Source organism: Micromonospora sp. NPDC047187 (assembly GCF_040643355.1).
Taxonomy (GTDB): Bacteria; Actinomycetota; Actinomycetes; order Mycobacteriales; family Micromonosporaceae; genus Micromonospora; species Micromonospora salmantinae.
Genome location: NZ_JBEYUF010000008.1, coordinates 163,335 through 247,143 on the forward strand (window position 1 = coordinate 163,335; position 83,809 = coordinate 247,143).

General features: G+C 71.9%; 74 protein-coding genes and 1 pseudogene (1 of these 75 running past the window's edge). 25 read left to right on the forward strand and 50 right to left on the reverse strand.

Annotated elements, in window-relative coordinates; translation table 11 throughout:
- Positions 1 to 880: the 3' portion of an SAM-dependent methyltransferase gene (locus ABZ794_RS16310; RefSeq protein ID WP_210785504.1), read on the forward strand. 278 nt of this gene lie to the left of the window's left edge; the window shows 880 of its 1,158 coding nt (coding positions 279–1,158); the start codon falls outside the window, past its left edge; the stop codon is at positions 878 to 880.
- An 11-nt stretch (positions 881 to 891) separates the two neighbouring features.
- Here the strand turns inward: ABZ794_RS16310 and ABZ794_RS16315 are convergent, their stop codons facing one another.
- On the reverse strand, positions 892 to 1,332 hold the full coding sequence (locus ABZ794_RS16315; RefSeq protein ID WP_210785505.1) for a hypothetical protein: 441 nt from the start codon (positions 1,330 to 1,332) through the stop codon (positions 892 to 894).
- A 249-nt stretch (positions 1,333 to 1,581) separates the two neighbouring features.
- Between ABZ794_RS16315 and ABZ794_RS16320 the strand changes: the two genes are divergently transcribed.
- Positions 1,582 to 1,998 (forward strand): helix-turn-helix domain-containing protein, encoded by a 417-nt coding sequence (locus ABZ794_RS16320; protein ID WP_210785506.1) that lies wholly within the window; start codon positions 1,582 to 1,584, stop codon positions 1,996 to 1,998.
- A gap of 111 nt (positions 1,999 to 2,109) precedes the next feature.
- Here the strand turns inward: ABZ794_RS16320 and ABZ794_RS16325 are convergent, their stop codons facing one another.
- The 8 genes from ABZ794_RS16325 to ABZ794_RS16360 form a co-directional block, all read right to left on the reverse strand.
- Positions 2,110 to 3,123 carry a hypothetical protein gene (locus tag ABZ794_RS16325; RefSeq protein ID WP_247669910.1) on the reverse strand — a complete coding sequence of 338 codons (1,014 nt, stop codon included), beginning with the start codon at positions 3,121 to 3,123 and terminating at the stop codon, positions 2,110 to 2,112.
- 114 nt (positions 3,124 to 3,237) lie between these two features.
- Positions 3,238 to 5,370 (reverse strand): DEAD/DEAH box helicase, encoded by a 2,133-nt coding sequence (locus ABZ794_RS16330; protein WP_357516088.1) that lies wholly within the window; start codon positions 5,368 to 5,370, stop codon positions 3,238 to 3,240.
- A 99-nt stretch (positions 5,371 to 5,469) separates the two neighbouring features.
- Positions 5,470 to 6,606, reverse strand: coding sequence for a branched-chain amino acid ABC transporter permease (locus ABZ794_RS16335; RefSeq protein ID WP_357516090.1), 1,137 nt, complete (start codon positions 6,604 to 6,606; stop codon positions 5,470 to 5,472).
- Positions 6,603 to 7,493: a branched-chain amino acid ABC transporter permease gene (locus ABZ794_RS16340; RefSeq protein ID WP_091402581.1), complete on the reverse strand. Its 891-nt coding sequence runs from the start codon at positions 7,491 to 7,493 to the stop codon at positions 6,603 to 6,605. The genes ABZ794_RS16335 and ABZ794_RS16340 overlap by 4 nt, the downstream gene beginning before the upstream one ends.
- Positions 7,493 to 8,272: an ABC transporter ATP-binding protein gene (locus ABZ794_RS16345; protein WP_210785509.1), complete on the reverse strand. Its 780-nt coding sequence runs from the start codon at positions 8,270 to 8,272 to the stop codon at positions 7,493 to 7,495. The genes ABZ794_RS16340 and ABZ794_RS16345 overlap by 1 nt, the downstream gene beginning before the upstream one ends.
- Positions 8,273 to 8,328: 56 nt before the next feature.
- A complete protein-coding gene (locus ABZ794_RS16350; RefSeq protein ID WP_112584733.1) occupies positions 8,329 to 9,072 on the reverse strand; it encodes an ABC transporter ATP-binding protein in 744 nt (247 codons plus the stop codon).
- A 2-nt stretch (positions 9,073 to 9,074) separates the two neighbouring features.
- Entirely contained in the window at positions 9,075 to 10,274 is a 1,200-nt protein-coding gene (locus ABZ794_RS16355; RefSeq protein ID WP_357516093.1) for a substrate-binding domain-containing protein, read from the reverse strand.
- Between the two features lie 389 nt (positions 10,275 to 10,663).
- Positions 10,664 to 11,776, reverse strand: a complete 1,113-nt coding sequence (locus ABZ794_RS16360; protein ID WP_238689100.1) for a glycerophosphodiester phosphodiesterase — start codon at positions 11,774 to 11,776, stop codon at positions 10,664 to 10,666.
- A gap of 139 nt (positions 11,777 to 11,915) precedes the next feature.
- On the opposite strand from ABZ794_RS16360, the gene ABZ794_RS16365 reads away from it, so the two are divergent.
- Both ABZ794_RS16365 and ABZ794_RS16370 read left to right on the forward strand, forming a co-directional pair.
- Complete coding sequence (locus tag ABZ794_RS16365) at positions 11,916 to 13,250, forward strand: potassium transporter TrkG (RefSeq protein WP_238689099.1); 1,335 nt, start codon at positions 11,916 to 11,918, stop codon at positions 13,248 to 13,250.
- A gap of 68 nt (positions 13,251 to 13,318) precedes the next feature.
- Positions 13,319 to 13,987, forward strand: coding sequence for a TrkA family potassium uptake protein (locus ABZ794_RS16370; protein ID WP_210785513.1), 669 nt, complete (start codon positions 13,319 to 13,321; stop codon positions 13,985 to 13,987).
- A gap of 112 nt (positions 13,988 to 14,099) precedes the next feature.
- Here ABZ794_RS16370 and ABZ794_RS16375 read toward each other — a convergent pair whose 3' ends face one another.
- From ABZ794_RS16375 to ABZ794_RS16405, 7 genes are all read right to left on the reverse strand, one after another.
- Positions 14,100 to 15,755, reverse strand: coding sequence for a serine/threonine-protein kinase (locus tag ABZ794_RS16375; protein WP_357516096.1), 1,656 nt, complete (start codon positions 15,753 to 15,755; stop codon positions 14,100 to 14,102).
- A gap of 71 nt (positions 15,756 to 15,826) precedes the next feature.
- Positions 15,827 to 17,389: a fused MFS/spermidine synthase gene (locus ABZ794_RS16380; RefSeq protein ID WP_357516098.1), complete on the reverse strand. Its 1,563-nt coding sequence runs from the start codon at positions 17,387 to 17,389 to the stop codon at positions 15,827 to 15,829.
- A 36-nt stretch (positions 17,390 to 17,425) separates the two neighbouring features.
- On the reverse strand, positions 17,426 to 18,442 hold the full coding sequence (locus ABZ794_RS16385) for a hypothetical protein (protein ID WP_210785515.1): 1,017 nt from the start codon (positions 18,440 to 18,442) through the stop codon (positions 17,426 to 17,428).
- A 180-nt stretch (positions 18,443 to 18,622) separates the two neighbouring features.
- Positions 18,623 to 19,432 (reverse strand): inositol monophosphatase, encoded by an 810-nt coding sequence (locus tag ABZ794_RS16390; protein ID WP_357516100.1) that lies wholly within the window; start codon positions 19,430 to 19,432, stop codon positions 18,623 to 18,625.
- Complete coding sequence (locus tag ABZ794_RS16395; RefSeq protein WP_196929407.1) at positions 19,425 to 19,877, reverse strand: response regulator; 453 nt, start codon at positions 19,875 to 19,877, stop codon at positions 19,425 to 19,427. The genes ABZ794_RS16390 and ABZ794_RS16395 overlap by 8 nt, the downstream gene beginning before the upstream one ends.
- Positions 19,874 to 21,607 (reverse strand): ATP-binding protein, encoded by a 1,734-nt coding sequence (locus tag ABZ794_RS16400; RefSeq protein WP_357516101.1) that lies wholly within the window; start codon positions 21,605 to 21,607, stop codon positions 19,874 to 19,876. Before ABZ794_RS16400 ends, ABZ794_RS16395 begins: the two co-directional genes overlap by 4 nt.
- On the reverse strand, positions 21,604 to 22,803 hold the full coding sequence (locus tag ABZ794_RS16405) for a SpoIIE family protein phosphatase (RefSeq protein WP_357516139.1): 1,200 nt from the start codon (positions 22,801 to 22,803) through the stop codon (positions 21,604 to 21,606). Before ABZ794_RS16405 ends, ABZ794_RS16400 begins: the two co-directional genes overlap by 4 nt.
- 338 nt (positions 22,804 to 23,141) lie before the next feature.
- Between ABZ794_RS16405 and ABZ794_RS16410 the strand changes: the two genes are divergently transcribed.
- A complete protein-coding gene (locus tag ABZ794_RS16410) occupies positions 23,142 to 25,520 on the forward strand; it encodes a M28 family peptidase (RefSeq protein WP_238689175.1) in 2,379 nt (792 codons plus the stop codon).
- 60 nt (positions 25,521 to 25,580) lie between these two features.
- Here ABZ794_RS16410 and ABZ794_RS16415 read toward each other — a convergent pair whose 3' ends face one another.
- Positions 25,581 to 26,069 (reverse strand): hypothetical protein, encoded by a 489-nt coding sequence (locus ABZ794_RS16415; protein WP_210785518.1) that lies wholly within the window; start codon positions 26,067 to 26,069, stop codon positions 25,581 to 25,583.
- 282 nt (positions 26,070 to 26,351) lie between these two features.
- Between ABZ794_RS16415 and ABZ794_RS16420 the strand changes: the two genes are divergently transcribed.
- Complete coding sequence (locus tag ABZ794_RS16420; protein WP_357516103.1) at positions 26,352 to 28,502, forward strand: tetratricopeptide repeat protein; 2,151 nt, start codon at positions 26,352 to 26,354, stop codon at positions 28,500 to 28,502.
- 4 nt (positions 28,503 to 28,506) lie between these two features.
- Here the strand turns inward: ABZ794_RS16420 and ABZ794_RS16425 are convergent, their stop codons facing one another.
- Genes ABZ794_RS16425 through ABZ794_RS16435 form a run of 3 tightly spaced genes read right to left on the reverse strand, consistent with a single transcriptional unit; the run spans position 28,507 to position 30,753 of the window.
- A complete protein-coding gene (locus tag ABZ794_RS16425; protein WP_357516105.1) occupies positions 28,507 to 29,448 on the reverse strand; it encodes a threonine/serine dehydratase in 942 nt (313 codons plus the stop codon).
- Between the two features lie 16 nt (positions 29,449 to 29,464).
- Complete coding sequence (locus tag ABZ794_RS16430; RefSeq protein WP_357516106.1) at positions 29,465 to 30,265, reverse strand: proline hydroxylase; 801 nt, start codon at positions 30,263 to 30,265, stop codon at positions 29,465 to 29,467.
- Between the two features lie 26 nt (positions 30,266 to 30,291).
- Positions 30,292 to 30,753: a hypothetical protein gene (locus ABZ794_RS16435; protein WP_357516108.1), complete on the reverse strand. Its 462-nt coding sequence runs from the start codon at positions 30,751 to 30,753 to the stop codon at positions 30,292 to 30,294.
- On the opposite strand from ABZ794_RS16435, the gene ABZ794_RS16440 reads away from it, so the two are divergent.
- Positions 30,741 to 31,064, forward strand: coding sequence for a hypothetical protein (locus ABZ794_RS16440; protein ID WP_210785523.1), 324 nt, complete (start codon positions 30,741 to 30,743; stop codon positions 31,062 to 31,064). The genes ABZ794_RS16435 and ABZ794_RS16440 overlap by 13 nt on opposite strands.
- Before the next feature lie 204 nt (positions 31,065 to 31,268).
- On the opposite strand, the gene ABZ794_RS16445 is transcribed toward ABZ794_RS16440, so the two are convergent.
- From ABZ794_RS16445 to ABZ794_RS16460, 4 genes are all read right to left on the reverse strand, one after another.
- The gene (locus ABZ794_RS16445) at positions 31,269 to 31,766 is read right to left on the reverse strand and encodes an NUDIX domain-containing protein (protein WP_210785524.1); all 498 of its coding nucleotides are present in this window, start codon (positions 31,764 to 31,766) and stop codon (positions 31,269 to 31,271) included.
- A 9-nt stretch (positions 31,767 to 31,775) separates the two neighbouring features.
- Positions 31,776 to 32,030 carry a Smr/MutS family protein gene (locus ABZ794_RS16450; RefSeq protein WP_007465523.1) on the reverse strand — a complete coding sequence of 85 codons (255 nt, stop codon included), beginning with the start codon at positions 32,028 to 32,030 and terminating at the stop codon, positions 31,776 to 31,778.
- Between the two features lie 121 nt (positions 32,031 to 32,151).
- On the reverse strand, positions 32,152 to 32,520 hold the full coding sequence (locus ABZ794_RS16455; protein ID WP_112584722.1) for a tetratricopeptide repeat protein: 369 nt from the start codon (positions 32,518 to 32,520) through the stop codon (positions 32,152 to 32,154).
- Positions 32,521 to 32,629: 109 nt separating this feature from the next.
- Positions 32,630 to 33,400 carry an ROK family protein gene (locus ABZ794_RS16460; RefSeq protein ID WP_238689084.1) on the reverse strand — a complete coding sequence of 257 codons (771 nt, stop codon included), beginning with the start codon at positions 33,398 to 33,400 and terminating at the stop codon, positions 32,630 to 32,632.
- A 62-nt stretch (positions 33,401 to 33,462) separates the two neighbouring features.
- Between ABZ794_RS16460 and ABZ794_RS16465 the strand changes: the two genes are divergently transcribed.
- The 3 genes from ABZ794_RS16465 to ABZ794_RS16475 all read left to right on the forward strand — a co-directional run bounded on the left by ABZ794_RS16465 (position 33,463) and on the right by ABZ794_RS16475 (position 36,273).
- Positions 33,463 to 35,100, forward strand: coding sequence for an ABC-F family ATP-binding cassette domain-containing protein (locus tag ABZ794_RS16465; RefSeq protein WP_357516111.1), 1,638 nt, complete (start codon positions 33,463 to 33,465; stop codon positions 35,098 to 35,100).
- A 38-nt stretch (positions 35,101 to 35,138) separates the two neighbouring features.
- Positions 35,139 to 35,447 (forward strand): hypothetical protein, encoded by a 309-nt coding sequence (locus ABZ794_RS16470; RefSeq protein WP_124822832.1) that lies wholly within the window; start codon positions 35,139 to 35,141, stop codon positions 35,445 to 35,447.
- Positions 35,448 to 35,547: 100 nt separating this feature from the next.
- The gene (locus ABZ794_RS16475; protein WP_238689082.1) at positions 35,548 to 36,273 is read left to right on the forward strand and encodes a methyltransferase domain-containing protein; all 726 of its coding nucleotides are present in this window, start codon (positions 35,548 to 35,550) and stop codon (positions 36,271 to 36,273) included.
- Here ABZ794_RS16475 and ABZ794_RS16480 read toward each other — a convergent pair.
- Together ABZ794_RS16480 and ABZ794_RS16485 are read right to left on the reverse strand one after the other, a co-directional pair.
- On the reverse strand, positions 36,270 to 37,277 hold the full coding sequence (locus ABZ794_RS16480; RefSeq protein WP_238689081.1) for a LacI family DNA-binding transcriptional regulator: 1,008 nt from the start codon (positions 37,275 to 37,277) through the stop codon (positions 36,270 to 36,272). The two genes, ABZ794_RS16475 and ABZ794_RS16480, sit on opposite strands and share 4 nt — an antisense overlap.
- 37 nt (positions 37,278 to 37,314) lie before the next feature.
- Positions 37,315 to 38,796, reverse strand: coding sequence for an amino acid permease (locus ABZ794_RS16485; protein WP_357516112.1), 1,482 nt, complete (start codon positions 38,794 to 38,796; stop codon positions 37,315 to 37,317).
- A 202-nt stretch (positions 38,797 to 38,998) separates the two neighbouring features.
- Between ABZ794_RS16485 and ABZ794_RS16490 the strand changes: the two genes are divergently transcribed.
- A complete protein-coding gene (locus ABZ794_RS16490) occupies positions 38,999 to 40,657 on the forward strand; it encodes a family 10 glycosylhydrolase (RefSeq protein ID WP_357516114.1) in 1,659 nt (552 codons plus the stop codon).
- A 180-nt stretch (positions 40,658 to 40,837) separates the two neighbouring features.
- On the forward strand, positions 40,838 to 41,374 hold the full coding sequence (locus ABZ794_RS16495; protein ID WP_238689078.1) for a phospholipase: 537 nt from the start codon (positions 40,838 to 40,840) through the stop codon (positions 41,372 to 41,374).
- Positions 41,375 to 41,540: 166 nt separating this feature from the next.
- Here ABZ794_RS16495 and ABZ794_RS16500 read toward each other — a convergent pair whose 3' ends face one another.
- Both ABZ794_RS16500 and ABZ794_RS16505 read right to left on the reverse strand, forming a co-directional pair.
- Positions 41,541 to 44,381: an adenylate/guanylate cyclase domain-containing protein gene (locus ABZ794_RS16500; RefSeq protein WP_357516116.1), complete on the reverse strand. Its 2,841-nt coding sequence runs from the start codon at positions 44,379 to 44,381 to the stop codon at positions 41,541 to 41,543.
- 152 nt (positions 44,382 to 44,533) lie between these two features.
- Complete coding sequence (locus tag ABZ794_RS16505; protein ID WP_210782561.1) at positions 44,534 to 44,752, reverse strand: zinc ribbon domain-containing protein; 219 nt, start codon at positions 44,750 to 44,752, stop codon at positions 44,534 to 44,536.
- A 37-nt stretch (positions 44,753 to 44,789) separates the two neighbouring features.
- Between ABZ794_RS16505 and ABZ794_RS16510 the strand changes: the two genes are divergently transcribed.
- The 3 genes from ABZ794_RS16510 (at position 44,790) to ABZ794_RS16520 (ending at position 50,847) form a co-directional block, all read left to right on the forward strand.
- On the forward strand, positions 44,790 to 46,364 hold the full coding sequence (locus ABZ794_RS16510) for a lytic murein transglycosylase (protein WP_357516119.1): 1,575 nt from the start codon (positions 44,790 to 44,792) through the stop codon (positions 46,362 to 46,364).
- 72 nt (positions 46,365 to 46,436) lie between these two features.
- Complete coding sequence (locus ABZ794_RS16515; protein WP_210782577.1) at positions 46,437 to 47,453, forward strand: GNAT family N-acetyltransferase; 1,017 nt, start codon at positions 46,437 to 46,439, stop codon at positions 47,451 to 47,453.
- A 91-nt stretch (positions 47,454 to 47,544) separates the two neighbouring features.
- A complete protein-coding gene (locus tag ABZ794_RS16520) occupies positions 47,545 to 50,847 on the forward strand; it encodes a lamin tail domain-containing protein (RefSeq protein ID WP_357516120.1) in 3,303 nt (1,100 codons plus the stop codon).
- Positions 50,848 to 50,913: 66 nt separating this feature from the next.
- On the opposite strand, the gene ABZ794_RS16525 is transcribed toward ABZ794_RS16520, so the two are convergent.
- From ABZ794_RS16525 to ABZ794_RS16550, 6 genes are all read right to left on the reverse strand, one after another.
- Entirely contained in the window at positions 50,914 to 51,489 is a 576-nt protein-coding gene (locus tag ABZ794_RS16525; protein WP_210782556.1) for a helix-turn-helix transcriptional regulator, read from the reverse strand.
- A gap of 493 nt (positions 51,490 to 51,982) precedes the next feature.
- Positions 51,983 to 52,966, reverse strand: coding sequence for a porphobilinogen synthase (gene hemB, locus ABZ794_RS16530; RefSeq protein ID WP_210782554.1), 984 nt, complete (start codon positions 52,964 to 52,966; stop codon positions 51,983 to 51,985).
- Positions 52,967 to 52,986: 20 nt separating this feature from the next.
- Positions 52,987 to 54,567, reverse strand: a complete 1,581-nt coding sequence (locus ABZ794_RS16535; protein WP_112584249.1) for a uroporphyrinogen-III synthase — start codon at positions 54,565 to 54,567, stop codon at positions 52,987 to 52,989.
- Positions 54,564 to 55,532 (reverse strand): hydroxymethylbilane synthase, encoded by a 969-nt coding sequence (hemC, locus tag ABZ794_RS16540; RefSeq protein WP_210782552.1) that lies wholly within the window; start codon positions 55,530 to 55,532, stop codon positions 54,564 to 54,566. The genes ABZ794_RS16535 and hemC overlap by 4 nt, the downstream gene beginning before the upstream one ends.
- A complete protein-coding gene (locus ABZ794_RS16545) occupies positions 55,529 to 56,926 on the reverse strand; it encodes a glutamyl-tRNA reductase (protein ID WP_210782549.1) in 1,398 nt (465 codons plus the stop codon). Before ABZ794_RS16545 ends, hemC begins: the two co-directional genes overlap by 4 nt.
- Positions 56,923 to 57,693, reverse strand: coding sequence for a redox-sensing transcriptional repressor Rex (locus ABZ794_RS16550; protein ID WP_210782547.1), 771 nt, complete (start codon positions 57,691 to 57,693; stop codon positions 56,923 to 56,925). Before ABZ794_RS16550 ends, ABZ794_RS16545 begins: the two co-directional genes overlap by 4 nt.
- A gap of 371 nt (positions 57,694 to 58,064) precedes the next feature.
- Between ABZ794_RS16550 and ABZ794_RS16555 the strand changes: the two genes are divergently transcribed.
- Complete coding sequence (locus ABZ794_RS16555; RefSeq protein WP_210782545.1) at positions 58,065 to 59,369, forward strand: sensor histidine kinase; 1,305 nt, start codon at positions 58,065 to 58,067, stop codon at positions 59,367 to 59,369.
- Positions 59,370 to 59,486: 117 nt separating this feature from the next.
- Positions 59,487 to 60,140: a response regulator transcription factor gene (locus ABZ794_RS16560; RefSeq protein ID WP_030329744.1), complete on the forward strand. Its 654-nt coding sequence runs from the start codon at positions 59,487 to 59,489 to the stop codon at positions 60,138 to 60,140.
- Here the strand turns inward: ABZ794_RS16560 and ABZ794_RS16565 are convergent.
- From ABZ794_RS16565 to ABZ794_RS16575, 3 genes are read right to left on the reverse strand one after another with little or no spacing between them, the layout of a single operon-like run.
- On the reverse strand, positions 60,121 to 60,783 hold the full coding sequence (locus ABZ794_RS16565; protein ID WP_238689072.1) for an HAD hydrolase-like protein: 663 nt from the start codon (positions 60,781 to 60,783) through the stop codon (positions 60,121 to 60,123). The genes ABZ794_RS16560 and ABZ794_RS16565 overlap by 20 nt on opposite strands.
- Before the next feature lie 20 nt (positions 60,784 to 60,803).
- The gene (locus ABZ794_RS16570) at positions 60,804 to 61,058 is read right to left on the reverse strand and encodes a glutaredoxin family protein (RefSeq protein WP_357516123.1); all 255 of its coding nucleotides are present in this window, start codon (positions 61,056 to 61,058) and stop codon (positions 60,804 to 60,806) included.
- Entirely contained in the window at positions 61,048 to 62,712 is a 1,665-nt protein-coding gene (locus ABZ794_RS16575) for an AMP-binding protein (RefSeq protein WP_357516125.1), read from the reverse strand. Before ABZ794_RS16575 ends, ABZ794_RS16570 begins: the two co-directional genes overlap by 11 nt.
- A 528-nt stretch (positions 62,713 to 63,240) precedes the next feature.
- On the opposite strand from ABZ794_RS16575, the gene ABZ794_RS16580 reads away from it, so the two are divergent.
- The 3 genes from ABZ794_RS16580 to ABZ794_RS16590 all read left to right on the forward strand — a co-directional run bounded on the left by ABZ794_RS16580 (position 63,241) and on the right by ABZ794_RS16590 (position 66,352).
- A complete protein-coding gene (locus ABZ794_RS16580) occupies positions 63,241 to 64,197 on the forward strand; it encodes an ECF subfamily RNA polymerase sigma factor, BldN family (protein WP_210782539.1) in 957 nt (318 codons plus the stop codon).
- Between the two features lie 289 nt (positions 64,198 to 64,486).
- Positions 64,487 to 65,356 (forward strand): DUF5667 domain-containing protein, encoded by an 870-nt coding sequence (locus ABZ794_RS16585; RefSeq protein WP_357516127.1) that lies wholly within the window; start codon positions 64,487 to 64,489, stop codon positions 65,354 to 65,356.
- 126 nt (positions 65,357 to 65,482) lie between these two features.
- Complete coding sequence (locus tag ABZ794_RS16590) at positions 65,483 to 66,352, forward strand: HAD-IB family hydrolase (RefSeq protein ID WP_238689068.1); 870 nt, start codon at positions 65,483 to 65,485, stop codon at positions 66,350 to 66,352.
- A 47-nt stretch (positions 66,353 to 66,399) separates the two neighbouring features.
- Here the strand turns inward: ABZ794_RS16590 and ABZ794_RS16595 are convergent, their stop codons facing one another.
- The 9 genes and pseudogenes from ABZ794_RS16595 to ABZ794_RS16635 form a co-directional block, all read right to left on the reverse strand.
- Positions 66,400 to 67,260: a lysophospholipid acyltransferase family protein gene (locus ABZ794_RS16595; RefSeq protein WP_210782575.1), complete on the reverse strand. Its 861-nt coding sequence runs from the start codon at positions 67,258 to 67,260 to the stop codon at positions 66,400 to 66,402.
- Between the two features lie 292 nt (positions 67,261 to 67,552).
- Complete coding sequence (locus ABZ794_RS16600; protein ID WP_210782533.1) at positions 67,553 to 68,629, reverse strand: NAD-dependent epimerase/dehydratase family protein; 1,077 nt, start codon at positions 68,627 to 68,629, stop codon at positions 67,553 to 67,555.
- A gap of 122 nt (positions 68,630 to 68,751) precedes the next feature.
- The gene (locus ABZ794_RS16605) at positions 68,752 to 68,853 is read right to left on the reverse strand and encodes an AURKAIP1/COX24 domain-containing protein (RefSeq protein ID WP_007465623.1); all 102 of its coding nucleotides are present in this window, start codon (positions 68,851 to 68,853) and stop codon (positions 68,752 to 68,754) included.
- Between the two features lie 270 nt (positions 68,854 to 69,123).
- Positions 69,124 to 69,333, reverse strand: coding sequence for a helix-turn-helix domain-containing protein (locus ABZ794_RS16610; RefSeq protein WP_007465625.1), 210 nt, complete (start codon positions 69,331 to 69,333; stop codon positions 69,124 to 69,126).
- A gap of 212 nt (positions 69,334 to 69,545) precedes the next feature.
- Entirely contained in the window at positions 69,546 to 70,730 is a 1,185-nt protein-coding gene (locus ABZ794_RS16615; protein WP_091402733.1) for an ABC transporter permease, read from the reverse strand.
- Between the two features lie 116 nt (positions 70,731 to 70,846).
- Positions 70,847 to 71,722: pseudogene (locus ABZ794_RS16620) on the reverse strand (ABC transporter ATP-binding protein); the annotation flags it as partial.
- Positions 71,719 to 73,065 carry an efflux RND transporter periplasmic adaptor subunit gene (locus ABZ794_RS16625; protein WP_210782573.1) on the reverse strand — a complete coding sequence of 449 codons (1,347 nt, stop codon included), beginning with the start codon at positions 73,063 to 73,065 and terminating at the stop codon, positions 71,719 to 71,721. The gene ABZ794_RS16625 and the pseudogene ABZ794_RS16620, both read right to left, overlap by 4 nt.
- A gap of 79 nt (positions 73,066 to 73,144) precedes the next feature.
- Complete coding sequence (locus ABZ794_RS16630) at positions 73,145 to 74,434, reverse strand: hypothetical protein (RefSeq protein WP_357516130.1); 1,290 nt, start codon at positions 74,432 to 74,434, stop codon at positions 73,145 to 73,147.
- A 194-nt stretch (positions 74,435 to 74,628) separates the two neighbouring features.
- A complete protein-coding gene (locus tag ABZ794_RS16635) occupies positions 74,629 to 75,549 on the reverse strand; it encodes a proline dehydrogenase family protein (protein ID WP_210782531.1) in 921 nt (306 codons plus the stop codon).
- 106 nt (positions 75,550 to 75,655) lie between these two features.
- On the opposite strand from ABZ794_RS16635, the gene ABZ794_RS16640 reads away from it, so the two are divergent.
- From ABZ794_RS16640 to ABZ794_RS16650, 3 genes are read left to right on the forward strand one after another with little or no spacing between them, the layout of a single operon-like run.
- A complete protein-coding gene (locus tag ABZ794_RS16640) occupies positions 75,656 to 75,928 on the forward strand; it encodes a hypothetical protein (RefSeq protein ID WP_225855034.1) in 273 nt (90 codons plus the stop codon).
- Between the two features lies 1 nt (position 75,929).
- Positions 75,930 to 77,096 carry a glutathionylspermidine synthase family protein gene (locus ABZ794_RS16645; protein WP_210782526.1) on the forward strand — a complete coding sequence of 389 codons (1,167 nt, stop codon included), beginning with the start codon at positions 75,930 to 75,932 and terminating at the stop codon, positions 77,094 to 77,096.
- 18 nt (positions 77,097 to 77,114) lie between these two features.
- Positions 77,115 to 77,702 (forward strand): CGNR zinc finger domain-containing protein, encoded by a 588-nt coding sequence (locus tag ABZ794_RS16650; protein WP_210782524.1) that lies wholly within the window; start codon positions 77,115 to 77,117, stop codon positions 77,700 to 77,702.
- A 31-nt stretch (positions 77,703 to 77,733) separates the two neighbouring features.
- Here the strand turns inward: ABZ794_RS16650 and ABZ794_RS16655 are convergent, their stop codons facing one another.
- Positions 77,734 to 78,540, reverse strand: a complete 807-nt coding sequence (locus ABZ794_RS16655; RefSeq protein ID WP_091402756.1) for a sugar phosphate isomerase/epimerase — start codon at positions 78,538 to 78,540, stop codon at positions 77,734 to 77,736.
- Positions 78,541 to 78,615: 75 nt separating this feature from the next.
- Entirely contained in the window at positions 78,616 to 79,560 is a 945-nt protein-coding gene (locus ABZ794_RS16660) for a Ppx/GppA phosphatase family protein (protein WP_112584229.1), read from the reverse strand.
- Positions 79,561 to 79,640: 80 nt separating this feature from the next.
- Here ABZ794_RS16660 and ABZ794_RS16665 point away from each other — a divergent pair, with 80 nt between their 5' ends.
- The gene (locus ABZ794_RS16665) at positions 79,641 to 80,438 is read left to right on the forward strand and encodes a hypothetical protein (protein ID WP_210782571.1); all 798 of its coding nucleotides are present in this window, start codon (positions 79,641 to 79,643) and stop codon (positions 80,436 to 80,438) included.
- 411 nt (positions 80,439 to 80,849) lie between these two features.
- On the opposite strand, the gene ABZ794_RS16670 is transcribed toward ABZ794_RS16665, so the two are convergent.
- Together ABZ794_RS16670 and ABZ794_RS16675 are read right to left on the reverse strand one after the other, a co-directional pair.
- Positions 80,850 to 81,533 (reverse strand): response regulator transcription factor, encoded by a 684-nt coding sequence (locus tag ABZ794_RS16670; RefSeq protein WP_030329696.1) that lies wholly within the window; start codon positions 81,531 to 81,533, stop codon positions 80,850 to 80,852.
- A 24-nt stretch (positions 81,534 to 81,557) separates the two neighbouring features.
- Entirely contained in the window at positions 81,558 to 82,841 is a 1,284-nt protein-coding gene (locus ABZ794_RS16675) for an ATP-binding protein (protein ID WP_238689066.1), read from the reverse strand.
- A 205-nt stretch (positions 82,842 to 83,046) separates the two neighbouring features.
- On the opposite strand from ABZ794_RS16675, the gene phoU reads away from it, so the two are divergent.
- On the forward strand, positions 83,047 to 83,700 hold the full coding sequence (gene phoU / locus ABZ794_RS16680) for a phosphate signaling complex protein PhoU (protein ID WP_151496297.1): 654 nt from the start codon (positions 83,047 to 83,049) through the stop codon (positions 83,698 to 83,700).
- Positions 83,701 to 83,809: the final 109 nt, after the last annotated feature.

Sequence of the window (83,809 nt, forward strand, 5' to 3'; positions counted from 1 at the left end):
GGCCGACGCCACCCTCCAACTGCGGGTGACCAAGTCCGGCGAGGCGCAGGTGCACAGGGCCGCGACGTCCCGTCCGGCGGCGACGCCCACCGGAAACGACCGGACGAAGGAATACCTGCTCGACCCGGGTGACCCGATCTTCGCGGAGATCGGCGGCTCGGCGGCCAAGCGCCGCCAGGTGGACGCGTTCCTGCGGGCCCTGGCCGCGACCCTGCCCGACGACCTGACCGGTCCGCTACGGGTGGTCGACCTGGGCTGCGGCAACGCCTACCTGACGTTCGCCGCGTACCGCTACCTGACGAGTCGGGGGCTCGACGTCCAACTGGTCGGTGTGGACGTCCGGGAGGACCAGCGGCGGCGCAACACCGAGCTGGCGCAGCGGCTGGGCTGGGCCGACCAGGTCAGCTTCGTGGCCGGGACGATCGCCGACGCCGTCGTCGACCCCGCCCCCGACCTGGTGCTGGCGCTGCACGCCTGCGACACCGCCACCGACGAGGCCCTGGCCCGCGCGGTGCGCTGGGAGGCCCGCTGGGTGCTGGCCGCGCCGTGCTGCCACCACGATCTGGCGAAGCAGCTCCGCGCCCACCCCACCCCGGCCCCGTACGAGCTGCTGACCCGGCAGGGCATCCTGCGCGAGCGCTTCGCCGACGTGCTCACCGACGCGCTGCGTGCCGGGCTGCTGCGGGTGCACGGGTACCGGACCGAGGTGGTGGAGTTCGTGGACTCGCAGCACACCCCGCGTAACCTGCTGATCCGCGCCCGTCGTACCGGTGCCGAGGCGACCGAGCCGCAGCGCGCGGAATACCGCGAGCTGGTGGACCAGTGGCAGGTCACTCCCCGGCTGGAGACCCTGCTGGCCACCGGAGAGACACCCGCTTAGCTCCTGGGTGGCTAGCGTCGGCGGTCGCGGCCACCGTTGCGCTCGCTGACACCACGGTCGAGGACCGACACCCGGTCGGCGGCGGGCCGCTGGGCGGCCCACTCACCGTCGGCCGGGGCGGTCGGGAATGGCACGACCTTGCCCCCGGTCTCGGCGTTGCCGGCCGCCGCGAAGGCGTTCCAGGAGATGTCCACCAGCAACTTCTTGACCTCGGCGTGCCGGATGGCGGCGTTGTGTTGCAACGCCATCCGGGCGCCGAGCAGTACCGCGACGAGCGTGGTGGTGATGGTGCCGGTGGCGGCCAGCACCTGGAGGCCGGTCGCGGAGTCGGTGCGGAGCACCAGGACCAGCAACCAGATCCAGAACGCGGCGGCGAAGACGCCGGCCTTGGCGACGAAGAAGAGGCTCACCGCACCGGGCTGGTACGGCTGGGGGCGGCTCGATTCGGCCATGGTGCTCCTCGGCGGTGGTCCGGTCGGAGGCGGCAGGCGACAGACGCGATGTCGGGACGGGCACCGAGCTTAATGGAAGAACGATGAATATCGCTCGATGCAATTTTCGTTCTGCACACACGCTTCCAGAGAAAAAGTCTCGCCCACGGGACAGTTTGTGCGGTCAGTCAATTGTTTCCGGCTCCTGGCGTACTACCCTCGGAAGGCGCATCGTCCCGGTGCTCCGGCAGGAGGGGAAGACACACAGGGATGGGATCAGCCGACGTATCACCGCAGATGGCCTTCGCCCGCTTCGTCCGGCGCGCCATCGATGACGCTCGCGACGAACGTGGCTGGACCGTGACTGATCTTGCCTCGCACACGGGCGTGGGCCGCTCCACCGTGTTCCGCTGGCTGGCCGGCGACTGGCAGGACTATCCCGAGTTGGCCAAGGTGCGCGGCTTCTGCGCCGCGCTGGATCTGCCGGTCGCCGCCGCGTTCCGGGCGCTCGGGCTACCCGACGCCGGCCCAGCGCCCCGCCGACGCCACGACGACGGCCCGGTCGAGGCCGACGTCCGGGCCATCCTGGACCGGCTTGCCGACCCCACGGTCCCCGCCGAGGAGAAGCACCACATCCGCGACCTGCTCCGCTACCTGGCCCGCCGCCCCATCCGCCGAGCCAGCTAACCCCCACCCCCACCCCCCGTCGGCGTTGATCATGAAGTTATTGCCACGACACGCCGCGCCGAGAGGCAATGACTTCATGATCAACGGGAGTGGGCGAGGGGGCGGGGCGGGTTAGGGGACGGTGAGGGTGAACTCGGCGGTTCGGACTTCGGCGTTCACCTGGAAGTCGAGGTAGAGGCGGTAGCGGCCCGGGCCGGGGGTGGTCAACCAGAACTTGATCTGACCGTCCACCAACTCGGTCTCCGGGTGCACGTGCAGATAGCCGAGGTCGCCCTCGCGCAACGCCACCAGGTGGCCGTACGCCCCTAGATACCGCTCCAGCGGGGCTGCGCCGTCAGCGCCGTCGACCCGGAAGGTCAGCGGCACGGTAGCCCCGGCCTGCGCAGTGCCCTGGTAGCCGACGGTGAAGCCGTCCACGGTCGTCGAGGTGGCCGGCCCCGGCAGTGGACGGGGTCGGTAGTCGCCGGGCGCCACCAGGTCCGTGCCGAGGGTCACAGCGGTCTGCGCGCCGTTGTCGGCGACCACCGTGAAGTCGGCGTACGCGCGCCAGAGGCCGGGCTGCGCGAGGGTCAACGGCACCGACCAGGTGCCGTCCGCCGCCATGGTCGGGTGCAGGTGCTGGTAACCGGTCAGGTCCCGCCGGACGACGATGAGGTGCATCGGCTTGTCGTGCACGATGGCGAACCGGGTCACCGGCCGGCGCTGCGCGTCGCGCACCTGGAAGCGGAGCTGACCGGGACGACCCGCCGCGAACTCGGTGGCCAGCGGCGCCAGGGTGAACCCGGCCGAACTGACCGCGAGACCGCCCGGCTCGGTGGCCGCGCCCTGATCGGTGGCCGTGGCCGAGCCGTGGTTGTGCGGCGCGACGCCCGGTGGGTCGGTGTGCTCGGCGGCCAACGACGGGCTGCCGGTGACGGCACCGTTGGCGTTCAGCCGGCCGAGGCCGAAGCCGAGCAGCACCGCCAGCACCAGCCCGCCGACCACCAGCGCCAGCCGGAGAGTGCTCCGGTCCGGCTCCACGGGACCCTGATCAGCACGACCGACGCCCCGCGCCTGGCCGGCCTCGCCGCCAACGGTCCTGCCCGCAAGGGTGCGCGCACGGGTGACGGGCTGCCGGTCGGTCATGCCGCCCACGGTACCGTCGCGCCCGGCCGCGTCAGGCCGACGCCCGGACAGCGTGGCGACTGTCGCACTCGACACCGCCCGGGAACTTTCCCACCCGACCCCGAGGGCAGCGGGTCAGCCGGCCACGGCGAGGGCGAGCGGGAGCACGTCGGTCGCGCCGGCCCGGCGCAGGGCCCGGGCCACCAGCGTCATCGTCCAGCCCGAGTCGATCAGGTCGTCGACGAGGAGCACCGGGCCGTCCAGCCCGGCCAGGGCGTCGGCCAGGTCGGTGGGCACGGTGAAGGCGTCGTGCAGAGCGCGTACCCGTTGGGCGCTGTTGCCGCGCGGCCCGGCCGGGCCGTCGGAGCCGGCCGCGGTGACCTCGCCGAGCAGCGGCAGCCGGCCCACTGTGGCGATCCGCTCGGCGAGCGAGCCGAGCAGCCGGGGCCGCCGACGGGAACCGACAGCGACCACCGCCACCGGCCGGCGGGGCCACGGGTCATCGCCGTGCGCCCACGCCTTCAGCACCTCCACGACCGCGCCGGCGACGTCGTCGGGCAGCGGCGCGTCCGGCGCTTCCGGACCGACGAGAGAGCGCAGCCGGCCGCCCCAGCCCAGGTCGGAGAGGCGCCCGACGGCCCGGCCCGGCAGCGCCTGGTCCGCGGGGGCGATCCGGCCCTTGAGGGGTACGCCCACCGCGTCGAGCCCCGTCGGCCAGAGCTTCTTCGGCGCGATCTCCACGCCGGGTCGGCCGAGGAAGGTCTGCGCGGCGGCGAGCGCGGCAGTCGACACGTCGGCGGCGAAGAGGGGCTCGGCGCACCTGTCGCATCGGCCGCAGTCGACCGCCTCGGTGTCGTCCAGGCGTTCCCGTAGATACCGCATCCGGCAGTCGGACGTGGTTGCGTACTCCCGCATGGCCTGTTGCTCGACGGTGCGCGCCTCGGCGACGCGGCGCAACCGGGCCTCGTCGTAGACCCACGGCTCGCCGGTGGCGAGCCAACCACCGCGCACCCGGCGGACCGCGCCGTCCACGTCGAGCACCTTGAGCATCAGCTCCAGCCGGGCCCGGCGCAGGTCGACGAGGGGTTCGAGGGCCTGGGTGGAGAGCGGGCGGTCGGTGTGCAGGGCGGCCAGCACGGCCCGGACCTGCTGCTCCGGTGGGAACGCCAGGGAGGCGAAGTAACGCCAGATCGCGGCGTCCTCGACGCCGGGCAGCAGCAGCACCTCGGCGTGCTCGACGGCGCGGCCGGCGCGGCCGACCTGCTGGTAGTACGCGATCGGCGAGGGTGGCGCGCCGAGGTGGACGACGAAGCCCAGGTCAGGCTTGTCGAAGCCCATGCCGAGGGCGCTGGTGGCGACCAGCGCCTTGATCTTGTTGTCGAGCAGGTCCTGTTCGGCGGCACGCCGGTCGGCGTCGTCGGACTGCCCGCTGTACGAGGCGACCGGGTAGCCCCGGGAGCGCAGGAACTCGGCAGTCTCCCCCGCTGCCGCCACGGTCAGCGTGTAGACGATGCCCGAGCCGGGCAGCTGATCCAGGTGGTCGGCGAGCCAGGCCAACCGGTGCGCCGGGCTGGGCAGGTCGAGCACCCCGAGGCGCAGCGACTCGCGGTCCAGGGTGCCGCGCAGGATGAGGGCGTCGCCCAGCTGCTCGGCGACGTCCTGGGTGACCCGGGCGTTGGCGGTGGCGGTGGTCGCCAGCACCGGGGTGCGCTCGGGCAGCTCGGCGAGGAACGTCCGCAGCCGCCGGTAGTCCGGCCGGAAGTCGTGCCCCCAGTCGGAGACGCAGTGCGCCTCGTCGACCACCAGCAGGCCGGTGGTCGCTGCCAACTTCGGCAGGACGCCGTCGCGGAAATCCGGGTTGTTGAGCCGTTCCGGGCTGATCAGCAGCACGTCCACAGCGCCGGTCTGGATCTCGGCGGTGATCTCGTCCCACTCGTCGAGGTTCGCCGAGTTGATCGTGCGGGCCCGGATGCCGGCCCGAGCGGCGGCCTCGACCTGGTTGCGCATCAACGCCAGCAGCGGCGAGACGATGACCGTCGGCCCGGCCTGGTGGCCCTGCTCGCGGTCCCGGAGCAGTGCGGTGGCCACGAAGTAGACGGCCGACTTGCCCCAACCGGTGCGCTGGACGCAGAGCACCCGCCGCCGGTCGACGACCAGCGCCTCGATGGCGCGCCACTGATCCTCGCGCAGCCGGGCGTGGTCACCGGCCAGCCGGCGCAGCACCGCCTCGGCCCGCTCGCGTACCGCTGCCCGCTCTGCTGTCTCCACCCGGCATTTCTACCAGCGCCGTCCGTCATCCCCCTGTTGATCAAGAGGTTTGCGTCATCATTCGGCCGGATTCCGACGCAAACCTCTTGATCAACGCGGTCAGCGTGGGTCAGCGGCGTCGTGGGGGGAGTGGGGGGAGCGGGGGCGGAGGGCTCGGGTCAGGTGGGACAGGCGGGGGGCCAGGCTGGTCAGGCCACCGGGGAAGAAGTAGACGGCCAGGATGAAGACAGTGCCCAGGACGAACAGCGGCTGACTCAGCGGACGGCTGAGGACGGCCGGCAGGTCGTCCACCGCGTCGCTCGCGCCGAAGGCGGTGAGCCGGTGGTCCAGGTACATGTAGAGGACACCACCGAGCACCGGACCCCACCGGGTGCCCGGCCCGCCGAGCACCACCATGACCAGCAGCGACAGGGTCAGCTCGGAGGACGTGATGTGCGGCGACGCGCCGCCGACGATCAGGACGTAGACCACCCCGCCCGCCGACGCCAACCCGCCGGCCAGTGTGAACGCCACCAGCTTGTAGCGGTACGGGTCCAACCCGAGCACGCCGATCCGCCGCTCGTCGTCGCGCAGCCCGGCGAGCACCCGACCGGTCGGTGACCCGCTCACCCGGTGCACCACGAAGACCACCAGGGTCAGGTACGCCAGCGCCAACCAGTACAGGTTGACCGTGTTGGTCACCCCCACCAGCCCGGCGGGCAGCCCCGACACGTCCAGCGGCAGGCCCTCCTCGCCACCGGTGAGCCCGCCGAAGTCGCGGGCCACCAGGATCGCGCCCACCTGGGCGAAGGCCAACGTGACCATGGCGAACGCGATGCCCACCGTGCGCAGCGCCACCGCGCCGAGCAGCGCGGCGAGGATGGTGCCGCCGGTGACGGTCAGCAGCGCCGCCTGCCACAGCGGCAGACCGGCCCGGGTGATGAGGATGTCGGTGCCGTAGACACCGGCGGCGAAGTACAGCGCGTGCCCGAAGGAGAGCATCCCGGTCCGGCCGAAGAGCAGGTCGTACCCGGCCGCCAGCCCGCCGAAGATCAGGCAGATGGCGAGCAGTTGCAGGGTGCCGGGTGAGTTGACCGGCCCCTCGAAGATCCCCGGCAGGGAGATCGTCGAGTACGGCAGGATCGCCAGCGCGACCAGTGCGACGAGCGGCAGGAACGGGCGTACCCGGTGCCACCGCCCCCGCTGCGGACTCAGTTCGTCGGGCACCTGTGCGCGAGGCGCGTCGATCACCGTCATGCCGTTGCCACCTTTCCGGCGATGCCCTGCGGGCGCAGCAGCAGCACCACGGCCAGCAGCCCGACCACGCAGATGTCGCCCAGCCCGGACGTGCCGTAGTAGTTGACGAACTGCTGCACCAACCCGACCACGACCGCCGCGTACGCGGAGCCGACCACCGAGCCCATCCCGCCGATCACCACCACGATGAACGCGAAGATCAGCAGCGAGCCGCCCTGCCCCGGCGAGACGGTGCCGAAGTAGACCCCGCCGAGCGCGCCGGCGAGCGCGGCGGCCGCCCCGCCGATCGCGAAGACCAGCGTGAACGCCTTGCGGACGTCGATGCCCAGCGCCGTCACCATCTCCCGGTTCTCCACCCCGGCCCGGATCACCAGGCCGTACCGGGTCCAGCGCAGGAACGCCAGGATCGCGCCGAGCACCAGCACCGCCGCGATGATCAGCAGCAGGCCACCGTTGGGCACCTGCGCACCGAAGATCCCGGTCACCTGCCGGGTCCAGTCCGGACGCGGGAACGGCCGGGCGTCCGCACCCCAGGTGGCCTGGAGCAACGCCACCCCGGCCAGCGACAGCCCGACGGTGACCAGCACCTGCTCGATGGTGCGCGAGTACAGCGGGCGGATCAGCACCAGCTCGACCAGGATCGCGACCAGCGTGCCGGCGGCCACCCCGAAGGCGACAGCGAACACGAAGCCGAACCCGTCCGGGCCGGCGCCCGGCAGGTTGCCCGCCGCCCACCAGGTGCCGTACGCGCCGACGCCGAGGAACAGCCCGTGCGCGAAGTTGAGCACGTCGGCCAGGCCGAAGACCAGGGACAGGCCGGAGGCGACCAGGAAGTACAGCGCCGCCAGGCCGAGCCCGGTCAACGCCAACAGGATCACGGTGCCCATCAGTGCTGGTCCTCCCTCGCGACTGCGGGGCCCGCAGGCTCACTCCTCGCGCTCGGCGCGGCCACCTCCGCCGAGCCGACACCGAGCAGCGACTTCGTCAACGCGGTCTCCAACAGCAACTCGCGGGCGTCGCCGGTCCAGGCCACCTTGCCGGCGGCCAGCACGACCGCGTCGCGGGCCAGTCGGCGTACGACGGCCAGGTTCTGCTCGACCAGCAGCACCGGCACCGACTCCGCGACCCGTTCCAACACCTCGGCCACCTCGGTCACCACCTTCGGCGCCAACCCCTTGGTCGGCTCGTCGACGAGCAGCAGCCGGTTGTCGTTGAGCAGCACCCGGCCGATGGCGAGCATCTGTTGCTGCCCGCCGGAGAGCGAACCGGCCCGTTGCCGTCCGCGCCGGTCCAGCTCCGGAAAGAGCGCGAAGACCTTGTCGTACGCCGGGGTGGTGCCGCGCCGCTCGGCGAGCCGCAGGTTCTCCGCGACGGTGAGCCCGGCGAACACGCAGCGGTCCTCGGGCACGTAGCCGAGCCCACCGCGGACCAGCCGGTGCGTCGGCCGGGCCAGCAGACTCTGCGCGCCCATCCGGATGGTGCCGCGGACCTCCCCGGCGGGCGGGGTGAGGCCGACGATCGCGCGCAGCGTGGTGGTCTTGCCGACGCCGTTGCGACCGAGCAGGACGGTCACGCCGGTCGGTGCGACAGTGAAGGACACCCCCTGGAGGATGTGCAGCCCGGAGATCCGGACCGACAGCTCCTCCACACTGAGAACTGGTTCCATCAGGGGTGCCTCCGTTCGCGACTGCGGGGCTCGCAAACCCGGCTCACTCCTCGCGCTCACAGCGACTCCCCCAGGTATGCCTCTTGCACCGTGGGGTTGGCCATCACCGTCTCCGGGGTGTCGCAGGCCAGCAGCGCGCCGTGGTGCATGACGGCGATGCGGTCGGCGAGTTCCAGGATGACGTCCATGTGGTGTTCGACCATCAGCACCGCGCGGCCGCTGTCGCCGGTCAACGACTTGATGACGGCGACCAGTTCCGGCACGTCCTCGGCGCTGACCCCGGCCATCGGCTCGTCCAGCAGCATCACCCGCGGTTCCCCGGCGAGCAGCAGTGCGATCTCCAGCTTGCGCTTCTCGCCGTGGGCCAGGGTGCCGGCGAGGGCCGTACCCCGGTGGGCGAGGCCGACCCGGTCGAGCGCCGCGTCGGCGGCGGCGGCGACCTCCCGGTCGGCCGCCGCCCGCCGCCACAGCGCCATCGAGCCCCCGCGGTGCGCCTGCACGGCAAGCCGGACGTTCTCCCGCACGCTCAGCGAGCCGAAGACCGAGGACGCCTGGAAGGTACGGCCCAGACCGAGGCGGGCCCGCCGGTGCGGCGGAAGCGCCCCGATGTCCTGCCCGTCCAGAACGATCCGGCCCTCGGTGGCCCGGCGCAGGCCGGTGATCAGGTTGAACAGTGAGGTCTTACCGGCGCCGTTCGGCCCGATGACGCCCAGGAACTCCCCGGGTGCCAGATCGAGGTAGACGCTGTCGACGATGGCGACCTCACCGATCCGCCAGGTCAGACCGCGGGTGGCGAGCATGGTCAGCCCTTCATGGCCACGGCCGGCGGCGCGGTCTCGTCACCGGTGAGGCTCTTCTGCGCGGTAGCGGTGAACGCGGTGCCGCTGCCGGTCAGCTTGGCCTGGAACATCGGCTGGAGCAGCGCGTGGTCGGCGGCCCGGATGGTCATCCTGCCCTTGACCCCGTCGAAGCTCCAGCCCTCCAGGGCGGTGACCATCTTGTCGACGTCGTCCCCACCCTCCTGCGCGGCCCGGACCACCATCTGCGCGGCGGCGAAGCCGTCCGGGTGGAACAGGTCGATGGTGTTGACCTTGGCCTTCAGCGCCTTGCTGGCCTCGGTGTCGCTGGCACCGTCGAAGTAGTGCGACAGGAAGGAGATCTTCGCGCCGGCAGCACCGAAGGTCGGCCACGAGGCGCGGATGTCCAGGCCAGTGACGACAGTGGTGGACGAGAGGACGCCCTGCTGGTCGAGGGTCTGCCACATGGCCGGGGCCGTGGTACCCGCCCACGCCACGAAGAGCAGGTCCGGCTTGGCGGCCTTGATCTGGCTGGCGAACGGGGTGAACTCGGTGGCACTGGCCGGGGCCCGGACGCTGCTCACCGTCGCGCCCGCACTGCCGATGACGGCCTTGACGGCGGCCTCGTTGGCGTCACCGAACGCGCCGTCCTGGGCGAAGACCACCACCTTCTTGCCGGTGGGGTCTCCGATGAACGACTTGGCGGTCACCACATCCTGGTACGACTGCCGACCGGAGCGGAAGGTGTACTTGTTCGCGCCGGTCACCGCGTCCGTGGCGGCCGGGCCGGAGATGAACAGCACCTTGTTCTGCGCAGCGATCGGCGCGACCTGGAGCGCCACACCGGAGGCGGTGGAGCCGGCGATGATCTTCGTGCCCTTACCGATCAGGTCCTTCGCCGCGGAGACCGCCTTGGCCGGGTCGCCAGCGTCGTCGACCTCGGTCAGCTCGATCGTCCGGTCACCGACCTTGCCGGTGCCCTTGGTGGCGAAGTCCAGCCCCGCCTTGAACCCCTCGATGTACTGCTTTCCGTAGCTGGCCAGGGCTCCCGACTGGGAGTACACCAGGCCGACCTTGACCGGCGCGGCACTGTCGCCGCCGCCGGTGGCGGTGTCCTGCGGGCTGCCACAGGCCGTGGCGGCCAGCGCCGCGGCCATCATCGTGGCGGCGGAGAGGAACGCCCGCCGCGTCGTCCGGACCGTCATTGCGACTCCACATGAGGACTCAGAGGGAGAGAACTTCTTCGTGACGGCTCACGCTAGAAGTGACGTCACCCACGAGCTATGTGGCGGAAACACACAAGTAACAGGAATGAGGTGGCCGGAGGTTACAACCGGCCGCACTACCAGCCGAGAGCCCACGCCCTCGATGGCCCGAACCCCCACGGACCACCCCAGCCGTGTGTCGCCCCGCGCCATTCGCCCGGTTCGGTCAGGGCCACCCCTTCAAGATCGGGTGCGATCTTGCGGGCGCGGGCCGCCCGAACGTGCCGCTGGCCCGTCGTCCGGGTGACGGACGACGGGCCAGCGTGTGGGCCGGGCGTGGTCGGCCCGGTGGTCGGCTCGGAGCGGATCAGCTCCGGGCCGAGTGTGGGTCAGCGGCCGGCGAGTGCGGCGACGGCAGTGTCCGGGTGGTCGCTGAAGACACCGTCGAGGCCCAGGCCGAGGAAGAGTTCGTACTCGGCGGTGATGTCGCCGCGCGCGTTCGGGTCGGCGCCGATCCGGAAGTCCACCGGGAGGAACTGGTTCTCGGCGCGGAACGTCCAGGAGTGCACGAGCAGGTGCTCCCGGTGCGCGTCGCGCACCACTGTGGTCGGGGCGAGCAGGGCGCCGGCGGCGTTCCGGGGGACGATCAGGTTCTTGTTCGCGCCGATGCCGTCGGCGTACCCGGCGATCCACTTCAGGCCGGCTGGCGTGACCAGATCCTGGTAGGTGCGGGCGTCACCGGCGACGGTGAAGTCGTACGGGCGGCCGGTCGCGTCGAGCAGTTGGACCAGCTTCACGTCGGTCAGGCGGCTCAGGCGACGCAGGTTGGCCGTCTCGAACGACTGGATGAAGACCGGCGAGTTCTTCCGGTCCAGCTTGTTCTGCCGCAGCACCCGCAGCAGCGGCTCCTCCAACGGCAGTTTGATCGAGGCGAAGTAGCTCGGGTGCTTGGTCTCCGGGTAGATGCCGATGGTGCGGCCCCGTGCCCGCCCCTCGGTCCGGGCCAGGTCGATGACCTCCTGGAGGGTGGGCACCTCGAAGCGGCCGTCGAAGGCGGTGTTCGCCACGCGTACCTGCGGCAGCCGCTCCTTGGCCCGCAGCGTCTTCAGCTCGGCGAGGGTGAAGTCCTCGGTGAACCAACCGGTCACCGCGACACCGTCGATGGTCTTCGTCGCCTTGCGGGCCGTGAACTCCGGGCGGGCCGACACGTCGGTGGTGCCGGAGATCTCGTTCTCGTGCCGGGCGACCAGCACGCCGTCGGAGGTGGAGACCAGGTCCGGCTCGATGTAGTCGGCACCCATCCGGATCGCCAACCGGTACGCCTCGAGGGTGTGCTCCGGCCGGTAGCCGCTGGCGCCACGGTGACCGATCACGATTGGTCGGTCGTTGGCCCGGGAGCGGTCCGCGTTGGCCGTTGGTTCGGCCGCGGCCATGGTCGGCAGGGCCACGGCGGCGGCGAGCAGAGCGCTGGCCACGCCGAGGGTCGAGAGGGTACGTCGCAACGCCGTCTCCTGTCATCGATGGTCCGGGTAAGCAGACCGCCCGTGATTTGCCGGGAGTTGGTCGATGGCTGGCCGGCAGATGAATCTCCGGAATGCCCGTTCCCACTCCAGGCGGGCGGGCGGACAGGAAGATTGTCTGGTGCGCCGGTTTTTCCGCAATCCCGTGCGGCTGGTGCCGTTCGCGTTCCTGGTGCCGATCCTGCTCGGCACCCTGTTGCTCATGGCGCGCTGGGCGACCGCCGAACACGTACGCCCACCCGTGGTCACCGCGCTCTTCACCGCCACCTCGGCCGTGTCGGTCACCGGCATGGCCATCACCGACACGCCGAACTACTGGTCCGGCCCGGGACTGGTGGTGATCACCCTGCTCACCCAGCTCGGGGGTCTCGGCATCCTCACCGTCGCGGCGTTGGTCATCCTGGTGGTCTCCAGCCAGCTCGGGCTGCGCAACCGGTTGCTGGTGCAGGCCGAGACGGCGGAGTTCGGCATCGGTGACGTGGGCCGGTTGCTCCGCCGGATCGCACTGACCGTCTTCGCCTGCGAGGCCGTAATGACAGTGCTGGTCGCCGGTCGGCTCTGGCTGGCCTACGACTACCCGTTCGGGCAGGCCCTCTGGTCGGGTGCCTTCCACGCCGTGCAGGGGTTCAACAACGGTGGCTTCGCGCTCTACACCGACGGCCTGCTGGCCTTCAGCCGTGACCCGTGGGTGTCGCTGCCCCTGGCGATCGGCGCGATCATCGGCGGGCTCGGGTTTCCCGCGCTGTTCGAGGCGGTCCGCGAGTGGCGTCAGCCGGCGCACTGGGCGGTGGCGACGAAGTTGACCATCTGGGGCAGCGTGGTGTTGCTGCTGGTCGGCTTCGCTGGTCTGCTCGCCGCCGAGTGGACCAACGCGAGCACGATCGGCCAGTACGACGTACCCGGGAAGATCCTCGCGTCGTTCACCCAGATCGCGCTGAGCCGCACCGGCGGCTACAGCGTCCTGGACATCGCCGCTCTTCAGGAGGAGAGCTATCCCCTGCTGATCGTGCTGATGTTCATCGGCGGCGGCAGCGCCAGCACGGCCGGTGGCATCAAGGTCTCCACGTTCTTCCTGCTGGCGTTCACCATCTGGGCGGAGTTGCGGGGTGAGCCCGACGTGACGATCGGGCACCGGAGGGTGGCCACCGCGAGCCAGCGGCAGGCGGTCACCGTGGCGCTGCTCAGCGTCGCGCTGGTGACGGCCGGAACGATGCTGTTGCTGCTGCTCACCGAGGGCGTCCGCTTCGTCGCGGCCCTTTTCGAGATCACCTCGGCGTTCAGCACCACCGGTCTGACCATCGGTCTGGCCGCCGACCTGCCGCCCGGCGGCCAACTGGTGCTGACCGTGCTGATGTTCATCGGCCGCGTCGGGACGCTCACCCTGGGGTCGGCGATCGCCCTGAACACCCGACGCCGGCTCTACCGCTACCCCCAGGAGCAACCCATTGTCGGCTAGTGCGTGTTTCGGAAGTGTCGGCCGGCCCGCACGTGGGAGACACGCCAGTGGAAGCAGGGAGGGCCGAGGTGTCGGCTAGACGGGCGGACAGCGGCGGCATCGTGGTGATCGGGCTGGGTCGATTCGGTTGCCACCTTGCCGGGGCGCTGACCCGGATGGACCGCGAGGTGTTGGCCATCGACCGCAGCCCGGCGAAGGTGCAGCGCTGGTCGGCGCAGCTCGACCGGGTGGTTCAGGCCGACGCGACCGAGGAGGGGGCGCTGCGGCAGCTCGGCATCACCAGTTTCGGGCGGGCGGTGGTGGCCATCGGGGCCTCGGTGGAGGCGAGCGTGCTCACCGTGTTGGCGCTGGTCGAGCTGGGTGTGCCCCAGATCTGGGCGCGGGCCACCTCACAGAAGCACGCCAAGATCCTGTCGTCGGTGGGCGCGCACCACGTGATCTTCCCGGAGGCGGAGACCGGGGACCGGGTCGCGCACCTGATCGTCAGCCGGTTGCTCGACTTCATCGAGTTCGACGACGACTTCGCCATCGCCACCGTCCGGGTGCCGGAGTCCCTGGTCGGGCGCACCCTGCTCGACCTGAAACCGGAGGAGCGCTTCGGGGTACGCGTGGTCGGCGCCAAGCTGCCGGGCGAACGCTTCCGGTACACCGCCGACGACACCACGCTTCCCCAGGGCGGGGTGCTCATCGTCGAGGGTGGGATCGACCAGGTGCAGCGATTTGCGGGGATGCGCTGACCAGTCAGCAGGGCGAGATCGATCGGGGCCGTCGGACCAGTTGGTCCGAGGGCCCCAACGCACGGCGACGCGGTGTGGCCTGCTCACTTCCGGTGACCACGCGGCCCCTTGGTCACCTGTCCGCTTTTCCCGGACCACCACCGGCGGCCTTCGCGGGCTTCGCCGGGGCCTTCGCAGGCTTCGGCGGCTTGGCCTTCGACGCGCCGCCGCCCGAACCGGAGCCGCTGGGCACCTTCGCTGCCTTGGGCGGAGCCTTCGTCGTGGCGGCCTTGGTCGGCGGGGCAGTGGACGGCGCGCTGCCGGCGACGCCGGACACCCGAACCCCACAGGTCGCCTCGCCGAGCCGGAACTCCACAGGCAACGGGTTCGCCCCGCTGTACTTACCCGTGAGGGTCACCTTCTCGGCCGCACCGGGGGCCAGCGTGGTGCGCTGGGCCGCCGGTCGGATCAGCACAGTGCTCCCCTGCTGGTGCACCGGCGCGGGCTCCGCCTTCGTCACCTTCTGCTGCCCGGGGAAGGTGAAGCTCATCGCCCAGTCCCGCAGCTCACGGCCACCGGTGTTGGTCAGAGTCAGCTCGGCGGCGAACTCGGTGCCGGAGTCGGTGCGCAAGGCGTACGCCACCTCGCAGGGCGCCGCCGCCGGCAGACCCATTCGAGCCTCGGTCGTCGGCCGGTCCCCGCCGCTGGCCGGACTGCGCGACGTGAACCCCCACATCGCCCCGGTGACCGCGATCAGCCCGACGGCGGCCACTCCGGCCTCCACCCGCCGACGCCGGGTCACCCGCTGCCGCGTCCGACGGTCCCGGTTGCGGGTCCGCGACAGCGGCAACGCGTCGGTCGCCGCCGACCAGGGCAGGATCGTGGTACGCGCACTGCCGAGCATGGCCGCGTCCAGCGGCCCGGCGGCCGGGGAGACCGGCACCGCCGCGAGCATGCCGGCCGCCTCGGCGAGCGTCCGGGTCAGCTCGGCGGTGGCCGGCCGGTCGGCGGGCCGCTTGGCCAGGCAACGCCCGACCAGCTCGGCCACTCCGTCGGGCAGCCCCGGGACGGTGGGCATCGGCTCCGGGTCGTTGTACATGTGGGCGCGCAGCATCTGGGTGGTAGTGCTGGCCTGCCACGGCAGTCGGCCGGTGAGCATCCGGTAGAGCAGCAGCCCAACGGCGTACACGTCGGTGGCCGGGGAGACCTGGCCGTTGTCCAGCCGCTCCGGTGCGAGGTACGCGGGCGTGCCCAACAGCGTGCCGTCCGGGCCCTTCTCGCTCTCCCCGACGAGCGCGGAGATGCCGAAGTCGACCACCTTGACCCCGGTCGAGGTGAGCATGACGTTGCCCGGGGTGACGTCGCGGTGCACCACCCCGCGAGCGTGCGCGGTGGTCAGCGCCGAGCTGACCTCGGCACCGATGGTCACCGCCTCCCGCCACGGCAGTTGGCTCTCCCGACCCAACCGACTGGCCAGCGAAGCGCCGTCGACCAGCTCCATCACCACGTACGGCACTGTCAGACCGACCTGCTCGGACTCGCCGTAGTCGTACACGTTGGTGATGTTGGGGTGGCAGAGCCGCGCGGCGGCCTGCGCCTCGATCCGGATGCGGTGGCGGAAGGCCCGGTCGCTGGCCAGCCGGGACGCCAACACCTTCACCGCGACCTGGCGGCCGAGCACCTCGTCGTAGCCACGCCAGACCACCGACATGCCGCCCGCGCCGAGCTGCTCGATCAGCCGGTACCGCTCATCGAGCAGCTGCGCGCCGTTTCGGTCCCCACCACCCATGGTGAGCGATGTTGCCCAGGAACGGCCCGCCTACACCTGGAGTATCGGAATCGGTCAGGATTGTCACCCGATCAGGCGGTGGCCAGCAGTTGGTCCACCGGGGCGTAGTCGTCGGTCAACACCATCGCCTCGCCGACGAAGTCCGTCAGCGCCGCACCGGACAGCAGGCTGACCTTCGGGTCCACCTCGGCCAGCCGGGCCCGGACGGCTTCCAGCGGCAACGGCGCGTCGGAGCCGACGATGAGGAAGTTGGAGCCCTGCTCCTGGGCGAGCGCTTCCGGCGGCGCGATCAACGCGACGTGCCCGAACTCGGCGGCCACCGTTGCCAACTCGGCGCGGATGAACCGCAGCGGCGGGTAGTCGATGACGTTCTGCACGTACACGCCGCCGGGGCGGGTCACCCGCCGGACGTCGGCGGCCATCTCCCGGGTGGCCAGGTGCCAGGGCACCACCAGGTGCCCGAACGCGTCACCGACCACCAGGTCACGGCTGTCGGTCGGCTCGCCGGCAACCAGCATCCGGGCGTCACCCACCACCGCCCGCAGGTCCGGCCCCGTCCGTACTCCCAGCTCCTGCTCACCCAGCTCGACCAGCCCGCCGTCGATCTCGAACACCAGGTTGTCGGTGCCCGGTCGGGTCGCGGTCAGGTAGCGCGGCACTGTGAACCCACCGCCGCCCAGGTGCAGCGCGTCCAGGCGCTGACCGGCCGGCGCGGCGACGTCGCCGACCGCGCCGATCCACTTCGTGTACGCGTACTCCAGGTGTTTCGGGTCGGCGAGGTCCACGTACGAGTGCTGGGCGGAGTTGAGCAGCAGCGTCCGCCCGCTGGGCCGGGAGGGGTCCGCGGTGACCCGGGCGCAGTGGTACGCCGTCTCGATGTCGCACGGGTTGGGCGCCACGGTGGTCAGCCCCGCCCCGGCCAGGCCGAGCACGGCCAGCGCGGCCCGGGCCCGGGCCGGACCGGGCAGCTCGGTGGGCTCCTGCCGGCGCAGGTACCAGCCGAGGCCGATGCCGACCAGCCCGAGCGCGAGCGACAGGGCCAACAGGATGACGGTGCTGCGCAGCGCGGCGACCAGCACGAACCCGGTCAGCAGGGTTGCGGTGATGCCGCCGAGGGTGCCGATCCCGGAGAGTCGACCGACCACCTGGCCGGTGCGGCGCAGGTCGGCGAGCTGAAGTTTCACGACCAGCGGGGTGACAGCGGCCAGCAGCGCGGCCGGCACGAACACCGCCAACGCGACAAGCAGCAGGATGCCGCTGGCCGCACCACCGCGCAGCACCTCACCGGCGTACCGGACCACAGGCAGGGTGACAGCGGTGGCGATGCCGGCCAGCACCAACGCCGGCGCCAGCAGGCCCCGCGGGTTGCGCCGGTCGGCCAGCCAACCGCCGGACCACGCCCCGTACGCGATCGCGGCAAGCGCGATGCCGATCACCGAGCTGGTCACCTGAAGGGTCACCCCTACGTACGGGCCGACCAGGCGCAGCGCGACGGTCTCCAGCACCAGCACGGCGCCGCTGGAGAAGAAGACCAGGAAGGCGGCCAGGCCGTTGGGCAGCGCCCGGCCGGTGACCGGCACGGGCGGGGCCGGGGGTGCCGGCAGGGCCGCTACGTCGGACGGTGGGGAGCTCATCGTCGCGATGGTACGCAGCGAAGCTGGTGCTTCGGGTCAGTACATCGAGAGATGAACATGGTTCGTGTGCGACGCCGCCGGAGAGCCGCTTCCACTGTACGAGCGCCAACCGGTGCCGGGATGCCAGATCTGCCGGTACCAGATCACGTAGAGCACGCCCAGCCGGTCGGCGTTGCGCACGTGCCAGGCGGCCAGGCTGTCCCCGTACGCCTTGTCGCCGCCGGTCGCGTTCTTGTCCTCGAAGCCGTTCGTGGCGGCCGAGAAGTCGCAGGCCCGGCCCTTCGGGTGCTCGCCGCCGCCACCGCTGCGCTTGCAGGAGACGTGCCGCTTGTAGCCGGCCGCCTGGGTCTGCTTGAGCGCGTTGAGGGTGCGCGGGGTGATGCACCCGGAGGTGGTCGGGTCCTTCACCGAGCAGGACTCCGACGGCCAGGACCCGTCGGAGTTGCGCGGCGCCGGCTTCGCCGAGGCGGAGCTGCCACCGCTGAAACCGTTGCTGCCGCCGGAGCTGACCTCGGCGAGCGCCTCCTCGGCTTCTTTCTTCTTCTTCGCCATCACGGCGAGTTGCTTCTGCTGCTCGCGGACCTCGGCGTCGATGGCGACCTTGGCCTGCTGCGCCTGCTGCCGGGCTTCGGTGAGGTCACGCAGCCGCTTGCTGTCCCGCTGGGCCATCAGGTCGAGGTCACCCGCGCGTTGCAGGAACGCCTCCGGCGTGGCGGTGTTGAGCAGCATCGACACCGCGCTCAGCCGACCCACCCGGTACGACTGGGCGGCCACCTCGCCCACCTGGCTGCTGAGCCCGACCAGCCGACCCTCCAGCGTCGTCAGCTCGCCGGTCAGCGCCGTCTGGCGACGCTTGGAGTTGTCCAGCTTGGCCTTGGCCTCGATGTGGCCCTTGGCGGTCAGCTCCAGCGCGTCCTGCAACTTCTTGCTGCCGCCCTCGCCAGGCTCCGCGTACGCGGGCACGGCGGCACCGCCGAGCACCAGCGCGACGGCGGCGAGCACGGCGAACAGAGCGCGGCGACCGAGCCGCGGGCTGAGCCTGGTCCTGGGCACGAAAGCGTCCTTCCGTCGACCGCCGGCCCCCGATGAACACTGCACGGCGGCGCCGGTCGGCGGCCTGCTGGCGGAGACCGCCGGTCACGATACCGGATCGTGGGCCGGTGACCAGCCCGCCGACCCTCGGGCTGTCCCGATGTCGACGGAGCGTCCCGACGTGGTCGCGCAGCGCGCGGATCAGGTGCTGAGGAGCGCGTCGCGCACCTCGGCCCAGACCTGCTCGTTGGCCGCGACGAGCAGACCGCGGCCGTCGTCGGCGGGGTGGTAGTCGACGCCGTCGAACCGGCGGGCGACACCCCCGGCGGCACGGACCAGCACGGCGCCCGGGGCGTGGTCCCAGGGCAGGGTGCGCCAGAAGAGGGCGAACTGTTGCTCGCCGGTGAGGATGTCCAGGTACTCCCGACCGGCGCAGTGCAGGCCGGGCAGCAGCTCACCGAGCCGCCGGCCCCCGGCGCGCACCCGGTCGCGGGTCTCCGGCGGCAGGAACCGGGTCATCGCCGCGCCGCGCAGCTCGCCGAGCGGCGGCACCGGGCCGGCGCCGTCCACCGGTCGACCGTTGAGCAGTGTGCCCTCGTCCGCCGAGCCGGCGGCGAGAGTGCCGGCGAGCGGGTCCAGGATCCAGCCGGCCGTCGGCCGCCCGTCGGTCAGCAGCGACACCATCAGGGCGAACGGCCGGCGACCGGCGGCGAAGTTGGCGGTCCCGTCGACCGGGTCGACCAGCCAGACGTCCCCGCTGTCGCGGAGGTGCCGCAGCAACCCCGGATCGTCGGCGACACCCTCCTCGCCGACCACCGTCGAGCCCGGCCGCAGCCGGCGCAGCCCCGCCGAGAGCAACTCCTCGGCCCGGCGGTCGGCGACGGTGACCACCTCGCCGGGCGCCTTCTCCGACACGTCAGCGTCGTCGAGCTTGCGGAACAGTGGCAGCACGACCTGGTCGGCGGCCTCCCAGAGCAGGCTGCCGACGTCGTCCAGCAGGGTGTCAGCCACGCGGCGGCAGCTTGACCACGCTGACGAAGAACTCGTCGATCTGACGGACCACCGAGATGAAGCGCTCGAAGTCCACCGGCTTGGTCACGTAGGCGTTGGCGTGCAGCTGGTAGCTGCGCAGAATGTCCTCGTCGGCCTGCGAGGTGGTGAGCACCACCACCGGGATCCGGCGCAGGTTCTCGTCTTTCTTGATCTCTTCCAGCACCTCCCGGCCGTCGCGCCGGGGCAGGTTGAGGTCGAGCAGGATCAGGTCGGGCGCCACCGCGTCGGCGTACTGACCCTCCTGGCGCAGGTAGGCGAGCGCCTCGGCCCCGTCGGAGACGACGGTCAGCCGGTTACGCAGCTTGTGTTCCTCGAACGCCTCCTGGGTCATCAGCACGTCACCCGGGTCGTCCTCGACGAGCAGGACCTCGATCGGGCTCTTGCCATCCGCCGGCGCGGTCATCCCACCGTCTCCCTCATGTCACCCGTTCTACCGCTTTCCAGCGTCTCGTCGGCCCGGTCCGGCTGGTCCGGCCCGTCGGCCTGCTCCGTCGGCTCTGCCGGGGCCTCGGGCGAGGGCGTCGCGTCGCCCACGGTCGAGGCGTTCGGCTCCTCAGCGGAATCGGCGGCGGCAGCCGCCGCGACGTCCTCGGGAAGTGCCGGCAGGGTGAACCGGATCGCGGTGCCCTCCGGCACGTCGGTGTCCACCCAGACGCGGCCGCCGTGGTACTCGACGATCTTCTTGACGATCGCCAACCCGATGCCGGTGCCCGGGTACGCGTCCTTCGAGTGCAGCCGCTGGAAGATCACGAAGATCTTGTCGGCGAACTCCGGCTCGATCCCGATGCCGTTGTCCTGGCAGGTGATCTCCCACTCGGCGCCCACCAACCGGGCCGAGACGTGCACCTTCGACGGCACGTCCGGGCGGCGGAACTTGATCGAGTTGCTGACCAGGTTGGCGAGCAGATTGGTCAGCAGCGGTTCCTCACCCGAGATCACCGGCAGCTCGGTCCAGGTCAACTCGGCGTCCGCGTACTGCCTGGCGGCCTCGGTCTGGCCGGCCACGTCGCCCATCACCTTGTTGAGGTCGACCTCGACGAAGCCGGTGGTGAGCCGCCCGATCCGGGAGAACGCGAGCAGGTCGTTGATCAGGCGCTGCATCCGTTGCGCGCCGTCCACAGCGAACGCGATGTACTGGTCGGCCCGCTCGTCGAGCTGCCCCGCGTAGCGGCGCTGGAGCAGCTGGCAGAAGCTGGCGACCTTACGCAGCGGCTCCTGCAGGTCGTGCGAGGCCACGTACGCGAACTGCTCCAGGTCACGGTTGGACCGGGTCAGCTCCTCGGCCTGCTTCTGGAGCTGACTGTTCACCCACTCGATGCGCTCGCGGGCGGCCCGGACCTCGGCCAGGTCGGCGGCGATCTTCTGCCGCATCGCGTCCACGTCCTCGCCGAGTTGGATGAACTCCGGCGGGCCGACGGTGGCGATGCGGTGCTGGTAGTCGCCCTCGGCGACCTCACGGACCTGGGTGGCGAGGCCGGTCAGCGGCCGGACCACCATCCGGTCCAGCGAGAGCAGCAGCACCGCACCGGCCACGACCACCACCAGGGCGGCCACGATCAGCAGGACGACCAGCACGTTGCTGCTGGTACGCACGTTGGTGGCGGTCTGCTCCCGGGCGGCCAGGACCTCCTCCTGGAGGTCGTTCACCGCCAACCGCACCTCGTCGAACTGTTGCCGGGCCGCTTCGGTGACCAACGCCTGGCCGGCGGTGGTGCCGCTCTGCTCGGTGGTGGTGATCACCGGCTCCGCAACCGACTGTCGCCACTGCGCGACACGCTCCTCGACGGTCCGCAGCTCCTGGCTGATCCCTGGATAGTCGTCGAGCAGCGTCCGCATCGAGGCGGTGACGCTCTGCTCCTGGGCGAGCCCTTCCCGGTAGGGGTTCAGGTCGTCCGGGTCGCCGCTGACCGCGTACCCGCGGATCGCCGTCTCCTGGTCGAGCAGGGCGTTGAGCAGTTCCTGGGACTGCACCCGCAACGGGCCGGTCTCGTTCAGCACCGCGTCGATCTGGGTGCGGTTGCGGGCGGCCATCGCCGCCTCCGCGCTGGCCAGCCCGATCAACAGGAAGCCCACGACGGTGAGCAGGGTGATCACCCGGCGGCGCAGACTCCAGCCGCCGACCACCGGCTTCACCGGCCACCACCCCGGCTGACCAGCAGCATGGCCACGTCGTCGGAGAGCGGGCCACCGTTGAGCCGCTCGGCCCGCCCGACCAGCCAGGCCGGCAGCTCCGGCAGCGACACCGAACGGTTGGCCGGCTCGTCCAGCAAGCCACTGAGGCCCGGCACGTCGAGCCGTTCGTCGCCGGCACCCACCCGCCCCTCGATCAGGCCGTCGGTGTACATCAGCAGGGACCAGTCATCGGTGTCGAACTCCAGGTCGTAGGCGATCGGCCGGCGAGGTCGTACGCCCAGCAGCCGGCCGCCGGGCGCGGGCACCGGGGCGACCCGGCCGCCGGAGAGCAGCAACGGCGGTGGATGCCCGGCCAGCCGGACGGTGGCCCGGTTGGCGTCCAGGTCAAGTCGGACGGTGGCCACCGTCGCGAAGATCTCCTGTAGGCGGCGCTCACTCATCAGCACCTGCTCCAGCGCGGGCAGCACCTCGTCGTCCGGCACTCCGGCGAGCACCAGTGCGCGCCAGGCCACCCGCAGCTCGACCCCCAGCGCGGCCTCGTCCACCCCGTGCCCACAGACGTCGCCGACGATCAGGTTGAGGCGGTCCGGGTGGGTCTGCACCACGTCGAAGAAGTCTCCGCCGATCAACGCGGCGTGCCGGCCCGGCCGGTAGAAGGTGTGCACCGAGACCTGGTCGGTCGTCATCAGCGGTTGGGGCAGCAGGCCGCGTTCGAGTCGGGCCGACTCGGCCTGGCGCAGCTCGACCTCGCGCAACCGGCGGGCGTTCTCGTCGGCGCGCTTACGCTCCACTGCGTAGCGCAGCGCCCGGGTCAGCAGCACCCCGTCGACCTGGCCCTTGACCAGGTAGTCCTGGGCACCCTCGGCGACCGCCACGACGCCCAGGTGCTCGTCCGTGCGGCCGGTCAGCACGCACACCGCGGCACCACTGGACATCTCCAACACCTGGCGCAGCCCGTCCAGCCCCTGCGCGTCGGGCAGGCCCAGGTCGAGAAGGACGCAGTCGACGTCGTTGATCCGCTGCCGCGCCTCCCGGAGGCTGGTGGCGACCAGCAGGTCGATCATCGAGTTCGTCTCGGCGAGCAGCTCACCGACCAGGAAGGCGTCGCCCTCGTCGTCCTCCACCAGCAGCACCCGTAACCGCTCACCCGGCGGCAGGTTGGCGTGCCGCGCCAGGCCACCGTGCGGGTACGGCACAACTGGGGAACCGGCCAAGCCGGCCCCCCGGTGCGGCCGGGTCACCGCCGCGAGACGCGGGAGTTCGCTGGTGATGTCGGGCTCCTTCCGAGTGCCCTGCTGATCCTGTATTAGACAACGGTCGCACACAACACGATGCCTGCGGCGCGGGCGGGGATGGGGCGCATCACTGCTCGGCCGTGGACAAACCGGGCGGCTGATGGACGCGGGACGTACCGGCCATCCCATCCGCAGCACCCGACGGGCAGGATGATGCCACCCCAGGCCCCACCACCCCCCGAGGAGTTCCCGTGGGCGCACCCACCACCCCGGCCACGACGGGCACGCCGCCCCGTCCGATTCCGGGCGTACCCTCTGCCAGCCGTGCGCTGACCCGGCCGCGTCGGCGGCTCGTGGCCGCCGCGGCGGCGCTGGTCGCGCTGGCCGCGGTCGGCGCCGGCAGTCTGCTCGACCTGCGCACCCCGGCCCCGAAGTCGGCCGACGCGCCCGCTGGCACGTTCAGCGCCGGCCGCGCGTACGAGGACGTCCAGGTGATCGCCGCCGAACCGCACGTCGCCGGCAGCCCGGCCAACGAACAGGTCCGCGCGCACCTGGAGCAGCAGTTGCGGGGGCTGGGCCTGGAGACCGAGGTGCAGGACACTGTGGCACCGGAGGCCGGTCAGCTCAGCGGGGCGGCGGGCGGGGCGACACTGGCCCGGGTCCGCAACGTGGTGGCCCGGTTGCCCGGCACCGACTCGACGGGTCGGGTCTTCCTGGTCTCCCACTACGACTCGGTACAGACCGGGCCGGGCGGCAACGACGACGCGGCCGGCACGTCGACCATCCTGGAGGTGGCCCGCGCGCTGACCACCGGCCCCCGGCCGCGCAACGACATCGTCTTCGTGCTGACCGACGCCGAGGAGGCGTGCCTCTGCGGCGCGGCCGCGTTCGCCGCCAGCCACCCGCTGGCCGCCGACGGCGGTGTGGTGCTCAACCTGGAGGCGCGGGGCTCCACCGGGCCGGTGATCATGTTCGAGACGTCGCGGAACAACGCGAAGCTGGTGGACATCTTCGGCCGGGCCGCCCCGCACCCGGTCGGCACCTCGTTCGCTGTGGAGATCTACCGCGCGCTGCCCAACGACACCGACTTCACCGCCTTCCTCGATCAGAAGTTCGTCGGGCTGAACTCGGCGTACATCGACGGGGGCGCGATCTACCACACGCCGTTGGACACCCCGGCCGCCATGGACCGGGGCAGCCTCCAGCAGCACGGGGACAACGCGTTGGGCCTGGCCCGGGAGTTCGGTGACACCGACCTGACCGACCTGCGCTCCGGGCACGACGCCACCTACTTCCCGGTCCCCGGCGGGCTGGTCCGCTACCCGGGCTGGCTCACACTGCCGCTGGCCCTGCTCGCGGTGGCCCTGGTTGCCGCCCTGGGTTGGCTGACCCGCCGGAGCGGCCGGGCCAGCACCGGCCGGCTGGCCGCCGGCTTCGCGCTGGCTCTGGTGCCGATCGTCGCCGCGCCGGTCGCCGCCCAACTGCTCTGGCTGGCGATCACCACGATCCGACCGGGGTACGCGGAACTGCTCGACCCGTACCGGCCGATCTGGTACCGGCTGGCCGTCCTGGCGCTCGCCACCGCCATCCTGTTCACCTGGTACGCGCTGACCCGCCGCCGGATCGGCCCGGCCGCACTCGCCGTCGCCGGGCTGGCCTGGCTAGCCCTGCTCGGGGTGCTGCTCGCCGTGGCGGTGCCGGGTGGGGCGTACCTCACCACCCTTCCGGCGCTGGCCGGCGCCCTCGGCGGGCTGGTCGCGCTGCGTACCCGGCAGAACGGACCGTGGCCGGTGGTGGCGGTGACGGCCGCCGCGGCCGTGGGTGTGGTCATCCTGCTGCCCACAGTGGTGCTGCTCTTCCCCGCGCTGGGGATGGCCATGGGCGGGGTGGCGGCGCTGGTCGCGGTGCTGCTCGGCCTGGTCGCCCTGCCGGTGGTCGACCTGCTGCACCCGCAGGCCGGTGGTCAGCGCGGCCTGCTCGCGCTGCGGGCCCGGCGGCTCGCGGTGCTGCCGGCCGGCGCCGCCGCGGTGGCCGCCGTGGTGCTCGCCGGGGTCGGGTTGGCAGTGGACCGGTTCGACGCCGCCCATCCCGCCCCGACCCACCTGATGTACGCGATGGACGCCGGCACCGGCCAGGCCCGCTGGCTCAGCCATGAGACCGACCCGCAGCCGTGGACGGACGGCTACGTGGACGGGGTGACCACGGTCGACGACTTCCCCGGCCTGGGCGATGCGGAGCTGCGCGGCGGTCCAGCCCCGAAGGCGGACCTCCCGGCACCGAAGGTGGAGGTGCTGTCCGACACCCGCTCCGGTGACGAACGGCTGGTGCGGGTGCGTGTCCTCCCGCAGCGTCCGGTCCGCCTGCTCACGCTGCATGTGAACGGACCGACGGCGGTGACGTCGGCGACGGTGAACGGACGACAGTTCGACGTTGCCCGGATGGCGACTCAGAAGCCCTGGGGCTTCGGCGTGGTGTTCCACGCGCCTCCGGCGGAGGGGGTCGAAATCGCACTGACCATGTACCCGAGCCTCGGTGACGGCCCGGTCGCGCTGCGGGTGATGGACGCCAGTGACGGGTTGGACGCGCTGCCCGGCTTCCGCCCCCGGCCGCCGGCTGTCGGCGTCGTCGGGTCGCACAGTTCGGAGATGTTGGCGGTCGCCCGCACCTATCCCATCTGAGGTGAAACGGTGGTCCGGCGGAGTGGTCTTTCCGCCGGACCACCGTTCCCTCTCTTCCGGTCAGCCCACCGGTTCGGGTTGGCCGGCACCGACCCGGTGCCAGCGATTACCGTCGTGGTCGGTGAAGGTGAGGTCGACCAGAACGGTGTCGCCCGTGCGGAGCCGGTGCTCCGCCGCGACGGTGACGAAGAGGTCGTGCACGTCGCGGCCGGGGATCCGACGGACCTGTTTCGCTGCGGCCAGCCCGACCGGCGGCGCGTCCGGATCGTCGGGTGGAACGAGTCGAGCCAGCGCCACCACGTCCAGCACCGGGGCGTCACTCTCGTTGGCCACGGCGACCCGCAGCACCGAGGTGCCGCGAATCTCGGCCACCGCCGAGACCAGCCGAGCCTGGGTGGCCCGGACTCGCAGATCGTCGTTACGACGGGCCCGGATTTCCCGCCGCAGTCCGAGGTAGACGAAGAGCACGCTGGCGATGGAGCCGACCGCGCCGAACCAGTCCGGCACGGAACCCCAGTCGACGACGTCCTGGATTGGCGACCAGTTCATAGGTCCATCGTGGATGCCCGTGTCGAGTGCCGCGCACGGCGGATCGGCCGGAATCAGCAGCGAATTGGGAATTCCGACACTGGTTTTGGTCAGCCGGGCGGCCTAAACGGAGAGTGTGCAACCCAGTACGGGGGTGGATACGCTTGCGGTCGACATGGTGCGGGCGGCAATCCCTCCGACTGTCCACCAGATGGACAGGTATCAAACGCCTCCGCCCCATTGTGAATTCGCCACCGAAGGGGGACCGCATTGACTGCGGACGTTCCACCCGAGGATGCCGGCGTGCCTCGGCCTGCGTACGACCGGCCGAGTCGGGTCTCCGTCGATCCACCGCTCGGGCGACTGGACAGCCCACTGCACGGGCGCGACGACCTGATCGACGAGATCGTCCAACCGGGGGAAATTGCCCAGGGCCGGCCCGGTGTGCACATCCTGTGCGGCATGGGCGGCTCCGGCAAGAGCCACGTCGCGCTGGAGATCGCCCGCCGGGCCCGCGCTGGAGGCCGGACGGTCTGGTGGGTACAGGCGGGGCGGCTCAACTCCGGGATGCGGGAGGTGGTCAGCCAACTCGGCGCGTCGGAGACCCAGGTCGACCAGGCGTGGGCCGGGATGATCAGCGCCACCGACCTGGTGTGGCGCTACCTCAACCAGGCCGCGCAGCCCTGGTTGTTGATCTTCGACAGTGCCGACGAGCCCGCCAGCCTGGGCCCCACCGACGGAGTGCTCGCCGACGGCACCGGCTGGCTGCGCAGCCCGGAGGCCGACGACGGCATGGTCATCGTGACCAGCCGGGACGGCAACCGGGCCACCTGGGGCACCTGGTCGGTGCTGCACCAGGTGCGCCCGCTCGACGCCGACGCCGGCGCAAAGGTGCTCATCGACCGGGCCGGCGCCCAGGCCGGCGGCCTGGTCGACGCCCGGGAACTCGCCCGGGAGCTGGGCGGGTTGCCCCTCGCCCTACGCGCCGCCGGCAACTACCTGCGGTCGGTCAACGCCAGCCCGGTCTGGCGCGGCTCATCCACAATCACCACCTTCGCCGACTACCGGACGGCAGTGCAGCGTCGGTTCCGCTCACCGCGCGACGCCGCCGACGTCGACCTCGACGAGTCCCTCGGCCTGGAGATCGTCCGCGAGGTCGACGACATCTCACTGGACCTGCTGGCCCGCCGCCAACTCCAACAGAGCCGGCCACTGCTCAACGTGCTGGCCTGCCTGAGCATCTCCCCGGTGCCCTACGAGGTGGTGCTCAAGCCGGCCATCCTGGCCGAGTCGCCGCTCTTCAAGGGGCTCACCGGCCGGCAGCGGGTGAAGGTGCTGGAGGGCATCGGCAACCTGGCCCTGGTCGACTTCGACGTGCAGGAGGAGGTCACCGACCCGGCGTTCGCGCACGTTCTCTCGCTGCACCCACTGGTGCACGCGATGTTCCGCGACCGCGACGAGGTGCGTGAGCAGATCGCCGAGTACCACGGGCTGGTCATGAAGCTGCTGCTCGCCGCCACCGAGGGGCAGAACCCGGACGACTCGGCGGCCTGGACCAACTGGGACGTGCTGGTGCCGCACCTGGTCGAGGCCGTGCGGGAATACCTCGTGCCGCAGAAACACAAGCACGACCCCGAGACGGTACGCCGCGCGCTGGAGCTGACCCGGCTCACCGCCCGCTACCTCATCGCGGTCGGCCTACCCGGCTCGGCCTTCGACATCCTCGACCCGATCGTGCGCGGTTGCGCAGCGTACGACCACGACCTGGACCGACCGCAGGTGCTGGCGCTGCGCCACGAACTGGGCCGCACCTGGCTGGAGCGCAACCAGCCGGAGATGGCCGACCGGGTGCTCCGCGAGGTCATCGCGGACCGCACCAGGGTGCTGGGCAGCGACGACGCCGACACCCTCGCCAGCCGGCACAAGCTCACCAAGGCGATCATGGCGCAGCGCCAGTGGCCGGAGGCCGAGCTGGAGCTGCGGCAGATCGTCGCCGCCGAGGACCAGGTACGCGGCCCGGAACACTGGGACACCATGATCGTGCGGCACAGCCTGGCGCTGGCGGTGCTGGCCCAGCAACGGGCGCCCGAGGCCGAGGACATGCTGCACGCCATCCTGGAGGTCCGCTACCGGTTGTGGCCGCTCAACCAACCGGAGACCTGGCAGGCCCGGCACACGCTGGCCCGCTGCATGCAGGCGCAGGGCCGGCTCGCCGAGGCGGAGGCCGAACTGCGGGCCACCCTGGCCACCGTCGAACCCCGGCACGCCGACCGCAGCGAGGTGCTCGCCATCCGATCCACCCTGGCCCTGGTGCTACTGCTCGAGGAGCAGGTCGACGCGGCGATCGAGGTGTACGAGCAGCTGCTGGCCGACCGCCGGCGGCTCCTCGGCGACACCCACCTGGACACCCTTCAGGTGGAACACGCGCTGCGCCGGCTGCGCGACGGCGACTGACCGGTCAGTGCGGCGCGGCCGGGCCCAGGTCACTCGGGTCGGTGTTGCCACCACAGATGATCACTGCCACCCGCTCCCCCGGCTGCGGCACGTACGCGCCGCCGACCAGCGCGGCCAGCGCGGCGGCACCACCCAACTCGGCCGCGACCCGCAACTCCGACCAGAGCAACCGACGCGCCCGCACCAGGTCCTCGTCGCGGACCAGCACTGACACCACCTCGGTCCGGCGGGCGGTGTCGAAGGCGATCTCGCCGATCCGCCGGGCACCCAGCGAGTCGGTGGCGATACCACCCACCTCGATGTCGACCGGCCGACCCGCCTTGAGGGCCGAGTGCAGGGTGGGAATCTGCTCCGGCTCGACCGCCACGACCCGTACCGAACCACCGAACCAACTGGCGATTCCGGACACCAACCCGCCACCACCGACCGCCACCAGCACTGTGTCGATCCCGTCCACCTGCCGCTCCAGCTCCCGGCCGACGGTGCCCTGACCGGCCACCACCTCCGGCTGGTCGTACGCGTGCACTACCAGCGCGCCGGTCTCCCCGGCCCGCTGGGTGCTCGCCGCCAACGCCTCGGCGTAGTGCTGGCCCACCTGGCGCACCTGTGCGCCCAACCCGGCCAACCGCTGCACCTTCACCGGCGAGGCGGTGACCGGCACGAAGACCTCCGCCGGCACGCCCAACGACCGGGCCGCGTACGCGACGGCGAGGCCATGGTTGCCACCAGACGCGGCGATCACCCCGGCCGAGGGCAACGACCCCTGGAGCATCCGGTTGAACGCGCCACGCGGCTTGAACGAGCCGGTGTGCTGGTGCAGCTCCAACTTGAGGCTGAGTTGCCCGGGCACACCCAGATCGGCGCCGTCGATGGCGATGACCGGGGTTTCCCGGACCCGCCCCTCGACAAGGGCCGCGGCCGCCTCGACGTCGCTTCTGTCCACCATGGGGAAACGCCCTTCACTACGACCAGAGGGCCAGTCGACCATCGTCGGTGAGCCCGACGAAACATCCTATGGAGATCCGTCGGCCATCCGACGCGGGACGCACCGTGTGATAGTGCCGCGGATCAAACAGAAAGCCCTCCCCGAGCGTGGGGCGCAACGTCAACGACTGCGCTTCGGCGACCACCGCCTCCTGGAAGCCGTACCCGCCGGGGATCCGCAACGGCTCGTCTTTCGGCTGCCAGCGCCGCCGCCACAACACTGTCTCACCACCGACCGGTGGCACCCGGATGTAGATGTTGAACGCCAGCTGGGCCACCACCTCGCCGTCGAGCAGCCGACCCGCGTACTCCCGTACCGCGTCGTCGAAGTGCACCTGGAGCCCTGCGTTGATCTCGCGGACGATGCCGACGTGCATCTCCCGACCCTGCCGCCGCCCGGGTGCCACGTCCGGCCAGGCATCGCGGAACGCGGCCAGGCACAGGTCCCGGGGCGAGTCCGACAGGCCCAGCGTCGACCAGCTCTTCTCGGCTGCGCCGGCCGCGTCCCAGTAGTCCTCGCGGAGTGCCCCGGCGGACCGGTGGTCGTTGATGGCCGGACCGAACTTGGCGACGACGGGAAAGACCCGGCTCTCGTCGTAGCGGTCCATCGGCGCGTTGGCGAGGGCGGCGGTGATCGCCTGGCAGCGGGCCGCGGAGAGCAACCCCGGCACCCGAACGGCGGCCAGCCGCCCCGCGATGAGCCCGGCGACATCCGCTCGGGTGATCGACTCTGATTCGACGGCGACGAACAAGGGATCGGTAGTGCTCGAATGCTGCACGGCGGTCCTCCCGTAACGAAGATCCCTCACCGGACTTGTCGCGCCCCCCGACCCGCGCACAATGCAATGTACAAACCGTAGGCAAGACGAGATAACCACAGTTCCGGGCGGCATGGCGCGGCCACCGCTACCATCGGCGCAACCGGGGTACGCGACACCGAGCCGTACGGCGGAAGCTTTCCACCGATCGGGGAATGGTGACGATTCTCGGCGTGACGCATGATGCGACTAGTTCGAACGCTGACAAGGAGTTCGAGATGGCAGGCGCCGGCCCGACGGATCTTGACATGCACGTCGACCGCCTGGAAATGGCGCGTCGAATAGCCCGAGAAATGATCGAGTCCGACCATCAGGCCCTGGAGCTCGCCGTCCGGCAGCGCCCACAGTGCTGGTCCCGACGCCCCACCGGCCACGGCGCCCGCGCCGAAGCTCTCGCGGGCTGACGCTTCCTCTCGCAACAGCGGATACTCCGGCGATGACCCTGTCACCGTCACGCTCCTCGTTCCTGGTGCTCGCCGGCTGGTACGTGGCCGTCGTCGTGGCGTTCGGCCTCTTCCTCGGCACGCTCTCCGGGTCGGTCCCGACGGACTGCGGCGAGGTGTGCGACTCCGAACGATCGAGGACGTTGCTCTTCGGGCTCTACGTGGCCCTGCCGGCGCTGTTCCTCGCAGCGCTGGTCAGCCTGGCGACGCTCGCGGCACTCATCTCCCGCACCCGGATCCGCTCGTCGACCCTGGTGGGCACCCTCGCCGCGCTGCTCCCGCTGCTCGCCTGCAGCCTCCTCGTCACCAGCCTCTGACCGACGCCCCACCGGCGCCGATCTTGGAGTTTCGGTCGCCGAATTGCACGGAATTCCTGCTTATGTCGCGACAGGAAACGCAAGATCGCGGAGGAGGGGCAGTCTGTCCCCGTCGATCATTGGGTTGTGGTGCCAGGTTCGGCGTTATATGGGGGTTTTGTCGGCCACCACAACTCCATGATCGACGAGGCGGTGCGGCTCTGCCTAGAGGCCAAGCGGGACGGGTTGGGTTGGTGCTCCGTCAGCGATCAATGCGGCCAACGGCGTGGCGAGGTCCCGTGGCGAGAACAGTTCCGGACCGTGGTGTTCCCTGATCTCCGACAGCGACCACCAACGCCACCCGGTGACGTGCTCGGCGGCGAGTTCCTCATCGCTCATCGCGCCGCGTGGCGTGAACGACGCGGTCCGCACGAGGAAGTAGTCGTTCGCGACGCCATCGTGGCCGGAAGCGTGCCCGGAGGCGACCACCTCCTGACGCCAGACCTGCGGCGGGTCGGCATCGATCGCAAGACCGACCTCTTCGTGCAGCTCTCGCCGCAGGGCGACCAGCGGCGTCTCGCCGTCTTCGACGCCACCCCCGGGGGTGATCCACACGACGATCGTGCCCGCCGGGTCCGGAATGGCGAGTCGGAGCAACAGAACCCGGTAGTCGTCATCGACGATGATCGCCCGGGCGGTTTGACGCAGGTTCACCGTCGACATGCGCGCGGCCTACTTCCAGCGGAAGTGGACGAAGAGGCGGCCGAAGTTCTTCGAGTCCTTCTCCACGCGGTGGTAGAGCTGCTTGACGTCCTTCTGGTCGAGGAACCGCAGCACCCGCTTCTTGAGCTGGCCGGACCCCTTGCCGGGGATGATCTCGACGAGGGTGGCCTTCTTCGCCACCGCCTCGTCCATGATCCCGCGCAACGCCCTGTCGATGTCCTGGCCCTTGTTGAAGATCTCGTGCAGGTCCAGCTTGAGCTTCATGCCGCAGCCCCCGGCCGGTCAGGTCCCATGTCCGCCATCCTAGGCGCGGCCGCCGGCCCGCCAATCGGGCGACGGAAGGGGCGGCCCCGAAGGACCGCCCCTGTGATGGAACTGCGCACCGTCAGCGCCGGCCGCCGAGGCGGGTCTCCACCCGCTCAAGCGCGGTCCGGTAGTCGTCGTTGGCCGCGTACATCGCGGCGGCGATCCGTAGGTGCCGCAGCGCGTCGGTGTGTCGGTTCAGTCGCTCCAGCGTCCGACCGAGCACGTGGTGCGCGTAGTGGTCGCTCGGGTCCCGCTCGACCAGCTCGCGCAGATGCTCCTCGGCCCGGTTGAGCTGGGCCGACTGGAAGTACGCCCGAGCCAGCAGTTGCCGGACCGCCGCGTTGCCGGGTTCGGCGTCGATGATCGGCTCCAGCAGTCGGGCTGCTCCGCTGGGGTCACCGGTTTCGAAGAACATGGTCGCCCGCCGGTAGTCCGCCAGAAGATCCATCTGCCACCTCCTCGGGTCGCACCGTCACCTGTTCCGACGCTGGCACAACACCGGACGTTTGGCGACTGTTCCCGGGGTCGAGATCAGGTCAGTTCGGGCCGCCGAAGGGTCAGGTGCGGGCGTCCCGGCGTCCGGCGGAAAGTTCCCAGGCGCGGACACCGCCGACGATTCCGGCGGTGTTCGGCACCACCACCACGTCGTCGCCCATCCGGGTCAGTTGCTCGGGCCGGATCAGTCGGGAGTTACCCCCGCCCAGGTAGAGCCGGTCCCAGCGGAACACCGGGCGCAGCCCGTCCACCACCTGGCGGATCCGACGGGACCAGAAGGCGTCGCCGAGCCGCCGCCGTTCCGGCTCGCCGACGTACGTGTCGTAGGTGGTGCCCCAGCGCACCGGCGCGTGCGACAACTCCAGGTGCGGCGCGAGCACCCCGCCGTCGAAAAGCGCGCTGCCCAGCCCCGTCCCCAGGGTCAGCACCAGCTCGCAGCCGGTGCCGGCGACCACTCCGGCGCCGTGCACCTCGGCGTCGTTGAGCACCAGCGCCGGCACCCCGAACGCGTCGGCCAGTGCACCGCGCGCGTCCCAGCCGGACCACTCGGCGAGCAGGTCCGGGTCGACCCGGGTGCGGGGGCCGTTGCGGGTCACGTAGTGCGGGGTGCTCACCACCACTCCGTGCCGGATCATCCCGGGTACGCCGACAGTGATCCGGTCCGCCGTTGGCAGGCGCCCGCCGAGATCCCGCAGGGTCCGGACAAACAGCGCGGGCGGCAACGGGTACGGGGTGGGCACCCGCAACGGCCGGGCCCGCATCGTTCCCGCCTCGTCGAGCACGGACGCCTTGATGCCCCCGCCGCCACAGTCGATCGCCAGTGTGGTCACCACGTCGTTGAGTCTGCCCGCTGCCGGCCGGTCGTATGCGGGCGGCCGGATAGGCTGCCGTCCTGATGAGCGCCACGATGATCGTCAAGGACCTGGCCGCCGGGCACGGCGACCGCCCGCTCTTCGCCGGACTGGACCTGGTGGTCGCCCCCGGCGACGTGGTCGGGCTGGTCGGGCCGAACGGGGCCGGCAAGTCGACGCTGCTGCGTACCCTCGCCGGGTTGTTGCCGGTCGAGGCCGGCAGCGTGCGGCTCAGCCCGCCCACCGCGAGCGTCGGACACCTGCCGCAGGAGCCGGAACGGCGGCCGGGCGAGACGGTACGGGACTTCCTGGCCCGCCGGACCGGGGTGACCGCCGCGCAGGCGGCGTTGGACGCGGCGACCGAGGCGCTGACCGCCGGGGCGGCGGGTGCCGACGACGCGTACGGTGACGCGCTGGAGCGCTGGCTCGCCCTCGGCGGCGCGGACCTCGACGAACGCGCCGAGCAGGTGAGCGCCGACCTGGGGCTAGCTGTCGACCTTGACCACCCGATGACAGGGCTCTCCGGGGGCCAGGCGGCCCGGGCCGGGCTCGCGTCGCTGCTGCTCAGCCGGTACGACGTGTTCCTGCTCGACGAGCCGACGAACGACCTGGACCTGGCCGGGTTGGAGCGGCTGGAGGAGTTCGTCACCGGTCTGCGGGCCGGCACGGTGCTGGTCAGCCACGACCGGGAGTTCCTCACCCGCACGGTGACCCGGGTCGTGGAGCTGGACCTGGCGCAGCAGCAGGTGAACCACTACGGCGGCGGCTACGCGGCCTACCTGGAGGAGCGCGAGGTGGCCCGCCGGCACGCCCGCGCGGACTTCGAGGAGTACGCCGACACGAAGGCCGGGCTGGAGGCTCGGGCCCGTACCCAGCGTGGGTGGATGGAGAAGGGCGTGCGGAACGCCCGCCGCAAGGCCACCGACAACGACAAGATCGGCCGCAAGTTCCGCAGCGAGTCGAGCGAGAAGCAGGCCGCCAAGGCCAAGCAGACCGAACGGCTGATCGAACGGCTCGACGTGGTCGAGGAGCCCCGCAAGGAGTGGGAGCTGCGGATGGAGATCGCCGCCGCGCCCCGCGCCGGCGCCGTCGTGGCCACGCTGCGCGGAGCAGTGGTACGCCGTGGTGGCTTCACCCTCGGCCCGGTCGACCTCCAGATCGACTGGGCGGACCGGGTCGCGGTGACCGGGGCGAACGGCTCGGGCAAGTCCACCCTGTTGGCCGCGCTGCTGGGCCGGCTGCCGCTGGACGCCGGCACCGCCTCGCTCGGGCCCGGCGTGGTGGTCGGCGAGGTGGACCAGGCCCGGGGGCTGTTCCTCGGCGACGTGCCGCTGATCGACGCGTTCGAGGCGGCCGTACCCCATTTGTCGCCGGCGGACGCGCGGACCCTGCTGGCCAAGTTCGGCCTGCGGGCGGCGCACGTGCCCCGACCGGCGGCGACCCTCTCCCCCGGTGAGCGGACCCGGGCCGCGCTGGCCCTGCTCCAGGGCCGTGGGGTCAACCTGCTGGTGCTGGACGAGCCCACCAACCACCTGGACCTGCCCGCCATCGAGCAGCTCGAATCGGCGCTGGCCAGCTACCCCGGGACGCTGCTGCTGGTCACCCACGACCGGCGGATGCTGGCCGCCATCGAGACCAACCGGCGACTGCGGGTCGACGCCGGGCGGATCGCCGAAGATTGATCCGTGCCCGCGGGCCGGCGCGGGGTGAGAATGACGCCATGCTCAAGTGGGAGTACGCCCTGCTGGTCCGCCGCCGCCAGGCTGCGACAAACGACCTCGGCTGGGAGGTCGTCTTCGTCTGGTACGGGCCGGACGGCTCGATGGTCGACGTGACGCCGTACGGCGACACCTCGCTGGCCCACCTGAACCGGGCCGGCGACCAGGGCTGGGAGTTGGTCGCGATGAGCGAGGACCCGTCCCTGCCCGGCAACCACGAACTGCACCGCTACCACCTCAAGCGGCCGAAGCCCGCCGACCCGCCGCCTCGCCAGCGGATGCGCGGGGGCCGCCGCACCCTCTCCGGCTGACCCGACCGCGCCAGGCCGCGCACCGGAAGTCGGCAACGAGGCGGGCGAGCGGGGCATACCGGGCGCGATTGCGGGTATCGCGCGGCGGGAGGTGGCCCGAATGGTCGCTTTGGCACAGACTCCGCCCTCGGCCGACCGGCTGCGGGCGATCGACGATTTCCTCGCTCAGGCATGGGCGGACCAGGTCCGCCACGATGATCGGTTGCGGGAGCTGGCGGTCGAGGTGCGGTTCGACCGGGGGGTGGCCCATCTGAGCGGCGACGTGGCCGATCCCACCCAGCTACGGCTGGTGCGGGACCTGGTGGGGCGGCTGGCCGGTGTCTACGGCGTCTGGTGCCGGGTCGGCATCGGCGGGCGGGCGCCGGTGGTGGTGGACCTCGGTTGTGGGCCGACCAAGCAGTGGTCGAGCAACCTGGGGCTGGACATCTACCCGGCACCCGGCGTGAATGCCGTGGCGGACCTGTCCGGCTCGCTGCCGCTCGCCGACAACTCGGTGGACGTCCTCTTCGCGGTGCACATCCTGGAGCACCTGATCGACTTTCTGCCGCTGGTCGACGAGTGTCATCGGGTGCTCCGCCCCGGTGGGGTGCTGCACGTGATGAGCCCCTGGTGGGGGCATGTGAACGCGGTGGCCGACCCGACCCACGTCCGGCTGATGGACGTGCAGACGTTCAAGGGGATCTGCCAACTGCGGCCACCGGGCACGCCGCGCTGGTACCCACTGCACGCGGGCTGCGACGGCGCCTCGATCTTCGCCGACCTGACGCCCCTTCCCCCGGACGCCGACGCGGCACCGCAGTCCCACCTGGCCCGCTTCTTCGACTAGCGGGTCCGGGTGGACTCGCGGAGTTCCAGGCGGTAGGGGGCGCGGAGTTCCCGGGCGGGGACGGTGGGATCACCCTCCAGGCGGTTGGCGAGGAGTTCGACGGCCAGGCGGGCGACCTGCTCCTTGTCCGGGGCGACGGTGCTCAGGGTCGGGGTGGCGAACCTGCCGTCCTCGATGTCGTCGAAGCCGGCCACCGCCATGTCCTCGGGCACCCGCAGGCCGGCCTCGTGCAGCGCCCGCAGGGCACCGAGGGCCAGCGTGTCGTTGAAGCAGAAGACGGCGTCGGGGCGTACCCCGCAGGTGAGCAGGCCCCGCATCGCGGCCGCGCCGTCGGCGCGGTGCCAGGCCGGCGCGGACGCCACCAGGTCCTGGTCGTGGTCGAGGCCGGCGGCGCGCAGCGCGTCGCGGTAGCCGGCCAGGCGCAGCCGGGCGCTGGCACCCTCGTCGGTGCGCTGCGCGCCGATGGCAGCGATCCGGCGGTGACCCAACTGGATCAGGTGGCTGGTGATCTCCCGGGCCGCTGCCACGTTGTCGATCACCACGCGATCCGCCGGGCAGTGTTCGATCCGCTCGCCGAGCAGCACCATCGGAGTGCCGTCCAGACCGGCCAGGTCGGCGGCGGTGAGCGCCAACGGACTGAGGATGAGCCCGTCGATCAGGTGGTCGGTGATACCGGAGGCAAGCACCCGTTCCTGGTCACGCCGGCCGCCGGTCTGGTCGATGAGCACCGTCCAGGCGTGCTCGGCGGCGGCGCTGACCACGTGACGGGCCAGCTCGGCGAAGTACGGGATGTCCAGTTCCGGAACGGCCAGCGCGATCACGCCGGTGCGTCCCTTGCGGAGGTGACGGGCGGAGAGGTTGGGCCGGTAGTTGAGTTCGACGATCGCCTCCTCGACCCGGGCACGGGTGTCCGGTCGTACGTGCACGTGGCCGTTCACGACGTTGGAGACGGTCTTGACGGAGACGCCGGCCCGTTCGGCCACGTCCTTGAGTCTGTGTCGCACGCCGCAACCTCCCCGAGGTGACGGGCGCACCATACCGTCAGCGACCCTCCTGCACGGCGGGCTCGTGCTGGGCCAGCCGGTTGCGGCGGCGGCCGTAGCCGAAGTAGATCAACGCGCCCAGCAGCATCCAGGCCAGGAACCGCAGCCAGGTCTCCACCGACAGGTTGAGCATCAGGTAGAAGCAGGCCAACGCCGAGACGATCGGCAGCACCGGTGAGAACGGCACCCGGAACGGCCGCTCCAGGTCGGGCCGCTTGCGGCGCAGGATCGGCACCGCCACCGACACGAGGACGAACGCGCAGAGCGCGCCGATGCTGACCAGGTCGGCCAGCGCGGACAGTGGCAGGAAGCCGGCCAGCAGCGCGACCGCCACCGTCATGATCGCCGAGATCCGGTACGGGGTGCCCCAGCGCGGGTGCACCTTCGCGATCGAGGGCGGGATCAACCCGTCCCGGGCGATGGCGAAGCCGATCCGGCCCATCGCCACCAGGTCGACCAGGATGACGCTGGTCAGTCCCGCGACCGCGGCGATGGAGACCAACACTGCCGCCCAGCCCGCGCCGACCGACTCGAAGGCCGACGCGATCGGGGCACCCCGGTCGATCTCGGTGTACGGCACCATCCCGACCACCACCAGCGAGACGCCGATGTAGAGCACCGTGGAGATCAGCAGCGTGCCGAGCAGACCCAGGGTGAGGTCCCGCTTGGGCTTCCTCGTCTCCTCGCCCAGGTTGGCCACGGCCTCGAAGCCGGTGTACGCGAAGAAGACGACGGCGGCGGCGCTGAGCACCCCGACGAAGCCGAAGACCGACGGCTCCAGCCCGAAGAGCGCCTGCGTGACCGGCTGCTTGATGCCGTCGTCGCCGCTCCCGGCGGGCTCGGCCGACGGGATGAACGGGGTGAGGTTGGCGGCCCTGACGAAGAACAGCCCGGCTACCACCACGAAGACGCAGATGGCCACCTTGACCAGCACCAGCAGGTTGGTGATCCGGGCGGATTCGCGGATGCCGACGATCGCCACGATGCCGAGGACCAGCACGATCGCGATGGCGCCCACGTTGACGGTGCTGCCCTCCTCGCCGAACCATCGGGTCGGCAGGTCGAGCAGTTCGGCGAGGTAGCCGGACCAGCCTCGGGCCACCACGGCGGCGCCGAGCGCGAACTCCAGCAGCAGGTCCCAGCCGATGATCCAGGCGACGATCTCGCCCATCGTGGCGTACGCGTAGGTGTAGGCGCTGCCGGCGGTCGGCACGCTGGAGGCCAGCTCGGCGTAGCAGAGGGCGGCGAGCAGGGCCACCACGCCGGCGATGGCGAAGGAGATCACCACGCCCGGCCCGGCGCTGTCCCGGGCCTCGATCCCGGTGAGCGTGAAGATGCCGGTGCCGATCACGATGCCGATGCCGAAGCCGGTGAGGTCGATCGCGCCGAGCCGTCGCTTCAGCCCCAGCTGGCCGTCGCTGCCGTCCGCCTCACCTTGGGCTATCACGTCCTTGATTGGTTTTGTGCGCAGCACGGACACCCGGTCACCCCTCCCACCGTGCGACCACCTCCGTGGCGGCCGGTGACCGCCGTTGCTACCCACCGGCGCGATTGGTCAACCGCGAACTCTTGCGGCGATGGCCAGACTGTGAAAATTTCCTACCAGCAACGCGGACATCGACGGCGAATCTTGCCGTGCACCGCGCGAAACATCCGGGAGCCCCAACGAAGGGACAGACCGCATGAAAGCCACCCGACTCGGAGTCGCCGGGCTGGTCGCAGCCCTGCTCGGCACGTTCGTCACCGCCACCCCCGCGAGCGCCGCACCCAGCGCGGCCGACAGCACCACCGCCACCTGCGCCACCGACCCGGCCACCCCGAAACGGCAGTTCCGGGCCATGTGGATCTCCTCGGTGGTCAACATCGACTGGCCCAGCAAGGCGTCCCAGACCAACCCGGACCGGATCGCGGCCCAACAGGCCGAATACCGCGAACTGCTCGACCTGGCCGGGCGACTGCACCACAACGCCGTCGTGGTGCAGGTCCGGCCCACCGCCGACGCGCTCTGGCCCTCGCCGTACGAGCCCTGGTCGGAATACCTGACCGGGGTACGCGGCCAGGACCCGGGCTGGGACCCACTGGCGTTCCTGGTCGACGAGTCGCACAAGCGGAGCCTGGAGTTCCACGCCTGGTTCAACCCGTACCGCGTCTCCATGCCGGCCCCCGGCGGCGCCGGTGCGGACCTGACCCAGCTCGCCCCCGGCCACCCGGCCCAGCAGCACCCCGACTGGACCTTCGCCTACCCACCGGCCGGCGTGGCCGGCAGCCGGCTCTACTACAACCCCGGAATTCCCGAGGTCCGCGAGTTCGTCCAGACCGCCATGATGGACGCCGTCAAGCGGTACGACATCGACGGCGTCCACTTCGACGACTACTTCTACCCCTACCCCAGCGGCACCTACCAGGTGCCGGACGACGCGACCTTCGCCGCCCACAACCGGGGCTTCACCGACCGGGCCGACTGGCGGCGGGACAACATCAACCTGCTGATCCAGGAGATGAACGGCAAGATCAAGGCGGCGAAGCCGTGGGTGAAGTTCGGCGTCAGCCCGTTCGGCATCTGGCGCAACAAGACCGCCGACCCGCTGGGTTCGGACACCACCGGCAGCCAGTCGTACGACATCATCTCCGCCGACACCCGCAAGTGGATCAAGCAGGAGTGGATCGACTACGTGGTGCCGCAGCTCTACTGGTACATCGGTCAGTACCCGGCCGCCGACTACGCGCGCCTGGTGCCGTGGTGGGCCGAGACGGTGCGCGGCACCCGCGTGCAGCTCTACATCGGCCAGGCCGACTACAAGAGCGGCGACCCGGCGTACGGGCCGTACTGGCAGAACCCGCGTGAGCTGTCCGACCACCTGACGCTCAACCGGTCGTACCCGGAGGTGCAGGGCAACGTGCACTTCTCCGCGGTGCAGGTGCGCGCCAACCGCCTCGGCGCCACCGACATCTACGCGGGCGAGCACTACTCCCGCCCGGCCCTGGTGCCGGCCATGCCCCACCTGCCGGCCCGGCCGCTGCTCTTCCCGGTGGTCAGCAAGGCGATCCGGCAGGCCGACGGGGTCCGGCTCACCTGGCGGCAGCCCGCCGACGGCGTCGGTCCGCTCGGCACCGCCACCTCGTACGCGATCTATCGGTTCGACGGCACCACGCTGCCCGGTCGGTGCGCCACTGCCGACGCCGCGCACCTGGTCGGCACCGTCCGGGCCACGCCCGGCAACGACCAGTCCTGGGTGGACACCTCGGCCGAGCCTGGTCGGCGCTACACCTACCGACTGACCGCACTGGACCGGTCGGCGAACGAGAGCCCCGCCAGCCCGCCGGCATTCGTCCTGCGCTGACCCGCTTTTCCGAATGCCCCGGACGCCTCACGCATCCGGGGCATTCGTCTGTTTCAACGCATGTCACCAATAGTTGGCGATACGCATACCGCCTAGTTGATCAGCTGATCGACACTCATCGACATCCGGTAACCCGCCGGTAACTTCCGTCCCACCCGCTCACCCCCGCGGAGGTAACCCGTGCCCCGACGTCTCGCCACCCTGATCGCCTCGGGCGCGTTAGCGCTGCTCGCCACCCTCACCATCGCCTCCCCCGCCGCCGCCGTCACCCCCGCCCAACGGCTCTCCGTGCTGTCCAGCTGGACCCAGACCAGCGCGTCCAGCTACAACTCGTGGAACAGCGCCCGGGTCAACCGGGCACCCTGGGCCGAGTACAACTTCAACTGGTCCACCGACTACTGCTCGTCCAGCCCGGACAACCCGCTCGGCTTCACCTTCAACCTGGGCTGCTACCGACACGACTTCGGCTACCGCAACTACAAGGCGGTCGGCCAGTTCTCCGCCAACAAGTCCCGCCTCGACAGCGCCTTCTACGAGGACCTGAAGCGCGTCTGCACCACGTACAACTCGGTCGTCCGGCCGGCCTGCTACAGCCTGGCCTGGACCTACTACCAGGCGGTCAGCATCTTCGGTTCGGTAGCGGCCGTCCAGCAGGCCGACATCGACCGCGCTGCCCGAATGAAGGCCCAAGCCGAAGCCAACGCCAAAACCCACTAACCCCACCCCACCCCACCCCCACCCCGCCCCCACCCCCGCCCACCCGTGTTGATCAAGAGGTTTCGGTCATCGGGAGCGCGTTTCTTGACGCAAATCTCTTGATCAACAAGGGTGGGGGGAGGGGGGCGGGGCGGGGGTGGGGGGGTGGGGTGGAGGGCTGGGTGGGTTAGGCGCGTTCGGTTCTTGTGGCTGGGTGGCGGTCGGGGTCGGCGGGACGGCGGGGGGTCGGTTGGGACAGGCCGGTGCTGAAGCGGGTCGAGTCCGCCGCCAGGTCCGGGTGTTCCACGTCGAGTGCCAGCGCTGCGGCCTCGTCCAGCCCCAGCTCCGCACCCTCGCCGTACGCGTCGTCGAAGGCCGCGTCGCCAAGCACCGCGCGCAACTCCCCCTGCTGCTCGGCCCAGTAACCGCCGAAGATGCCGGGGGTGGCACGCATGCTCGCCCGGGTGGCCTGCGCGGCCCCGAACAGACGGGCCGCGGTCAACCGCTCCCCGCCGATCGCGCACCGCACCGCGACCGCGTTCAAGGTGTCGCACGCCCGCCCGTGGTAGCCGTGGCCCATCCGGGAGCGCAGCGCCACCAGCAGGTGCTCGTGTGCGGCGATCACGTCGCCGCGGGCCAGCGCGACCATGCCGAGCAGCATGTCCACCGAACGCCGGCCCCGCTCCACGGGCCGGGCCGCCTCCACCGGACGCACCGCGCCCAACAGCTCCGCAGCCTCCTCCAGGGCGCCCCGCCGCCAGAGCAGCTCGGCCAGGCTGAAGACAGCGAACAGCGCCTCGCCGACCACGTCCTGCCCGTGCGCCCAGTCGATGACCTCCCGGCATACCCGCTCGGCCTCGACGAACTGCCCCATGTCGACAAGCGGCGCGGCCCTGCCGGCGAGCACCCGGGCCAGCAACCCGGCGTCGCCGGCCTGCCGGGCCGCTGCCTCCGCCCGCTGGGAGTAGCGCAGCTCCTCGGCGAACTCGCCGTCGGCGCTGGCATGCAGCGAATGCATGTGGTACGCCGCCGCCAGCTCCGCCTCCGGAATCCGCTCCCCCGTCTCCGCGATCCGCCCGTACAGCCGGAACAGCCACAGCCGCCCCTCGCGGGCCAGGCCCCGCTCCAGCCACCACTGGTCCAGCCCACCCGCCAGACCGAGGCCGGCACGGGCGCTGCCGCCGGTGGCGCACCACCGCAGCGCGGCGCGCAGCTCCCCGGCCAGTGGATCGAGGGCATACAACGACAGCGTCACCGGCCGGCCGTCCTGGCCCAGGTGGGCCCGGTCCAACGCGTGCGCCGACCAGGCCACGTGCCGGTCCCGAGCGGCCTGCTCCTCGCCCGCCTCGCCCAACCGCCGCGCCGCGTACGCCCGGATGGGGTCGAGCATCCGGTAGGTGCTGCCGGCGGCGCGCGGCTCGGCCAACACCATCGACTTGTCCACCAGGACCGAGAGCGGGTCCAGCGGATCGTCACCCAGCAGCCACTCCACAGTCGCCAGATCCACCGGGCCGGCGAAGACCGCCAGCCACCGCAGCAGGCGGGCGGCCCGGGGCCCCAGTGTCCGGTAGGACCAGGTGACGGTGGCCTGCATGGTCAGATGCCGCTCGGTGGCCGAGCGCTGCACCGCCCGGCTCGCCGGGGTGGGCGGTGCAGCCCCGGCCGCCGCGGCGACCAGGTCCACGGTGTCCTGCTGGTTGCCGGACCAGCCCCGCTCCACCGGCGGCGGATCCGGGTCCTCCCGGCCGGCGTCCAGGGTGCCGAGAACGTCGTCGAGCCGCTCGGCGAGCTGACCGACGGAGAGCACCCGCAGCCGGGCGGCGGCCAACTCGATGGCGAGCGGCAGGCCGTCCAACCGTTGCACGACCCGACGCAGGTCGGCGGACTCGGCCGGGTCCGGCTGCCGACCACCACGCGCTGCCGCCGTACGGTCCAGCAGCAGCGCCACCGCGTCGCTCTCCGCGCCGTCCGCGCGCGGGTCGACCGAGAGCGGCGGAATCCGCCACACCACCTCGCCGGGCAGGCTGAACGACTCGCGACTGGTGGCCAGCACCCGCACGCCGCTCCCGCCGGACAGCAGACGCGCGATCACCTCGGCGCAGGCGGCCGGCTGGGTGTCGCAGGTGTCCAGGACGACAAACATCCGGCGGCCGGCCGCGTACTCGACGAGGGTGTCCAGCATCGGCCGACCGGGCTCGGGACGCAGGCCGAGCACGGCGGCGATGGCGAACGCCACCAGCCCCGGGTCGGTCACCGAGGCGATGTCGACGAACCAGACCCCGTCCGGGTACGCCTCGACAACTCCGCTGGCCAACTCCACCGCGAGCCGGGTCTTGCCCGCGCCGCCGGCGCCCAGCACGGTGACCAGGCGGTGCTGACGCACCAGCAGGCCCAGCTCGATGCGCTCGGCCTGTCGGCCGACGAACGAGGTCACCTGGGTGGGCAGGTTGTGCGCCACCGCGTCGGCGGTGCGGGGTCGGGGGAACTGCCGCTCCAGACCCGGGGCGACCAGTTGGAACAGTCGTTCCCGGTCGTCGAAGCCGCGCAGTCGGTGCAGGCCCAGGTCGAGCAGGGTCGCACCGGGCGGCATCGGCTCCGCCCGACGTGCGGTGGACGCCGTGCAGAGCACCTGCCCGCCGTGGGCGGCGGCCGCCACCCGGGCGGCCCGGTGCACCTCGGGGCTGGCGTACTCGCCGTCGCGTGGCTCGGCATAGCCGGTGTGCAGGCCCATCCGCACCCGGGGCGCGGCTTCTTGGGTGGGCCAGTCGTGGCTGGACAGTGCCCGTTGGGCGGTCAGGCACGCGGTCATCGCCGCTGTCGCTTCCTCGAAGGCCAGGAAGAACGAGTCGCCCTCGGTCAACAGCTCCGCGCCACCCGTGCTGGCCAGCGTGCGGCGTAGCAGCCGTCGATGCTCGGCGAGCACCGGGCGGTAGTCGGGGCCGAGCAGTTGAGCCAGCCGGGTCGAGCCCTCAATATCGGTGAATACGAAGGTCACCCAACCGCTCGGGAGCTGGATCCGTGGCGACATGCGAGGAACCTCCGCCCGTGACGTCGGGTTCATGCTGCCTGAATCCGAACGATCACACATCGTGAGAACGGCCGGGCAAGTGCCGCCTCAACGTGCCACTCGGACCCGCTCCCGGCAAGGCCGGCCCACCAGGCGGCGGCGAATTGGCCCGATCAGCAGCCGCAGGCGCCGCCGCAGCAGCCACCACCAGCGGCGGGTGCCGGGGCACCACCGGCACCGCCACTGCGACCGGTGACCGCGACCGCGGAGAGAAGCTTGACCGTGTCGGCGTGTCCCTGAGGGCAGCTGGCCGGCTCACCGGCCGCCGCCATCGAACGGTTGACCTCGAAGGTGTCGCCGCAGGCGCGGCAGCGGAACTCGTACCGGGGCATGCCACCCAGGGTACGTGGATCTGGCGGTTCGCGGAGGATGGGTGATACTCGACAGGTGGTGGACGGCGAGGACGACAAGCGTGTGCAACCGTTACGACCGGCCGCGCCGCTGGACGGGCCGCTCGAAGGCTCCGGGGCCGCGCCCGACCCGGTGCGCAAGGTGCCCCGGCCCCGCCGCCCCTGGCTGAGCGGGCGTTCCGCTGGCCCGCCGGCCACGCCACCGGCCACCACGCCAGCGGCCACCGCGCCGGCTCCGCCAGCGGCGAAGCCCACCGCGCCCGACTCCGCCGGGTCCGAACCGGACGCGAGCGCCACCGGCACGAACATCCCGGCCGCACCCGTCCCGACCGCAAGTCCAGCAGCCGCCTCCCAGGCCGAGGCCGCGAAGGCCGGGACCGGTAAGACCGAGGACCTCAAGGCCGAGGCTGCTAAACCCGAGGATCAGAAGACCGACATCGTCAAGGCCGATGCCCCCAAGGTCGACGACGCGAGAGCCGACGACGCGAAAGCCGAGGAACCGAAGGCGGACGGCAGCGCCAGTGGCCCGGCCGCGTCGAAGACGGCCGGCGCGTCGAGCGCCGACCCGCCCGCTGACGACGCGAAGACCGGTGCCGCGGATCCGGCCAAGACCACTGTGGATGAGATCCCGGTCGTGCCGGCGCCCGACCCGGCCCGTCGGCGGCGGGTGCAGTTCGCCCACGCGGTACGTCTGCCGCCCCGCCGGGCAGCAGCCGCCGCGGCCCAGGCGACCCGCGCCTGGGCACGCCGGCCGAGTGGTCGGCTGACCCTGCCCGGCGTCTTCCTGCTGGCGCTGGTGGCCGCGACCGCCGCGGCGGGAGCGCTGCTCGTACCGGCCGCGATCCGCTCACCGCGCCCGGTAGCTGTCGACGCCTCGGCCGCGCCGAGCGGGGTCGCCGCGCCTGGGATGCCGTCCGGCCTGCCGACCAGCCCGCTGCCCACCGGGCCGCTGCCGACCCTTCCGCTGCCCACCGGCGGGTTGCCCGGCAACGGGCTGCCGACCGGGTCGGTGATCGGTGGCCGACCGTCGGACGCCCTGGCCGGCTGGGCGCAGCAGGTCGGTGCCAAGGTCGGCGTGCCGGCGGTCGCCATGCAGGCGTACGGCTACGCCGAGCTGGTGCTCGCCCAGACCAACCGCAGCTGTGCGCTGAGCTGGACCACGCTGGCCGCGATCGGGCAGGTCGAATCGGGACACGGCTCGGCCAACGGCGCGCGGTTGGGGCAGGACGGCAAGGCGGTGCCCAACATCATCGGGCTGGCGCTGGACGGGAAGGAGGGTCGGATGCGGATCATCGACACCGACCGTGGGGCGCTCGACGGGGACGCGACCCTCGACCGCGCCATCGGGCCGATGCAGTTCATCCCGACCACCTGGCAGGAGATCGGCGCGGACGCGGACAACGACGGCCGCAAGGACCCGCACGACCTGGACGACGCCGCCCTGGCAGCGGGAAACTACCTCTGCAAGGGCGGCCGAAACCTGAGCATTGCGGGCGACTGGTGGAACGCGATCCTCTCCTACAACGACGTACGGCGGTACGCCCAGGACGTCTACGACACCGCGAACCGGTACGGACGGGCCAGTCGGTCGTGAAGTGATCGTCTCGATACGTTGGAGAACTGGACACTTCCCCCGGGCCTCTGTTAGCGGCAAGCTAGACGGGTGATGGTGCGCGAGTGGGACCCCAGGACCGCGTCGTCCGCCGAGATCGCGTCGCTGTTGGCCACGCTGAACGCGGTCCTGGCGGCCGATCTGCCGCAGGATCCGCCCTGGCGGGTGGCTTCGTTGCGGGAATACCTCGCCGAGGTGATGCCCGGCGAGCGGCGGATCTCCTGGATCGCCCAGGCCGAGCCGACCGCTCCGGGCGACACGGGCGCGGTGCTCGGCCAGGTGCACGTACTCCTTCTGGGTGACATCGGTGTGCTCGAGGTGCTGGTGCACCCGTCCGCGCGGCGCACCGGCCTCGGTCGTGACCTGGTGCTGCGCGCCGCGCGCCGGGTCTACCAGGAGGGCTTCCGGTCGATCGGGGTCGAGGTTGTCGGCGACACGCCGGCGGTCGGGTTCTACGAGTCGCTCGGCTTCAACCGGGAGTACGTGGAGACACGCAGCGTGCTCGATCTGACCTCGGTGGACTGGGCCGAGTTGGCCGAGATGGCCACCGGCATCGGGACGGGCTACCAGCTGGAGTTCTTCCCGGGCGGGCCGCCGGACGACCTGATCGAGGCGTACGCGCGGGCCAAGGCCGAGGTGCGCGACGTCGACGACGGTGAGCTGCGCCCCAGCTCCTACGACCCGGAGCGGCTGCGGGACAGCCTCGACACGCTGCACCGGCGAGGCATGAAGCCGTACATCGTGCTCGCCCGTCACGAGCAGAGCGGCGAGGTGGCCGGCCTGACCGAGGTGGTGGTGCCGGCGCAGCACCCGACCCGCGCCGACCAGTACGACACGATCGTCGCGCAGGATCACCGGGGCTACGGCATCGATCGGGCGATCAAGGCCCGGATGCTGCTGGAGTTGCGCTCCGCCGAGCCGGAGTTGATCGAGGTGCAGACCTGGAACGCGCAGGCCAACGAGGCGATGTTGAAGGTCAACGCGGAGCTGGGCTACCGCCCCGACCGGGACTGGTGCGAATACAGCGTCGACGTCGCTGAGCTGGTGCACCGCCTCGATCCGCCACGCTGAGGAATTCACGAAACTGTCCATTAGGGGATGGACGGTGGACAGCCGCGCACCTTAACGTGCGTTGACCCCATCCACCCATCGTGGAGGCCCTATGCGCCCGCGCCGCTCAATCGCCGCGCTCGCGACCGCCACCGCCGCCGTGACCGTCGCGGCGCTCGGCGTCGTACCCACCGCGGCCAGCGCCGCGCCCACCGACCTGTTCATCTCGGAGTACGTCGAGGGTTCGTCGAACAACAAGGCGATCGAGCTGTTCAACGGCACGGGCACCGCCGTCGACCTGGCGGCCGGTGGCTACCAGTTGCAGCTCCACTTCAACGGCTCCACCACGGCCACCACCATCGCCCTGACCGGCAGCGTGGCGGCCGGTGACGCGTTCGTGTTCGCCAGCGCCTCGGCCGGGGCCGCCATCCTCGCCCAGGCCGACCAGACCACCGGGGCGAGCCTCTTCAACGGTGACGACGCGATAGTGCTGCGCCGGGGCAGCACGGTGCTCGACTCGATCGGCCAGGTGGGCGTCGACCCGGGCACCGAGTGGGGCGCCGGCGTCACCAGCACCGCGGACAACACAGTGCGCCGGCTGCCGAGCGTGACGGCCGGTGACACCGACCCGTCGGACGCGTTCGACCCCGCCGCGCAGTGGGCCGGCTTCCCCATCGACACGTTCGACGGGCTGGGCGCGCACACGGTGGACGGCGGTGGCCCGGTCGACGCACCGGCCGCGCTGACGTGTGGCGGGCCGCTGGTCACCGCCGCCGGCACGGCCGCGAGCCGCGAGGTGAGCGCCACCGACCCCGACGACACGATCGTCGACCTGGCGGTGACCGCGATCAGCCCGAGCCCGACCGCCGGCTCGATCAGCCGTACCGCGTTCACTCCCGCCGAAGGGGTGGGCGGCACCGCCCGCGCCACGGTCGGCGTGAGCGCCGACCTCGCCGCCGGGGCGTACACCGTCACCCTCACCTCTACCGACGCGGACGGTGGCACCGCGAGCTGCGCGCTGGCCGTGCAGGTGGCCCGGGAGCTGACCGTCGGCGAGGTGCAGGGTCCGACCACCGACAGCGAGTCCGGTCCGAGCGACCGGTCACCGCTCGCACCGGCGAGCGGCAACGGCACGAGCAGCACCCTGTACGACGTACGCGGCGTGATCACCCAGTTGACCCTGGCCCGCACCTCGGCCGGGGCGGAGCAGCACGGCTTCTTCCTGCAGAGCCGCGTCGGTGACACCGACGGCGACCCGACCAGCTCCGACGGCATCTTCGTGTTCATGGGTACGTTCACCTCGCTGATCGGCGGTTACGTGCCGACGGTCGGCGATGAGGTAGTGCTGCGGGCCCGGGTGTCGGAGTACTACAACTTCACCCAGCTCTCCGGCGCGTCGCTGGTCCGCCGGATCGGCGGTGGGCTGGTAGTGGACTCCGCGGTCGCGGTGGCCGACGCGGTGCCGCCGGCCGTTCTGGACGACGCGCAGCGCTTCTGGGAGCGGCACGAGGGCTCCCGGATGCGGGTACGCGCGGGCAGCGGCGCGGTGAGCGGCCGGGACGTCTTCTCCTCCACTGCCGACGCGGAGCTGTGGGTGGTCGACCGCGACGACCCGCTGCTGGACCGCGCCGACCCGTACTCCCGGCGGGTCTTCCGTGATTCGCACCCGCTGGACAACGACCCGACCCGCCGCTTCGACGACGGAAACGGCCAGCGGACGCTGCTCGGCAGCATGGGAGTGAAGGCCACCGCCGGGGACAGCGCCGCGCTGCTCCCGCCGACGCACACCTTCGACACGCTGCGGGCGGACGCGGTGGGCGGGGTCTACTACTCGTTCGAGAAGTACGGCGTCCAGGTCGAGCGGGCGGAGTTCGCCGCCGGGGCCGACCCGTCGAAGAACAACCCGCCCAAGCCGGCCGACCGGTCGCAGGAGGTGGCAGTGGCCACCTACAACGTGGAGAACCTGTACGACTACCGCGACGACCCGTTCGACGGCTGCGACTTCGCCGGGAACGCCGGCTGCGTGGGCGTCACCCCGCCGTTCGACTACGTCCCGCGCAGCGAGACGGAATACCGCGAGCAGCTTGCCGCGCTCGCCGACCAGATCGTCACCGACCTGCACGCACCGGACCTGATCCTGGTGCAGGAGGCCGAGGACCAGGACATCTGCGCGGTCTCCGGGGCGACGCTGAGCTGCGGCGACACCAACAACGCCGATGGCGCTCCGGACAGCATCCAGGAGTTGGCGCTCACTGTCGCGGCGGCCGGTGGGCCCGCGTACGCCGCCGCCTATGACCGGACCGGCGCGGACGCCCGCGGTATCACCGCAGCTTTCCTGTATCGCACGGACCGGGTGTCGCTGGCGGCCGCGACGGCGGCGGACCCGCTGTTGGGGTCGGCACCGACCGTTCAGTACCGGGCTGCGGGGCTGCCGGCCAACGCCGACGTGCAGAACCCGAAGGCCCTCAACGCGGTGTTGCCGGCGGATGTGGACACCTCGACCGGTCGGGACGGGAGCAACGTCTTCACCCGTGCCCCGCAGTTGGGCAAGTTCAGCGTGGCCGCGGCGCCCGGCTCGACCGAGCGGTTCACCCTGTACGCCCTCAGCAACCACTACTCCTCCGGCCCGGACAGCCGGGTCGGGCAGCGGCGGGAGCAGGCCCGTTACGGCGCGGCTATCGTCACCGCGATCGAGGCGGCCGACCGGACCGCCCGGGTGGTCTACGGCGGGGACCTGAACGTCTTCCCCCGCCCGGACGATCCGTTGCCCTTTGGGCACCAAGAGCTCAGCGCCATCGGTGACCAGCCCACGCCGTCGGACCAGCTCGCCCCGCTCTACGAGGCGGGCCTGCACAACCTGTGGGACAACCTCGTCGCTGACGTGCCGGCCTCGGCCTACTCGTACAGCTTCGAGGGGCAGGCGCAGACTCTCGACCACCTGTTCGTCAACGACGCGTTCCACGGCGATTTGGTGCAGGTGCGGGCGGCGCACATCAACGCCGACTGGCCGGCGGAGTTCGCCGGTGACGGGTCGCGGGGTTCCAGTGACCACGACCCGCAGGTGGCCCGGTTCCGATCCCGGGCGTCGTTGACAGTGGCCGACTCGGCCGTGGCCGAGGGCAACCAGGGCACTCGGCAGCTCACCTTCACCGCCACCGTGTCTCGGCCGCTCTCTCAGTCAGTGCTGCTCTGCGCCGCCACCGTCGGTCTCACGGCGCAGACGGGTTCGGACTTCGACCCGTACGCCGGCTGCAAGGTCTTGCCCGCCGGGCAGACGTCGGTGGCGTTCCCGGTGTCGGTGCGCGGTGACCGCAAGCGGGAGGCGGACGAGAAGTTGACGCTGCTGGTGGCCGGCGTGCCCGGCCTGCGGCTGGCCGATCCACTCGCGACCGGAACGATCACCAACGACGACTGATTTTGAATGTGGTCGACGACGGCCCGCCGGACCCACCCGGGGCGGCGGGCCGTCGTCTCTCCTGCCTCATTGGTACCGCCAGAGCTGTGGCGGTGGCGGATCGCCGCGGTGCCTGGCTACCCGCACCTCCCATTGGCTGCGCCGACGCATCGCGTCCCGGACCTCCCGATTGCGGTAGAACGTCTCGGGCGGGCGGGCCAGCCCGTAGATGTCCGCCCACCACTCCCCCGGCTCAGGGTCGAGGATGGTGTCCAGGTGCGACGGGTAGCGGCGCCCCGCGCCGTCGCGCGTGTCTTCCCAGTCCCGCATCGGCCTGAGCACCCGGCCGAACTCGTCGACGACGGCCAGCCGACATCCGACGACCCCGACTATCCGGCGGAGCAGCTCAATGCTCGGCACAGTCCGACCGGCCTCGATGCGGCCGATGGTCGCGTGGTGCACTCCCGCCCACCTGGCCAGCTCACGTTGGCTCAGGTCGGCGTGACGACGGACCGCGCGGACGATGCCGACGACCGGCCATGGGGTGTCGGAGGGCTCGCTGAGTATGACTTTCCGCTGCGCGATGCTGGGGCTCGGACCGTCGGGGATCCAGTTGTCGGCGCTGGGTGCTCCTGCACCTGGGGGTGTCGGTGAGTCGTCCATGCCGCCACCGTCCCGGTTCGCTCCGTTCCTCGCAGTCCCGTTCGGCGGGCCTGTGGACAACGGAAGGACCTGTGGACAACCGTGCGTCCGTCACCGCGGGATAGGTGGCTCTCGCATAGCCGGCAAATCCGTGGGCATTGAGCAGCACGTCTCCACCGCGGACGACCAGGGACGCAACCCCTAACCCTTCCCCTTTGCTCTGCACCCCGATATGCACCGGTTGCGGTCCGTAGCCGTCGCATCGGCGGGTGCAGAGCAAAGGCTGGCATGGAGACGTCGGGCCAGGGATCCGCGAGCCAAGACGGCGTCGAGCCAGGAATCAACCAGCCAAGACGGCGTCGAGCCCAGGAATCAACCAGCCGAAGCGGCGTCTAGGCCAGGAGTCCGCCAGACGCGGCAGGGAGCCCAGCCGTCACGGCCACGTGCGGTGCCCGCTTCACCGCGCACACGTCACGAGGGTCCGCGGTCAGCCGACGGTCGCAGGCGGGGCCGCTCAGTAACGCTGGCGGAGCAGGCCGGCGGCCTCGACGGCCCAGTAGGTGAGGATGACCTGCGCGCCGGCCCGCTTGATCGAGGTGAGCGTCTCCAGCATCACCCGCTCGCGGTCGATCCAGCCGTTCGCGGCAGCCGCCTCGACCATCGCGTACTCCCCGGAGACCTGGTAGGCGGCGACCGGGACGTCCACCGCGGCCCGCACCGCCGACACCACGTCGAGGTAGGGCAGCGCCGGCTTGACCATCACCAGGTCCGCGCCCTCGGCCACGTCCAACGCGACCTCGCGCAGCGACTCACGCAGATTGGCCGGGTCCTGCTGGTAGGTGCGCCGGTCGCCCTCCAGCGCCGACTCCACCGCCTCCCGGAACGGGCCGTAGAAGGCGGAGGCGTACTTCACCGCGTACGCCAGCACGGAGACGTCCTGGTAGCCGGCGGCGTCGAGGGCCCGGCGTACCACGCCGACCTGGCCGTCCATCATCCCGGACGGCCCGACCATGCCGACCCCGGCGGCGGCCTGGGCCACCGCCATCTCGGCGTACGCGGCCAGGGTCGAGTCGTTGTCGACCTCACCGTCGGGGGTGAGCAGCCCACAGTGCCCGTGCGAGGTGAACTCGTCGAGGCACAGGTCGCTCATCACCACGGTGGCGTCGCCCACCTCGGCCACCACGTCACGGATGGCGACGTTGAGGATGCCGTTCGGGTCGATGCCACCGGAGCCGGTGGGGTCCCGCTTCTCCGGCACGCCGAAGAGCATGATCCCACCGACACCGGCCTGGACCGCCTCGGCCGCCGCCTTGCGCAGCGAGTCCCGGGAGTGCTGGAGCACCCCCGGGAGCGACCCGATGGCGCGGGGCTCGGTCAGCCCCTCCTTGACGAACATCGGCACGACCAGTTCGGCCGGGTCGACCCGGGTCTCTGACACCAGCCGGCGGACCGCCGGGTTGCGGCGCAGCCGGCGGGGCCGGATCTCGGGGTACGACATGGCAGGCCCTCCTCGAACGACTACCGGAAGCGCAGAGCGGTCGGGCCCTGCACCTTCGAGCCACGGCGCTGCTTGGCCGGCATGGCGGCCAGCTTCTCCCGCAGCTCGACGGCGTAGGCGGCGAGCGCCTCCACCAGGTCGGGCACCGAGGCGTGCGGCGGCTGGACGTCGACGCGCAGGCCGAACTCCGTCGCGGTCTCCGCCGTCTTGGGCCCAATGACGGCAACAACGGTCCGGGCGTGCGGCTTCCCGGCGATGCCGACCAGGTTGCGCACGGTGGAGGACGAGGTGAAGAGCACCGCGTCGAATCCGCCCGACTTGATCGCGTCGCGGATCTCGGCGGGCGGCGGAGCGGCCCGCACCGTCCGGTACGCGGTCACGTCGTCGACCTCCCAGCCGCGCTCGGTGAGCCCGGCGGCGAGGGTCTCGGTGGCGATGTCGGCGCGCGGCAGCAGCACCCGGCCCACCGGGTCGAGGATCTCGTCGTGCGGCGAGAACTCGGCCAGCAGGCCCTCCGAGGACTGCTCCCCGGCGGGGATCAGCTCCGGCTGGATGCCGAACGCGCGGACCGCGTCCGCTGTGGCCTCGCCGATGCAGGCGATCTTGACGCCGCCGAAGTGCCGGGCGTCGAGACCGTGCTCGGCGAACTTCTCCCAGACCGCGCGGACCGCGTTCACCGAGGTGAAGATCACCCAGGCGTACCGGCCGTCGACCAGGCCCTTGACCGCCCGCTCCATCTGCGCCGGGGTACGCGGCGGCTCGACCGCGATGGTCGGCACCTCGCACGGGATCGCCCCGTACGCGCGCAGCCGGGCGCTCATCGCGCCAGCCTGCTCCTTGGTACGGGGTACGAGCACCTTCCAGCCGTACAGCGGGCGGTTCTCCCACCAGCTCAGCTTGTCGCGCTGCCCCACGCCGACACCGACGGTGAGGACCACCCGGCCGGTGAAACCGAGCGCGGCGGCCACGAAGCTGTCCACAGTCGACGTGGTCGTGTACTGGGTCTCGCCGGTGCCGTCGCCGGTCACCCCGACGCCAGTGGTGCCGTCGACCCCGGCGGCGAGCAGCCCGTCCCGGACGGCGGCGAGGTCACCGGCGTCCACGGCGAGCGCTAGCGAACCCCGGCCGACGGCCGTGGCCAGCGCCTCGAAGTCCAGTGCGCTGACGTCCTCGACGTCGGCTGCCGTACGCACACCCGGCAGCGGGACCCCGGCGTAGGTGGCCACACCCTCGGCCTGGCCGACGCCGGGCACCACCTCGAAGTGGGCGGCGGTGCGGGCCACCGCCTGCACCTCCTTGACCACCGAGTCGTGCCCGAACGGGTCGCCGGCGACCAGGTGCACCGCGTTGAGCCCGGAGCGGGCCGCGGAGATCAGCACCTTCGCCACGTCCCCCGGCGCGCCCTCGGCCGGGGTGAACTCGGCATCGTCCCTGGCCTCGGCGCGAACGACGGTGAGCAACGACTCCGGGACTCCCCGGTCGTAGATCACCTGGTCGGCGTCGACCAGGGCGTCGTGGGCCCGACGGGTCAGCAGGCCCGGGTCACCGGGGCCAGCCCCGACGAACGCGATACGGCCGACGGGCTTACGGGTGCGGGTCATTCTGTGCTCCCAAATTGCTGGGTCCCCGGGCCGGTGTGTCCTTCGTGGCCGAGGATCGAGTCGGCGCCGAGCTCGAGGAGTTCGGCGGCGAGTGCCTTACCGATCTCCGCCGCGTCGGCGGGCGTTCCGGTGCGGGACAGCCGGAGGTCACGAGTGCCGTCCGGGCTGATCACCGCCCCGCGCAGGTAGATCTCATCGCCGGTCTCGCCTTCGGCGAGTTCGGCATAGGCGGCGACGGGTGCGCTGCACCCGGCCTCCAGGGTTGCCAGAAACGCACGTTCCGCGGTGACCGCGGCACGCGACGGTGCGTGGTCGAGCACGGCGAGCAGCCCGACCAGGTCCTGGTCGTCGACCCGGCACTCCACGGCCAACGCACCCTGAGCGGGAGCGGGCAGCATGAGCATCGGGTCCAGCGACTCGGTGATCACGTCGAGCCGGCCGAGTCGGGCCAGACCGGCCCGGGCCAGGACGACGGCGTCGAGGTCGGCCTCGGGGCCGAGCACGCGCCCCAGGCGGGTGTCGACGTTGCCGCGGATCGGGGTGACCTCCAGTTGCAGGCCGAGGGCATGCAACTGGGCGATCCGGCGCAGCGCGCCGGTGCCCACTGTGGCCCCGGGCGGCAACTCGGCGAGCGTTCGGCCGTCGCGGGCCACCAACGCGTCGCGCGGGTCCTGCCGGGCCGGCACCGCCGCGATGTGCAGCCCACCGGCGGCGGCCGTGGGCAGATCCTTGTACGAGTGCACCGCGAAGTCGATCGTGCCGGCGGTCAGCGCGTCGCGCAGGGCGGAGACGAACACCCCGACGCCCAGCCGGTGCACCGGCGCGTTGGAGCGGTCACCCGCGGTGACGACCTCGACCAGCTCGACGGGGCGGCCGGTGGCGGCGGTCACCGCCTCGGCGACCTGGCCGGACTGGGCCATCGCCAGGGCGCTGCCCCGGGTGCCGAGGCGCAGGGGGGCGGTCATCGCGCACCTCCGGTGGGTGGGGTGGGCTCGGCGGCGTCGGCTCCGGACACCGGGTCGGTGCCGGGGAGCGCCATGCCGAGGTCGGGGGTCAGCACGTCCGGGACGGTGTCCACCGGCGAGGTCTGCGGCACCTCGAGGTCGAACAGCTCGCGCAGCAGTGCCGCGTACTGGTCGCCGCCGGGTTCCGCGGCCAACTGGCGGACCTTGACGGTGGGCTGGTGCAGCAGCCGCTGCACGACCCGGTGCACAGTGCGGGCCACCTCGGCCCGCAGGTCGTCGCCGAGGTCGGGGCGACGCTGGGCGAGTCGGCGCAGCTCGGCGGTGACCACGTCGTCGGCCCGGCCGCGCAGCGCGGCCACTGTGGGTGCCACGTCGGCGCCGCGCAGCCAGGTGAGGAAACCCTCGACCTCGCTGAGGACGATGCGTTCGACGGCTGCGGCGTCGGCAGCCGCCGGACCGTCGGCGAGCAGCGCCGCCATCCGGTCGATGTCGATCACCTCGACACCGGGCAGCTCGGCGACGCCCTCCTCGACGTCGCGCGGAACGGCCAGGTCGAGCAGGACCAGCGGGCCCCGGGACGGGTCGCGTTCGGCCAGCGCCGTGGTGACCACCGACCGGGTGAGGACCGGTTCGGTGGACGCGGTGGCGGCCACTACGATGTCCACTGTGGAGAGGGTGTCGGCCAGCTCGGTCATCGGCGCGGCACTTGCCCCGTACGACTCGGCGAGCCGGACGGCCCGGTCGGCGCCCCGGTTGCTGACGGTGAGCGGCCCGGCGCCCAACCGGGACAGCGTGGCGACCCCGAGCGAACCCATCGCACCGGCGCCGACCACCAGGGCCGGGTGGCCGACGAGGTCGCCGTCGAGGTGCCCGGCGGCCAGCTCCAGGGCGGCGGTGACGACGCTCTGGCCGGCCCGGTCGATGCCGGTTTCGGCGTGGGCCCGCTTGCCGACCCGCAACGCCTGCTGCATCAGCTCGTGCAGCAGCCGGCCGGCCGAGTCGGCGCCGGTGGCCCAGTGGTACGCGTCACGCAGTTGGCCGAGGATCTGCGCCTCGCCCACCACCATCGAGTCCAGACCGGTGGCGACCCGGAAGACGTGGTCCACGGCCGCGGTGTCGTAGTGCACGTACAGGTGGCTGGCGAGCGCGGTCGGCGAGCTGCCGGCCTGCTCGGCCAGCACGGCGCAGATGTCGCCGAGCCCGCCGTGGAAACCGGACACGGCGGCGTAGACCTCCACCCGGTTGCAGGTGGAGACGATCACCGCCTCGGCCACGTACGGCTGGGCGACCAGGCGGTCCAGTGTGCGGGTCAGGTCGGCGGGGGGCACGGCCAGCTGCTCCAGCGTGGCGACCGGGGCGGTCCGGTAGGACGCGCCGACGACGAGCAGTTTCACGTGCCTATCGCCTCCTGGGTGTCGGTGGCCGCGAACCCGCCCGGCAGGGCGGTGAGAGCGGTCCCGCCGGTGGCGGGCAGCGCGGTCAGCGACGCCTTGCGGTGCTCGTGGAAGGACAGAATCTGCAGCTCGATGGCGAGGTCGACCTTGCGCACGTCGACCCCCTCCGGAACCGAGAGTACGCACGGCGCGAAGTTGAGGATGCTCGTCACGCCGACGGCGACCAGTTGGTCGGCGACCTGCTGCGCGGCGGCGGCCGGGGTGGCGATCACGCCGATCGCGAGGGATTCCTCCGCGGCGACCGTCGGCAGATCGTCGACATGCCGGACTACCAGGCCGTTGATCTCCTCACCGACCCGGGAGGGATCGGCGTCGAGCAGTGCGGCGATCCGGAAGCCCCGGCTGGCGAAGCCGTCGTAGCCGGCCAGAGCGTGACCGAGATTACCCACGCCGACCAGGGCGACCGCACGGCGTTGGGTGAGCCCGAGCACATACTCGATCTGCTCGATCAGCAGCGCGACGTCGTAGCCGACGCCCCGGGTGCCGTACGAGCCGAGGTGGGAGAGGTCCTTGCGGAGCTTGGCGGAGTTGACTCCGGCGGCGGCGGAGAGGCCCTCGCTGGAGACCGTCTCGTGCCCTGCGTCGGCGAGGTTGTGCAGCGCGCGCAGGTACTCCGGGAGCCGAGCGACGGTCGCCTCGGGCAGATCCGGGAGCGTCGGTACGGCACCGGCGCGGCCGGGCGCGCCTGGGTGACGGTGCTGACTCATGAGACTCCGTGCGGTGCGATCCTCGGCCAACTCCGCTGGTCGGCCGTTTGTGGACTCCCGCTGGCGACCGAGGTTGCCGGCTGTGCTAGCAGGGCGCGTCGGAGTCACAGCGTAGGCGCTTGTGAAGACGTGCACAAATCGCGATCTTGTCGCTGCGTGGCGCGACCTCACCAGCCCCTCCATTCCACAAGATCGATTGAACGCCCAGGTCCACCCACGGCCCCGGGCGATTATTGCTCAATCCCGACTTCTCTGACCAATCCCGCGCCGGCCCTGCCCCGGGCCCTCTTCGCGGTGGTAGGGGCAGCACTACGGAGGAGAGGCGGGGTTTCGGGATGGGGACACCGAGCCCAGATGCCTAGCCTTTGAGCATGACCGCCGTTGCCGCCACCAGCGACCGACCGACGCTGGCACCGAGCATCCCCCGCCAGCTCTTCGTCGACTCCGGGTACGTCCTGCTCGGCCTGCCCCTGGGGCTGGCCAGCTTCGTCGTCCTCATCGTCGGCCTCGCGGTCGGCATCGGCCTGGTGGTCACGGTGATCGGCCTGCCGATCCTCAGCGGCACCCTGTACACCGCCCGTGGCCTGGCCGATGTCGAGCGGCTGCGGCTGCCCGCTGTGCTCCACCAGCCCCGGATCCGGCCGCACTACCGGCTGCCCGAGGCCGGCGCGAACGCCTGGCGGCGGATCTTCGTACCGATGCGGGACGCCCAGTCCTGGCTCGACCTTGCGCACGGCATCCTGCGGCTGATCGCGGCGGCGGGCACCTTCGTGGTGACGCTGTCCTGGTGGGCCGCGGCGATCGCCGGGTCGCTCTACTGGGCGTACGACTGGGCCCTGCCCCGGGCCGACGGCGAGGGTGATCAGGACCTGGCGCAGCTGCTCGGCTTGGGCGACTCGACCACCGCCCGGATCGGCCTGTACACCGCGCTCGGGGTGTTCTTCCTGATCACCCTGCCGATCGTGGTGCGGGGCTGCGCGCTGCTCCAGGCCAGCTTCGCCAAGGCGATGCTGACCGGGGTTGCCGAGATGCGCGACCGGATCACAGTGCTGGAGGAGCAGAAGCGGGCCGCCGTCTCCGCCGAGGCCTCCGCGCTACGCCGGTTGGAACGTGACATTCACGACGGCCCCCAGCAGCGCCTGGTCCGGCTGGCGATGGACCTCAGCCGGGCCCGGATGCAGCTCGCCTCGGACCCGGAGGCCGCCGGCCGCACCATCGACGAGGCGGTCACCCAGACCCGGGACACGCTGGCCGAGCTGCGGGCGCTGTCCCGGGGCATCGCGCCGCCGATCCTGGTCGACAGGGGCCTGCCCAGCGCTCTCGCGGCTATCGCCGGCCGCGGGCTGATCCCGATCGAGCTCCAGGTGGACCCGCAGCTCGGCACCCCGGCCGGACGGCTCGACCCGGCGGTGGAGAACACCGCGTACTTCGTGGTGTCCGAGGCGTTGACCAACGTCGCCAAGCACAGCCGGGCCACCGAGGCCACCGTGGCCGTGGCCCGGCGGGACACCCGCCTGCAGGTGCGGGTCGGCGACGACGGGCAGGGCGGCGCGCACCTGGCCAAGGGGCACGGGCTCGCCGGCATCGCCGACCGGGTCCGGGCCGCCGGTGGCGAACTGGTGGTGGTCAGCCCGACCGGCGGCCCCACCGAGGTCCGCGCCGAGCTTCCCCTGTGAGCGCGAGGAGTGAGCCGGGTTTGCGAGCCCCGCAGTCGCGAACAAACGAGATGCTGTGACCGGTCCGGCACCGCGCCGAGCCCGTACGACGGGCCGGACGTGGTAGACAACACAGCCATGCGCATCGTGATCGCCGACGACGCCGTCCTGCTCCGGGAGGGGCTGGTCCGGCTGCTGACCGAGAGCGGGCACCAGGTGGTGGCCGCCGTCGGGGACGGTGACGCCCTGGTCGAGGCGGTGGTCGAGCACCGGCCCGACGTGTCGATCGTCGACGTCCGGATGCCGCCGTCGCACACCGACGAGGGGCTGCGGGCTGCGGTGGAGGCGCGCCGGCTGGTGCCGCGTACGCCGATCCTGGTGCTCTCCCAGTACGTCGAGGTGTCGTACGCCGATGATCTGCTCGCCACCACCGGCGGCGCCGGCGGCGGGATCGGCTACCTGCTCAAGGACCGGGTGGCCGCGATCGACGAGTTCCTGGACGCGCTGCGGCGGGTGGCGGGCGGCGGCACGGTGCTCGACCCGGAGGTGGTCGGTCAGCTCTTCGCCCGGCGGCGCCGGGACGACCCGCTGCGCGAGCTGACCCCCCGCGAGCGCGAGGTGCTCGCCCTGATGGCCGAGGGGCGTTCGAACACCGCCATCGCGCGCGCCCTGGTGGTCAGCGACGGCGCCGTGGAGAAGCACGTGCGCAACATCTTCACCAAGCTCACCCTCCCGCCGGACACCGAACAGCACCGGCGGGTGCTGGCCGTCCTCACCTATCTGCGGAACTGACCTCCCGGGCCAGGGCAACCGCGTCGGTGAGGGTGTCGGCCACCGGGTGACCGGAGGCGCGCAGCCGGGCCGGGTCGGTGAACCCGCCGGTGTAGAGCACGGCACGGCCACCCACCGCGAGCGCCGCGTCCGCGTCGTCGATGGAGTCGCCGATCAGCACCACCGAGGCGCCGTCCACGCCCAGTTCGACCAGGTGCTGCTGGAGCGACTCGGCCTTGTGGCCGCCGCCGACAGTGGCCCGCAGCCCGTCGACGCGGGTGAAGTGACCGGTCAACCCGTACGTGTGCACGGTCGGGACCAGCTCCTCGTGGAACCACATGGAGAGCAGGCTCTGGCTGCCCGGCCAGGCCGCCATCGCGTCGCGCGCGTCGGCAGCCAGCTCACAGGTGGTCAACCCGGTGCGGTACGCGTCGTGGAAGATCTTGTCCAGTCGGCCGAACTCGTCGTCGTCCACGGCCTGCCCGAGCACCTCGGCGTAGTACTCGGCGATCGGCCTGCGGAATCGCACCCGGTGCTCTTCGGGGGTGACCGTCGGCCCACCGAAGCTCGCGAACACGACGTTGGTGGCGGACACCACCAGGCTGAGGTCGTTGAGCAGGGTGCCGTTCCAGTCCCAGACGAGGTGCGGGGGCGCAGAGGTCATCAGAGCACCATAGGCACCCGTCAGAGCTGCGGCGTGGTCAGGTCCCGCAGCAGCCGGTCCTCCTCGACCCGCCAGTAGCCGTGCTCCTTGCCGTCGAGCATCACCACCGGCAGCCGGTCCCCGTACTCCTGCTCCAACCCCTCGTCGCCGGTGACGTCCCACTCGACCCACTTGTCGCCGGTGACCGCGACCACCCGGTCGAGCGCCGCCTTGGCGTCGTCGCACAGGTGGCAGCCGGGTCGGGTGATCAGGGCGAGTCGGGCGTCACTGGCCATCGGTTACCTCCGTGCGGTCGGTCGGCGTCGCCGACCGGAGTTGGGTCTTGCGTACCTTGCCGATCGCCGAGTGCGGCAGGGCGTCGACGAACTCGACAGCGGTCGGGCACTTGAACCGGGCCAGGTTCCGTGCGCAGTGGGCGAGCAACTCCTCGCTGGTCACCGGTCGGCCCTGCACCGGCACCACGTACGCCCGCACAGTCTCGCCGGTCCGCGGGTGCGGCACACCCAGTACCGCCGACTCGACCACCCCGGGGTGCCCGGCGAGCACCAGCTCGACCTCGTGCGGATAGACGTTGAACCCGTTGACCAGGATCAACTCGCCGAGCCGGTCGACCAGGAAGAGGTCCCCGTCCTCGTCGGCGTACGCGATGTCACCGGTGCCCCACCAACCCTCGGCGGCCGGGCCGCCCCGACCGTCGGGCCAGTAGCCGGTGAAGAGGTTGGGGCCGGACACCACGATCTGCCCCGGGTCGGTGCCCGGCGCCACGTCGGAGATGTCCAGCTCGTCCGGGTCGTCGTCGGGGACGGTCAGCCCGTCGCGCCACAGGTCCGTCCCGTCGGCGCCGACCAGGCGTAGCCGCACCCCGGGCAGCGGCCGGCCGATCGAACCCGGCTTGGCCACGCCGCCGACCAGGGTGGAGGTGAGCACCGGCGCGGTCTCGGTGAGGCCGTACCCGATGTGCACCTGATGCCCGGTGACCTCCGCGAAGCGCGCCGCGACAGCGGGTTCGAGCGGTGCCGCGCCGCAGACCGCTACCCGCACCGCCGCGGTCGCCGCGCGGGCCGTGGCCGCGCCGGCCCAGGTCAGGAACATCGACGGTACGCCGACCAGCACGCTGACCCGGTGCCGCTCGACCTCGTCCAGCCCCGCCGTCGGGCCGGGCTCGTCGAGCAGCACACCGGCCGCGCCGTGGTGCACGACCGCGCCGAGCCCCGAGTTGAGCCCGTACGCGTGGAACAGCGGCAACGCCAGGAGAACAGTGTCGGTCGGCCCGACCACCGGCGGTTCGATCTCCGCGACCTGTTCGTGGTTGGCGAGCAGCGCCTGGTGCGAGAGCATCGCCCCCTTGGGTCGCCCCTCGGTGCCGGAGGTGTAGAGCAGTACAGCCAGGTCGGCGCCGCCGCGTCGAGGGCGGGGTGCCGGTCCGGGCGCCTCGGCGGTCGGTGGCGTGCCGTACACCGAGGCGAGTGCGGGCAGTTCGGCGGCCACGTCGGCGACCAGCGCTCGAACGTGGTCGGTGGCGATGAGCACCGACGCGCCGGAGTCGGCCAGCACGTGCCGCAGCTCCGGGGCGGTGAGGCCGGGGTTGACCGGCACGGTGACCAGCCCGGCGCGGAGGGCGCCGAGCCAGGCGATCACGAAGTCCGGCGTGTTGGGCAGCGCGATGGCGACGCGTGGCGGCGTACCGCCGGGGTCGGTGGGTGGCGCTGCGGCGGACAGGCCGCGCGCGGCGGCGTCCACCGCGGCGTCCAGTTCGGACCAGCTCACTGTGTGCTCACGCCAGTGCAGCGCGGGCCGGTCGGCGCGGTCGAGAGCCGCTCGGCGGACCCGGTCGGCGATGTTCGGCGCGGGGCTTTCCGAGGCGTCCTGCACGGTGATCGAGTCTGGCACAGCGGACAGCGACGGGCCACGCCCGATGGTGGGGCCCACGCCCGGAGGGCGACACCGCGACAGTCCCATGTACGGGACTGTCCGGTGTGCCACCGGCGATCCGATCAGGTCCTGTCGATGGGACGTGCGACGCTGACCACGGGCAGTTCGGCCGCCCCCGTCCGGCCGCCCGGCGCGGCGGGTCGGCCGAATGGTGGTAAGCCTCCGACCTGGGGATCCACCCTGGAACACCCGACCGGCGGAAAGTCAATCGCACACGACGGACAACCGGTCCGCCACCGGTGCGACGGAGCGGGAAATACTTCCGCCTTGTGTAACGGACTTGCCACGCGCGGGTGACGTTGGCCCTATCATCACTCGGGTCGGCTCACCCCATTTGCCGTGAGTCGACACCCCTCAGCCCGAGGAGGCCCCCGTGCCTGTGAGCGCATTGGACCAGCACCTCCAGGGGAATTGCCGCCCGTCGGCAACTCCCGTGACCGTCCTGCCCGACCGGTCAACCGGTCGGTCCGCCCCGACGAGACCTAGACCGGCCCGCCCGGCGACCGACGGGACGGGGGCAACACGGTGACCACCTTCGGTTACGCGGAACGCCCGGTCGGCCTGACCGGTCAACCCGCCCGCTCCCACGTGAACGAGCGGCCAGCGGCCCGTGCCCCATCGGACGAACAGCACGGCGGCGTCGTGCGGGGTGACGGCGCGGCGCAGCGGATCCGCAGCCGGCCACACCACAACGAGCCACCGCCGCGACCCGCGGTGCCAGGTGGCAACGCGAAGCCGGCCGGCGGCCGGGTCGCCGTACCGTCTCGACCCACAATGCCTGTGCAGGGTCGTCGGGTAGCCGACACACCGGCGGTCACCACCGACCCGGCGGCGGGTGAGACAGCGGTGATCCCGGCGGTGCCGGCCACCACCGCGACCACCCCGACCGGTTTCCCGAGCCGCCCGGACCCGTCCGACCCGGCAACCGAGGTCTGGACGCTGATCGAGCGGGCCCAGGCCGGCGAGTCCGAGGCGTTCGGTCTGATCTACGACCGCTACGTGGACACCGTCTTCCGGTTCGTCTACTTCCGGGTCGGCAACCGGCAACTCGCCGAGGATCTCACCTCGGACACCTTCCTGCGCGCGCTCAAGCGGATCGGCAGCTTCACCTGGCAGGGCCGCGACCTCGGCGCCTGGCTGGTGACCATCGCCCGCAACCTCGTCGCGGACCACTTCAAGTCGGGCCGGTACCGGCTCGAGGTCACCACCGGCGACGTCCTCGACGCCGACCGGGAGGACCGGGGCCCGGAGGGCAGCCCGGAGGCGGCGGTGGTGGAGCACATCACCAACGTCGCGCTCCTCACCGCCGTGAAGCAGCTCAACCCGGAGCAGCAGGAGTGCATAGTGCTCCGCTTCCTCCAGGGCTTCTCGGTCGCCGAGACGGCCCGCGCGATGGGCAAGAACGAGGGAGCCATCAAGGCCCTCCAGTACCGCGCCGTCCGCGCCCTGGCCCGGCTGCTGCCCGACGGCTTCCAGCCGTAGTTTGTTACGGCGGGACCGACGGGCGTCGATCAACGTCCGCGCAGCTCAGAGTCGGTCCCGCCCGGTGATGCCCATCACTTTCTGTAATTTCCGCTCCGCCAGGCCCGTAACCCGTGCCCCGTCCGCCGCGTTTCTCCGGGTGCGACCGGTGGATGTCCCGGCAGGCCCGGGTCACCGAGGTCCGACCGGCATGCCGGCGGCACCTCACCTCCGTGGTGTCACACTGCCGCCCGGTCGCTGGCAACGACGGCGGCCGACCGGCCGTGACCAGCGAGAGGAGGTGCCTGCGGTGGACAACACCCTCTTCTCCCGCCGGCGCGCGGAGCGCTTCGCGCAGCTTCTCGACGAGGCCAACGGCGCTCGACGACACCACGTGCGATCCCGGGTGGACGGCCAACTGGCGCCGCTCGTCGCAGTGGGTCAGCGGCTCAGCGTCGACCCCCCGGCTGTCGAGGTGGACCAGGACTTCCGTACCGGCCTGCGGGCGATGCTGCTCGCAACCGCCGAGCGGGAAGGGCTGGGCAGCACACCAGCGGCGGTCAGCGAACCGGCCGCCACGACCACCCGCGGGCGGCTACTGCCTGCCGTCACCGCACGGCGGGCCCGAGCCCGGGGCGCGATCCTGGTCGGCATCGCCGCCGGGGCCATCGCCGTCTCCGGGATCTCCGCCGCCAGCGAGAACGCGGTGCCCGGTGACGCGCTGTACGGCATGAAGCGCTCCACCGAACGGGCACAGCTCGCCCTGGCCAGCTCCGACATCAGCAGGGGCCAACTCTTCCTGGACTTCGCCCGGACCAGAGTCGGCGAAGCCGCCAAGCTGCGCGGCGACCGGATCGGCTACAGCGCGGTCCTCGACGACATGGACGCCGACAGCCGGCAGGGAGTCCGCCTGCTGACCTCGGCCGCTGTGCAGCGGGCCGAGCCAGGCAGCCTGGACACTCTCAACACCTTCGTGTCGAGCCAGCGCCGGGCCGTACGCGGTCTGCTCGACGGGAGCACCCGGGTCGACCGGGAACGGACCCAGCGGTCGCTGGTGTTGCTGGACGGCATCCGGGAACGCTCGGACGACCTGCGCGCGGCGATCGCCTGCGGCCTGCCGGCACCGACCGCCAGCGACGCCCTCGGGCCGAACCCGGGCACCTGCCCCGGGGCCCGCTGACCCGCGTCCCCATACCGCACGTCCGACCGGCCGCGCCACAGTTCGCTGTGTGCCCGGCCGGTCGCCCGTCTACGGCGGATACCCTCGCGGGGGAGCATCCGTCGTACCGGTGAGGAAGGGATTCGCGTGGCGCGTAGCCGTAAGGTGACGGTCAGCACCGACGCCGAGGGGCACACCGCAGCCTGGGCGGAGACCGACCTGGCCCCGGTGAGCGCACCCGACCCGACCGGCGCGGCGTTCTTCGACGTGGACAACACGATGATGCAGGGCGCGTCGATCTACTGGTTCGCCCGTGGTCTCGCCTCCCGAAACTACGTGACCACCGCCGACCTGGCCCGATTCGCCTGGCAGCAACTCCGCTTCCGGCTGCTGGCCCGGGAGCACGCCGGTGACATGTCAGTGGCCAAGGAGGCGGCGCTGGCCTTCGTCCAGGGCTGGCGGGTCAACGACGTCGAACACCTCGCCGAGGAGATCTTCGACGAGATGATGGCCCCCCGGATCTGGGCCGGCACCCACCAGCTCGCTCAGCGTCACCTGGACGCCGGTCAGCGGGTCTGGCTGGTCAGCGCCGCCCCCGTCGAGATCGGCCGGGTGATCGCCGCCCGGCTCGGCCTGACCGGTGCCATCGGCACTGTGGCCGAGGTGCTGGACGGGGCGTACACCGGGCGGTTGGTGGGTGACCTGATGCACGGGCCGGCCAAGGCCGAGGCGGTCACCCAGCTCGCCGCCGTGGAAGGGCTCGACCTGTCCCGCTGCGCGGCCTACAGCGACTCGGCGAACGACCTGCCGCTGCTCTGCGCGGTGGGCCGGGCAGTGGCCGTCAACCCGGACGGCGCCCTGCTGCGGCAGGCCCGCCAGCACGGCTGGGAGGTGCGGGACTTCCGCACCGGCCGCCGAGCGGTCAAGATCGCCGTACCGTCGACCGCGGCCGCCGGGCTGGTCGCGGGCGCGGTCACCGCCGGACTGGCCCTACAGCGCCGCCGCCGCACCGGCTGAGACGCCCGCCCAGGGCGGGTGCCAAAGCGTCAGGTCGGCTGAGGCCCCTAAGGGCCGAACGGGTCGGGCCGTCGCTCCAGCAGCGTGTGCAGGGTCTGCTGGATGGTCTCCCGCACCTGGTCGGCGAGGTTGAAGACCACCAGCGGGTCGTCCGCCGAGTCGGTCAGGTGTGCGGTGGGGATCGGCGGGCAGAACTCGATCAGCCACTTGCTGGGCAGCGGCACCATGCCCAGCGGGCCGAGCAGCGGGAACGTCGGCGTGACCGGGAAGTAGGGCAGCTTCAGCAGCCGCGCCAGGGGCTTGATGTCGGCGAGCATCGGGTAGATCTCCTCGCCGCCGACGATGGCGACGGGCACGATCGGGGTGCCGGTGCGCAGCGCCGCCGAGACGAACCCGCCCCGCCCGAAGCGTTGCAGTTTGTAACGGTCGGCGTAGAGCTTGCCGATGCCCTTGAAGCCCTCGGGGAACACACCGACCAGATCGCCGCCGCCGAGCAGCCGCTCGGCGTCCGGGTTACAGGCCACAGTGCCGCCGGTCTTGCGGGCCAACTCGGAGACCACCGGCATCCGGAAGACCAGGTCGGCGCCGAGCAGCCGCAGGTAGCGATGGGCGGGATGCTTGTCGTGCAGCGCCGCCGAGAGGATCAGGGCGTCCAGTGCCACCGTCCCGGAGTGGTTGCCGACCACCAGGGCGGGCCCGTCCACGGGGACGTGCTGCACCCCACTGACCTCGGTGCGGAACCAGTCCCGGTAGAGCAGCCGCAGCAGTGGGTGGAAGACCGCGTCGGTCAACTCCGCGTCGAAACCGAACTCGTCGACCTCGTAGTCACCGGAGAGCCGCCGGCGCAGGAACGCCAACCCGTTCGCGACCTTGCGGTCCCAGTGGTCCCCGGGCCGGTCCGACACCACCGGCTCGGTGCCGCCGGGCAACGCGGCGTCGACCTCGTCGGCCGGCGTCCGAGCCGGGGTCGGGGTCGGGGTCGGCGGTGCGCTGGAGACCGGCGGTGCGGTCGGGGTCGGCGCGGCCTGCGCGGCCGGTCGATGTCCGTTGCGCCGCGCCGGTTCCGCGTCCGACGCGGGCACCTGCTGCGGTACGTCGAAACGCCCGACCGACTGCGGGTCGCGCCCCTCCTCCGGCCCACTCATGATGCCGCCTCGGTTCGCGACTGCGGGGCTCGCAAGACCGGCTCGCTCCTCGCGCTCACGATGACCGCTCCCGGACCGCTGAGCGGACCTGCCGGATGCCGTCCAGGACGAGTTGCTCGGCGGCGGCCAGCTGATCCCGGGTGACCACCACCCCACCATGATGGGCGCGGATGAAGTCCTCGAACGCCTCGGCGGTCGACCGGGGCGTGAAGCCGTACTCCTGCTCGAGCCGGCTGGTGTCGACCACCCGGCCGTGCACGAAGAGGTCGACCTGGTCCAGGCCGTAGCGGCCGAAGCCCATGGTGCGGGCCAGCGCGGCGGCCCCGGAAAGACCCGGCTCCAGCACCGGGACGGCGACCCGTCCGGCGCGCCGGATCGCCTGGGACAGCGACAGCACCCCGGGGCCGGCGACGTTGTACGTGCCGGGATGGTCCTCCACGATCGACCGGTGCAGCACCTCCAACGCGTCGTCGAAGTGCAGGAACTGCAGGCGGGGATCACGGCCGAAGACGGTCGGCACGAACGGCTGCGAGAAGTAGCGGGTCAACGTGGTGTCGGCGGTCGAACCGATGAACGGGGCGAAACGCAGCACCGTGGCGGTGACGTCGGACCGGCGGCGGCGGAAGCCGCGCACGTACCCCTCGAGGTCGAGGATGTCGCGGCCGAAACCGCCGCGCGGCACCTCGCGGGGTTCGGTTTCCTCGGTGAAGACCGCCGGATCCCGGAACGACACCCCGTACGCGGCTGTCGACGAGCGGACCACGAGCTTGCGCAGTCGGGGTGCCCGCTGGCAGGCGGCGAGCATCTGCATGCTGCCGATGACGTTCTGGTCCTTCATCGCGGACCGGCCGCCGTGCTGCGGGTCGGGTGAGGTGACCAGCGCGAGGTGCACGACCGCGTCGACGTCCAGGTCGGCGAGGAGGCCACCGAGGGAACCGCTGTCGACGCGGATGCGTTCGACCCGGTCCAGCAGGTCGGTGAACTCGGTGCCGGAGTCCGGTGCGTCGACGCCGATGACCCGTTCGATGCGCGGGTCGGCGGCCAGTCGGGCCGCCACGTGGGCGCCCAGGTAACGGCCCACTCCGGTGACGACGACGACCCCCGGAGCACCTGAGGTGCCACCGGGGGTCATCTGACGCACCTACGCCGGCAGGATGGACCGAGCCGGGACGACCACGGCCTGATCACCTGAGCCTCCGGAGGTCGACAGTTTGGCAAGTGACGCCGAACGCCGGGCCGACAGCCCGGCGGCGATCACTTGCCGAGACGGCGACGCTGGACGCGGGTCTTGCGCAGCAGCTTGCGGTGCTTCTTCTTAGCCATGCGCTTACGGCGCTTCTTGACCACCGAGCCCATACGACAGCCTTTCGATACAACGTGCGGGGCGGACCGGATGACACCACGCAGGTGGCGACGGCGACCGCTTGCGGACAACGGACCGGACCAGTCTGGGCGGCGGGGCGCACCGGTGGGGTCTCGGTCGGGCTCCAGGGTAGCCGGAGGGCGTCAGCCGGACCAACGCGCCCCCGTCGCGACCGCCTCCGGTTCGCGACCGCGGGGCCCGCGAGCTCACTCCTTACGCCCACCGATGCCGGTCAGCCGGCGATCGGAGGGCGGGGCGGTGGCTCAGGCGGTCTCCTGAAAGGCACCCCGCAGATATTCGTGCACCGCATGCTCGGGCACCCGGAATGACCGGCCGACCCGGACGGCGGTGAGCTCACCGCTGTGCACCAGGCGATAGACAGTCATCTTTGACACCCGCATGACCGTCGCCACCTCCGCGACGGTCAGGAACTTGACCTCCGACAGCCGTCCGTCGGACTGTGACCCGGCCATGGCTCACCGACCCATCCCATGCCCGGCGCGTGCCAACCCGACGGATGCTCCGGGCCGGGCCGGCGACGCGCGTGTTACCAGTACGGTAGCGGGGCGGTTGTGACCGGCGCGATCCCTTCCTGCAACTGATCATGTTTCGGTGGCCGGTTCACCCGGTCCGCGCTCCCGGTATCCGCCCGCGCGCGCCGGTCGTCCGGTTGTTCCGGCGCTGCTCATTCGGTGCGCAGCGCGACCACCGGGTCGAGACGGCCGGCGCGCTGCGCGGGAACCACACCGAAGACGATGCCCACGACCGCCGACACCCCGAAGGCGAGCGCCAACGACCACCAGGTGATCGCCGCCGGAATTGGCGACAGCGCGTCGACCAGCAGGGCGGTTCCCACGCCCAGCGCCATCCCGGTGAGCCCGCCGATCGTGGTGAGCAGCACCGCCTCCAGCAGGAACTGCACGCCGATGTCGCGGGGACGTGCCCCGACGGCCTTGCGCAGCCCGATCTCCCGGGTCCGCTCCCGGACGCTGACCAACATGATGTTGGAGACGCCGACTCCGCCGACGAGCAGCGAAATGCCGGCGATGGCCGCCAGCACGCCGGTGAGGACACCGAGGATGTCGCCGAGCACGCCGAGGATCTGCTGCTGGGTGACGGCGCTGAACTCGGTGTCCGGGTGACGGCGGTTCAGCTCGGCGACGATCCGTTCGCCCAGCTCGTCGATCCGCTCCCGGTCCGGCGCCTTCACCGCGATGCCGTCGACCCGCTGGGTGCCCCAGAGTCGTTGCGCGGCGGTCACCGGCACGTGCACCTCGTCGTCCCGGTCGACGCCGAGGCTCTGCCCGAGGGGCGCGAAGACCCCGATCACCCGGAACCGCACCCCGGCCAGCGCCACCTGCTGGCCGAGCGGGTCCCGGTCGGGGAAGAGCGCACGGGCGACCGAGTCACCGAGCACCGCCACCCGTCGGCTGGTGTCCACGTCGGTGCCGGTGAGGTACCGTCCCCGCGCCAGCGAGCGGGTGAACACCGCCGGGGTCGTCTCCAGGACGCCCTGCACCGTGGTGAAGTCGGAACGGGCGCCGGCCCGCGCTGTCGCCCCGGAGGCGACGGTGACCGCCACCCGATCGGGATCGCCGACCACCCGGGTGACGGCGTCCACGTCCTTGAGGGTCAGCGGCGAGACGACCGGCGCGTTGCCCACCTCGATCCGGCCGGGGACGACCAGCAGCAGGTTGGAGCCGAGGCCCTCGACCTGTTGCTCGACCTTCTGTTTGGTGCCGGTGCCGATGGCCACCAGCAGCACCACCGAGGCCACCCCGATGATCACCCCGAGCATGGTCAGCGCGCTACGCAGCCGGTTGGCCCGCAGGGCGTCCAGCGCCACCCGCCATGCCTCGGCGACCCTCACGCCGTACCCCCGGGTCGGTCGGCTTGGCGCGCGCCCGCAGCGCCCTCGCGCGCAACGGCATCGCCCCCGGCGGCGTCGCGTGAGTGGGCCTCGGGCCGCTCGACCTCGCGCGGAAGGCGCCCGGTGGCTCCGGCGGCGCCACCGGAGCCACCGGACGGGTGCCCCGGACCGCTTCCGGACGCGGACCGGGGCTCCGCGCTGGGAGCGGGGACCAGTGTCGCAGGTCGACCGTGATCAACGGACGGCGGTCGATCATGAGCAGAGCGCGGGTCGGCGCTGTCCGCCACGACCACCCCGTCGCGCATGGTGATCCGGCGGTGGGCGCGGGCCGCCACCTCCTGGTCGTGGGTGACCATCACCAGCGCCACCCCGGACTCCGCGTTCAACTGCTCCAACAGCTCCAGCACCGCGGCGCCGGTGACGCTGTCCAGGTTGCCGGTGGGCTCGTCGGCCAGCAGCACCGTCGGCTCGGTGACCAGCGCGCGGGCGATCGCCACCCGCTGCTGCTCACCGCCGGACATCTGGTTGGGCCGGTGGTCGAGCCGGTGCCCGAGGCCGACCCGGCCCAGCATCGCCGCCGCCCGCTCCCGCCGCTGCCGGGCCGACACCCCCCGGTAGACCAGGGGCAACGCCACGTTCTCCACCGCCGAGGTACGCGGCAGCAGGTGAAACGCCTGGAAGACGAAGCCGATCGTCTCGTTGCGCAGGGTCGCCATCTCCGGCGGCGCCAGGGCGTTGACGTCCCGCCCGCCGATCACCAGGCGGCCACCGGTGGGCCGGTCCAGCCCGCCGAGGAGGTGCATGAGGGTGGACTTGCCCGAGCCGGACGGGCCGACCAGGGCCACGTAGTCCCCCGACTGCACGGTGAGCGACACCCCGCGCAGCGCCTCCACCGACACCCCGTCGAGCTGGTACGTCCGGGACACGTCCACCGCCTCGATGGCCGGGACACGCTCCCCTGCCGGCGGATCTGCGACGGCTGGTTCGGTCACCGGACTTCCTGGCCGTCGCGGACCTGGTCGGCGCCGCGCACCACGATCCGGTCGCCGGGCTGCACACCGTTGAGGATCTGCACGAGGTCGGACCCCTGGACGCCCACGGTCACCGACGCTCGGCCCGCCTTGCCGTCACGGACCACCCAGACCGCGTCGCGGCCGTCGGCGGAGAACACCGCCGACGCGGGGACGGTCACCGCGTCCACGGCCTCACGTACCCGCAGGTGCACGATCGCGTTCATTCCGGGGCGGGGCGTCGGGGCCGGCTCGTCCTCGGCCAGCTTCCCGGCGCCCAGCGCGAGGCGGACCCGGTAGGTGACCCCGCCCTGCGCGGAACTGGTGGGCAGCACGTCGACCGAGCGGACGGTGGCGTCGTAGCTGGCGCCGGTGACGGCGTCCAACTCGACGGTGGCCGGCACGCCGGCCTTGACCAGCAGCACGTCGGTCTCGTCCACCTCGGCGAGCAGCCCGAGCTGCCCGGTGTCCACCACGGTCAGCACCGGCGTGCCGGCGGTGACCAGCCCACCGACGACGACGGCGTCGTCCACCCCGGCGGGCGGCCCACCCTGAGTGGGGGCCAGCACGGACGGGTCGAGGCCCGCGCCACCGGCCTGCTCCAACAGCCCGGCCAGACCGGCATTCGCGCCACCGCCGGCCCGGGTGCCGCCGGGCTGCACCACCCCGGCGATCGGGGCGCGCAGGGTCAGCGCGTCGACTGTCGCCTTCGCCAGGTCGTACGCCTGCTGGGCCTGGAGCCGTTGCGCCGCGGAGAGCGCGCCGACGGCGGAACTCAACCCGTTGATCCCCCGCTGCACAGCGCGGACCGCCTGGTCGGCGCTGCGCGCGGCGGCCGCGTACTGGCGTTGCGCGGACGTCACCTGGGTGAGCAGCGCGTCGCGCAGTTGCGGGTCGGCGATCTTCTCGGCGGCCTTGCGGGCCGCGTCGAAGGCCTCGTCGGCGGCCTTGTCGGTGCCACGCCGGCTGCTGGTCAGGCTGCCCGCTCCCACGCCCCGGCCGGCACGCTTCGCGGCGGCCAGCGCCTCCTTGGCCTGACGGAGGCGCTGTTGCGCGCTCGGCGAGTCGACCACCGCCAGCACCTGACCGCGCCTGACCCGTTGTCCAGGTTGGACGCGCAGGCTGGACAGGGTGCCGTCGGCCGGAGCGGTGAGGGTGGCGGCGGCACGGGCGGTCACCGTGGCGGGTGCGTCGATCACCTCGGTGACCGGGTTGCGGGCGGCCGACGCCAGCGCGAGATCGGGGCCTTCGTCGCCGCAGGAGGCGGCGGTGGTGGCGGTGAGGACGACGACGGCGGTCAGGGCGATGAGCAGGCGGGGCCGCATGGTGCTGGCGGGCCGTGACGACTGGGAACGGCGCACCCATCGATGGTACGGCGCACCGCCGCAGCGCCTCCGAGCTGCGTCAGGCGGCGGTGGCGCGGACGTACGCCACGCACTCGTCGTGCAGCGTCGACCACTGCTCACCGAACGCCTTCTCGGAGGCCGCGTCGATGGTCCTGCCGTCGTGCACCACTGTCTTGAAGAAGGTGAGCAGCCGCAGCGGCCCGTACCTGTCGACGAGGTGCCGAACGGCCAGGTAACCGATGCCGTAGCTGGCGGCTACCCGTTCGGCGGACGCGTCGTCGGCGGGGTTGACGCCCTCCAACTTGCCGTCCCAGCCGCCCCGGACCATCTTGCGCACGTCGGCGATCCCCTCGTACCGGTCGACCGCCTGGCCGCCGGCACCGGCGAACTCGGCCAGGCCCTCGACCAACCACCAGGTGAGCTTGCCCGGGTAGCCGCGCTCGGGCAACGACGCCGCGTGGGTCAACTCGTGCCGCAGCAGGTCGTCGGTGCCGCTGTTGGAGAGCCCTTCGGCGTTGAGCACCACCTCGTGGTGGCCGCCGCCCACTGTGACCGCGTAACCGCCGGTCCATTCTGGGCGTTCCCCGCCGTACCAGCGCTGCCACTCGGTGCGCCCGGCGTAGAAGATCCGGTATCGGTCCGGCGGTGAGCCGGTCACCGCGTACCCGTCGGCGACCCTTGCCGCCGCCTCGGCCTGCGCGAGCAGGCCGGGCAGCTTGCCGCGCAGCGCCGGGGTGGTGGCGACGATGGTCCGGGTGCCGATGGCGACCGCCAGGTCGCTGATCTCCCAGGGTCGGGTGCCGGTCTGCACCGACTTGGATTCCTCCATGGCGACCATCCGGGGCTGGTCGCCGTTCTCCCGCCACCGGGTGCCGATCAGCACCGGGCTGGGCCGGCAGTTCGGCGTGACGAAGCAGTACTGGAAGCGCACCAGCAGCCGCCACTCGCCGGGCTTGCCGATGATCGGCACGGGCAGGCCACTCGGCTCGGCCCGCCAGCCGGTCACCTTGAGCTCGCGTAGCGCGGCGAAGCGTCGGCGCAGGTCGTCGTGGGCGGCGGGATCGGCGACGGCGAGGAAACCGGCGCGGTCCCCGCCCAGGAGCGCCGCCGACTGCCGGTGGAGCTGGGCGGTGATCCGGTCGGACAGCCCTCGGGCCACGGCGGTGGCCGGGTCGTCGGCCGTCGAGGCGCCGACCCGGCTGACGGTGGGGCGCGAGCCTGTCTCCCGGATCACTCCGACGACGAGCGCCGCCGGCAGGCCGCAGCCCAGCAGCAGGACGACCACCACGAGCACCGTCCACAGCGGCCAGAGCCGCCGTGGTGCTGGCTGCTGCACCTCGTCAGTCACCCGCCGAAGGGTACGACCACTACCTGGATGCGGCGAGGCCACCCCGGGCCGATCGGCCCGGCCGCTCGCGCACCTGGCTAGTTGTCATAGCTTTACAGCTAATTCGCTTAGCCAACGTTCCCGAGCCGGATACGCGAAACGGGCCGGCGGTGACCCCAGGGGTCGCCGCCGGCCCGTCGGCCGAACCGGAGGAACTACTTCTTGGAGATCAGGGCACGGCCGAAGAAGACCAGGTTGGCGGGGCGCTCGGCGAGCCGGCGCATCAGGTAGCCGTACCACTCGTCGCCGTACGGGACGTAGGTGCGCACCGTGTAGCCCTCGCCGACCAACCGGGCCTGCTCCTCGGGGCGGATGCCGTAGAGCATCTGGAACTCGAAACGCTCGGGACCCCTGTCGAACCACCGGGCCCGGTCCTCACCGATGGCGATCATCCGCGGGTCGTGGGTGGCCAGCATCGGGTAACCGTCGCCGGACATCAGGATGTTCATGCAGCGCACGTACGACTTGTCCACCTCACGGGCCGACTGGTACGCCACCGACTCCGGCTCCTTGTAGGCGCCCTTGCACAGCCGCACCCGCGACCCGGCCGAGGAGAGTTCCCGGCAGTCCGACTCGGTCCGCCGCAGGTACGCCTGGAGCACCGCGCCGGTCGACGGGAAGTCCTTGCGCAGCCGGCTCAGCACCTCCAACGTCGAGTCGGTGGTGGTGTGGTCCTCCATGTCCAGGGTGACAGTGGTGCCCGCCGCGTCGGCCGCCGCGCAGATCGCCCGCGCGTTGTCGTACGCCAACTGCTCGTCGAACATCTGGCCGAGGGCGGAGAGCTTCACGCTCACCTCGGCGGCCGGGGTGAGCCCCGCGTCGCCGAGCATCTTCAGCAGCTTCAGGTATTCGTCCCGGGTGGCGGTGGCCTGCTCGGGGCGGACGGTGTCCTCACCGAGGTGGTCGAGGGTGACCGCGAGGCCGTCGTCGACGAGCCCGCGGGTCGCGCGCAACGCGTCGTCGGTGGCGGCGCCGGCGACGAACCGGCGGACGACGTCCCGGGTGTACGGGGCAGTCGCGACGAGCCGCTCGACCTGGGATGACCGGGAGGCGGCGAGGATGACGGAACGGAGCATGAGCCGAGCGTAACGCCCCTGCCAGGGGCCCCGCCGAGGGGCGGCCGGGCCACCTCGACATGGGGGCGGGGCGGCGGCGGTGGCGTCGATCGGCTACAACGATGCCGTGGACCAACGCCCCCGCCGCCGACTCCGCTCGGCCTCCGTGCAGCTCGGCGCGCTCACCGCTCTCGCGCTCGCCCTTTCCGGCTGCAACATGACCTCGGACGACGACGATGACGACGACTGCGCCCTCGGGCCGGTCGGCGGCGGCGACACAGTCGCGCTGGCGATGCGGGTCACCGACCCGGCCGCCGGTCGCACCGCCCCGGAGCCGACCACCGCCGCCCTGCCCGAACGCGGCGGCTTCGGCACCCACCTCGCCGCCTGCGGCGGCTGACGTGCGCCGCGAGACGGTCGCGCCTCGCCCCGACTGGGACGCCACCATCCGGTCGCAGGGGCTGGTCTACGTCGACACCGAGCTGCCCGACGGCGGGGTCATGTCGTACTGGGACGAGACCGCCGCGTACGCGTTCGACCTGGACGAGGTGCTGCGGCTGGAGGAGGCCACCGAGGAGCTGCACCGGATGTCGGTGGCCGCCGCCGAGCACGTGGTGGCGCAGCGCCGGTACGCCGAGTTCGGCATCCCGCAGTGGGCGGCCGACGCGGTGGCCCGGTCGCTGCGGGAGGCGCCACCGACCCTGTACGGGCGCTTCGACCTCGCGTACGACGGCACCTGGCCCCCGAAGATGTTGGAGTACAACGCGGACACCCCCACCGCGCTTGTCGAGGCGAGCATCATCCAGTGGTACTGGCTGGAGCAGACCCGGCCGGAGCTGGACCAGTGGAACAGCCTGCACGAGCGGCTGGTCGGCGCCTGGGCCAAGATCGGGGCCGGGCTGCACGACCCCCGGGTGCACGTGCTCTGGTCGAACGAGGAGGAGTCCGGCGAGGACCACATGACCGCCGGCTACCTCGCCGAGACCGCCCGGCAGGCCGGCCTGAGCGTCGAGCTCCAACCCATCCAGGAGATCGGCTGGGACGGCCGGCGCTTCGTCGACGCCGACGACAACCCGGTGACCACCTGCTTCAAGCTCTACCCGTGGGAGTGGATGCTGGCCGAGCCGTACGGGCCGGCGGCCCTGGCCCCGGGCACCCCGACCACCTGGATCGAGCCGGCCTGGAAACTGCTGCTCTCCAACAAGGCGCTGCTCGCGGTCCTCTGGGAGCTGTACCCCGGCCACGAGTACCTGCTCCCGGCGTACCTCGACTCGCCGCGCGGCATGCCGGAGTACGTCGCCAAGCCACTACTCGGCCGCGAGGGCGGATCGGTACGCATCGTCACCGCCGACGAGGAGATCACCAACCCGGGGATCTACGGCGACGAGGGCTGGTGCTACCAGGAGTTCCGGGCGTTGCCGCAGTTCGCCGGCAACCGGATGGTGCTGGGCAGCTGGATCGTCGACGGCGAATCGGCCGGCGTGGGTGTGCGGGAGAGCGCGAGTCTGATCACCGACGGCTACGCGCGGTTCCTGCCGCACTACATCGACGCGCCGCGCACCCGCTGAGTCGTCTACCGTTGGGGCGTGAACTTCGACGCGTACGCCCGGACCGGCGTTGACCTGGTCAACGCCCGCCTGGACGACCTCGACGACCTGCGGGCCCTCTTCCCCGACGAGAACGCCTGGATGCGCGACGAGGTCGCGGACCGGGACGTGGCGATTTTCCGCCGGGCGCAGAAACGCTTACGCGACGTCTTCGAGTACGGCACCTCGGGGCGGGACGGCCAGGCGGTCACCGAGCTGAACGCGCTGCTCGAGGCGTTCCCGGTGCAGCCGCGCATCTCCGGGCACGACTCCAGCGACTGGCACATGCACGTGACCAGTCGAGGAGCCTCGGTCAGTGCCGAATACCTGGCCGGCGCGGTCTGGGGGCTGTCGGTCTGGCTCTGCGAGTACGGCAGCGCCCGGTTCGGGGTCTGCGCCGACGAGCGGTGCGGCAACGTCTACCTGGACACGTCGTCCAACTGCTGCCGGCGGTTCTGCTCGGAGCGCTGCGCCACCCGCTCGCACGTCGCCGCGCACCGGGCCCGTAAGCGGGCGGCGGTCGGCGAGCAGGTGACTGTCGCCCCGCAGCCGACGTCCGCCGCCGATTCCCTCTCACCGGTCAGCTGACACCGCCACCGCCCGGTCCCGGGCGGACGGGTCAGGCGTCGACCGGTGACGACGCGGTCAGGTGCTGGCGGGCGAACTCCAGCGCGGCGCGCAGGTCCGCCTCGCGCACCGCGCGGCTCTTCGCGCCCCGGGTGGCGACCTCCACCGCCACCGCACCGGTGAAACCCCGGCCGGCCAGCGAGGAGAGCAGTTCCCCGCAGGGCTGGGTGCCGCGCCCGGGCACCAGGTGCTCGTCGCGGCCCTCGCCGGTGCCGTCGCCGAGGTGCACGTGCGCCAGCCCGGCGCCCATCCGGTCGGCCATCTCCAGGGGGTCGCTGTGCGAGGCCGCGCAGTGCGACAGATCCAGGGTGTACGACGGGTAGCCGGCGTCGGTCGGGTCCCAACCGGGCACGTACGGGACGAACTGCCGGCCCGCCATCCGCACCGGGTACATGTTCTCCACAGCGAAGCGCAGCCCCGTGAACCGGTCCGCGACGGTGGCCAGACCCTCGGCGAAGTTGCGCGCGTAGTCCCGCTGCCAGGTGAACGGTGGGTGCACCACAACGGTCGGCGCGCCCAGCGTCTCGGCCAGCTCGGCGGCCTTGCGCAGGCGCTCCCACGGGTCCGGGCTCCACACCCGCTGGGTGACCAGCAGGCAGGGCGCGTGCACCGATAGCACCGGCACGTCGTAGTGCGTGGAGAGGCCGCGCAGCGCGCCCGCGTCCTGGCTGACGACGTCGGTCCAGACCATCACCTCGACGCCGTCGTAGCCGAGCGCCGCGGCCAGTTGGAACGCCGCCGCGGTCGGCTCGGGAAAGACCGACGAGCTGGAAAGGAGCACGGGAACGCGGGAAGTCACATCAGCCAGCGTAGCCCGGCAGCGCCGGGGGCATCGTGACGAGCGCCGGCAAACCTACCGAAAACGGCCGCCGGATCAGATCGGCTCCAGTTGATCGAGCCGGCGGAGGATGACACCCTCCCGCAGCGCCCACGGGCAGATGTCCAGGGAGTCCAGGTCCAGGCGGCGCATCACCGCCTCGGCGACGACGGCACCGGCCAGCAACTGGTGGGCCCGACCCGCGCTGACCCCCTCCAGCTCCATCAACTGCGCCGGTGGGATGTGCCGAATGAAACCGATGACCTGCCGCAGGCCGGCCCGGGTCAGGCTGCGTCGCACCCACAGCCCGGAACCGGACGGGGCCGCCCCGGCCAGTCGGGCCAGGGTGCGGAACGTCTTCGAGGTGGCCACCGCCCGACCCCAGCCCACCTCGGTCATCTGGTCGACGACCTTGTCCAGCCGGCCGTCCACGTACTCCCGGAGCTTGTCGACGGCCTCCGCCGACGGCGGGGCCGCACTGGCCGGATCGACCCGCAGCCGCTCGCGGGTCAGCCGACCGGCCCCGAGCGGCAGGGAGACCGCGACGTCCGGGTCCTCGTCGATGCCGGCGGCGATCTCCAACGAGCCGCCACCGATGTCCAGCACCAGCAGCCGGCCCGCCGACCAGCCGAACCACCGCCGTACCGCCAGGAACGTCATCCGCGCCTCGTCCGCCCCGGAGAGCACCGCCAGGCGTACGCCGGTCTCGTCCCGGACCCGGGCCAGCACCTCGGCCGCGTTGGTGGCGTCGCGCACCGCGGACGTGGCGAAAGCGATCAGGTCGTCGGCCGCCAACCCGGTGGCCGCCGCCTTGGCCATGCCCACCGCCTTGACCAGGCCGTCCGCGCCCGCCTCGGTCAGCGCGCCGTCGGGGCCGATCTGCTCGGCCAGCCGGAGCACCACCTTCTCGGAGTGCGCCGGCCACGGGTGCGCGCCGTGGTGCGCGTCCACCACGAGGAGATGCACCGTGTTGGATCCGACGTCGAGGACACCCAGTCGCATGGTGAAGACAGTAGGCGCAACACGTTTGCGCGGCTCACCGGCCTGCGGACGTCACCGCGCGTACGCTGGGCCGAGTGACGATGGAGCTCCGTGTGCTGGTGGACGACCCGGGTGACCCGCGCAGTCGCGAGGTGCCCCTGGACTTCCCTCGGGAGTGGATCGAGTTCACCGACCCGGCCGACGAGACGCACCTGATCCGGGCCGACCTGACCTGGTTGCTCTCCCGCTGGACCTGCATCTTCGGCAAGGGCTGCCACGGCATCATCGCCGGCCGGGCCGCCGACGGTTGCTGCTCGCACGGGGCGTTCTTCACCGACTCGGACGACGAGAAGCGGGTTCGCAACGCCGTCCGGCGACTCGCCCCGTCGACCTGGCAGCATTTCCGGCGCGGGTTCAAGAACTGGACCGACGAGGACACCATCGACGGCAAGAACCCGGCCCGCCGCACCGCCACCCAGGGCCCCGACGGTCCGTGCGTGTTCCTCAACGACGCCGACTTCGCCGGCGGTGGCGGTTGCGCCCTGCACGCCCAAGCGCTGCGCGACGGGGTGCACCCGTTGGAATACAAGCCGGACGTCTGTTGGCAGCTGCCGATCCGCCGCGATCAGGACTGGGTGAAACGACCGGACAACAGCAAGGTGCTGGTCTCCACCCTGTCCGAGTTCGACCGGCGGGGCTGGGGAGCCGGCGGGCACGACCTGGACTGGTGGTGCACCTCCTCGACGGACGCGCACGTCGGCACCGAGCCGATGTACCTGTCGTACGGGCCGGAGCTGACCGCCCTGATCGGCGCTCCCGCGTACGAGCGGCTGGCCGAGCTGTGCGCGACCAGAACGAAGCAGGGCATGATCGCCCCGCACCCCGCCGACGAGGTCTAGCCGTCTCGGTGACAATCCAGTGACTGCGACACTTCCACCTGACAACGACCCGGCACAGCGAGACGCCGCAGACTTCGCCGGTCTCGCAGACGAGATCATCGGACGCCACGCCACACTGCTCGCTCGTCTACGGAGCGACGCCACAACGGCCGAGGGCAAGGAGCCGGCGTCGGGCGGGACGCCTTTGGAGCTGACTCGTTTACGGCATCGGCTCTACGGACGTCAGCTTTACGGACGTCAGCTCTACGACGTCGGCGGATGACTCGTCTGTGACATCAGCTCCAAAGGGTCGCATCAACTGACTCGCCCAAGCCGCGCAGGTGGCTCAGCTCCCGTAGCTGGCCCGCCGCTCAAGGGCGGACAGGCCGAAGGGGGCCCGCGTCGAGCGCAGACCCCCTTCGGGTACGCCGATCACGGCTCGAACTTGTAGCCCAGACCCCGCACGGTCACGATGAAGCGCGGCGCGGACGGCTCCGGCTCGATCTTGGAGCGCAGCCGCTTGACGTGCACGTCCAGCGTCTTGGTGTCACCGACGTAGTCGGCGCCCCAGACCCGGTCGATGAGCTGACCGCGGGTGAGCACCCGGCCCGCGTTGCGCAGCAGCAGCTCCAGCAGTTCGAATTCCTTCAGCGGCAGCTGTACGGCCCCGCCGTCGACGGTCACCACGTGCCGCTCGATGTCCATCCGCACCGGCCCGGCGGCCAGCGTCGGCGCGCCCGCCTCGGCCACCTCCGGGCTCTGCCGGCGCAGCACCGCCCGGATCCGGGCGACCAGTTCCCGCGGCGAGTACGGCTTCGTGACGTAGTCGTCGGCGCCGATCTCCAGCCCGACCACCTTGTCGATCTCGCTGTCCCGGGCGGTGACCATGATGATCGGTACGGCGGAGCGCTGCCGCAACTGCCGGCAGACCTCGGTCCCCGACATCTCGGGCAACATCAGGTCGAGCAGCACGATGTCGGCGCCGGTCCGGTCGAACTCGGTGAGGGCGTCGGTGCCGGTCGCGGCGACCGAAACCTCAAAGCCCTCCTTACGGAGCATGTACGACAAGGCGTCGGAGAACGACTCCTCGTCCTCGACCACGAGAACGCGGCTCAACGGGGATTTCCTTTCCATTTGCTGTCAGACCTGCCGTAGCCCTGTCGGACCGGACTCGATCCCAACCGGCGGCAGTGTCGCCAGGAGGTCGTCCGGTGGACTGGCGGGCAGCCGGAGGGTGAACGTCGATCCACCACCAAGAGTGCTCGACACCTCGACCCGTCCGCCATGGTTGCTCGCAATGTGTTTCACGATCGCCAGGCCGAGCCCGGTGCCGCCGGTGGCACGCGAGCGGGCCTGGTCGGCCCGGTAGAACCGCTCGAAGATCCGGTCGACGTCGGTGGGGGCGATACCGATGCCCTGGTCGGAGACGGCGACCTCGACGTGCTCGTCGTCGCCGCGGAGGGTCACCCGCACCGTGGTGTCCTCGCCCGAGTAGTTGATGGCGTTCTCCACCAGGTTCGCCACCGCGGTGGCGAGTTGGGAGTCGCTGCCGTACGCGGTGAGGCCACGCGCCCCGTCCACTGTCACGGCGACTCCCCGGGCGGAGGCCGTGGTGCGGGTCCGGTCGACCACCTCGGCGATCACCCAGTCCAGCGCGACCGGCTCCGGTGGCGGCTGCGGCTCAGCCCCCTGCAACCGGGTCAACTCCAGCAACTCCTGCACCAGCCGACCCAGCCGGGTCGACTCGTGCTGGATCCGCTCGGCGAACCGGCGGGCGGCCACCAGGTCCTCGGAGAGGTCGGGTGCCGCGGCGTCGGCCGGCTCGGTAGCGTCCAGCAACGCCTCGGCGAGCAGTTGCAGGGCCCCGATCGGTGTCTTCAGCTCGTGGCTCACGTTGGCCACGAAGTCGCGTCGTACCCGGGTCAGCCGGTGCGACTCGGTCACGTCGACCGCCTCGACCGCTATGAAGCCGTTGCCGAGACCCATCGCCCGCAGGTGCACGCCGAGCGGGTTCTCCCCCGCACTGTCGCGGCCTCGGGGCAGGTCCAGCTCGATCTCGCGTCGCACGCCGGTGCGCCGCACCTGGCCGGCAAGGGTACGGATCAGCGGGTGCGCGGCGATTGAGCCGGGGGTGCTGCCGGTACGCAGCAGCCCCATCGCGCGGGCGGCCGGGTTGATCAGCACGGGGACGTCGTCGTTGTCCAGGACCACGACACCGGCCCGGAGTGAGTCGATCGTCCGGCGGCCGAGCCCGGCCTGCTGCTCGTCGGCTATCGCGGGCCTCCCCCTGCTCCAGCGGAAGCTGACGCTCCCCGTCGACGTGGAGTGACCGTCCCGCCTCGGCAGGAACCGGGGCAGCAGCAGACCGGCGGCCATCCCGGCCACCAACGCCAGGGCCACCACGACCGCCACCGCCCACTCCACCCGGCGATCGTAGGGTCATTGTTAACCTGGCTACCACACAGAACGGGACGAACTACCCTCACTTACGGAAGTGTTCACCCCCACGTCTGGCGTCGTTCACCGTGGTTCATCCGGGATCCGTCCGCGCGCCCCTACCGTTGGCGTCGCACCTGCTCAACCCCCTGCGCCGGCACCCGTCGGCGGCGACCGACCACAGGACGTGATGATGCGCGACGAGTTCCGGGCCGACCTCCAGATCGTCAGCCAACTGCTGGTGGACATGGCGGAGGGCGTCCGCGCCGCCATGCGCCAGGCCACCCGGGCCCTGCTCACCGCCGACCGGCAGGCCGCCGAGACGGTCATCGAGCGGGACGCCGAGATCGACGACCTCTACCGGCACGTCGAGGAGCGGGTCTGCGACCTGCTCGCCCGACAGGCGCCGGTCGCCTCCGACCTCCGGGCGATGATCACCGCGCTGCACGTGGCCGCTGATCTGGAGCGGATGGGCGACCTCGCCGAGCACGTGGCGAAGACCGCGCTGCGCCGGCATCCCTCCCCCGCCGTACCGGCCGAGCTGCGGACGGTCTTCACCGAGATGTCCGAGATCGCCGACCGGATGGCCGTGAAGATCGGTTCGGTGCTGGCGAAGCCCGACGCCGACCTCGCCGGCGAACTGGACCGCGACGACGACGCAATGGACGAGCTGCACAAGAACCTGTTCGCCGTGCTGCTCGGCGACGACTGGCCGTACGGGGTGGAGACGGCGATCGACGCCACCCTGCTGGGCCGCTTCTACGAGCGCTTCGCCGACCACGCGGTCAACGCCGGCGAGCACGTGATCTACCTGATCACCGGGGAGAGCACGCCCAGCAGTAACTGACCGACACGCGAAGGGGCCCCTCGCCATCGCGGGAAGCGATGGCGGGGGGGCCCGATGAGGGGGGGGCGCGGCCCCGGGGTGGCCCCCCCCCGGCGGCGGGCCAAGCAGC

Coding starts and splice junctions, on each gene's coding strand:
- ABZ794_RS16315 (WP_210785505.1), bottom strand. CDS start 1,332: ATGGCCGAATCGAGCCGCCCCCAGCCGTACCAGCCCGGTGCGGTGAGC.
- ABZ794_RS16320 (WP_210785506.1), top strand. CDS start 1,582: ATGGGATCAGCCGACGTATCACCGCAGATGGCCTTCGCCCGCTTCGTC.
- ABZ794_RS16325 (WP_247669910.1), bottom strand. CDS start 3,123: ATGACCGACCGGCAGCCCGTCACCCGTGCGCGCACCCTTGCGGGCAGG.
- ABZ794_RS16335 (WP_357516090.1), bottom strand. CDS start 6,606: ATGACGGTGATCGACGCGCCTCGCGCACAGGTGCCCGACGAACTGAGT.
- ABZ794_RS16340 (WP_091402581.1), bottom strand. CDS start 7,493: ATGGGCACCGTGATCCTGTTGGCGTTGACCGGGCTCGGCCTGGCGGCG.
- ABZ794_RS16345 (WP_210785509.1), bottom strand. CDS start 8,272: ATGGAACCAGTTCTCAGTGTGGAGGAGCTGTCGGTCCGGATCTCCGGG.
- ABZ794_RS16350 (WP_112584733.1), bottom strand. CDS start 9,072: ATGCTCGCCACCCGCGGTCTGACCTGGCGGATCGGTGAGGTCGCCATC.
- ABZ794_RS16355 (WP_357516093.1), bottom strand. CDS start 10,274: ATGACGGTCCGGACGACGCGGCGGGCGTTCCTCTCCGCCGCCACGATG.
- ABZ794_RS16375 (WP_357516096.1), bottom strand. CDS start 15,755: ATGGGTGGTGGGGACCGAAACGGCGCGCAGCTGCTCGATGAGCGGTAC.
- ABZ794_RS16380 (WP_357516098.1), bottom strand. CDS start 17,389: ATGAGCTCCCCACCGTCCGACGTAGCGGCCCTGCCGGCACCCCCGGCC.
- ABZ794_RS16395 (WP_196929407.1), bottom strand. CDS start 19,877: ATGACCGCGCCGGCGGATGGCAAGAGCCCGATCGAGGTCCTGCTCGTC.
- ABZ794_RS16415 (WP_210785518.1), bottom strand. CDS start 26,069: ATGAACTGGTCGCCAATCCAGGACGTCGTCGACTGGGGTTCCGTGCCG.
- ABZ794_RS16425 (WP_357516105.1), bottom strand. CDS start 29,448: ATGGTGGACAGAAGCGACGTCGAGGCGGCCGCGGCCCTTGTCGAGGGG.
- ABZ794_RS16440 (WP_210785523.1), top strand. CDS start 30,741: ATGACCCTGTCACCGTCACGCTCCTCGTTCCTGGTGCTCGCCGGCTGG.
- ABZ794_RS16445 (WP_210785524.1), bottom strand. CDS start 31,766: ATGTCGACGGTGAACCTGCGTCAAACCGCCCGGGCGATCATCGTCGAT.
- ABZ794_RS16450 (WP_007465523.1), bottom strand. CDS start 32,030: ATGAAGCTCAAGCTGGACCTGCACGAGATCTTCAACAAGGGCCAGGAC.
- ABZ794_RS16455 (WP_112584722.1), bottom strand. CDS start 32,520: ATGGATCTTCTGGCGGACTACCGGCGGGCGACCATGTTCTTCGAAACC.
- ABZ794_RS16465 (WP_357516111.1), top strand. CDS start 33,463: ATGAGCGCCACGATGATCGTCAAGGACCTGGCCGCCGGGCACGGCGAC.
- ABZ794_RS16470 (WP_124822832.1), top strand. CDS start 35,139: ATGCTCAAGTGGGAGTACGCCCTGCTGGTCCGCCGCCGCCAGGCTGCG.
- ABZ794_RS16475 (WP_238689082.1), top strand. CDS start 35,548: ATGGTCGCTTTGGCACAGACTCCGCCCTCGGCCGACCGGCTGCGGGCG.
- ABZ794_RS16490 (WP_357516114.1), top strand. CDS start 38,999: ATGAAAGCCACCCGACTCGGAGTCGCCGGGCTGGTCGCAGCCCTGCTC.
- ABZ794_RS16500 (WP_357516116.1), bottom strand. CDS start 44,381: ATGTCGCCACGGATCCAGCTCCCGAGCGGTTGGGTGACCTTCGTATTC.
- ABZ794_RS16505 (WP_210782561.1), bottom strand. CDS start 44,752: ATGCCCCGGTACGAGTTCCGCTGCCGCGCCTGCGGCGACACCTTCGAG.
- ABZ794_RS16510 (WP_357516119.1), top strand. CDS start 44,790: ATGGGTGATACTCGACAGGTGGTGGACGGCGAGGACGACAAGCGTGTG.
- ABZ794_RS16515 (WP_210782577.1), top strand. CDS start 46,437: ATGGTGCGCGAGTGGGACCCCAGGACCGCGTCGTCCGCCGAGATCGCG.
- ABZ794_RS16520 (WP_357516120.1), top strand. CDS start 47,545: ATGCGCCCGCGCCGCTCAATCGCCGCGCTCGCGACCGCCACCGCCGCC.
- ABZ794_RS16525 (WP_210782556.1), bottom strand. CDS start 51,489: ATGGACGACTCACCGACACCCCCAGGTGCAGGAGCACCCAGCGCCGAC.
- hemB (WP_210782554.1), bottom strand. CDS start 52,966: ATGTCGTACCCCGAGATCCGGCCCCGCCGGCTGCGCCGCAACCCGGCG.
- ABZ794_RS16535 (WP_112584249.1), bottom strand. CDS start 54,567: ATGACCCGCACCCGTAAGCCCGTCGGCCGTATCGCGTTCGTCGGGGCT.
- hemC (WP_210782552.1), bottom strand. CDS start 55,532: ATGACCGCCCCCCTGCGCCTCGGCACCCGGGGCAGCGCCCTGGCGATG.
- ABZ794_RS16550 (WP_210782547.1), bottom strand. CDS start 57,693: ATGAGTCAGCACCGTCACCCAGGCGCGCCCGGCCGCGCCGGTGCCGTA.
- ABZ794_RS16555 (WP_210782545.1), top strand. CDS start 58,065: ATGACCGCCGTTGCCGCCACCAGCGACCGACCGACGCTGGCACCGAGC.
- ABZ794_RS16560 (WP_030329744.1), top strand. CDS start 59,487: ATGCGCATCGTGATCGCCGACGACGCCGTCCTGCTCCGGGAGGGGCTG.
- ABZ794_RS16565 (WP_238689072.1), bottom strand. CDS start 60,783: ATGACCTCTGCGCCCCCGCACCTCGTCTGGGACTGGAACGGCACCCTG.
- ABZ794_RS16570 (WP_357516123.1), bottom strand. CDS start 61,058: ATGGCCAGTGACGCCCGACTCGCCCTGATCACCCGACCCGGCTGCCAC.
- ABZ794_RS16600 (WP_210782533.1), bottom strand. CDS start 68,629: ATGACCCCCGGTGGCACCTCAGGTGCTCCGGGGGTCGTCGTCGTCACC.
- ABZ794_RS16605 (WP_007465623.1), bottom strand. CDS start 68,853: ATGGGCTCGGTGGTCAAGAAGCGCCGTAAGCGCATGGCTAAGAAGAAG.
- ABZ794_RS16610 (WP_007465625.1), bottom strand. CDS start 69,333: ATGGCCGGGTCACAGTCCGACGGACGGCTGTCGGAGGTCAAGTTCCTG.
- ABZ794_RS16625 (WP_210782573.1), bottom strand. CDS start 73,065: ATGCGGCCCCGCCTGCTCATCGCCCTGACCGCCGTCGTCGTCCTCACC.
- ABZ794_RS16635 (WP_210782531.1), bottom strand. CDS start 75,549: ATGCTCCGTTCCGTCATCCTCGCCGCCTCCCGGTCATCCCAGGTCGAG.
- ABZ794_RS16660 (WP_112584229.1), bottom strand. CDS start 79,560: ATGCGACTGGGTGTCCTCGACGTCGGATCCAACACGGTGCATCTCCTC.
- ABZ794_RS16665 (WP_210782571.1), top strand. CDS start 79,641: ATGGAGCTCCGTGTGCTGGTGGACGACCCGGGTGACCCGCGCAGTCGC.
- phoU (WP_151496297.1), top strand. CDS start 83,047: ATGCGCGACGAGTTCCGGGCCGACCTCCAGATCGTCAGCCAACTGCTG.